Source organism: Succinimonas amylolytica DSM 2873 (assembly GCF_000378405.1).
GTDB lineage: Bacteria > Pseudomonadota > Gammaproteobacteria > Enterobacterales > Succinivibrionaceae > Succinimonas > Succinimonas amylolytica.
On the sequence record NZ_KB899636.1, the window covers coordinates 1,430,209 to 1,527,382 of the forward strand.

The 97,174-nt window shown below is 49.9% G+C and carries 72 protein-coding genes; 52 read left to right on the forward strand and 20 right to left on the reverse strand.

Going from position 1 to position 97,174, the window contains the following annotated elements; translation table 11 throughout:
• The 20 genes from F557_RS22950 to F557_RS0106485 all read left to right on the forward strand — a co-directional run.
• Positions 1 to 444 (forward strand): hypothetical protein (locus F557_RS22950; protein ID WP_211209519.1); only part of this gene is annotated, 444 nt, incomplete at its 5' end.
• A 453-nt stretch (positions 445 to 897) separates the two neighbouring features.
• Positions 898 to 1,548 (forward strand): GTP cyclohydrolase I FolE, encoded by a 651-nt coding sequence (gene folE, locus F557_RS0106380; RefSeq protein ID WP_019001409.1) that lies wholly within the window; start codon positions 898 to 900, stop codon positions 1,546 to 1,548.
• Entirely contained in the window at positions 1,541 to 2,113 is a 573-nt protein-coding gene (locus F557_RS0106385) for a hypothetical protein (protein ID WP_019001410.1), read from the forward strand. The genes folE and F557_RS0106385 overlap by 8 nt, the downstream gene beginning before the upstream one ends.
• A complete protein-coding gene (locus F557_RS0106390) occupies positions 2,110 to 3,129 on the forward strand; it encodes a glycosyltransferase family 2 protein (protein ID WP_019001411.1) in 1,020 nt (339 codons plus the stop codon). The genes F557_RS0106385 and F557_RS0106390 overlap by 4 nt, the downstream gene beginning before the upstream one ends.
• Positions 3,130 to 3,192: 63 nt before the next feature.
• Positions 3,193 to 3,723 (forward strand): GtrA family protein, encoded by a 531-nt coding sequence (locus F557_RS0106395; RefSeq protein ID WP_044142666.1) that lies wholly within the window; start codon positions 3,193 to 3,195, stop codon positions 3,721 to 3,723.
• Positions 3,720 to 4,985, forward strand: coding sequence for a hypothetical protein (locus F557_RS0106400; RefSeq protein ID WP_019001413.1), 1,266 nt, complete (start codon positions 3,720 to 3,722; stop codon positions 4,983 to 4,985). Before F557_RS0106395 ends, F557_RS0106400 begins: the two co-directional genes overlap by 4 nt.
• A gap of 49 nt (positions 4,986 to 5,034) precedes the next feature.
• Positions 5,035 to 5,823, forward strand: a complete 789-nt coding sequence (gene truA, locus F557_RS0106405; RefSeq protein WP_019001414.1) for a tRNA pseudouridine(38-40) synthase TruA — start codon at positions 5,035 to 5,037, stop codon at positions 5,821 to 5,823.
• Between the two features lie 290 nt (positions 5,824 to 6,113).
• Complete coding sequence (gene nifU, locus F557_RS0106415) at positions 6,114 to 7,232, forward strand: Fe-S cluster assembly protein NifU (protein WP_019001416.1); 1,119 nt, start codon at positions 6,114 to 6,116, stop codon at positions 7,230 to 7,232.
• A 142-nt stretch (positions 7,233 to 7,374) separates the two neighbouring features.
• Positions 7,375 to 8,607 carry a cysteine desulfurase NifS gene (gene nifS / locus F557_RS0106420; RefSeq protein WP_019001417.1) on the forward strand — a complete coding sequence of 411 codons (1,233 nt, stop codon included), beginning with the start codon at positions 7,375 to 7,377 and terminating at the stop codon, positions 8,605 to 8,607.
• A 210-nt stretch (positions 8,608 to 8,817) separates the two neighbouring features.
• The gene (locus F557_RS0106430) at positions 8,818 to 11,226 is read left to right on the forward strand and encodes an ATP-dependent DNA helicase (RefSeq protein WP_019001419.1); all 2,409 of its coding nucleotides are present in this window, start codon (positions 8,818 to 8,820) and stop codon (positions 11,224 to 11,226) included.
• 74 nt (positions 11,227 to 11,300) lie between these two features.
• Positions 11,301 to 12,029, forward strand: coding sequence for a tRNA (adenosine(37)-N6)-threonylcarbamoyltransferase complex dimerization subunit type 1 TsaB (tsaB, locus tag F557_RS19080; protein ID WP_019001420.1), 729 nt, complete (start codon positions 11,301 to 11,303; stop codon positions 12,027 to 12,029).
• A 230-nt stretch (positions 12,030 to 12,259) separates the two neighbouring features.
• The gene (locus F557_RS0106440; protein ID WP_019001421.1) at positions 12,260 to 13,300 is read left to right on the forward strand and encodes a Gfo/Idh/MocA family protein; all 1,041 of its coding nucleotides are present in this window, start codon (positions 12,260 to 12,262) and stop codon (positions 13,298 to 13,300) included.
• A 48-nt stretch (positions 13,301 to 13,348) separates the two neighbouring features.
• Positions 13,349 to 14,107, forward strand: coding sequence for a beta-ketoacyl synthase chain length factor (locus F557_RS21075; protein ID WP_019001422.1), 759 nt, complete (start codon positions 13,349 to 13,351; stop codon positions 14,105 to 14,107).
• Positions 14,108 to 14,125: 18 nt separating this feature from the next.
• Complete coding sequence (locus F557_RS0106450) at positions 14,126 to 14,908, forward strand: lysophospholipid acyltransferase family protein (protein ID WP_019001423.1); 783 nt, start codon at positions 14,126 to 14,128, stop codon at positions 14,906 to 14,908.
• A gap of 38 nt (positions 14,909 to 14,946) precedes the next feature.
• The gene (locus tag F557_RS0106455; RefSeq protein ID WP_019001424.1) at positions 14,947 to 15,207 is read left to right on the forward strand and encodes a phosphopantetheine-binding protein; all 261 of its coding nucleotides are present in this window, start codon (positions 14,947 to 14,949) and stop codon (positions 15,205 to 15,207) included.
• Positions 15,208 to 15,701: 494 nt separating this feature from the next.
• Complete coding sequence (locus tag F557_RS0106460) at positions 15,702 to 16,847, forward strand: hypothetical protein (protein ID WP_019001425.1); 1,146 nt, start codon at positions 15,702 to 15,704, stop codon at positions 16,845 to 16,847.
• A 648-nt stretch (positions 16,848 to 17,495) separates the two neighbouring features.
• Positions 17,496 to 17,750 carry an acyl carrier protein gene (locus tag F557_RS0106470; protein WP_019001427.1) on the forward strand — a complete coding sequence of 85 codons (255 nt, stop codon included), beginning with the start codon at positions 17,496 to 17,498 and terminating at the stop codon, positions 17,748 to 17,750.
• On the forward strand, positions 17,750 to 19,318 hold the full coding sequence (locus tag F557_RS0106475; protein WP_019001428.1) for an AMP-binding protein: 1,569 nt from the start codon (positions 17,750 to 17,752) through the stop codon (positions 19,316 to 19,318). Before F557_RS0106470 ends, F557_RS0106475 begins: the two co-directional genes overlap by 1 nt.
• A gap of 9 nt (positions 19,319 to 19,327) precedes the next feature.
• Positions 19,328 to 19,756 (forward strand): ApeI family dehydratase, encoded by a 429-nt coding sequence (locus F557_RS21080; protein ID WP_019001429.1) that lies wholly within the window; start codon positions 19,328 to 19,330, stop codon positions 19,754 to 19,756.
• Between the two features lie 92 nt (positions 19,757 to 19,848).
• Entirely contained in the window at positions 19,849 to 20,958 is a 1,110-nt protein-coding gene (locus F557_RS0106485; protein WP_019001430.1) for a lysophospholipid acyltransferase family protein, read from the forward strand.
• Here F557_RS0106485 and F557_RS19095 read toward each other — a convergent pair.
• Positions 20,955 to 21,833, reverse strand: coding sequence for an LD-carboxypeptidase (locus F557_RS19095; RefSeq protein WP_019001431.1), 879 nt, complete (start codon positions 21,831 to 21,833; stop codon positions 20,955 to 20,957). The genes F557_RS0106485 and F557_RS19095 overlap by 4 nt on opposite strands.
• Before the next feature lie 224 nt (positions 21,834 to 22,057).
• Between F557_RS19095 and F557_RS0106495 the strand changes: the two genes are divergently transcribed.
• Positions 22,058 to 22,570, forward strand: a complete 513-nt coding sequence (locus F557_RS0106495) for a metallophosphoesterase (RefSeq protein WP_026297789.1) — start codon at positions 22,058 to 22,060, stop codon at positions 22,568 to 22,570.
• 50 nt (positions 22,571 to 22,620) lie between these two features.
• Here F557_RS0106495 and F557_RS0106500 read toward each other — a convergent pair whose 3' ends face one another.
• Positions 22,621 to 23,511 carry a hypothetical protein gene (locus tag F557_RS0106500; RefSeq protein ID WP_019001433.1) on the reverse strand — a complete coding sequence of 297 codons (891 nt, stop codon included), beginning with the start codon at positions 23,509 to 23,511 and terminating at the stop codon, positions 22,621 to 22,623.
• 504 nt (positions 23,512 to 24,015) lie between these two features.
• Between F557_RS0106500 and F557_RS0106505 the strand changes: the two genes are divergently transcribed.
• From F557_RS0106505 to F557_RS21085, 9 genes are all read left to right on the forward strand, one after another.
• Entirely contained in the window at positions 24,016 to 24,678 is a 663-nt protein-coding gene (locus F557_RS0106505; protein ID WP_157617766.1) for an outer membrane lipoprotein carrier protein LolA, read from the forward strand.
• Complete coding sequence (locus F557_RS0106510; RefSeq protein WP_019001435.1) at positions 24,668 to 26,971, forward strand: MMPL family transporter; 2,304 nt, start codon at positions 24,668 to 24,670, stop codon at positions 26,969 to 26,971. Before F557_RS0106505 ends, F557_RS0106510 begins: the two co-directional genes overlap by 11 nt.
• Positions 26,972 to 26,978: 7 nt before the next feature.
• Positions 26,979 to 28,139 carry a beta-ketoacyl synthase N-terminal-like domain-containing protein gene (locus F557_RS0106515; protein ID WP_019001436.1) on the forward strand — a complete coding sequence of 387 codons (1,161 nt, stop codon included), beginning with the start codon at positions 26,979 to 26,981 and terminating at the stop codon, positions 28,137 to 28,139.
• On the forward strand, positions 28,136 to 28,666 hold the full coding sequence (locus F557_RS0106520; protein ID WP_019001437.1) for an ApeP family dehydratase: 531 nt from the start codon (positions 28,136 to 28,138) through the stop codon (positions 28,664 to 28,666). Before F557_RS0106515 ends, F557_RS0106520 begins: the two co-directional genes overlap by 4 nt.
• Before the next feature lie 27 nt (positions 28,667 to 28,693).
• Positions 28,694 to 29,419, forward strand: a complete 726-nt coding sequence (fabG, locus tag F557_RS0106525; protein ID WP_026297790.1) for a 3-oxoacyl-ACP reductase FabG — start codon at positions 28,694 to 28,696, stop codon at positions 29,417 to 29,419.
• Positions 29,419 to 30,645, forward strand: a complete 1,227-nt coding sequence (locus F557_RS0106530; protein ID WP_019001439.1) for a beta-ketoacyl-ACP synthase — start codon at positions 29,419 to 29,421, stop codon at positions 30,643 to 30,645. The genes fabG and F557_RS0106530 overlap by 1 nt, the downstream gene beginning before the upstream one ends.
• On the forward strand, positions 30,645 to 31,274 hold the full coding sequence (locus F557_RS19100; protein WP_019001440.1) for a COG4648 family protein: 630 nt from the start codon (positions 30,645 to 30,647) through the stop codon (positions 31,272 to 31,274). Before F557_RS0106530 ends, F557_RS19100 begins: the two co-directional genes overlap by 1 nt.
• Positions 31,275 to 31,463: 189 nt before the next feature.
• Positions 31,464 to 32,615, forward strand: a complete 1,152-nt coding sequence (locus tag F557_RS0106540; RefSeq protein WP_019001441.1) for a methyltransferase — start codon at positions 31,464 to 31,466, stop codon at positions 32,613 to 32,615.
• Positions 32,616 to 32,734: 119 nt separating this feature from the next.
• A complete protein-coding gene (locus tag F557_RS21085; protein WP_019001442.1) occupies positions 32,735 to 33,457 on the forward strand; it encodes a DUF2786 domain-containing protein in 723 nt (240 codons plus the stop codon).
• Between the two features lie 113 nt (positions 33,458 to 33,570).
• On the opposite strand, the gene F557_RS0106550 is transcribed toward F557_RS21085, so the two are convergent.
• Both F557_RS0106550 and F557_RS0106555 read right to left on the reverse strand, forming a co-directional pair.
• Complete coding sequence (locus tag F557_RS0106550; RefSeq protein ID WP_019001443.1) at positions 33,571 to 34,437, reverse strand: MBL fold metallo-hydrolase; 867 nt, start codon at positions 34,435 to 34,437, stop codon at positions 33,571 to 33,573.
• Between the two features lie 158 nt (positions 34,438 to 34,595).
• Entirely contained in the window at positions 34,596 to 35,195 is a 600-nt protein-coding gene (locus tag F557_RS0106555) for a DUF4124 domain-containing protein (protein ID WP_019001444.1), read from the reverse strand.
• A 585-nt stretch (positions 35,196 to 35,780) separates the two neighbouring features.
• Between F557_RS0106555 and metF the strand changes: the two genes are divergently transcribed.
• The 10 genes from metF to serS all read left to right on the forward strand — a co-directional run bounded on the left by metF (position 35,781) and on the right by serS (position 50,180).
• Positions 35,781 to 36,647 (forward strand): methylenetetrahydrofolate reductase [NAD(P)H], encoded by an 867-nt coding sequence (gene metF, locus F557_RS0106560; RefSeq protein WP_019001445.1) that lies wholly within the window; start codon positions 35,781 to 35,783, stop codon positions 36,645 to 36,647.
• A gap of 323 nt (positions 36,648 to 36,970) precedes the next feature.
• Positions 36,971 to 38,197 (forward strand): WYL domain-containing protein, encoded by a 1,227-nt coding sequence (locus F557_RS0106570; protein ID WP_026297792.1) that lies wholly within the window; start codon positions 36,971 to 36,973, stop codon positions 38,195 to 38,197.
• Positions 38,184 to 39,128 (forward strand): WYL domain-containing protein, encoded by a 945-nt coding sequence (locus tag F557_RS0106575; RefSeq protein ID WP_019001448.1) that lies wholly within the window; start codon positions 38,184 to 38,186, stop codon positions 39,126 to 39,128. The genes F557_RS0106570 and F557_RS0106575 overlap by 14 nt, the downstream gene beginning before the upstream one ends.
• A 1,288-nt stretch (positions 39,129 to 40,416) precedes the next feature.
• A complete protein-coding gene (locus F557_RS0106585; RefSeq protein ID WP_019001450.1) occupies positions 40,417 to 41,877 on the forward strand; it encodes a DUF2828 family protein in 1,461 nt (486 codons plus the stop codon).
• A gap of 643 nt (positions 41,878 to 42,520) precedes the next feature.
• The gene (locus F557_RS0106590) at positions 42,521 to 42,943 is read left to right on the forward strand and encodes a hypothetical protein (RefSeq protein ID WP_019001451.1); all 423 of its coding nucleotides are present in this window, start codon (positions 42,521 to 42,523) and stop codon (positions 42,941 to 42,943) included.
• Positions 42,944 to 43,076: 133 nt separating this feature from the next.
• Positions 43,077 to 43,235: a hypothetical protein gene (locus F557_RS22180; protein ID WP_019001452.1), complete on the forward strand. Its 159-nt coding sequence runs from the start codon at positions 43,077 to 43,079 to the stop codon at positions 43,233 to 43,235.
• Between the two features lie 185 nt (positions 43,236 to 43,420).
• On the forward strand, positions 43,421 to 44,353 hold the full coding sequence (gene rapZ / locus F557_RS0106600; protein WP_019001453.1) for an RNase adapter RapZ: 933 nt from the start codon (positions 43,421 to 43,423) through the stop codon (positions 44,351 to 44,353).
• A gap of 23 nt (positions 44,354 to 44,376) precedes the next feature.
• Positions 44,377 to 45,060 carry a DUF554 domain-containing protein gene (locus F557_RS0106605; RefSeq protein WP_019001454.1) on the forward strand — a complete coding sequence of 228 codons (684 nt, stop codon included), beginning with the start codon at positions 44,377 to 44,379 and terminating at the stop codon, positions 45,058 to 45,060.
• 95 nt (positions 45,061 to 45,155) lie between these two features.
• Complete coding sequence (locus tag F557_RS0106610; protein WP_019001455.1) at positions 45,156 to 48,617, forward strand: mechanosensitive ion channel domain-containing protein; 3,462 nt, start codon at positions 45,156 to 45,158, stop codon at positions 48,615 to 48,617.
• A gap of 258 nt (positions 48,618 to 48,875) precedes the next feature.
• Positions 48,876 to 50,180, forward strand: coding sequence for a serine--tRNA ligase (serS, locus tag F557_RS0106615; RefSeq protein ID WP_019001456.1), 1,305 nt, complete (start codon positions 48,876 to 48,878; stop codon positions 50,178 to 50,180).
• A 282-nt stretch (positions 50,181 to 50,462) separates the two neighbouring features.
• Here the strand turns inward: serS and F557_RS0106620 are convergent, their stop codons facing one another.
• The 4 genes from F557_RS0106620 to F557_RS0106635 are packed head-to-tail and all read right to left on the reverse strand — an operon-like array spanning position 50,463 to position 54,561.
• Positions 50,463 to 51,056 carry a hypothetical protein gene (locus tag F557_RS0106620; RefSeq protein ID WP_019001457.1) on the reverse strand — a complete coding sequence of 198 codons (594 nt, stop codon included), beginning with the start codon at positions 51,054 to 51,056 and terminating at the stop codon, positions 50,463 to 50,465.
• Positions 51,049 to 51,684, reverse strand: coding sequence for a DNA-binding protein (locus F557_RS0106625; protein WP_019001458.1), 636 nt, complete (start codon positions 51,682 to 51,684; stop codon positions 51,049 to 51,051). The genes F557_RS0106620 and F557_RS0106625 overlap by 8 nt, the downstream gene beginning before the upstream one ends.
• Positions 51,662 to 52,297 (reverse strand): DNA-binding protein, encoded by a 636-nt coding sequence (locus F557_RS0106630; protein WP_019001459.1) that lies wholly within the window; start codon positions 52,295 to 52,297, stop codon positions 51,662 to 51,664. Before F557_RS0106630 ends, F557_RS0106625 begins: the two co-directional genes overlap by 23 nt.
• Before the next feature lie 20 nt (positions 52,298 to 52,317).
• Positions 52,318 to 54,561 (reverse strand): galactose-1-epimerase, encoded by a 2,244-nt coding sequence (locus tag F557_RS0106635; RefSeq protein ID WP_019001460.1) that lies wholly within the window; start codon positions 54,559 to 54,561, stop codon positions 52,318 to 52,320.
• Between F557_RS0106635 and F557_RS22625 the strand changes: the two genes are divergently transcribed.
• Both F557_RS22625 and F557_RS0106645 read left to right on the forward strand, forming a co-directional pair.
• Entirely contained in the window at positions 54,560 to 54,769 is a 210-nt protein-coding gene (locus F557_RS22625) for a hypothetical protein (RefSeq protein ID WP_019001461.1), read from the forward strand. The two genes, F557_RS0106635 and F557_RS22625, sit on opposite strands and share 2 nt — an antisense overlap.
• 212 nt (positions 54,770 to 54,981) lie before the next feature.
• Positions 54,982 to 56,694: a hypothetical protein gene (locus F557_RS0106645; RefSeq protein WP_019001462.1), complete on the forward strand. Its 1,713-nt coding sequence runs from the start codon at positions 54,982 to 54,984 to the stop codon at positions 56,692 to 56,694.
• Positions 56,695 to 56,835: 141 nt separating this feature from the next.
• On the opposite strand, the gene minE is transcribed toward F557_RS0106645, so the two are convergent.
• From minE to minC, 3 genes are read right to left on the reverse strand one after another with little or no spacing between them, the layout of a single operon-like run.
• Entirely contained in the window at positions 56,836 to 57,198 is a 363-nt protein-coding gene (gene minE, locus F557_RS0106650) for a cell division topological specificity factor MinE (protein ID WP_044142670.1), read from the reverse strand.
• 21 nt (positions 57,199 to 57,219) lie between these two features.
• The gene (minD, locus tag F557_RS0106655) at positions 57,220 to 58,143 is read right to left on the reverse strand and encodes a septum site-determining protein MinD (RefSeq protein WP_019001464.1); all 924 of its coding nucleotides are present in this window, start codon (positions 58,141 to 58,143) and stop codon (positions 57,220 to 57,222) included.
• A 37-nt stretch (positions 58,144 to 58,180) separates the two neighbouring features.
• Positions 58,181 to 58,969 carry a septum site-determining protein MinC gene (gene minC, locus F557_RS21090; RefSeq protein WP_019001465.1) on the reverse strand — a complete coding sequence of 263 codons (789 nt, stop codon included), beginning with the start codon at positions 58,967 to 58,969 and terminating at the stop codon, positions 58,181 to 58,183.
• A 270-nt stretch (positions 58,970 to 59,239) separates the two neighbouring features.
• Between minC and F557_RS0106665 the strand changes: the two genes are divergently transcribed.
• Positions 59,240 to 59,521: a YcgL domain-containing protein gene (locus F557_RS0106665; RefSeq protein WP_157617767.1), complete on the forward strand. Its 282-nt coding sequence runs from the start codon at positions 59,240 to 59,242 to the stop codon at positions 59,519 to 59,521.
• 38 nt (positions 59,522 to 59,559) lie between these two features.
• Here the strand turns inward: F557_RS0106665 and F557_RS0106670 are convergent, their stop codons facing one another.
• From F557_RS0106670 to F557_RS0106705, 4 genes are all read right to left on the reverse strand, one after another.
• Positions 59,560 to 60,216, reverse strand: a complete 657-nt coding sequence (locus F557_RS0106670; protein WP_019001467.1) for an MBL fold metallo-hydrolase — start codon at positions 60,214 to 60,216, stop codon at positions 59,560 to 59,562.
• Positions 60,217 to 60,292: 76 nt separating this feature from the next.
• A complete protein-coding gene (locus F557_RS0106675; protein WP_026297795.1) occupies positions 60,293 to 61,486 on the reverse strand; it encodes a class I SAM-dependent rRNA methyltransferase in 1,194 nt (397 codons plus the stop codon).
• Positions 61,487 to 62,185: 699 nt separating this feature from the next.
• Positions 62,186 to 63,754, reverse strand: a complete 1,569-nt coding sequence (locus F557_RS0106685) for a hypothetical protein (RefSeq protein ID WP_157617768.1) — start codon at positions 63,752 to 63,754, stop codon at positions 62,186 to 62,188.
• A gap of 577 nt (positions 63,755 to 64,331) precedes the next feature.
• Positions 64,332 to 65,861, reverse strand: coding sequence for a G protein-coupled receptor family protein (locus F557_RS0106705; RefSeq protein ID WP_019001474.1), 1,530 nt, complete (start codon positions 65,859 to 65,861; stop codon positions 64,332 to 64,334).
• On the opposite strand from F557_RS0106705, the gene F557_RS22185 reads away from it, so the two are divergent.
• The 4 genes from F557_RS22185 (at position 65,844) to F557_RS0106725 (ending at position 71,153) form a co-directional block, all read left to right on the forward strand.
• Entirely contained in the window at positions 65,844 to 66,101 is a 258-nt protein-coding gene (locus F557_RS22185) for a hypothetical protein (RefSeq protein ID WP_157617769.1), read from the forward strand. The two genes, F557_RS0106705 and F557_RS22185, sit on opposite strands and share 18 nt — an antisense overlap.
• Before the next feature lie 369 nt (positions 66,102 to 66,470).
• A complete protein-coding gene (locus F557_RS0106715) occupies positions 66,471 to 67,655 on the forward strand; it encodes an efflux RND transporter periplasmic adaptor subunit (protein ID WP_019001476.1) in 1,185 nt (394 codons plus the stop codon).
• Between the two features lie 140 nt (positions 67,656 to 67,795).
• Positions 67,796 to 69,775 (forward strand): MacB family efflux pump subunit, encoded by a 1,980-nt coding sequence (locus F557_RS0106720; protein ID WP_026297797.1) that lies wholly within the window; start codon positions 67,796 to 67,798, stop codon positions 69,773 to 69,775.
• 16 nt (positions 69,776 to 69,791) lie between these two features.
• Positions 69,792 to 71,153, forward strand: a complete 1,362-nt coding sequence (locus F557_RS0106725) for a TolC family protein (protein ID WP_169335170.1) — start codon at positions 69,792 to 69,794, stop codon at positions 71,151 to 71,153.
• Positions 71,154 to 71,708: 555 nt separating this feature from the next.
• Here the strand turns inward: F557_RS0106725 and F557_RS0106730 are convergent.
• Complete coding sequence (locus F557_RS0106730; protein ID WP_019001480.1) at positions 71,709 to 72,770, reverse strand: hypothetical protein; 1,062 nt, start codon at positions 72,768 to 72,770, stop codon at positions 71,709 to 71,711.
• A gap of 856 nt (positions 72,771 to 73,626) precedes the next feature.
• Between F557_RS0106730 and F557_RS0106740 the strand changes: the two genes are divergently transcribed.
• Positions 73,627 to 79,215, forward strand: a complete 5,589-nt coding sequence (locus F557_RS0106740) for a hypothetical protein (RefSeq protein ID WP_019001482.1) — start codon at positions 73,627 to 73,629, stop codon at positions 79,213 to 79,215.
• A gap of 50 nt (positions 79,216 to 79,265) precedes the next feature.
• Positions 79,266 to 79,691: a hypothetical protein gene (locus F557_RS0106745; protein WP_019001483.1), complete on the forward strand. Its 426-nt coding sequence runs from the start codon at positions 79,266 to 79,268 to the stop codon at positions 79,689 to 79,691.
• A 122-nt stretch (positions 79,692 to 79,813) separates the two neighbouring features.
• On the opposite strand, the gene F557_RS0106750 is transcribed toward F557_RS0106745, so the two are convergent.
• Both F557_RS0106750 and F557_RS0106755 read right to left on the reverse strand, forming a co-directional pair.
• A complete protein-coding gene (locus F557_RS0106750; protein ID WP_019001484.1) occupies positions 79,814 to 81,010 on the reverse strand; it encodes a hypothetical protein in 1,197 nt (398 codons plus the stop codon).
• A 77-nt stretch (positions 81,011 to 81,087) separates the two neighbouring features.
• Entirely contained in the window at positions 81,088 to 81,576 is a 489-nt protein-coding gene (locus F557_RS0106755) for a type III secretion system chaperone (RefSeq protein WP_084761519.1), read from the reverse strand.
• A 342-nt stretch (positions 81,577 to 81,918) separates the two neighbouring features.
• Here F557_RS0106755 and F557_RS0106760 point away from each other — a divergent pair, with 342 nt between their 5' ends.
• From F557_RS0106760 to F557_RS0106770, 3 genes are all read left to right on the forward strand, one after another.
• Positions 81,919 to 89,328, forward strand: coding sequence for a Zn-binding domain-containing protein (locus F557_RS0106760; RefSeq protein ID WP_019001486.1), 7,410 nt, complete (start codon positions 81,919 to 81,921; stop codon positions 89,326 to 89,328).
• A gap of 283 nt (positions 89,329 to 89,611) precedes the next feature.
• Positions 89,612 to 91,039, forward strand: coding sequence for a DUF1266 domain-containing protein (locus tag F557_RS0106765; RefSeq protein ID WP_019001487.1), 1,428 nt, complete (start codon positions 89,612 to 89,614; stop codon positions 91,037 to 91,039).
• 60 nt (positions 91,040 to 91,099) lie between these two features.
• Positions 91,100 to 91,285: a hypothetical protein gene (locus F557_RS0106770; RefSeq protein ID WP_019001488.1), complete on the forward strand. Its 186-nt coding sequence runs from the start codon at positions 91,100 to 91,102 to the stop codon at positions 91,283 to 91,285.
• 184 nt (positions 91,286 to 91,469) lie between these two features.
• On the opposite strand, the gene F557_RS0106775 is transcribed toward F557_RS0106770, so the two are convergent.
• Together F557_RS0106775 and F557_RS19115 are read right to left on the reverse strand one after the other, a co-directional pair.
• On the reverse strand, positions 91,470 to 95,018 hold the full coding sequence (locus F557_RS0106775) for a DUF6273 domain-containing protein (RefSeq protein ID WP_019001489.1): 3,549 nt from the start codon (positions 95,016 to 95,018) through the stop codon (positions 91,470 to 91,472).
• Positions 95,019 to 95,139: 121 nt separating this feature from the next.
• The coding region (locus tag F557_RS19115; RefSeq protein ID WP_044142673.1) for a S8 family serine peptidase at positions 95,140 to 97,174 on the reverse strand (2,035 nt) is incomplete at its 5' end.

Here is a 97,174-nt window from a genome sequence, read left to right on the forward strand (position 1 = left end):
GGCCGCCACTCCATTCCAGGGCATGCAGCGTTCCGAATGCGGCTTAAGGGCCGTCGCTTTCGTTTGTCCGCCGGGGAGCTTTCTTTCATAATAAAAAAAGCTCTTAAATTTGGTGTTGCGGCTGCTGCGGGATTTTTGATTTTGGGAGTCCTGGTCTATTTCATATTTTTTGCCCCTCTAGCTCCGGGACTGTTCGGATACTCTGCTGCATTTCCGGGAAAGCTGCGTTTTCTCATGCTTGTTATATCAGCTATGGCAGTGTTTATCGGGGGATACGGCAGTTGTCAGGCGCTGCTGCGGATGGGAAAATTACGGAAATTCGGTCATGTCAGTTTTGAGAGTGAATTAAGGAAGTCTGAGAAGAGGCTTGGTGATCCGGATTATGCCGGAAAGGTAAGAACCGCCTGCAGTCTTTACGGGAAAGAGATGCCTCCTGCACAGTAAATTATGTTTCCTGTGCATTATTCCCGGAGGCTATCTAACAGCGGGTATTTCAGATCCGCAACGAGGGATTCCGGGATGTCTTTGCGCCGGAACTGATGTTTTACTTAGCCGCCTCTCTATTTTGCAGTTTCGGCCCTTTTCCGGAAATGCAGTTCCGATCTTATGACCAGGAGATAATGTTCGGCGCATGAGGGGCAGGTTCGCAGCCGCCGTCCGGATTCAGTATATCTGGCAGTAATTGAAGAGTGTAGCTGAAAATGGAGCAGCCCGGTAAATAAAAGGTAAGAAGACGAACCTTAAGATCTGGTGAATGCGGGAAAGTTTTGATAATTGCACAGATTCCCCCTTTCTGCGTCGCTCCTCGGTTCGTGTGCATATTCTGTACGATTTGTGATATTGATCATGCTTGCAAATGTAGTAAAATATGCACAGTTTCAGGAGGCATGATTACTTATGACTGAGATCAGCAAAGAAGCGGAGCTTGTCCGTTCGGCTTTGATAAAGGCAGGACTGGAGACTCCTCTTGTCCGGGTCGATATGAACAGCGACCAGCAGAAGGAGCAGATTGCCGGGCATTTCAGATCTGTAATGCAGATTCTGGGGCTGGATCTCTCTGACGACTCCCTGGAAAAAACTCCGGAACGGATAGCGAGAATGTACGTGGACGAGATTTTTTCCGGACTGGATTATTCGAATTTTCCGAAAATCACGGTTATTGAAAACAAAATGCATGTGGATGAAATGGTCAAGGTGCGTGATATTACCATGACCAGCACCTGTGAGCATCATTTCGTTACTATTGACGGATATGCCAAGGTGGCGTACATGCCCAACAGGAAGGTAATCGGTCTTTCCAAGATCAACCGCATTGTGAAATTCTTTGCCCGGCGGCCGCAGGTTCAGGAGCGCCTTACCAGACAGATCCTGGTGGCCTTGCAGACATTGCTGGAAACTGAAAATGTGGCTGTTTCAATTACGGCAACTCATTACTGTGTCAAGGCCAGAGGTGTTGAAGATCCTACCAGTGCCACTACTACCACGGCTTTAGGCGGCTTTTTTAAGAAGAATCCGGCATCAAGACATGAATTCCTTACCGATGATTAGCGGTTTTTCAGGAGGCGGTATCAGAACCGCCTTTAATTTTATAGCCTTGCTGCTGGCATTTTCAGTAATAGTTTTTCTTGCCGTCTACTACTTTTATGTACTGTCGCTGTACCGGGATCGCAATGTCTCGGAAGCCTATGAGGATTACTTTATCCACAGGAAAATCCGTTTCTGGAACCGCTATCAGAATCTTTATGTAATACCGGGACGTATTTACAGTACAGTTTCCGAGCGGCCGTCGTTTTTTGGGAGAGAGAATGTCACTCCTCCGGAGAAGGACAGCAGCGGGCTGGAGATCCGGGATCTCGTACCGCTCCGTTTCAAGCTTTATTCCTGCAGCGGGAGCTATTCCCTGAAACTCCGGGTTTTTAACGACCGTCCGGGGAGACTGGGGTTTCAGGCCGGAAAACAGTTCTATGATGCTGTCCTGGAGATTCCTGGCGTTAATGAAGTGCTTTTTCCCGTGCCGGCGGAAGAGATGTTCTGTGTTCCGGGAGATACTCTGGAGATGTTTCTCAGGACACAGCATCCGGTAAAGGTGTTAAGTGTGGGGGTAGTAAAATGAACGACAATAATGATGATTATACGGTTTCCCTGCTGATCCCTGTTTATAATGAAGAAGCTACCATCACCAGATTTTACGAGGAGGTTTCCCGTGTTACGGAGCCTGTCGGGGAGCATCTGGAGTTTGTTTTTATAAACGATGGCAGCAGCGACAACAGCGTCGGAATTATCAGGGAGCTTATAAAAAGGGATTCCCGGGTGGCACTCATCAACTTTTCCAGAAATTTCGGCAAGGAATCGGCCATGACTGCCGGACTCCGCAGTGTAAAAAGTGCTGCTGTGATTCCCATTGATGTGGATCTTCAGGATCCCCCGGAGCTGATCCTTACCTTTATCAGAGAATGGCGGGAGCACGGCTACCATACAGTGTACGGGATTAGGGCAGACAGAACCAGGGATTCCTTCATGAAGCGGGTGTCCGCTGGCTGGTTTTACCGGATCTTCAATATGCTGAGTGCCAAGGTTCAGCTTCCTGAAAATGTCGGAGATTTTCGTTTAATTGACAGAAAGGTTATTGATGCCATCAAGGATTTGCCCGAGCGGGATCGTTTCATGAAAGGAATATTCGCCTGGGCCGGATTTTCAAGTCATGGCGTTCCTTATGAAAGACCGGCCAGATCCGGAGGCAGCTCCAAGTTCAACTACTGGAAGCTCTGGAATTTTGCTCTGGACGGAATTTTTAGCTTTTCATCAGCGCCACTACGGATCTGGAGCTACCTGGGAGGTTTTCTGGGAATGATCAGTGCCATTTACATGATTTATATCATTTCCAAAACCATTTTTCTGGGGGTGGATACCCCGGGATATGCCTCTACCATGGCGGTGATTCTGTTTCTGGGATCGGTACAGCTTATTTCCATCGGAGTTCTCGGCGAGTATATCGGCCGGATTTTCATGGAGGTAAAAAGACGTCCGGTTTATGTGATAAACGAAATCGAGGGAGGCCGTACCGGAGCTGGATTTATCAAGTCCGGGACAGACGGGGCGGTAGCAGAATCCGAAAGCCGGAAGGACTGATTCCGGCAGAAGACTGGTTTTTCCCGAGACTGTTAATGAAACTGTATAAAAAGGTGCCTAAAATTGTTCTTTCATTTATCTGAGAGTTCTTCCTTTGGTGTTGCAGAATTTTTCCGGATTGTCAGATTTGTCATGGTGGGAGGGCTGGCGACGCTTACGGATTTAGCAGTCAGCTTTCTTCTGGTCTCCGTGGCTGGTTCTGAGGCCACGGCCGGATGTCTGTCGTTATTGGGGTTTTCTGAAGCTGCGGTGGTGCGGCACTTTGAGGAATTTGTTACGGTACTGGCTTTCCTTGCTGCCTTCGGGGTTTCCTATTACGGTCATACGGTGGTGACCTTTCATGCCGCCAGATCTTCGGCAATTCTTCTGAAAATGTTACTGGTGTCCCTGGCGGCGATGCTTCTTCGGGTGGTGTTTGTGTATGTGATAAAGCTTGTTTGGGGCTGGGGGGAGTCCGGAGCTCCGGTGTATGAGATTAATTCCGGTTTATTAGAGATTTCTTTCAGTGCATCCTATATTCCGCTTCTGACTTCCATGGTGCTGGTAACTGCCGTGAGCTATCTGCTTTTTAAGCACTGGGTGTTCCGGTCATGAATGCCGCGAATTCTTCTGATAATTCGGAACACTCTCTTGCGGGGGCTCTGACTCCGGAGAGCAGTGGCGGTATTTCCGTACCTTCGGCGCTGGCCGGAAAATCCCGTACCGGAAGCGTTCTGAAGGGGGCAGGACAGGCTTTCCTGCTTTTTCTGGCATCCCGCCTGGCCCTGTACCTTCTGGCATATCTCAGTGTGGTGATTTATCCCGGAGAGGTGCAGATGGTTTCCGGACGGCCCTTTGAATCACCCGGAGCAGTGACCGCTGATGTCATGAATATGTTCTGTCAGTTTGACTGCAAGTGGTTCATGTCCATTGCTATCTCCGGGTATGAGACATATCCCAGCCATCTGACCACCGGACATGCTGCGAACTGGGCCTTTCTGCCTTTGTACCCCCTTCTGGGACGCTATCTGGCTGATCTTTCCGGGGGGAATATTCTTCCGGCATTCTACCTGATATCCGGTGTTTGCAGTTACCTTGGTCTTCTGCTCTGGATATACCTTCTTAAAATGTTCCGGCTTTCCTATGAAACCCGGCTGGCCGGGGCTTTTTTCTACTGCTTTCTTCCCTATAGCGTGTACTTTATCGCTCCCTATACTGAAAGCCTGTTTATGATGTTTACCATTGCCGCTTTTATTCTGGCAATGAAGGAGCGTTATCTTTGCGCTGCCCTGTGTGCTATGGCCATGGTGGCTACCAAGAATATCGGGGTTATGTTTGTTTTTCCGCTGGCGATATTGTTCTGGCAGCATAACGGCTTTCGGGCATTTTTTAATTTCAGAAGCCTGAAAACTGCAGTATTCTGGCTTTCCTTTATGCTGGTACCGCTCCCCATGTTTGTTTTTCAGAACTGGCTCTGGTACAGTACCGGGGATGCTCTGGCCTTCAAGAACATTCAGCTGGCCTGGGGGCGTATGATGGGTAATCCCTTCATGCATATGCTGGAGGGGTTCGGAACAGGGGGCTACAAGGCATATTTTGCGGCATTTTTTGCCGGTTGCTTTCTTCCCATTGCATATCTTTTTTTTCGAAAACGCTATGCCGAGGGGGTTTTTCTGCTGCTGGGGGCGCTGGTTCCCGTGTCTACTGGCGTTAATGCCATTCCCCGGTATATGTTCGGCATGATGCCCATGCTGCTGGCTTTCACTCTGATGACAGAAGGCCGGCCGTGGTTCCGGGATCTGCTTCTGACGCTGTCCGGAATGCTGGCTGTATTTATTTCCATAGCCTGGGTGCATGGAGAGTTTTTTACCGTCTGAAATATAAGCCGTTTCGCATCCGGGAACGGCGGAACACTGGAGATTTACCATGCGTCTTGCCCTGGGGGTTGAATATAACGGACTTGGATATAACGGTTTTCAGGTGCAGCCTGACAGACCATCGATTCAGGGAGAACTGGAAAAGGCTATCAGTTCTGTGGCCGATGCGCCTGTTCATATAGTATGTGCCGGAAGAACCGATGCCGGAGTTCATGCCACCGGGCAGGTGATCAGCTTTGATTCTCCCAATGACAGGCCTCTCAGTGCGTGGACACGGGGAGTAAATGCCCGCCTGCCGGACGATATTGTCATTACCTGGGGGAAAGAGGTTTCTGATGGCTTCAGTGCCCGCTTCAGTGCCTTTGCCCGCCGTTACCGCTATATTATTTCCAACAGTCTTTCCCGTCCGGCTGTAGGAAGAGGGCTGGTAAGTCACTGCTATCGGAGCCATCTTGACGCAGTGGCCATGAATGAGGCCGCGCAGTGCCTTCTGGGGGAAAACGATTTTTCCACCTTTCGCGGTGCCGGCTGCCAGAGTCTTTCTCCCATGCGGAACGTTTCAGATATAGCGGTGCTGCGGCGGGGCAGTTTTGTGGTGCTGGATATTACGGCCAATGCCTTCCTGCTGCATATGGTGCGGAATATTGCCGGCTCTCTTATGGAAATCGGGCTGGGGCATAAGCCGGTTTCCTGGATGCAGGAGATTTTTGAGGGGCGGGATCGCCGTCTGGCCGGGCCTACAGCCCCGCCGGACGGACTTTATCTTGTGGATGTGTCCTATCCGGATCTGTACGGCATTCCGGCAAGAACTGAGCTGGGGCCGCTGTTCTGGGAATGACTGCATTGCTTCGGGATTCCATCTAACGATAATAATTATCATTAGTATTTTTTCCCCGGTGTTCTATAATCACCGGATAATTGTGATGTTCCCGAAAGAGCGGGACAGATTTCGCGGCGGAAACGCTGCAAAAAGGCCGATAGCCTGTTTTTGTGCTGGAAAGCGTAAAATTGTGCTTTTTGGTTTTGTCAGTCCGGAGCTGAGTGCTGAAAGCGTTCCGGCGGCACGGTATTGTTGAAGGATCAGGCTCCTTCTCTGGTTTTAACAGTTTTCGATAAGGAACGGAAATCATGTGGGACTATTCTGAAAAGGTAAAGGATCATTTTTTTCATCCCAGAAACGCAAAGATTGTCGAGGGGGCCAATGCGGTGGGGGATGTGGGATCCATTGTCTGCGGGGATGCGCTCCGGCTGATGCTGAAAATAAATCCTGCAACTGAAGTGATTGAAGATGCCGGTTTTCAGACCTTTGGTTGCGGTAGTGCCATTGCCTCCTCCTCAGCTCTTACCGAAATGATTAAGGGGATGAAGCTGGAGGATGCCCTGAAAATCACCAACAAGGATATTGCAGATTACCTTGACGGACTTCCTCCGGAAAAGATGCACTGTTCGGTAATGGGACGTGAGGCGCTGGATGCTGCCGCTGCCAATTACCGCGGCGAGTCCTATGAAAGCGCTCATGCCGACTCCCCGCTGGTATGCAAATGCTTTGGTGTGGACGAGGCTCATATTGTGCGGGCCGTTAGGGAAAATCATCTTACCTCCGTACAGGACGTTACCAACTATACCAAGGCCGGCGGAGCGTGCGGTTCATGCCATGAAAAGATCGAGGAAATTATTGAACGGACTCTACGGGAAATGGCCAATGATGAAGCCGCGGCGGCTGAAAAGGATCGGAATGGAGCGGAGACTGAAAAGGCGGCAGGAGCCACAGGGCGCGAGCTGAGTCCTGCAGAGAAGATCAAGGCCGAGGCAGATGCTGAGATCCGGGCTCTTGAAGAGCAGATGCGGCGGGTTCGAGAGGAAGCTCAGGCAAAAATTGCCCGGGCTCAGGAGGAGGCCAGACTCCGGGACGAACAGCTCAGGGCTGAAAAGGAGGAGATTCTCCGGAAGGCTGCACAGGACAGTGAGACTGCGGATGAAGGGCCGATCAATGAGGAAGTTCCTTTCTATGCCGAAGTGGTGCGGGTTGTTAATGACATGAAGACGGCTCTGGCTCAGGACGGCGGCAGTGTGGAGCTTAAAAAGGTAACCTCCGAAAAGGTTTATGTGGAGCTTTCGGGTTCCTGTGTGGGCTGTATGATGACAGATATGACGCTCTCCTGGATCCAGCAGCAGATTATGGAAGCTGTTGGGCAGTATGTGCAGGTGATCAATACTGCGGCTCCGGCACAGCTGTTTCCTGAATAGAAGCAGCCCCTGATTTGTATGCGGATACCATTTCCGGACTTTTCCGGAAATGGCTGTTTTTAGATGTGACATTTTTTAGAATGCCTGAACCTCGGCCCGGAACAGTTTCCCTGCCGTGCTTCGGTGTTGCGCGGAGCGTTAAATGACAACTGAAAAAATGCGTGTATACCTGGACAACAACGCCACCACCAGAACGGATCCTCTGGTATATCAGTCCATGATTCCTTTTTTTACCGAGTTTTACGGCAATCCCAGTTCCATGCATGATTTCGGAACTCCGGTCCGGGAAGCTATGGAGGAGGCCCGGCATAAGGTTGCTCAGTTTATCGGGGCAGCCCATGATGACGAAATAATCTTTACCGGATGCGCCACTGAATCCGATAATACTGCTCTGGAAAGTGCGGTGCTGGCAAATCCGGATCGTCCGGAAATAATCACTACTGCGGTGGAGCATCCGGCTATCATGCAGACCTGCGCCCGTCTGGAAAAGCGCGGCATCCGGGTGCATTATCTGCATGTTGACGGACACGGCAGACTGGATCTTGATGAGTACCGCTCGCTCCTTTCCGACAGGGTGGCCATTGTTTCCGTAATGTGGGCCAATAATGAAACCGGAAACATCTATCCGGTAAAGGAGATGGCGGAAATGGCCCGGAAGCACGGTATTCAGTTTCATACTGACGCAGTGCAGGCCATGGGCAAGATTCCGGTAAACGTGGGAGACAGCTGTATTGATATGCTGAGCTTTTCCGGGCATAAGCTTCATGCTCCTAAGGGAGTCGGAGTGCTGTATCTGAAACGGAATACCCGTTTCCGTCCTTTCATGAAGGGAGGACATCAGGAGAAGGGGCGCCGGGCAGGCACCGAGAATACCCCGTATATCGTGGGGCTTGGCACGGCATGCGATCTGGCAGCGCTGCACCTTCCCGAGGTCGATGTCCGAATCCGGGAACTCCGCGATCGTCTGCAGTTCGGGATTCTCCGGGAGGTCCCCAACTGCTTCGTTACCGGTGATATCGAGAACCGTACTGCCAATACTGTGAATATCGCATTTGAGTATGTTGAGGGCGAAGCTATTCTGCTTAAATTCAACGAACTGGGAATTGCCGCTTCCACCGGCAGTGCCTGCTCCTCGGGATCCCTGGAGCCGAGCTATGTAATGCGGGCGATGAACATTCCCTTTACCGCCGCTCACGGTACGGTGCGTTTCAGTCTGAGCCGCTTCACCACTGAAGAAGAGGTGGATTATGTCATTGAAAAGGTTCCGGAGGTAATCCGGGAGCTTCGGGAATATTCTCCGTACTGGAAACAGGGAAAGCCGGCAATGAGCGCCTTTGATCCGGAATACAAGGGCAGTCTTGGGAAGAACGGCTGAAGCGGCACCTCTTTTTCAGAATTTTGACAGTGTTGAGTCCCCGGGAAGACTGCCTCCGCGGGGACTTTTCGTTTTTAATCCTGAATTGCCGTCAATTACGGGAAATTTTTTGGGAAAAATATCTGGATAGACGTTATAATTTTTATAGGATGATTTTTTGCTATTTCCGGGGAAAGCCGGGAGTATTTTTCTTCGGAAGGCTTTGTTGCAATGTCTGAGATATCCGCGATTTTTGAAAAGGACGGCCCTTTGGGAAGCGTGCCGGGCTATCGGGTAAGACCGGGGCAGGTGAGTATGGCAGAGGCTGTAGCGGAAGCTGTTTCTCGGAAACGGAATCTCATTGCAGAGGCAGGAACCGGTACCGGAAAGACCTTTGGCTATCTGGTGCCGATTCTGAAAAAACGATGCCGCGCCATTATCAGCACGGAGGCTAAAAATCTGCAGAACCAGATCTCTGATAAGGATATCCCGGAGCTGCTCCGTAAAATGGGGCTCTCCGATCAGGTTTCCGTGGTTATCTGGAAGGGAAAAGCCAATTATATCTGTCTGGACGCTCTTGAGAGGGCTATCAGACGGGTCGATCGCAGCTCTGGAAAAGACCGGGAACGGAGAGGAACAGCGGCGGACGATATGATGCTTCTGCAGGAAAAAATGCCCCGGATTATGGAGTTTATGAAAAATCCCGGAAACGGCGAGATTTCTGATTTTGAGAGTATTACCGGGATTTCTAGTCCCCGGCTTCTTTCCCGGCTGGTCATAGATCCGGAACGCTGTATCGGAGATAACTGCAAGTGCTGCTATCACAAGATAGTACATGCCGCGGCACAGAAGGCTGACATTGTTATTGTAAATCATTCTCTTCTTTGTTACGGAGCTTTTATTGAGGACTATCTTCCGGATGCGGAAGTGGTTGTTATTGATGAGGCTCATAAATTTCCGGACTGTATAAAGCAGTGCTACTCCACCAGATTCAGCAGCTTGAAGTTTCTGAAAACGCTGAATCTGGTGCGGGAGCAGATCAGAGAGGTTCTCGCAGGAGATTCCTTGCTGGAAAAGCTGGAACAGCCATCCCGGAAGCGTTCCGGCAAAAAAGGCGATGGCTCAGTGGATCTCTTCAAGGAGCGGGCGCTGAGTCCCTATGTCGAGACAATTATTGATATCCGGCAGTCTCTTAAGGCATTGGAGGACAGTCTGGCCGGCTTTGGGGAGGTTTTGCGAAGCCGTTATGCAGATCCCGAACATGACTACACCCTGAAACCGGAATACCGGGGGCAGGAAAGGGATCTTCCGGTAGTTTTCAGCAATGGCAAATATTCCCAGGATGAAAATAAATGCTCGGAAAGCGCCTTTCTCGAGGAGCTGGAGGATCCGGCCCACGGCTTTTATCCGGTACTGAAGGAATTCATCGAGCTTATTTACCGTGTGGCTGAAAAAATGACGAATCTTGCCGTACGGATTTTGAAAGCCAGTACCGGAATTAATGAGCAGAAGGACGATCCTCTCAGAGATCTTGAGCAGTGTCTCGAACGTTCCAGTGAGCTTCTTCTGAACTATGCGGATGAGCTCAAGGTGAAAATTTTTCCAGAGCTGTCTTCGAGGCCCGGAGAAGAGAAACAGTTTGATTCTGAACACTATTACCGGAGCTATTTACGCTCTCCGGGATTTTTTGAGATTTCCTGCACTCCCTATAACCCTGACCGCGAGTTCCGGGAATATTTTTTGGAATCGAAAATCAATCTCAGGCGCGCCCGTTACGTTTTTACCAGTGCCACGATTTCCACCGGTGGCATGTCTTCTTTTGACGGGATTTCCGAGTCCGGATCCTACAATTATTTTGCGGATTTCATGATGCGGCTGGGACTGGAAAATAATTCCACGGATGTTATCCAGATTGCCAGTCCCTTCAATTACTACCGTAACAGTCTGCTCTGTATTCCCGAGGCGCTTAATTCTCTGGGTAAATCTGTGTCTGGAGGTCAGATCCGTCCGGATGCAGTGCTCTCAATGCTGGCGGAAGCCATTAATATCACTCCTGGCGGTATTTTTATCCTCTGTACCTCCTATGCCGCGGTGAGCAGCTATTATGCGGCGCTCAGGCAGCTTATAAGTACACAGAAGATCAGGCCGCGCCTTGTCATGTACCAGGGAGATGATTCTCTCAGCAAGGAGCAGATGACCGTCAGATTCCGTCAGAACGGCAGGGCGGTGCTTATTGGAACCAAATCTTTCTGGGAGGGGGTGGATATGCCCGGAAGGGATCTTTCCATGGTTATCATAGACAAAATTCCCTTTCCGCAGATGACTATCGATCTCAAGGCCGAAAGGAAATACTGTGAAACCCATCGCAATGTCACCGGCAAGTACGATATTTTTCAGATGGTGGATATGCCCCGGGCCATTATTGACCTTAAACAGGGGGTGGGACGGCTTATTCGCAAGGAGAATGACGTCGGAGTGACGGTTATCTGCAGCCCGGCTCTGACTGATGGCGGCAGAAAGCAGTACCGGGACGAAATTTTAGAATCCCTGCCTCCTATGTATTTTGACAGTGATACTGGGGTGATTCCGGAATTCTGGGCCTGGCATAAGAAGCATGATGCTCCGGAACCTTCTGCATGATTTTGGGTGAAGGATTTTTTTGCCGGTGCTAACGGGCTATAATAGGCACGGTAGGATTTTGTCAGGAATTTTTTATGACCAGAATACTTGCGGTGGACACCTCCACTGAAGCCTGTTCGGCGGCTCTGTACAATGATGGCGGATTATTTTGCGAGAGGGAGGTGGCGCCCCAGGGGCACACCCGGCTGCTGTTGCCCATGATAGACCGGCTTCTCAAAAGTCAGGGACTGGGACTTGGGGATCTGGACTGCATAGCTGCCGGAAGGGGGCCAGGATCCTTTACCGGGGTGCGTATCGGAGTCAGCCTGGCTCAGGGATTGGCGTTTGGTGCCGGAAAACCCCTTGTCGGGATAAGTGATCTGGAGGTGCTGGCCTTCACGGCATTTAACAGGACAGCATCCGGCAAGGCGGTAGCTGCCATTGATGCCAGAATGGGGGAGGTTTACATCGGAGTCTATGAAAGGGATTCCCGGGGCTTCCCGTCCCTTCTGGGCGAGGAGCAGGTGCTATCACCGGAAAAAGCGCTGGATTATGTCAGGGAGCTTATTAATAACGAAGCTCCGGCCATAATCGGAACCGGCTTCGGAACTTATCCGGTTCTCGGAGCAGCTCTCAATGGCATTAGAACTGACGAGAGTCTTCCCTGGGCTGACAGTCTGGTGCGTCTGGCACTCCGGGACTGGGAGCTTTCCCGGGCTCGGCCTCCGGAGGAAGTGCTGCCTGTTTATATCCGGGATCAGGTTACCTGGAAGAAAATCAGCGAGCAGGAGCAGGAACGCCAGAGCCGGAAGATGAAGATGTAGCGGTATCTGGAATAAAACAGATACTGGAAGCGTTTTTAAAACCCTGTAATTAGTTTTTTGCGCTACCTGTGTTATTCTTTAGGAAACGGGGAAAACTCCGGAACTGCAGGTCATAACGGGACTGGGAAGTGAAGAGCTCCGGCACCGGTGTTGCTGCGGTTCTAAGACAATAATAATCCGGGAAAGGCTGAAAGCGTTGGTTGAATTCTTCTAACCGGGAGGAAGGGAGCATGTCAAGACAGGATCATGCTTTAAGTGTTGCTGTTATCGGCGCCGGGGTCAGAGCGCGTAATATGCTCCGGGTTTACAGGATGCTGGGGCGTCCCGTTACCGGAGTGTTCAGCAGAACCAGAGCCAATACCTACAGGATGGTGGAAGATCTGGGCCTTTACGGGGTCACCACTGTTTATGAAAATCTGGCCAATCTTCTGGAGCATGACGTGGCTCCCTATATCTATATAGCCTCTCCCAACAGTACTCATGCCTCGTTTTCCATGGAGGCGATTTTTCATGGACGGCATGTGCTTACCGAAAATCTGATGGCGGAAAACGTAAGAGAGCTGGCAGCGATTGAAGAGGCTCTCCGGCAGGAGCCCCGGGTTTTTATGGAGGCCAATACTGCTCTGTCCTCTCCGGTTTTAAAGCGGCTGAGACAGTATGTGGATTCCGGCAGGGAATATCCTGAGCTCGGCGAGCTCGGAATGCTGGCCATTACCTACAGCTCTTCCCGGGAAAAGCCGCAGAGCGAGCTAGGTTTTCTGAAAAGCGAGGGGTGTTATCCCATAGGAGCCTCAGTGAGACTTCAGGGAACACGGGTGGATACGGTGGTGTCAGACATGGATTTCGATGCCCTGTGGCGCGATTCCCGGGGGGCCTGTACTCTCAGCAATGAGGATGGTATCAAATCCTGTCTCTCCATGTCATTTGCGGACAAGCTGCCTTCCAACGTGGTTCTTTCATTTAAGAACGGCTTTATTGTAGTTGAGGATTTTCCGACGGCTCTGCATTATGATGTTTATCGTAACGGCGTAAAAACCAGAGTGGATCTTACAGGGGATATTCTTCGCGAGTACGAGCTTTCTCCGGATATTTTTAAAACCCCGCTGGATATATCTCTGGCTGTTGAGATTCTGGATTTCGAAGCGGCTGTGGCCAGGAGCTGCCAGGATCGCTCCGGACTGGAGGATCTTACTAATTACCAGGAATCACTGGCCGTATTCCGTCTTATTTATGAAATTTTGGCTCATCTGTCTGTTCAGCGGGATCTCTGATTTCCCGCCGGAGGTACGGATTTAATCGCCCCCTATGGAAAAAGTGCAATGTTCTGTTTTCAGCTGGATGATATTTGCTATGCCGCGTCCCGGGGGACGGGACTCAGAGGATTCGGAAGTCCGGTTCCCGCTGAGGATTGTGCCGTTTTTCAGAAAGATCTCTCCTCCGATATTCCCATGTTGCTCCGGCGTCGGCTGCTACCGGCCGGAAGACTGGCGGTAGGAGCTGGATCCCGTCTGCTGGCACGGTGGCCCGATATTTCCAGGATTATTTTCGCATCCAGAACCGGTGAAAGCGTGCGCTGTTTTCGGATGCTTCAGGAAATTTTTGCCGGAAACGGCCTTTCTCCCATGGAGTTTGCATCCTCGGTTCAAAATAGCAATGCCGGAGTCCTGTCCATTATCCGGGGATATCAGGGGGAGGTTACCGCTGTTGCCGGAGGAGTGAACACTTTGTCCGCGGCTGTTACTGAGGCCTGGGCGGCTTTATGCGCTCATCCTGACATGAAAAGGATTCTTCTGGCGGTATCCGAGGAAAGTCTGGAGGGTAGCCGGGATATTCTTGCCGAACCTGCGGATTTTGGAGGCGAGTATGCGCTGGTTCTGGTGCTTTCCCGCTGCTCCGGAAACGGGAGGGCAGGAGCGGTGCAGGATCTTCTGGAGGCGCAGTGGCCGGAAGGACGGTACCTCCGGCGTTATAACGGGGGGGCGTTTTTTGGTTTTTCTCCGGAACGGGATGGAAATCTTTCCGGCCGGGAGCTGGGAGCGGCGCTTGCTGACGAATGCGGAATCTGGGAGCGGCCATAGTTTGTTGTTTGCGGTGCCATGAGAACAGTTAGCGCTTTTGTAAGAGGTCTTACCACTCTTTTTATTTACGGAGTGTTTTCCGGAGGAGCAGTCCTTAACGGAACTCTAATCTATATTCTCCTTATCATTTTTATCAGAGATCCCCGTAAAAGACAGCTGGCTCTTCGCAGGGCGGTGAGAGCAGGACTCCGTTTCTTTATTTTTCTGGCAGGAATCCTTGGAGTTTTTCGGGTAGAGGCGGGCGATATCCGGGAGCTTCAGGGACTCCGGGGAGCTGTGATTATTGTAAACCACCCCACACTGGCTGATTTTGTCATCATTATTTCCCATCTGGATATCCATACTAATACCATGGTCAAGAATTCGCTGACGCATGGCTTTATGAAATACGTCATCCGGCATCTCGGATATGTAAATAACAAATCTGATTTTACGGAAATGAGGGACGCGGTGGCAGCCGGGGACAATGTGCTGATTTTCCCGGAAGGAACCCGAACCCGGGACCCTGCGGCACTGGTTTTTCAGAGGGGCGCTGCCAACCTGGCCATCAGAGAAGCCATACCGTTGCAGCCGATTTTTATTTATTGTGACGCTCCGGGATATCTGTCCCGGGGTTTTTTATCCCTTAGGGTTCCGGATCATGTCCCCCGTTATTACCTGAAAAAAGGAGATCTGCTTCGGCCGGAGGAATTTTTGGAAACGGAAAAGCTTCCTTCCGTAAATGCGAGACATTTAACAAAAAGATTAGAAAAAATGTATAACGAGTGGCTTTTGAATTGTAGTAACCGCAAAAATCGGTAGAATTCCATTGTTTTAAAAAGAGCAAACTGAGGGATGTTATGAGCGAAGATCTGACTCTTAAAATCAAGGAAATGATAATTACTGCCCTTAACCTGGAGGATATCACTCCGGATGATATTGATACAGAAGCCCCGCTTTTCAATGATGGGCTGGGCCTGGATTCTATCGATGCCCTGGAGCTGGGGCTGGCCATGAAAAATACCTTTGGAGTTACCATTAACCCGGAATCGGAGGATGTTAAAAGGCATTTTTATTCCGTGAAAACATTGCGGGAATACATTGAGGAAAGTAAAAATTAGCAATTAGCAACGTTGTGGCGGCGGACAAAACAATTCTCCGCCCCTCTGTTTTTTTCTGCCGGCCGGACTATCAGGTTCGGCCTTTTTGTTTGCCTGAAAAAACTTTGTCTTCAGACTTTAGGATTTTCTGTTTTCCTTTCTTTTATTGTGACAAGGTCAGTTTCTCAATAATCAGCCCGGAATTTCCTGACTGGAGAAGTAATTTTTAGGATTCTCAGAGACTGAATTTAAATATTCTTTAATTAATTCATCTTTTGCAAAAACTACAGGTTTGTATATTGTTGTTACATGATAATGCATGTTGATATGCAATAAAATTAACAATTCTGTGAATCTTTGATAATCTCATCACAAAACAGAAACTGCAATGCTTCTGATATCTGATTGTTTTATAAAGATATGATATTAATTGTATTTCTTAAAAAGGGCGTGATAATGCAGTTATACGCTTGAAAATACATGCATAATATATCTAACAAGGAGATTTTATAATAATGATTAAAGATGAAGATCGGGAGCTCCGGAAACAGCGCAGCCGGATTTGCGACCTTGATGATCAGCAGCTTTACGGGATGACGGATCGGGAATTCTATAACGATTGTTTTCCGCTTAAATCACCCTGGCTTACTGCTGACAGATACCGGATTCCTGCCGATACCGATTCCCAGGCGCGGGAGAATCTGAATCTGCATATTCGCAGCTTTTTTCGGCCGGAGTTTATCAGGAGCAGCGAAGCCGGTACTGATGCCTGTTATGAGGATCTGTACAAGGCCATGCAGAACTTCAGGGACGAGTACGCCTTCAATAACGATTCCCGGATGTCTGAGGAGCGCTTCAGTGAAATGTTCGGTCAGGCCAGATATCCCCGGTGGAATTTCCTGGTAAATGCCTCGTATCACTTCAGCTATCTGCAGTTTCTGAAACGGGAAGCTCCGGACAGCAGATGGTGGGATGACAGTAGTCTTGACACCTCCTCCAAGATTAAGGCCTATCTCACGTCCGCAGATGATGATTATCTGGAAATCTTTCTGGAGGCTGTCCGTTTTCTTGCCGACGGCTGCTGGGAACAGTTTTGTGCCAAGGTTTCGCGACAGCGCCGGGTGGATCATATGTGTTTTTGGATCAGTCCCCGCGATTTTTATCTTCTGGAGGAATTTGTCAAAAGAAACGAAGACCGTTTTGTGAAAGCCATGCCCTTTGTTCCGTACAGCGGAAAAATCGGAATAACCATGGAGTTTATGGGATGCACTCCCGGCTCCTATAACGAGGGGATCGCCCTGATGCTTTTTGCCTATGTGAACAGTGTCCGGGACAAATCAGAAATGACGGCTGAAGATATGTATGACCGGATGATGAGAATGAAAACCTCCAGGAGCTATGAGGGCGATCCCGGTTTTCCGGACTGGCGTGGCAGCTTTGAGAAAGGGACCTGTATCTCTTCAGGATCCCGGATACTTTTGCTGGAGAGCATTGCCCATGTTCTTAGGAACAAAGCACCGGACAGGAATTCCTTTATTTTTAAGGCAGCCGGGAAATATCATCCCGAGTGGAGAGTTCTCGCTTTTAATAATTATCAGAGTTCCCGGACGCGTTACCTGAGATCCCAGTATCGGGAATCCCTTTGGAACTGGAATTCATAGTTCCTGACAGACTTCTGAAAACAGAATCCGGGTTTTTGTATCTGTCCTGACATATAAATGATCAATAACAGCGGGGGCAGCAGGAAAACAGCCTGGTATTTCGGTCCAGGATTACCGGAGCTTAATAAATGCTGTCAGGAAACAGATTTTCCGATGTGGTTTTTCATCCCCGCTGTGTTTGCCGGCTGCGGCAATGGTCATCGGGCTTAAATGAAAGGCCTGGTATGAGAAGGAGGTGGAGCGGAATGGCTTAATTTTGACCGGTAATTATATTTCTGAAAAGAGGTCTCATGATGATGATTCAATCCGGTACCGGAACTGCCAAAGCAGGGAGCGCTGTCGGAGATTTTGTACTGTGGATAAAACAGTGAATAACGCTGTGAATAACACTGTGAATAACCATATAAGGGACAATAGCCCACCCTCTTTCAGGCTGGTTTCTGCCCCCCTTCCTGAGAACTATGGCAATGCAGTTTTGGAACGCTGAGAAAGCGCTGTGACAGTAATGCTTTTTCGGAGGTGGCTTTTAAACAATAAAAACTTCCTGAAAACAGGTATAATTGCAGGTTATTGGGGCAGCGGAGGCTCCTTTATCAGTTACTGACGGCGATAGCTGCATGGCGTGCAGCCTAACGGAGCTTAACGGACATGAACACTCGGGAAGAAATTTTTAACGACCTTCGGGATATGCTGGAAACCGATTTTGAAATCGACAGGGATCTTATTACCATGGAGGCTCTCCTGGGAGAAGATCTGGATTTCGATTCTATTGATGCCATAGACATGATAGCCCAGCTTCAGAGACAGCTAAAATGCCGTTTTACCCCGGAGGATTTCAAGGCGGTAAAAACCGTCGGGGATGTGGTGGATACTATCTGTGCCCGGCTTCAGGAAAATTCCTGATGACAGTCCCTCCTCCTGATTTTCTGAAAGAGCTGCTCAGCAGTGAAAGAAGCTGCGTTCCGGCGTTTTTCAGGGATAATGCAGTCCTTTCTCTGGAACAGGTATTTGCGACCTCCTGGGATATTGCGGCGCGGCTTCCGGAATTGTTTGCCGGGCAGCCGGTGATTCTGGCACTGGATGATTCCTCGGAGCTTCTGGCGGGGATGCTGGCCGTCTGGGTCAGAGGGGGTGTTCCCTTTACACCCTGCGGCTTGCGGGAGGCGGGACTGAGAAAGGCTGCGGCTTACAGCAGTATCGCTGTCGGCAGGCAATCAGTTTTGCAGGAAAATGAGGTATCTTCCGGATTTCGGAGCAGTGTGCGGTTTATAGATGTTTCGGAATTTTCTGAAAGTCCGGATTATTCGGAGGTTTCTCTGGCGGAGAAACGCCGGGATTTTCGGAGACGTCTTGAGAAGCTTGCGGCCCAGAATTCGTCCCGGCTGGAATTTGTGCAGATGACTTCGGGATCCACGGGGGAACCCAAGATTGTCGGCCGCACGCTGAACGGTCTAATGAAGGAGGTGGCGGCTCTCGATTCTCTCGGGATTATCGGAAAAGATAATGTTTCTCTTTGCGTCGCCACGGTGCCGAACTATCATGCCTATGGGATTATGTTCCGGTTCTTTTTTCCGTTGGTTGCGGGAATTCCGGTTTATGACGCCATGATCCGCTATGAGGAACAGTTTGCTGTTCCCGCAGGTTGGGGACGTTCCTTTATGACGGTGGTAAATCCGGGATTCCTTAAGAGACTGGGCTCTTCCGGAAGCATTTCCGGATGCCGGCTTCTTATTTCTGCCGGAGGCCGTCTTTCGGATCATGCGCGGACACAGGGACAGTCGTTTTTCGGGAGTGATATTCTGGAGATTTTCGGCAGTACTGAAACTGGAGCCATGGCCTGGCGCTATACCGGAAATGCCGATGATTATGTGTGGCGTCCGGTTCCCGGAAATCACTTTTATGTTGCTTCCGGGGGACTTTCGGAAAGCGGCGGCAGAATTCCTCTGTCTGTATCCGGAGAGGGGGTGTTTCTGTATGCCTCGGCGTATCTTGAAAATGCGGGACTTTCTGGGGTCCGGGACGGCTGTGAGATTCCGGTATTTGCTCCTGGCGATGAAGTGAGTCTTTCTGAAAATGGCGGCCTGACCATTCTGGGGCGGAGCGGCCGTTTAATCAAGGTTGAGGACAACCGGGTGTCCCTGGATCAGGTGGAAGCCTGCTTTGCCTTTATTCCGGAGATTGCCGATGCCGCGGTTATTCCTTATGAACGAGAAGGACGTGAAGGCACGCAGGCATTCATAGTGCTGAATTCCCGTGGGCAGTCCCTGCTACGTGCCACAAGTCCGGGGAGAATGATGATCGGGTTTCGGAATATTCTCAGGAAGCACATGCTGCCTCTGGCGGTTCCGCGCAAGTTTATTATTCTGGCGGAAATTCCGGTTAATGCCAATGGCAAGACCGATTACCGGAAGCTTGTCCGGATGGCTGCGGAGCATAGTACTGCCAGGACTTCGGAATCTGGAAAACAGTGAGGTGCTGTTATGCGTAAAACCGGGGATTTCAGCCGTACAACTCAGGAGCTTCTTGAAAATGCCGTTCCGGACGGTGTCATAAAATCCCCAGGCGGTAGCAGCACCTTATCTCTGGGCTGCCGTATTCCACCTGATATGGTCTGGTTTCAGGGCCATTTTGCGGCTTATCCCGTTTATCCAGGGGTAGCTGAGCTGGATCTGGTGCTGAAAAGTCTGAAGCATTTTTTTGGTTTCGACTATGAACATTTTGTACTGGAAATTCCGCAGATTAAATTCCCGAGACCTGTGCTGCCGTGTTCTGATATTATGCTGACGGTTACCTGGAATGAGCCGGCACTTAAATGTGAGTTTCGGATCGTGTCCCAGGACGGCAGGGCAGAACCTGCGGATCTTCATGCCGCAGGAAAGCTGTGCTTTCGGAAGCCGGTGCGGGGCTGATATCCCGCAGGCTTTGGTGAATAATGCGGGAGTTTGTCTGATTTTGACTGAATATCATTGCCGGGAACCAGTCATGAGCGGAGCAGGAAAGGATGTCTGAAATTAAAACCGAAAATGATGCGGCTGTAGACAGCGGGCACAAGGAAGCGGAGATCGGAATCAGGGAGACTGAAGAGGCCTCATGGCGGAAGGAATCCGAGAAAACCTCCGTCCTTGGCATCAAAATTGTTCTCAAAATCTATGACATTTTCGGAAAGCGGGTTTCTTTAATTCTGGTCTGGTTTATCTCGCTATGGATTTGGATATTTTCTCCGGAACTTCGGAAAAGCTCCCGGATCTATCTTGATCGGGTAAGCACCTTTGCAGCCTCCCGGGGGATCTGTCTCGGACGTCTCTCCACAAGACGTCATGTGTACCGGGTGGCGGAAAATTTTTTCGAGCGGCTGCTAACCTGGAAGGGGGTGATAACAGCGGAGCGGCTTAATTCCGAAAATCATGATCATGAAAGGATGCTGGCCCGGGCCCGGGAACCAGATGGAGCAATCCTTATCGGGGCTCATGTGGGAAATTCCGAAATGCTGCGAGGAATGAATTCTTCCTGTTCCCGTAAAAAGGTCAGCTCTTTCATGTATGCCCGGCAGTTTCCCCGCTTTATGGAGTGTATCAGGACTCTGAATGCCGAGAGCGGTCTCAACATTATTATGCCGGAGGAGATTACACCGGCAACTGGTATTTATCTTGGCGAGAAGCTGGATGCGGGGGAGTGGATCTTTATTATGGGAGATCGGCTTCTGGATGGAGATACCCGTTCCTGCGAAGTAGAGTTTCTTGGGAGAAAAGCCCGTTTTCCTCTGGGCCCCTGGCTATTGGCGGGCATTTTCAAAAAGCCGGTATATACCGTCCATGCGGTAAAGATCAACGGGGCCTATCAGCTGTTTTTCCGGGAAGTGGGGGAAGTGCGCTTTTCCCGTAAAAACCGGGAGCAGGATCTGCGAAGCTATGTGGAGAGCTATGCCCGTTTTCTGGAGGAGCTCCTGTTACAGGCTCCGTACGAATGGTTTAACTTTTTTGATTTCTGGGAGGAATATGAGACACTGGAGCAGTCTTCCGGAAAGAAAGTCTCAAAACATGGCCGGGGATCTGGCGAAGGGGGCGGGAAACCCGGTGATGAATCTGCTGATGCAGCCACAAAGAGGATTTAAATTCTGAAGCAGTGCGATCCTTCAAACACATATTCCCGCCCGATCATAATCCCCCGGGCATTATGGTAATGCCCGATTTCCGGGGTTTCCCAGACAGGAAGATCCCCCGGGATAAATGGTGCCAGGAGATCCGAAACCACGATTCCGGGATGCTTTTCCTGAAGCTCGGTAAATGTTCCCAGCACTATTCCCGCAATTCTTCCGGTGATTCCCAGAATCTTCAGGGAGGCAAAGCCGCTGATAATTCTTTCCGGGCCGCCACCCAGAGATTCCAGTACCAGAATTTTACCGTCCGGATTCGGCATGAACGGAGTTCCCGAAAGCTTCAGGAAGCACCGGAGGTTTCCGCCGATAACGATTCCCTGCATACGATTATGTTTTCGGAATCTTCCTTCCGGAGTGACCAGAGACGCCCGGGAATCCGGATTTTTAAGAAAATCAATAAGCTCCGTCAGTCTGAGTCCGGAGTGGTCCATTAACGCATGGAGCGCCTGATAAAGTACTCCGGAGCTTCCTCCGGCAGCGAAGAAGGCATTGAGAAGCACTGTAAGATCGCTGTATCCCGTGAAAATAGTATTTCTGCCGGGAAAGATCAGATTCTCGGGATGCAGAAGGAGCTCGTTAGCTGTATCTCCGCCGGAGATATCTATGATGAATTTAAGATTCGGGTAACTGAGGATCTCCGCCATGTCACGGGCCTTTAGCTCCGGAGAAGGGGTTTGGGGAATTCTTTCAGAAAGAGTTTTCCCGGTAATCACGTGAAAGCCGTTTTTTTCTAGAACGGCTTTCAGGGCGGCAAGCAGTTTCAGCTTTTCCGGGTGAGGAGCATCGGAGAAGCCGGTAATGGCAATATAGTCTGTCATGGTGTTTATCATAGCGGTTTTTGCTGTCCTGCCGGCTGTGTTGCACAGCAGACAGTATTTATTTTGAGGACAATGGGAAGCTGTTTTTTAAGGAAGTTTATGGAATACCTTTAGTACAGTCAATGCCTGAAAAATGGCTGGCCGTTATACTGGGGCTTATATATCTGCTACATTCCGAGTCTCTGTCAGCCGTTTATCAGTCCAGGGAATCGAATTTAACTATCAGGAGGATTTCTGTGATCTACTTTACCAGCGATCTTCATTTTGGACACCGGGGCATCATTGATATGAAAAAACGGCCGTTTCGGAATGTGGATGAAATGAATCACTGTCTGCTTGCGAATTTCAATGCCGTGGTGCATCGGAATGACACTGTGTATATTTTGGGAGATCTATGCCACCATATGACAGTTGATGCCGCGAATGCGATTATATCCAGAATGAACGGCCGAAAGTATCTCCTTAAGGGCAATCATGACAAGAACTATAACCCGGATCTTTTTTGCGAGATCCGGGATCTTATGACGCTATCCTACAATGGTCAGGAATTTACCCTGATGCATTATCCGATGCTGTCATGGCCCAAAATTCATCAGGGAGGCATTCACCTTCACGGACACATTCATGAATCCGCAGAGTACAATCTTAAAAACCGTGCAGAAGGCATTAGACGCTATGATGTCGGTGTTGATGCCAACTTTTTCTGCCCGGTGTCCGTAAAAAGCATCAGCGAATTTTTCGGGGGGTAGTGCGGTGCTGCTGTGTTAGGGATGGAGTCTGGTGCCGGGGGCTCCCGTTATTATGCTTTCTCCCTCAGCAGTGCCTTGCAGGGGGTAATACGCCCCGAAATCCGGTCTTCGATCATGCCGGCGGCCTTCAGCACGCTGTCAAGGCTGATGGGCGGTATAGTATTGTTGCTGTCCAGATAGCTGTGAAGATATGATTCCGACCGGCTGTCAATCCCCATTCTCGCGCAGACAATCCAGGATACACATTCCGCTTCAAATTCCTCAATGTTTTTGTCATGCGAGTTACGGGATTTCCATCTTGAGGGATCCGGTGTGCCGAGGTGTCCGCAGTAGAGATGTCCCAACTCGTGGAGCACAGTGGCAAAAGTTTCCACAACACCCAGATTGCGGTTGACAATAAGATTGTACTTTACCAGCACTTCCTTGTTATTTCCGTATATCTGGTATTTCCTTGCATGCGTAGAAGCCAGCTGAATTGATCCGGCTCTGCAGGATCCGTTGTCAGCTTCATGGAAGGAAATCCCGTCGGCCGGAAGATTGAAAAGCAGCTTTGATAAGGCATCCTTGCAGGCTAGTGCATGTTCCGGGGCTGGAATTTTAAACGGGTTAAGCAGTTGTTCCGGGAATGGGCGGTCTCCTTCGGTATCCTGTACCTCAAACACGAACTGTATGGGACGGAATGGCTTCAGAATCAGCAGCGGGCGGGCTCCTGGCCTGACAGTGCGTCCGAATTTTTGAAGCCAGTCTTTTGCTGTGGCGACGTAGGCACTTCCGGGCCGCTGGATGTGAATCAGCATAGCGTTGTAAGGCGCCAGATTTCCGAATCTTTTTACAAACTGCAAAAGGTCCTGAAATTCATTGCTTTCGCGATAGGTTCCCACCCGCTGGAACAGCAGATCAAGCTCCCCGGGACGATCGTTTTGCTTAGTATTTTCTTCCATCTTCTGAAACCTCCTGTTGTTAAAACAGAATCTGAAGATTCTGTAATGTTTAGTCATTGTATAATAGTATAGCATAATATTTAATAGGTGGTATATATTATATAATGATTTTTTGGAACGGTTTTGCGACTTCTTTCGAAAAATGATAATTTTTTCTGGAATCTGATAGTGGTTCCGGAGCGGAATGTCCGAAAGGGGGAACTGTGCATTGTTTCCGGGAACAGGATCCGGGCTCGTCCCAGTTTTACAGCGGAGGATTTAATAATTCCGATACCTGATTTGCCGTCGATGTTTTAAAATGCGCGGTATACGGGAGTTCTGGACGGGAGCAGAAAAGCCTCTGGAAATTCGGGGACAGCTTTCAGGACAATTTCATCAGTATTGGAATTTGAAAACGGAATTCATGAAAATGATTGTGAAAATGGAGGAAAAACCGTGAAAGCAGTGCCGGAAAAGTCAGATTCCCGGATGCGGTGTTGTAAAAGAGGGGCTGGAAGTTCTGTTTTGTTCAGTCGTCTGGCCGCCATTTTCATGCCGGTCCTGTTCCTGCTTTATGGAACATATTCCAGCACGGCTTCGGCAACCGCCGGAAATGCGGCACCGGTTTCTGATTCTCTCCGGGAGCTTTTCCGGGACGCCGCGCCCCATAAGGCTTTTTTTACACTGGAGAAGTACCTTTCAGGGCCGAACCGTACTGTGTTTTCCGAAGGCAGTGTGCTGGTATTTCCCGGCGCGGGAATCTGCTGGATGGCCGAAAAGCCCCGGAAGCAGCTGTGGCTTATTACAGCTTCGGGGATTTCCGACCCCGACCGTTACCGGGTTCCAGAATCTGCCCGCGGCGAAAGACCCCATCCCTTTTTCTCGAAAACCATGCAGGCCTTTACTGAACTTATCTCCGGACGTGCAGCAGATCTGGAAGGCGGGTATGATCTTTCTCTCTCTCCCGGAGGAGATTCTTCAGAAACTGTTCTTAGGCTGCTGCCGCGGGATCCCGGAGTTTCCCGGGTTATCGGGGAAATCGTGTTAACAGTCGCGGATTCCCGGATTTCCGGCATCAGTATTGCGGAAACCGGGGGCGGCCATACCCGAATAAGATTTATGCCTGCGGAAGATCATTCCGGTTTTGATCCCGCTTCCGGGCTGGAAGCTATGTGTCATGATCGCTGACAGCGGAAAATCTTCCGGCTATGTCTCCGGAAAGGGAGCCTTTATCCGGGCGCTGGCTTTTCTGGCCGGCATGCTTTTTCTCGTTCTGTCCGGACTTGCTGCTGTAATAGAAAATCCCTCCTGCATTACCTCGGATCTTGGGGCGCTGCTTCCGGATAGCGGCGTCTCTGATGACCACTGCTTTACCGGACGCATTGCCCGGGAAATCGTTATCATGGCCAGAGCGGATTCCTCCTCTGTAATTAGCAGGGAAACTCCTTTCGGGACGATACCGGATATTTTGAGCCGTTACCCGGAAATTATTGCTGACGATACAGCGGTTCTTGACAGTACTGGCAGGTACATTTTTGCTCACCGTTATCTTTATCCCCCGTATTTTAATAATGAAAATGACCTTCGGGAGGCGGTGTTCGAGGCGGTTTACAGCCCCATTGGCGGCCTTACGGATCCGGAATTTCAGAAGGATCCCTTTCTGATAATGCGGCATTTCGCCGGAATTCCGGCCGGTAATTTCACTCAGGATGCTTCCGGTTTTCTCAGGACGGAAAGAAACGGAGAGATTCATTATCTTCTCACCGGGAGAATAGCATCCGGAGCCAGTCTTTCACAGGAAAGGGGCGAGCGGCTTCTTGCGGAGCTTTTTGAAGAACGGGATCGTCTCCGTCACCTGGGTGTTCGTCTCAGTTTTGTATCGCCGTTTTTCTATCAGGTCCGGGCGACCGGGAATTCTGTTTCCGATATGACCCGTATTGGAGGATTTTCCGTGGCGGTACTGGCTCTGGTATTTATTGTTATTTTTCGTGGCCTTCGCGAGCTTTTGGAAACCTTGTTTTTCCTGGCGCTGTTTCTGGGCGGCGGCGTGGCTGCAGTGATTCTGATACTGGGACATGTCCATGTAATTACCCTGGGAATGGGGGCGGCCCTGGTTGGAATCTGCGCAGATTATCTCATTCATTCCCTGATGTTCCGGCGGTGCGGGGATTCTGCTGCCGGAAGAAAGCTTGCCGGCGCTCTTCTGCTGTCCGGAGCCACCAGTATTGCCGCCTATCTTATCATGACACTGACATCGCTTCTGGTTTTGCGGGAGCTAGCTCTTCTGGCGGCGGTTTCGCTTTCTCTGGCCCTGATGACAGCAATCCTAGTCGTTATTCCCTTCCGCAGCAGAAGATCTTTGGCATTTCCGGCCCGTAAGGAGTCCCAGCGGATTCGGTTCTCTATGTTTTCAGAAAGCGCTGTTCCAGGATTCCGCAGAGGAGTTTTCGGAGGTGCGGCGCTTCTTATAGGGGCGGGGCTCTGGGCTGCTTCTGGTATTGTTCCGGACGATCGGGTATCTATGATGCAGGAACAGGATGCGGTGCTGAGCGGGATGGACCGGGATATCAGGGAGACACTTTTCAGTTCCGAAAAAACTTTCTGGTATCTGGTAACCGGACAGGATCGTGAGGAGGCGATCCGGGAATGCGAGGAACTACGGGATTACCTGCCGTCCGGACTCCGGAAGGCTGTGTATTTTCCCTGTGATGCCGTTCCCTCCCTTAAAACCTCCCGGGACAGTCTCCGGCGTTATCGGGAGGCTCTTCCCGCTCTGGCTGCAGCTTATGACAGTGCGGGGCTTCCTCTGGATGAACTTCCAGAAATACCGGAATCTGCGAAGCATGTGAAAGAGGAGATTCCGGACAGTATTTCCTGGATGATTTCCGAAACTGCAGTGCTGCTCAGGACTGGAGGTGCCCCGGAAATACAGGAGGCTCTCAGAGAGGCTTTGCTTTCCTGGGGGAATGTGAAACTGCTAGACAAACAAGCACAGTGGAATAATGCTTTTCGGGATTTTAGGGTACAATTGACCGGGGTTCTGGCGGGGGCTTTTCTGACGGCTCTGGCGGTTTTAGTCCTGGTGATGCGAAAAAGAGTGTTTTCCGGCTTCCTGCTTCCGGTGCTGGGAGGTCTGTCCGGAGGTATTCTGGGGGCTGTTTTTCTGTCCGGGGGCTATTTTGGACTGTTCTCGGTTATGGCTCTGTTTATGATTTTGGGACTGGGGGCGGATTACTGCATTTTCATGTTTTCTGCCAGTGCCGGAGATTTTCAGGCGCGCTGGCGGGCTCTTCTGGCCTCCTGGCTGACCACGGAGGCGGCATTCGGTGCACTGGCATTTTCCGAAACCCGGGTTCTGGCTTCTTTCGGCTGCATGCTGGCTCCGGGACTTCTGGCGGTTTTTGTTCTGGCGGCCGTGCTTAATTTTCCGGAACGAAGACCGGATTTTTCTGATAGTTCCAGGGACGGGAGCGGAGGATAAAACTGAGATGATTTATCTTAACGGTCTGGAAGCAGTTTCCGCGCTTGGCGGGGACAGGAATGAGGCTGTGCTGGCTATCAGGAATAACTGTTCCCGCGCTTTCCGGACAATACCGGGCTATCTTCCCGGGGATATTGCCGCTGACCTGGGAACAGTGACCTGTCCTTTGAATGCTCCCGGGGATACGGATTCCCGGACCGGCAGACTGGCGGCCCACTGCATTAATCTCTCCCGGGATATGATAACCGCGGCCATCCGGCACTACGGGCCGGATCGGGTGGGACTGGTACTGGGAACATCTACCTCTGCCATCAGCGAAGTGGAACAGGAAGGGCGGATCCTGATGGCCAGAGGTGAAAGGCTTTCCTTTGATTCCCGAATTTACGAGGTGGCCACTATCACGGACTTCCTGAAGAAAATGCTGGGGCTCCGGGGACCATGCTATACCGTGGCTACTGCCTGTTCCTCATCTGCCCGGGCTCTTATCAGCGCTCTGGAACTGATTAATGCCGGAATTTGCGATGCAGTGATTACCGGAGGGGCTGATTCCCTGTCGGCGGTCAGCGTGAGCGGCTTTTATTCTCTTGGCGCACTGTCTCCCGGTCATGCCCGTCCCTTTCATCGGGAGCGTGATGGCATCAGCATCGGGGAAGGTGCCGGAATCGCACTGGCCGCCCGGGAGAAGCTGGAACCCCGGGCTCTGAAGTTCCTGGGCTATGGCGCCACTTCCGACGCTCATCATATTTCAGCCCCGGATCCTTCCGGTAAAATGCCGGCTGCTGCCATGAGAAAGGCTCTGGATATGTCGGAACTTGATCCTGGGGATATCGGCTATCTGAATCTTCACGGCACAGGAACCAGGCTCAATGATGCCATGGAGGGGCGGGCTGTTTATGAGGTATTCGGGAACAGGGTTCCGACGTCTTCAGTAAAACACCTTGCCGGACATACCCTGGGGGCGGCAGGAATTACTGGAGCCTATGTGGCCTCACTGGTGCTTGACGGTGTGCCGCTCCCCCGGCATGATTACCGGCCGGAGGAGTTCCGGGAGGAATTTCCGGAACTCGATCTGGTAACTGCGAGTGAAAGATATGCGGAAAGACCGTATGTAATGGTAAATTCATTTGCCTTTGGCGGAAACAATGTGTCGATGGTGTTTGGAAAATGATTGGAATTGATCTTTCGCCGGAGGAATTTTTTCAGCTGATGCCTCATAAGGAACCGATGCTGATGATTGACGGGGTTATCGAGGCTGATCCCGAACTTGATTCTGGTACTGCCTTTTATATTCCCGGGAGGCGTCCCATGGCCGGACTGAACCCTGACGGTTCCCTGCCAGTACATATTGTGCTGGAGGTTATGGCTCAGGGGTGCGCCGCGATTTTAGGGATCTGCCGGCTTCTGAGAAACGAGCCTCCTATGGATAAAGGGCTGCTTCTTTCAGTCAGGGGTTTTAAAACCTGCTGTACCGGATCGCTCCCCCAGGGAAAGAAGATCCTGATTACTGTAAAGAGAGAGCTTCTGGAAAACGGTTTTGCAGTTCTGACTGCTGAAGCGCGGTTTTCAGCCCCTCCGGAGGAAAAGGGTGATTATGCTCCGGAACTTTTGTCTGTGGCCCGGGGACGTTTTTCCGTATGGAGCTCCGGAGCTGAGACTGACGGCGGGGACGGAGAGACAGGACTGCAGCGGATATAACGGAAACAGCTAACAAAACAGGTGATAATCATGCGAAGAATTCTAATTACAGGGGCCGGAACCGGAATTGGGGCGGCTACGGCACGTCGCCTGTCAGGCATGGGGTTTCAGCTGGCGCTCCATTGCCGTAATCACCGGGAAAATGCCGAGAAGCTGGCCCGGGATTTTCGGGATCAGGGGCGCCAGGTTTCCGTTATTTCCTTTGATGTTTCGGATCCTGCAGAGGCAGATGAGGTTCTTTCCCGTGATATTTCCGAAAACGGAGCTTACTGGGGGGTGGTGCTAAATGCCGGCATCACCAGGGATGCCGCTTTTCCGGGAATGTCGCATGAGGACTGGCAGCAGGTTCTGGATACCAATCTCGGGTCTTTTTACAATGTGCTCCGTCCCTGTATCATGCCCATGATCCGTCTTCGTGACGGAGGCCGGATTGTGGTGGTTTCTTCGGTTTCAGGAATTTCCGGTAACAGGGGGCAGACCAATTACAGTGCATCCAAGGCCGGCCTGATCGCTGCGGCCAAATCGCTGGCTGTGGAACTTGGCAAAAGAAGGATTACTGTCAATTCCGTGGCTCCCGGAGTTATTGATACAGGGATGGTTTCCGAGGAACTTCGGGAAAGGGTGCTTCCCCTGGTACCTCTGGGGCGTATCGGGAATCCCGAGGATGTGGCGGGGACGGTGGCATTTCTCTGTTCCGAGGATGCGGGATATATTACCAGACAGGTTATCAGTGTAAACGGAGGAATGTGCTGATGAGGAGAGTGGTGATAACCGGAATGGGGCTCTGTTCCCCTCTGGGATGCGGACAGGATGAGGTCATGCAGGTTCTCCGTTCCTGCAAAAATGCGGTGCAGATGCTGCCGGAGCTTCAGGAATACCGTAACATGACATGTGCTCTTGGGGCTCCGGTTACCGGCAGTCTTCCCGATTATCCCCGTAAGAAAACCCGTTCCATGGGACGTCTTGGAATTCTGGCAGTGACTGCTGCCGGAAGTGCCATAGAGGATGCCGGTCTTGCTGGAAGTCCAGAGCTTACCGACGGTACGGCCGGAATTGCCTGCGGTAGCTCTGCCGGAGCAATGTCCGGAATGCAGGATGTGGCAGGTTTTCTGACAGAGAAGGATATTGTCAGTCTTAATGCCACGACCTATGTGCAGATTATGCCTCATACCTGCGCAGTGAATATTTCTCTGTTTTTCGGAATAACCGGCAGGATTATTGCCACCTCTACCGCCTGCACTTCGGGGGCCCAGGCCCTGGGGTATGCCTATGAAGCTATTAAGTGCGGAGCTCAGGATCTGATGGTGGCTGGCGGTGCCGAGGAACTCAGTCCGCTATCCGTGGGGATTTTTGATGTGCTGTACGCCACTTCGGGAACCCGGGATCCGGCACTGACCCCGCGGCCGTTTGACAAAACCCGGGACGGTATTGTGGTGGGGGAAGGTGCCGGCATGCTGATCCTTGAAGAATATGAACATGCGGTAAGACGCGGTGCCCGGATCTATGCCGAAATTGTCGGCTTTGCCACCAATGCCGATGCCTCTCATGTAACCAGTCCTTCTACAGCGGGAATGGAAAAATGCATGAGGCTGGCCTTAAAAAATGCCGGTCTTTCCCCGGAGAGCATTGGCTATATCAATGCTCATGGCACTGGAACCGTGCAGGGAGATCTGGCGGAAGGTCAGGCGATGTACCGTATTTTTGGGAACCGGACTCCGGTGGCCACTCTGAAGAGTTATATGGGGCATACTCTGGGAGCGGCCGGAGCACTGGAGGCTGCCATGACCATTATGATGCAGCGTGCCGGATGGTTTGCTCCCAATCTGAATCTCGCTACCCCGGATCCGGAGATCGGGGATCTTGCCTATATCCGGGGCGAGGGGGTCTTTTTGGACACTGAGTATGTCATGAGCAACAATTTTGCTTTCGGCGGCGTTAACACCTCGCTTATATTCAGAAAACCGGAGTCTGGACTTTGATGACCGGGAATGCATCTCGGAAAGAGAAAACGAAGCGGAATCCTGCGGTGATGGTTTTCCGGTTTTTTCTGAAGATTCTGTTCTGGGCCGGGTCTCTCGGCTATCCGTTTTATGTTTATTACGGCCTTAGAAACCAGGAACGGCTGGGGCCGGTGCTGTACCTTTTAATTCTGGCAGGGCTGAAACTTTTTCTGGGAGGACGGGATTCCCGGGATATCAATACTGTTATTCTTGTGGCGGCCTTTTTGGCGGGAGGCGGGTATTTTTTGAAAATGTCTCCGGAGTTCATGCTGTTTTATCCCTCCATGGTCAGCCTTGGACTTCTGGCCTTTTTTGGAAGAACCCTTATCGGAGATCGGGTGCCTTTGGTGGAAAGAATTGCCTCTCTCAAGGTCCCGCCCGAGGAGCGGACTCCTTTTTTCAGAAAGTACTGCCGGAGAGTAACGGAAGCATGGTGTGTTTTTTTTATTTTTAACGGATCCGTCGCGCTCCTTCTGGCTTTGATGGCGAATCGGGAATATTGGATGCTTTACACAGGAATTATCTCTTATATGCTGATGGGACTGATGTTTGCAGGAGAGTTCCTTATCCGCATGCTGTGTTTCATGAAGGCCCGAACTGACAGGTAGCTACGCGGAACTAATGCTTTCATCTTTTTTGTTTAGCTTTTTCCCGGCGTGCCTCCGAAAGGAGAACTGCGGATATTCTTTTGAAAAGAAGCCTGAAAAGAACATTTCATTCGTGTAAAGAATTGGCAAATGGTGGATTGTTGATTATCTTCAGTCTGGATTTTGATTTTAAATTATGCATAGTTATTAATGACCATTCAAAAATTCAATGATATTTCAGCCATGGAGGCTCTTAAAAAAGCGCAGTCCATAGCAATGGGCCCTTTTGTTTTCCAGGCTGTTGCCGCTATGGAGGAACTGGGAATCCTGAAGGCTCTGGCGGATCTTCCTCCGGGAGAGAGCATTACCCGGGAAGAGCTTTCCGGAAAAACCGGGATATCGCTGTATGCCGTGGGAGTGCTGACGGATCTGGCGGTTACTGCCGATATTCTCATTGAAAGGGAAGAAAAGGACAACGGCATTACCGGTGAAGACGGGGGGAATGTCTCAGAAGGAAAAGTCTGCTCCGGGGCGATTCGGAGAGGTCTTATGCTTTCAAAAGTTGGAATCTATCTTGCTCATGATCCCATGACCCGGGTTAATCTGTCTTTTACCAGGCACGTCTGCTATCAGGGACTTGTTTTTCTTGCAGAATCGTTAAAAAACGGCAGGCCCGAGGGACTCAGAATATTTACCGAAGACCATGATACGATATATCCCTTTTTAAGCTCTCTTCCTGAGAAGGCCAGGGAGGCCTGGTTCGCGTTTGACCATTTTTATTCGGATCGGCTGTTTCCGGCAGTTATCCCGGAGTTATTTAAAATGTTTTGTCCCGGTGTTATTTACGACGTGGGCGGCAATACCGGAAAATTTGCCCTTGCTGCCACGGATTATGACAGTGCCGTCAGGGTTACCATAATCGATCTTCCGGAACAGTGTGCCATTGCCCGCGGGAATATTAAGAGTGCTGGCCGGGAGGAGCGGATTGACGTCTTTCCGGTAAATATTCTGGAACCGGATCCGGAACTTCCAGGAGACGCCGATGTCTGGTGGCTAAGTCAGTTTCTGGACTGTTTCAGTACTGGACAGATATCCTTCATTGTTTCCCGGATTGCCAGAGCTGCGAAGTCCGGGGCTATTCTGGCTGTAAATGAAATCCTGGGCGATCGGCAGAAGAACGATGTGGCTTCCCTGGTGATAGATGCCAGTTCTCTTTATTTTACTGCTCTGGCCAACGGAGTCAGCCGTTTCTACCATGCCCGGGATCTGATTCCGCTTATCGAGATGGCGGGTTTTTCCCTTTGTTACGAGATGGATCATCAGGGTATGGGGCATTCGGTGCTGTTTTTCAGAAAGAAATAAGCCGGGACTCCGGTACTATTCAGAGTAGACTAGTCAGTTATCAGAGATAACCTGCTATTTTTTTTCCAAAGCACTGACAAAGCTCTCGTATTATAAACAGCAAAATAAGGCAGATAACATTGACTACTAACGATAACAAAAAATCCCGACAGCTTGAAAGAATCAGGAAGCTTCTAAGTCTTAGTAAATCGGCCAATCCTCATGAGGCAGCCACGGCACTTAATATGGCTATCAGGATTCTCAGGGAGAACGGACTCACTATGGATGATGTGGGTCTTTCGGAAATCAGGAGCGTGATAATCACCAAGGTGCTTTCGTCCAGCATGAATAAAACCCCGGTATATGAAAATATGTTCCTGAATCTTATTCAAAAATCTTTCGGTGTTAATTTCATACTGTGCAGCGACGGTTACCGGAAACGTTACGAAATATATGGTCCGGCTGATCGTGTGGATATGGCTGCTTATGTCTGCGAGGTTCTCGTGAGACAGATTTGCGCTGCCAGAAAGAAGTATCTCAGAGAATACTGCGATTTTCCAGGCTACGGCTACTTAAGAACTCTTAAAAGGGATAAAGCGGACAACTATTGCCGGGGGTGGGTTTCCGGAGTGTCTCAGCTGGTGCACGGTTTTGTGGAGGTAACGCCGGAAGAGGAGAAAATGATGCTGGCGTATCGCAATTCCAAGTATGTGAACATCGGTATGACCAAAAACAGGCAGACCAGTGCCAGCTGGGACGCCTCAGGTTATCGCCAGGGCATGGCTGACGGTCTCAATGCAACTCTTAATCGGCCGGTTAACGGCAGTGATGTCCGGGAATTTGTTCTGGGATATCAGGGGTGAGTAGCCGGAGTCTGGGCCTCAGAGTGATAGCGGAAGACTCAAAATGGCCGGAGAAAACCGGAAGTATCGTGTTTTCTGTTCCGGACATAGCTGATTGCCTGCTCCGATTCCTGTCATACTGTCAATTCTTCCCCGGTACGGATGAGGTGCAGCTGTTCTCCCATGATTTCCTTCATGATTTCATATTCTGGCCTGCCGGTGCAGTGGCAGGTATAGAATACGGAGGTGAATTCCAGAAGCTGTGAGGCGATGTTCTGAACCAATGCTGTGTCTTCAGCGGTCAGAGAGGCATTCTTTTTAAGATGGAAGCCGCTCAGTACCAGATCCGGATCCCGGTTCAGGAGTTCCCGGCAGCGATGCATGATGTTGACAATGCCGCAGTGGGCGCATCCTGAAAAGAGGGCAGCCTTTCCCTGGCTGGAAACAATAAGATGCTGTTCGTGCCGGAAATCATCCCTGACAAGAGTTCCGGAGGCGGTTCTGACTTTCAGGGGATGTCCGAATTCCGGGGCCGGGTATTTCTGTGGGACTCCGGTGAATATTCTGAGCTCGCTGTCTATTTCCAGATCTCCTGTCAGAAGCGCTGTATGATCCGGAAGCCGGAGTTCCGGAGGAAGCCCGATATAGCGGGGTTTTTCATGCAGTGATATATAGTTTTCCAGAGCGGATCTCTGAATACAGATGCGGGCCCGGGAAGTACGGGAAAGAAGAGCCGGAAGGCCGCCGCCATGATCGTAGTGACCGTGGCTGATTACTACCGTGTCCGCCCGGGAAAGGTCGATGCCGGCAACGGCGGCGTTTGCGAGCAGGAGATCCGAGGCTCCGGTATCAAAGAGGAGACGATGATTTTCAGTGGTGATCCAGAAGGAAAGCCCGTGTTCTGTTCCCGTGGCCGTAAAGGCAGGATGCGGTGCAAGGGGCGAGATATCGCTTTCTTCTGGAGAACGGCGGAAGTTTTCGACAAGAGTGAGAATTTTCATGAGGGTCTGGGGAATATCCGTTTTATACAGCGGAGCTCCTGATAGGGGGTAAGTTATCCGGAGGGCGGTGATTTCTGACTGTTTCCGACCTCAAAAAAAGACACCGAAGAACTTACCCCCGGTGCTGCGGTTTTTCAGAAAACAGGAGCCCGTCTGCCTTAGTGCTGACCATTGGCAATGGCGTTTTTCCGTTCTTCGTTTTCCCGGTGCTTTTCCATCACCTCCTGAATCATCTTCTTGGGGGTATCGGCGTCAATGCACTGGTTGATACTCTGTTCCAGCTGGCTGACCTTTTCAATGCGTTCGCTTTCGATCTTCAGAATGCAGTCATCATACTTTGATTTCTGCTTGGCGCGGCTGAAGGTATATTCGCAGTCCAGCTTCTGCTTGACACTGTCATCCTCAATGCGGCGCTTCTGATAGCTCATCTTGTCATAGGTGGTGTCTATGCAGAGCTGAAGTCTTTCCTGTCTTTCTTTCCAGGCCTTCTCTTCATCGTTCTTGATTTGCTCCTTGTTCATGAGCCTGTCGTGAGTTTCCTTGGCTTTGTTTGATTCGTCAATCATCTCTCTCTGATGGGCAGAGTAGTTTGTATTCACAGACTCGTATTTGACTCCCCATGGTTTTGTTGGGGAGTAATGCACTGAACCGTTCTCATCCACCCATCTGTATACGATGTTGCCGGATGATTTTTCTGCAGCTCCGGCCGATACGGAGACTGCCAGTGACAGCAGAGCAGCAGTGATTATCTTATGCATGGTCTAATCCTTATATTGCCGGGTTTGTCCGGTGGCGGGACAGCAAGAAACAAAGCCACCGTACCGCCCATAATCAGGTTTTGAAAAGCAAGTCAGCATCCATACCTGTTCAGACATAATCCAATTATACCTGTTGGAAACTGATGATTACAGAAAACCGGCTGAAAACGTTATTTCAGTTAAACATTATTTTCAGAAAATGGCATAAGCTCCACAAAACGGGAATATTTCCTTCGAAAAATCAGGTCCGTGGTCACAGGTTTTGAATACCGATGCAAAGATTATGCGGGGAGGTACCTCCTTTTTTGGCGATTACAGGCGCTCTGGCTACCGGAGAAAGTAAAATTTTTTTGTGAGGTATGGATGTATAAATTTTTTTTATAAGGAAATATAGGCAGAATTCATTTTCCTTAAGTCCCGGGATCGCTTATTATTGCGTTTGCGATATGCATCCTTTCATGTGCTGCGTCAAACAGAATTTTTTATGCCGGTAAAGCGATTTTTTCTGACGGTATAATACGGGTTCGCCAGTCTCAGAACATGGAATGTAGACGGGAAGGAAATGAAACAACGGAGGATTTAATCATGAGCACTATTGCCAGTATATTTGAGAACAAGACCAGAAAGCCGGTGATATCCTTTGAAATCTTTCCGCCGAAAAGGGATGAACTTCTGAAAAATATTGATGCGACTCTGGCCGTTCTTGCCAGTATGCATCCTGATTTTGTTTCTGTGACCTTTGGAGCGGGAGGGTCTGTAACAAATTCGGCAACTGTGGAGATTGCCAGTAAAATCAAAAAGCTGGGGATTGAATCGGTAGCTCATCTTACCTGCCTTAATTATTCGAAAGCGGAAATCCTTACAATGATCAGGAATCTGGAGGCCAGCGGCATTGAAAACATTCTGGCCTTAAGAGGCGATTCCAATCCTAACGCCGAGCCAAAAAATGACTTTGTACATGCCAGAGATCTTATCGCCTTTGTAAGGGAAAACAGCTCTCTTGGCATCAGTGCGGCCTGCTATCCCGAAGGGCATCCGGAGGCGGAAAGTCTTGATGCCGATATTAGACATCTCAAGGAGAAGGTTGATGCCGGTGCCACACATCTTATCTCTCAGCTGTTCTTTGATAATGACATCTTCTATCGTTTTATGGATAAGGCCGGAAAAGCAGGGATTAATGTTCCGGTGGATGCCGGCATCATGCCGGTGGTCAACAAGGCGCAGATAGAGAGGATGATTAGCCTCTGCGGTGCCTCCCTTCCGGAAAAGTTCCGGAAAATCCTCGACCGTTACGAGAATGACAGGGAAGCGCTTTTTGATGCCGGTATGGCCTATGCGGTAAGTCAGATTATTGATCTTATTGCCAGTGGCGTGGAGGGAATCCATATCTATACCATGAATAACCCGAAGATTGCAGACCGGCTGACCAGCGCTATAAAGAATCTTTTCTGATTTTTCTGGCCGGCGTCTTATCGGGTGTTTTTCCGGAATGCCGGCTTTTTGTTGAAGCGATCAGTTTTTATTCCCAGGAATTCCTCAAGGGCATATTTATGCGTGCCGGTAATGCTGTCATAACCGGCCTTTTCTTTATCCGTTAACAGGATTTAGCTCCTTTTATCAGTCCGTTCAGTGCCGTGCTGTTTCCGAGTGGCAGTTTCCGCCATAAATCATAAAAATGACATTCCTTTCGGGAAAACTTTTGTTATCACTTTCAGGGAATATAAAATAACCGGAGCATGAAACCGGGAAATGAGAAGAAACAGGAGAATCGGAAAATGGCCTACAGCGAGCTAATCAAGGATTTCAGCCGCATAAGATCCTATCTCAGATGTTTTTATGTGTACGGGTTTCAGCATCGGGACGACTTTACTAGGAAAAGTGCCCGCAGCTATGACAATGAACGCCGCCGTATTGAAAGCTGGCTGGGAGGCTATCTTTCATTTCGCCAGGATGAAAACGGACGGCGGATGTTTTTTAGTGTGGACAGTCGCCAGTTTCCCCGGAATCCTCTGTACCGGGCCTTCAAGACGAAGAGTTTTACAGGCTGGGATATTGCGCTTCACTTTTATCTTCTGGCAATTTTAAACGGATCGGACCCTCTGGCGATTACTGCCATAGCGGATCGGCTTTCGGAAATGCTGTCCTGTTTTGAGAACGAAGATCAGCCTGATGAGTCCACTGTACGAAAAAAACTTAAGGAATATGCAGGGCTGGGGCTTGTTGTTCAGAAAAAGCGCGGGCGGGAAACTGTTTATGAGCTCAGCAGAGGAAATCCGGATCTTGGAAGCTGGAGGGAGGCTCTGACATTGTTCGCGGAAGTAATGCCTCTTGGTGTAATCGGTTCTTTTATTCAGGATCGGCTGGAGGGGCAATGCGATTTTTTCCGGTTCAAGCATCACTACATCCTGAACGCCCTGGACAGTGAGGTTATTTTCGAGATTCTCCGGGCGATACATGAAAAAAGACTTGTATCCTTTGTAACAGCTGACGGGCATGAAATTGAAGCGCTGCCATTCAAACTGTATATTGGCACCCAGACCGGAAGGCAGTATGCTCTTGTCGAATCCCGCAAAAAAGGACGGTTTTTCTTCCAGCGTGCGGATTTTATTGAAAAAATCAGCGTGGGGGATTTCTATGAGGAGCCCCCGGATCTTAAGCGCCGGCTGGAATATTTTCGGAAGTGCTCCTGGGGGGTTTCCGGCAGTAACATGGAACATCCCGAGCGTATTGAGATGGTTATTCAGGCTGGCCCCGATGAGGAGTTTGTAGTACAAAGACTGATGAGAGAAAAACGTTCCGGTCTGGTGGAACGGATTGATGAGTGTCACTGGAAGTTTTCTGCGGAAGTCTATGATCCTATGGAACTTCTGCCGTGGCTGAGAAGCTTTATTGGGAGAATCACGGATATCAGCTGTACTCGCGAATGGGTGGTTTCCAGATTCTACCGGGATTTTGCAGATCTTTCCCGCATGTACGGAGTCGGGCGATATGATTTTCAATGAGATTTTCAGCAGCTACTATCGGGTAACGGCGGCAATTCTCAGGGAGGCTGCCAGAGGTAATCTTACTGAGAGAAAGCTTTACAGCATGGTTCGGGATCAGGCTTTCGGGGAAAGCATTCTTTCACTGCCCGAGGAGCTTCGGAGTGCGAGATGGCATCTTCTGGATCAGAATCTTGTCACCCCTCTTAAGGAGATTCCTGAGCTTCCGCTGACGGTTCTGGAGAAAAAATGGCTTAAAACTCTGCTTTCCGATCCCCGTATCCGGCTTTTCAGTCCGGATGTGACCGGACTTGAGGATGTGGAACCGCTGTTTTCTCCGGAGGATATTGTTTACTATGACCGTTATGCTGACGGAGATGACTGTGAGGATTCCGGGTATATTGAAAACTTCAGAACTGTCCTCAGGTCGCTGCGGAACCGGGAAAATCTTGAAGTGGTATACGAGAGCCGGCATCATGAGACAGGCACAATTTTTATAACCCCTTTCTACCTGGAGTATTCCGAAAAGGATGATCGTTTCAGACTGATAGGGGAAGGACATAAAAGACGGTTTACGCTGAACGTGGCCCAGATCAAAAGTTGCCGGATACTTACAGACTGGGAAACCGCACCATTCAGGGAAATGGTCAGAAAGTCCGTGACCTTTGAGCTCAGGGATCGGCGCAATGCACTGGAACGTGTTCTTCTGCATTTTTCCCATCTGGAGAAGGAAACCCGAAAGATTGGCGATGACCATTATGTGGTAACTCTTAAATATGATCAGGAGGATGAAATAGAGATGGTGGTGCGGATACTGTCCTTCGGTCCCTTTATCAGAGTTACCGAACCGGAGAGCTTTATCGAGCTTATCAGGGAACGCCTTAAAAAACAGATGGTTCTTTCAAATACCTGGCGGAGGAACATGCAGCAGACAGGAAATGACGGAGTCTAGTCAGGATCGCAACTTTTTTGCCGGGATCTGCAAGGCTGCTGCCAGTATACTGAGTTTATCAAAAGCACGAACAGCAAAAATTATTCTGGTGTTAAGTTGTCGGTTCGAGTCCGGCTGACAGCCTGGCTGTCATAGTTCCAATTGGTAGAACGAACAAAAAAGTGTGCTTTGTCAGCCCCCCTTGGGAGAATATCCTGAGGGGGGTATTTTTCCGGACTGAGCTAATCTGCCCCGGAAGTTATCACTGTTCCCAAAAACAACTTTTGTGATGAGAGTGAAATGGCGGGTGGTCCCGTAATCAAAGGCAATGGGGGAAGATCGCAACATTTTTTCCGGGATAGCAATATGACCCCGGAGTATATTGGATACATCAAAAGCACGAACAGCAGCGTTTTTATGACGTTTGGTCGCCGGTTCGAGTCCGGCTGGCAGTTTTGACTGCCATAGTTCAGTTGGTAGAACAGGCAAAATCAGTGTGCTTTGTCCAGCCCCCCTGGGAGAATATCCTGAGGGGGTGTTTTTTTCTGGAGCGCAGTTTTACACAGTTTTTTGTCCCCATCCCCCATTCCCCGCCCTCATTATTATTGACAGAACCAGAGTATTGCTGATTCCAGTGATGATGGGCACGGGAGAATCTGAAAGGGTAATGACAGTTCGCAACATTTTTTCCGGGAAGCCACCGGCCCCTCCGGATACAATAAAATCATCAAAAGCGCTTACAGCAACTATCATCAGATATACAGAAATGAAAAGCGCTTTGTTTCCATTAAAGGCGCAGACAGCAATTTTTCCTCGCCAGGGAGCAGGGCAGGTTCGAATCCTGCGAGTATCGCAAGATGCTTTAGTTCATGGTCAGAACGGCTGATAATGCGCCTTGTTTGTAACCATAATGATGTCTTTCATTAGACATTAACCAATATCTTAAGATGAGATGAACCCGTGTTTGTTTGCAAAACGATTCACGCATATGACTTCTTAAGTTCCTTGCATGTGCCTGTAGCAAGCCTGCAGAGATAAATTCTTGAATATCCCGATTATTGCCATCGTATCGTTATTGTCATAAAAATATAATCATAATGATTGTGTCTCTGATGATTTTTATGTTCGTAACTTTTTTACCGGGAAGATGATTTCAGTACTGAATACAATAACATCAGAATCATTAAAGACAATAAACAGATGTCATGACCTCGGAGGATCTTTGTGCGCAATCCGCCAGCAGTTTGACAAGATTATGCGTTCAGAACAGCCGGAAATCCCGGTCCGAGACATTTAAAGGAGAACAGTTATGCTGAATTCATTGAAAAAGCTGACCAATGTCACTTATACCGAAAACGGAGCAATAACTCCACGGAGTACCGAATCTGACTGTCTGGATCTTTTTGCCACCATCGGCGCGCTTCGGAATGCTTCCGGGGATCAGATTCAGAAACGCTTTTTCAGGGCTTATCTCGAAAATCCGGATATTGCCATGAAGACTCTGTTTTATTCCCGCGACATCCGGGGCGGACTTGGTGAACGGCGGGTTTTTCGGGAAATCCTGAAGTGGCTGGCCGAAAACCGGAAGGCTTCACTGCTGGCAAACCTGGAGCAGATTCCGGAATACGGTCGCTGGGATGATCTTCTGGTGCTGATTGACGGGAATGCTGGTGCGGAGGCGGGGGCTTTTCTGAAGAAGCAGTTTCAGGCTGATATGAAGGCTCTTGCCGCGCATGAAAAAATTTCCCTCTTGGGAAAATGGCTGCCTTCCATCAATGCTTCCAGTGAAAATACTGTCAGACTGGCACGGCGGCTGGCCGGGGTTTTCGGGATGCGCAGTGTTGATTACCGGAAGGCTCTGTCCGCTCTCCGGGCGGAGATAAGCATTATTGAAAACAGTCTTCGTCGGGAGGATTATACCTTCGATTATGGCAAACAGCCTTCAAAGGCCCTGTTTAAATATCGCCGGGCATTTATGCGGAATGACGGCAAACGCTACGGGGCATTTCTCGCCAGAATTGAAAAAGGGGAGATCGCCATGAATACCGGGTCACTGATGCCTTACGATATTATAAGAGCTACCTATAACAGGAGGCTCAGCGATGAGGAGCGTGCGGCTCTTGATGTTACCTGGAATGCGCTGGAGGATTTTACCGGGGGAGAAAATGCCATTGTAGTGGCGGATGGATCCGGATCTATGTACGGAGGACGCGGCCTGATTCCGGCTACTGTTGCCCAGTCTCTGGCCATATATTTCGCCGAAAGAAACCAGGGGCCGTTCCAGGGATGCTTTATAACCTTTTCGGAGACTCCGCGACTGGTGGAAATCAAGGGGCGGGATATTGTGGACAAGGCCCGGTACTGCGAATCCTTCAACGAATGTGCTGACACCAATCTGCAGGCGGTATTTGAACTGCTTGTAAATGCTGCTGTTGCCAAACAGGCTAGTGAGGAGGAGATGCCAGCAACGGTTTATATTGTATCGGATATGGAATTCAATGCCATAACCTGTTCCTCATCCCGCAGCAACTTCGAGTATGCCAGAAGCCTGTTTGAGTCCAATGGCTACAAAATGCCCCGGGTAGTATTCTGGAACGTGAATTCCCGTTCGGAACAGCAGCCGGCAACCAGGGATGACAACGGTGTTGTTCTTGTTTCTGGGGGATCTGCCAGACTGTTTTCTCAGGTTGTAAGGGGAAATGTTTCAAATCCCTATTCCTTTATGATGGAAACTCTTTCAAATGAGAGATATGCCTCCATAAAGGCCTGAAATATCCATATTCGGAACTGGAAAGGTTCATAAAAGTGGAGAAGAGATCGCTTGCCGCGGTCTCTTTTTTTATTTGAAGCTCGTTCTCTCAAAAACAGCTATTCATTAGAAAATTTCAGCCTTTTAAAGAATTCTGAAACGGTGCCGGAATCTGTAAATTCGACAGGAAAAGTTTTCTTTTCAATATTTTTGACAGTTATTGTGGAAAATTTTGTTTGTATTGGAGATTGTTCTCTATTGTTTTTGAATTATGCAGTTAAACAAATTGAATTTTATAATAATGCCTAAAAAGTATTTGGTTTGCTTAAAACGATATGTATAACATGTGATTAGCCGGCTGATACAGGTGATGATCGTGCGGTGTTTTTTTGCGTGGCGCATGATTAAATAGCCTGATTTCAGCCTGAGAAATACCTGTTTCCTGCAGGTGTTCAAAAACAGGGAATGCGATTGCAGAAGCTGTTTTTACTTGTGTAGCTGCCTATGCCAGATATTTTCGGGGGCGGCTGACAGGTAGGATTGCTGCATATTTTCAGAATATTCCTGAGAGAATTTCGGTAACCGGAGCAGCAATTAGGGGTGGTTGTGCGCAAAACCGAAAATGGCAGGATGCACGGAGTGATTTAACAGTGGAAGTATCTTTATGAACAGGAGAAATACCGGACTTTCCGATCATATGATTGTGTACGGGATCAGACCGGATTATGACGCAGCAGCTAAAAGACTTTTGTGTCATAAAATTGAAATTGCGAATATTTTAAAGATGAGTATTCCAGAGTTTAGGGATAGTGATCTGACGGTGGGTGTGATTATCAGGGATTACTTTTCCGATGGCTTTTCATTCGATCCATGTGTTCCGGTGGATCAGGAGGTGTCCGATGCTGATTCCAGAATTCAGTGTGTGAATACAGAGGATAAAACACAAACCGAGGGCGGTGTTTACTTTGATGTTCTCTTTGACATCAGGGATCCTGGATGTGGTGTCGACCAAAAATTAATGACCGTCAATATTGAATTTCAGGGAAAACAGAATATTGACTACCCTCTTCTGAATCGGGCTGAATAAGAGCGTTAAAAAGTGTTACAGAATGAGTTTGGTATACCGATGACTGTGGAAATAAATGAGGAGATGAACAGGATGTGCAATTTGAGCGAGGCCCTTATAGACAAGGGACGGGAAGAAGGAATGGAACCAGGGGATGAAAAAGGGCATTGAAAAAGGTGAGAGAAGAGCAACACTGAATCATGTCAGAAATCTGATGGAAAAAATGAAGCTGGACGTCTTCCAGGCTTTTGATGTCCTGGGAATCCCTGAGTCTGATCGCGGCCATTATCTAAAAGACCTTCAGAACGATTAATATCTGTAAGAGCTTTCAGGCTGATGTTTGTCAGTTTTTTTGGGGGGCAGGTTCCAGTCTCAGACCAGATTCCCGGGTTATTGATTTTTCAGACGCATGCATGACATTATCCGGCTCCGTTGTTGTGCTATAATTTCCTGTTTCGGAGATATTATCAGAAGACGGGGAAACCAGGAGCAGTTTCGATGAAGCTTTATTTAGTGAGCGGGAGAAGCGGGGCCGGAAAGACCATTGTCCTAAGAGTGCTCGAGGATTTGGGCTTTTACTGCGTAGATAACCTTCCGGTTAATTTTTTGCCGGAGCTTATCAATATGAGCAGAGAAAAGCACAGTATGCTGGCGGTCAGTATAGATATCAGAAATCTGCCCTCCAGTCCTGAAGGCTTTATCAGATTTGTTACCAGTATCAAGAAGGATCCCCAGAATGAAATTACCAGCATTTTTTTGGATGCAGATGATTCTACACTGGTAAGACGTTATGAGGAAACCCGCAGAATTCATCCTCTCGCCAAAAATAAGCTAGGCCTGGAGGAAGCTATCAGGGAGGAACGCCGGATGCTGAATCCGGTGGCGGATCTTGCCGATATACGCCTTGATACCTCTCACAGCAATATTCATCAGCTTTCTGAAACCATCACTGCTTTGGTACTGGGTAAAAAAAGCAAGGATCTTTCAATTATTTTTGAATCCTTTGGTTTTAAATACGGAGTCCCCAAGGATGCTGACTTTGTTTTTGATGCCCGTTTTCTTCCGAATCCTCACTGGGAGGCGGATTTGCGGCACCTTACCGGTATTGACGAACCAGTGGTGAAGTTTTTTATGAAATATCCTGACATGCAGCTTTACGTACAGCAGCTGGATGCCTTTCTTAATCAGTGGCTGCCTCTTTTGGAAAGAAGCAACCGCAGCTACCTCACTGTAGCGGTAGGGTGCACCGGGGGACAGCATCGAAGCGTTTATATTGCCGAAGCTCTGGCCCGCAATTTTAAGGCCCGGGAAAAGAATGTTCAGGTAAAGCACAAGAATATGGACCGGAACCTGATTAAGATGCCCACATACTTTAATGCCGACGGAACACCGGTGTTTTCCAGGGATAATAACATCAATAGCAATAAATAATTAGGGTAGTCCGGAAACCGAAAATGCTGGGAACCATTGTCAATGCGGGCACGATAATTGCCGGAACAGCCGTAGGCGCGACTTTCGGGAGTCGTTTTTCTGAAAAGTATCGCGAGGTTCTTTTCACGGCGGTGGGCATGATTGCACTGGTGGTGGGGATGAGGACATCCCTGGCAGCTGTGAATCATGGTTCCAGTATCATAATTATCATGATTGCTCTGGTACTGGGCGGTGTTAGCGGAGCAGCAGCGGATCTTCACGGACGGCTTGCCAGGGCTGCGGCAAGACTGGCAGAGAACGGAAGCCGGTTTGCGGAAGGTTTAATAACCGCCGTTATTTTTTTCTGTGTAGGAACACTTTCCATTGTCGGTCCCATGGAGAGTGCTGTGCACGGAGACAATACCATGCTTTATGTTAATGCCTGCATGGACGGTATTACCGCCATGGCTCTGGGGGCTGTGTACGGCTACGGGATTATGGCGGCGGCTCCGGTGCTGTTTTGCTGGCAGGGCATGTTTTATCTCGGTGCCTGGATTTTCCGGGAGATTCTTCCCGAATATCTGCTGTCCAGCATTACCGGGACAGGCGGGATGCTTATCATGATGTCGGTGCCGGTTCTGCTTAATCTGAAGAAGATAAACACCGCCGATTACCTTCCGGCACTTGTCTGGGCTCCGGTTCTGTCCTGGGGCTGCTCATTGTTTTGATATCTGTCCGTACTAATGACGGAAATATTATCTTTAGCGTTCTGAATTACGGGACAGACCTTTTTTTGTTACAGTTACATAAGAGGCGGTTTTCTATGTCTTTTGTCTGGAAACTTTTACAGAAATTTCCGGTACCTGCTGTCATGGTGCTTGCGCTGACTTTGCTGATGGCTTTTAGTACCGTCTCTCAGGGGGCCGAAGGGGATGTGGATCCGGCCAATGTCGGAAAAACCATGGAGGCAATCCGGGCAGAAATCAGCAGCCTGGAGGCCAAGGGGGGCGAGCTTACTGAGGCTGACCGGGCGGTGATTGCCGATTATCAGAAGGTTTTGGAATTTGATGAGAAGATTCTGCGTTTTCAGATGTGGCGTACCGGAATGCAGGGACTTAAGGATCGCACCAAGCTTTTTCTGGAAGACTCAACCTCTGCCTTTTCCTATCTGCAGCTTCAGGATATTGAAAAAAAGATTCCTTCCATGAATAAGGATGAGCTTATTCTGCTGGAAACCTACCTGACCACTCTTAAGAACCAGTACAGCAATGCCCGGGATGATTATGCCAAGTATATCGAGAGAGGGAATCAGATGCCGCACCGGGCTCAGGAAACGGCCTCGGAGATAACCGATCGCACCATCGAAATCAATAACCGTCTGGCTGATAAATCATCCGCAGCTCCCAAGAAGACCGAAATCATGGCGCTGCAGGCTGAACTCAGCTATCTCGGACACCGGCAGGTAATGAGTCAGTTCATGCTGGCTAATTCGGGCGAGATCAGTGATTATCTCAAAGGACGTCTTCAGGTATATATCCGGCTTGCGGAAAAGGCGGATAAGCTATTTCAGCTGGCCGAGGACAATCTGGTAAGACTTCGTAACCAGGAAGCTCAGGACCAGGCGCAGGCGCTGGAGGATCAGCAGAGAACCCTGAAAGGTGAGAACCTTCTTTTTGACTATATTACCAGAAAGAACCGCGAGGATTTGGATAGGCGGAACCAGAGAATTGAAGAGATCAACAGATTTAAAAAAATTAACAGCGATCTCTCGGCGGTGATTGACCGTATCAGAACCATCGAGTCGGATCTGGCCAGTCAGATTCAGTATTTTAAGAATTCAGAATACCTGGTGCAGATTCTGTTTAACAAGAAGAATATTGTTCCGTCTATCGATGTACCCGAAAATCTGTCGGATCTGGTTTCGGAAATCAGACTGGAGCAGTATAACGTAAATATGGAGCTGGACAGTCTCAATTCCTATGAGACGTATTTTGACTTTCTCCGGAAGAGAAGCGGTTTTACCGGAGAGCTTTCCGATGAACAGAAGTACCTGCTGGGCGAACAGATGAAGCTCCGGTCAAATCTCCTCACCGGACAGCTGACACAGCTGTCTCAGGAGCTTACCATGGCTGTTAATATTCAGTCAAATGCCACTGCCTATGACAAGCTCAGAGCCCATTTGAACTCTCAGATCAGAGAAGCACTGTTCTGGCGTCCTTCGGCCAAGCATATCGGAAGAAAATGGCTGGAGAAGTTTCCTGAGTCACTCAATCTGCAGTGGAACAACAACCGGTTCAGTTTTGAAGGACTGTCCTCCAAAAATCTCAGACCGGAAACGGTGATTAAATGCGTTCCCCTGCTGTTGCTGGTTTATGTCCTTTTGCGTTCCCGAAAAAACATCAAGAGCAAAATCGATGCCATAAACCGGGTTATCGGTTCTCCCAAGAAGGATAGCTACTGGAATACCCCAAAATCGCTGTTCTATGTTTTTCTCCTATGCGCTCCGATACCGCTGATGGCGGTGATTCTGGGACTGTTGTCGCACGATCTCCTTGTTTTTAATCCGGATGAGACCTATCTCACGGATCCTGAGGGCGGAGTCAGGCTTATTATCACCACTCTGGCACTTATTGGCTTTTTGTCACGGGTGTGGATTGAACTGCGGGCCAAAGGTGGAATTTCCGAGGTGCAGTTTGGTAAAAAGTTCAATACCAAATCCATATTCCGCCGGAGAATGATGTTTGTGCTTTTTGCGTTAATCATGATTTTGGTGGTATGGAAGGAAAATGAACCGCAGACCTATGCTCATGATGTTATCGGGCAGCTGTTTATAATTGTACTGCCTCTGCTTCTGGTTATTCCGTTTATTATCGATCTCCGGGAGCGCTTCAGCGGGAATTCCAGTCTGCTGTCCCGGATTGAAAGTCTCTTTATGACCGGGGTCTGTATCACTATTCCGGTTTTGGCGTTCCGGGGATACTATTACACTGCCGTTGTTATTGCCGGAAAACTGGTCTGGACTTACTACATTCTTCTGATGTATGTGATTATCGATGCCACCATTGTGAGAACTCTGCGTCTCAGAGCCAGCCGCATAGCATATAACAGAAAAAAAGAGGCATTTCTGCAGGCCCGGGCCGAGAAAAACGGAGGGGGCGATTCCGGCCGGATTGCCGATACCGCAGATGTTGCAACTCTTGATGATGATAAAATGCCGATTTCCGAGGTAAATGAAAAGGCAAAGAGGTCGGTTAATTATGTTCTTTTCCTGCTTTTTATGACGATCCTCTATGTAGTGTGGAAGGATATTTTGCAGGTGGTGAATTATCTCCAGTCCATTACCCTCTATAATCTGGATTCCAAGGATGGTTCGGTGGTGACCACGGTAACCATGATGGATCTGGTGTTTGTGGGATACGCCTTGCTGCTAACCACGGTTCTCGTGAAGAACTTTTCGGCCATCCTGGAACTGGTGCTGTTCAGCTGGAGCAAATATGCCAGCCGGTGGAGCTATACCATCAACATGGTTTTTAACTACATCTTTATCGCTGTGTGCATAACCTTTGTTTTTCAGAAGATAGGAATTACCTGGGATAAGCTGCAGTGGCTGGTTGCGGCCCTTTCTGTAGGTCTCGGTTTTGGACTTCAGGAAATATTTGCAAATTTCGTTTCCGGCCTTATCATTCTTTTTGAGCGTCCTGTCAGAATAGGAGATATTATCACCATTAATGGAACCAGCGGCCGGGTGAGCAAGATCCGTATCCGTGCTACCACTATTACGGATTTTGAGAAGCGGGACTATGTAGTTCCGAACCGGGCTTTCATTACCAATCCGCTGACCAACTGGTCCCTGTCTGATGAATGCCTGACCCGTATGCAGGTGGAGATTGGAGTGGCTTACGGTTCCGATATCGAAGCTGCTAAAGCGGCACTGCTCCGGATAGCCGATGCCAATGTCCATGTGCTGAAATCGCCGAAGAGCTATGTGCTGTTTCAGAGTTTCGGCGAGAGTACGCTGAACCTTATTCTCAGGTACCATATCAGAACTATTGCCGACTATTTCCCGTCTATAGATTCGCTTAATACAGAAATCTACAATGAATTCAACAGACTGGGCATTGAATTCGCATTCAACCAGATGGATGTTTATATTAAAAATACTCAGAATGGCCAGGAAATCAGGCTGAGCGACCCCGAATTGCGGAGTCTGGCGGAATCCCGGGAAACAGCCGGAGGAGAATTTGCTTCCTCTGGGAGATCCCCGCTGCCGCGCTCCGGAGTTTAGGGAGAAAATCGGCTCTGTAACGGCGATCGGATATTCCGGGAGGCTCCGGACAAAATAAGGACGGGCGGCACTTTTTTTGAGTTCGGCCCCGGGACGGAGTCTTTTCCGGCGATACTGCAGCCGGAGGGAAGCTCTTAGCTGGTTGTATGTTAAATAGAAGATAAAGTATAATTCCAGAGTGATTTTTCAGGATCAGCGGCGGCGTTAATGGATATTTTCAGCGGCCCTGATTTTTTTTAACCGGAAAACAGTAATAGTATGTTAGATTCCAAATATTTCCGTACGGAATTAGAATTTGCCAGGGATCGTCTGGCTACCCGTAATTTTGTTCTTGATGTTAAAAAGCTCACCGAACTCGAAGAGCAGCGCCGGGAGCTTCAGGTAAAAACCCAGGATCTGCAGGCTCAGAGAAATTCCCTTTCCAAATCCATCGGTGTGGCCATTAAGAAGGGTGAAGATGTGGCACCGGTTAAGGAACAGGTTAAAAAAATCGGCGAAGAGCTGGAGCAGGTTAAGACTGCTCAGGATAAGGTACTTGCTGATATCAGGGAATATGCCCTTACTGTGCCGAATCTTCCTTCAGATACCACTCCGGTGGGAAAGGATGAGACTGAAAATGTGGAGGTCAGACGCTGGGGCGAGCCTCGCAAGTTCAATTTCCAGGTGAAGGATCATGTGGCACTTGGTGAGGAACTGCATCGGGAACTCGATTTTGACAATGCCAGAAAGATTTCCGGAGCCCGTTTCTCCGTGATGAAGGGCGATATCGCCAGGCTGCACCGGGCGTTATCCCAGTTTATGCTGGATCTCCATGTGGACAATCAGGGTTACACTGAATGCTATGTGCCGTATCTGGTAAATCTGGACAGTCTTTACGGCACCGGTCAGATGCCGAAGTTTGCCGAGGATCTCTTCCACACCTCGTTGGATGGCAATGCTGATGGGGACAACGTAAACCGGCATTTCTGCCTTATTCCCACCGCAGAGGTCCCGCTGACCAATATGGTTCGCGACGAAATCATCGATGAGAAGGATCTTCCGATAAAGATCACTGCCCATACCCCGTGTTTCCGTTCCGAAGCAGGATCTGCCGGACGTGATACCCGCGGTCTTATCAGAATGCATCAGTTCGACAAGGTAGAAATGGTGCAGATTGTTCATCCCGACAAGTCCTGGGAAGCTCTGGAAAGTCTTACCCATGATGCGGAGGAGGTACTGCAGCTTCTGAATCTTCCCTACCGGGTGATGGCTCTTTCCACCGGAGACATGGGATTCAGCTCTGCAAAGACCTATGACCTGGAGGTTTGGGTTCCGGCTCAGAATACCTATCGCGAGATTTCGTCCTGCTCCAACTGTACTGATTTCCAGGCCAGAAGAATGCAGGCTCGTTTCCGCGATGCCTCAGGAAAGACCCGTCTCGTGCATACTCTTAATGGTTCCGGTCTGGCTGTCGGCCGCTGTCTTGTTGCTGTTATGGAAAATTATCAGCAGGAGGACGGTTCTATTGAGGTTCCCGAGGTGCTCAGAAAGTATATGAACGGAGTTACCGTTATTAAGCCGTAATTTATTGTGGTACTGCTGATGCCGGTATTTTTCTGAAAGTTGAGAAATGCCGTTTATAAAAGCTCCTGTGGATCCCAGGAGCTTTTTTGGTGTGCTCGGCATGTTCTTATCTACAGGATGAAACTCCCTCTACCCGATTATGCCTGCGGGGTTCTTCCGTTTTTCCTGTTTCCGGGAGTTAATGGCTGAGCCTGCCTCCGCATGACGGTAAGTGGAAGCTGCTGATGTTCTGTGCTCACCAGGTCAGGTCTGCAAGGCATTGGAAATAGTAAAGTACGGGACTTATTTTATGAAAATCCAGCCAGTTCCCAGGAAGATGACTGCCGAAAAAAACAGTCCGGCAATAATGCTTATCAGGAGCCCCGCCTTGTCTTCCATGGGCGGGGGCAGTCTTTTCAGGAGGTGGGCAGTATTCTCGGAACGGCAGGTGATATAGTAATAATTGATGTCGCGGGTCTGCTCGTTATTGGTACGCCCTGATTCCCGGGCAGCCAGAAGCAGAATGGCGGTAATTCTGAGAGCGGCATTCCGGTGCTTAAATGAGCAGAAGCTTAGGAGCGGGAACCGTCCCGGAAGGTGTTTTCTGATGTCAATAATATAGTTACTGCCAAGTTCCCGGGACTTTTCTGTTAGGATTTCCCGGATTTCTGCATCAGAAAGCTCCCGATCTGCGAAGAATTCCAGTGCGCCCCTCCCGGTTACCCGGGGGCGTATTTGAGGATCCAAAAGAAAGTCCGGCTCCTTCATGTCAGGAAGCCAGGTGATTTCTTCGGAAATGTTATACAGTCTGTAGCAGCCGGTCGGATCTTCCCCGGAGATGGGATTTTCCGAAGTTTCCGGTTTATCTGCTGCATCTGCGAGATGCTGGTCACTCATTTTGCGGTGCTTTCTGTGTTTTTAGTGTGGGACGGGAGCGGTTTCTGAGAACCATGGCTCTCATCAAACGTTCCGCATCCTCCTGCCAGGATCCGTTGTAGTCAGACAGGTTGTGCAAATTTCCCGGTTCCCGGAGCATTCCGAGAAGTCTGATAAGATCTCCGGGGATCTCGGAGGCAAAGCCTTCGTCCAGAACTCTTTTCAGAAAATACCGTAGAATTCCGGTGGCATTTTCCAGCGGTTCCGCGATATCCCTCCGGGTTTTTCGGACCAGTCCGGTGAGTTCCAGCTCCCGGTTTCTGAGTCTCTCAAGCTCCCGGCTCTTTTCTGCAAGAATCTCAGGGAGGTATTCCGGGGCATCTGCAGGGGTGAGCGGCCTTTCCGGCTCTGCGGGGCTGAGGCCGTCTTCGTAATTGTGAGAAAATTTGGTAGCTGTTTTTCCCGGATTAGGGGGGATGTTTTCCGGATCGCTGTTTTCGGATTTCTGAAGTTCCTTAAGAAGTCTGGAAACGGTGCTGAAGGAGCCGTGTCCCAGTTTTTTCCGGATACTTATTACAGTTACTGCTTCCCCGGCCTCGCGGAGTGCATCAGCAGCCTTCCTGACATCAGTAATGGTAAGCCTGGGCATAGCTCTGTTTCCTTTCTGTCAGATCCTGCAGCATTCTGATAATGGCGTTCAGGCTTTCGATTCCCCCGGCGAACTCGTGTACTCTGGGAGAATTCCTGATGCGTTCGGTTTCGGATATAAGATGCCGGATAACCAGGGTTTTCATGTGGTTTACGGTGCTCTCCGTGAGTCCGGCTACTTCCCTGGAAAATACCCGTTCCGGTCTGAGGCCGCTGAGAAATTCTGGAAGATCGCTTCTTTCCGGAAGGTGTCTGATGATAATCTGGCAGAGTTCGTACAGAAAAATATATTCGCCGATTCGGGCCGGATCTTCCAGATGCGCCAGAGTCTTTTCCAGTTCCTCAATATGGCCCTGTACTCTGGAAATGGTGATGTTTGTTTCATAAAGCACCCTGGCTGTTTCGGTATCTCCGGAGGCGCCGGCCCGATTTTCCAGGTAGGAGTTTTTGGAGATCCTGCGGGTGGTAAGACGGTTGTCCGTCAGTACCTTCCGGATAGTGCTGTAGGAGCCATGTCCTGTCATTTCCCGGATGCGGTTAAGGCTCAGGGACTCTCCCGAGGCCAGGATTGTTCTTGCGGCCTTCAGGATTTCGTCGCGGGTTACCTCTGCCATTTTCGAGAGTGCTCCCGGAATCAGAGGTTGCCGGAGTTTGCGGATTCCGGAAGGGAATCCGTACTTTTATTCCGGGAAGGCGGTGCGGAATCCCGGAAGAAGGGATTTTCCGCTTTCCGGGAACCGGAAACCGCGGCATTTTCCTGCAAAAGAAGCGGAGTATTGTCCTCTGTGGAGGTTAGCGTTTCAGGCGAGGATAAGTCTGCTGCTAACTTTGTTCCGGCACGGGAAGTGTTCACGGAGGCGGGAGGTTCAGTGCCGGGGGCAGGAGCCTTCATTGCCTTTGGTGTGGCTGGGGCGGGGGAGAGTTCCCGGCATTCCGGAGTCTCCGAAAACGTCGTGATTTTCGCCGCTTTAGTGCCTTTCAGGTAAACATCTCTGAAGAAAGGTTCTCCGGACTGGTTTTCCTGGGCTTCGAGAGCAGCCAGCTCCTCCTCAAGTACTTCCAGGGGTTCCAGAATCTCCGGAATCCGGTTTTGGACAATTTTGTAGACAATGGATTTCCTGAATGTTTTTCCGGCTTTGAGTACGGGGCATCTGGCCTGAAATTCCGGATGGTTGATCGCATCAGGAAAATATTCCGGCTCCAGAGCGAGTCCCTCATGATTGCGGTAGATTTTGCCTGCAGTTCTGCCGGGAACTCCCTCTAGGGCATTTCCGCTGTAAACCTGAAGAGCCGGATAATCAGAATATACTTCCAGAGTGAGCATTGTTTCGGGGCAGTAGAGTTCGCAGAGGAGGGTAACAGGGGTACTGTCTGCGTCCGGAGTGTCCCATACTGCTGCTTTATCGGGGAGCCGGGGATCCTGGTATGCGAGAACATGATCAATACCGCCGAATGGGTAGCATTCCGTGGCAGCCTCGATGTTGTAGGACAGCGGAAGTATTCCGGAGAAATCCAGGGGGGATTCTTCCTGAGTGCTTACGGTTCCGTCTGGAATTCCGGTGTTGTCGGTGTTGAGAATGACTGCCTTTTCAGCTTTCAGGAACTGTCCCTCCAGACTGTTACGGAGACTGAGATTCCAGTAGATATGGCTGGTGATGTTTATCGGAGTATCCCGGGAGGACGCCGCCTCGTAGTCGATGTGAAGGGCGTTGTCGTCGTCCAGGGTATAGGTAACCAGCAGAGTCAGATTGCCCGGGAAGCCATTGTCCATGTCCGGAGATACAAGCTTCAGGGTTACAGATGATGGTGATACTTTGGTGAACTCGAAGCGTTTTTCAGAAAAACCGGTAATCCCTCCGTGCAGGGTATGCTCGTATCCGGAATCCCGAACCAGACTATAGATCTGGCCGTTAAGCTCGAACCTGCCGCGGGCAATGCGGTTTGCCACCCGACCTACGGTAGCCCCCAGCTGAATCCGCTGCTCGGCATAGCGTGATGGCTTGGTTCCCAGAACCGGATGATAAACCAGTTTTTTGTCAGGATCCCACACCGAAAAGTCCAGAACTGTAGCCCCCCAGTCCATTACTGAAACGGTATTGCCCCGGGAGTTGGTGATGGTGTGAACAATGGCGCCGACAGAATAGGGCAAGGCATGCAGCCAGGTGGTATCGGCATTTTCGGAATCGGAAAGAGAAGCTGTCAGATTCCGTGCAGCCGGCGGAGTTTCGGAGTAGTCCCCGTTTTCCGGCTTTCCGGAATAGGTCACGAAAAGGAGGGGATCGATAACTTTTCTTTCTCTCATCTGGCGAATTGGGGGAGCTGCCGGAGAGTCCTTGTCTTCAGGAGCGTTTTTCGGAAGTGCTGTTTCCGGAGCAGTATTATCCGGATTTGCAGCGGAACTGTCCGGCAATCTGTCTCCGGCGGCGTTTTCTGTGAGCGGTTCGGATGTGTCATTCTTGCAGTTAATGCCGGTGTTTTCATTTTCTTTCAGATCTCTGCTGGCTTCGGAGGTGTCTGTAATCCCCGTGTCCTTCGGAGAGGGAGAAAAAATATCCGTTTTGCTATCAGCTTCGGGGGGAACTATATCTTGTGCGGCGGCATCCGGTTCGGCAGCCTGTTCTGAAACACAGTTCAGGATATTCCCGGAAACATCGGTGGCGTCGGAGCGGGGTTCAGAGTTTGCTGGGGCAGGAGTGTTTTGCGGAAGATCATTTTCCGGGGATTCCGCAATGCTTCCGGGCATTTTTTCTGCGGGAGTTTCGTTGCCTGAGGAAAACGAAGCTACAGGTTCCTGAGGTACAGCGGTACCGGCCGGAGGCAGTATTGCAGCAGGGGAGTCAGCAGTGATTTCTCTGTTATCCGGGATTGATGCATTCATGACCTTGATTCCTGTAACTGTAAAAGACGTGGATTTCGGGGGAAAAGCGGACGTCTGTCCTGATGCGGCAGGACAACGCGGCATTTTCAGTTGCAGGAATATTATAGTTTTTTTCGTGATTTTTGCGATACAGTTTTTATTTCCTGAAGATGGGTTCGGGCTTTTGTTTGGCCGATTTTTTTTGGGGGTTTTGGGTAATGCTGGGTAATGCTGGGTAATGCTGGGTAATGCTGGGTAATGCTGGGTAATGCTGGGTAATGTTGGGTAATGCTGGGTAATGCTGGGTAATGTTGGGTAATGTGGAGTTCTGTAAGGCAGTGGTACATTCTAAAAATAATCAAAGATTGTTACAAATATGTCGGGGAAATTCATAGTAAGGAGTAAAATAAAACATGAATAACGTACAAGGGATTTTTATTGATGGAAATGATTGCCGAAGATCAAGAATGCATTCAGGAGTGTGTTATTAAGGAATGCTTTTATTTCACCAGCTTTTTGGAAAAGTTCAACAGTCTGGGAATGAGTATTCGGAAAAGCTTTCTGGAGCGGATTCCTGATTTTCAGTTTAATATGCTTCTTCCGGTATTTGAGACCAGAATTATAAAAAGAAAAAAACGGGATGTGATTATCTCCCTGAAAATTACCCCGCTTTTCCGGGTGGTAGTGCTGGTTATGGACAATACCGGTTTTTTTCTGGATATAGATGCCGAGTACTATATAAACAAATGGGTCGACCGGGTTCCGGTGTATTCTGTCCCCGCCATGCTTCGGATGAAGCCGGAATCGGAACCGGAAAAGGTTCTCGGCTCGCATTTTCAGTTTCAGGGGGAGAATTCCCGGGGCTGCCTCTGGCTTAACTCCTCCTGCCTCCAGCTTATGAACCTCTATGCCGCATATTCCCTTAATGTTCTAATGCGGAAGATTCGGAGAGAGTTTACCCGTTTCCTGAAGAAGCGCAGTGCCGGAAGACCGGCGGACATGTCAGTATTCCTCTGTACCGATGATTTTCAGAATAATTTGCGGAATACTGTGAGTCCAGATTCCTGGTTTCTCAGGAAGGATGTGGATGATTTCAGAAGAAAGCAGTCTGAATGGACGAACAGTTTAAAACGCCGGGAATTTCGGGGCATTTTTTCCGGACTTGCGGAGATAACAGCCACGGAAATACAGAAAGTTTTTCAGAATGAGGACATCCGTGATGTATACGGTCTGATTTCCGGGGAACTTTGCAAGGCAGTTTCCGCTAGTGCCTCTGGAACGGCCAGAAAGACAGGCGGGGCGCAGCTGACATGCTTCAGAAGAGTTGCGGAAGTGCTCCGGAAGGATTTATCCGACAATGACGTCCGGCCGGTGTTGCTGGTTTTTTCCGCTCCGGAAGAGGTATCCCGCATGGAGGATTATTTCAGCAGGAGCCCGGAACTCAAAAGGAGGTTTTTTTTAAGTGATCCGGCAAACCTGCTCCGGATAGCAGGAAGACGGCTTGGTATTCTGTTTCAGGATGAGCCGGATCAGTTTCAGGACTGCTTTATGCGCGGTTTTCATGCTGGGGCCGATTTAATGGCTGTAAGTCTTCCTGCCGACTGTACCGGTAATTCTCGGATTGCTGACAATTTCAATCCCCGTTTCCTGAGAGCTTCTTATATTCAGGAGATTCTGGATGGCGGGTTTTTCGAAAATCCCGAAGATTATACGTTTTCGGAGCGGGTAACCTCGGAAGAGAATCTGCCCTGGAGTCCTGGTCTGTTCCTGGAAATCGTGCGGGAGTACTGCGTTAAAAAACGGGAGCTCCGGCTTTGGGACTACCGTGAGCTTTTGAATATTGAAACCATGGCACTGAAATCGCCGCAGCTCTTCAGAGTGCGGATTCCGGGAGCCGATGCGGGATCGGTTTATGCCGCAAAACAGACGTTCCTGGAATGTCTCCAAAAGAGTTTTGAAATCAGGGATTCCGGAATTAAGGTGAATTCCCACGTCTTTGAAATCTCCCTCAAACGAAAACCGGTTTACAGCAGAATAATCTGTATGAGACCAGACAGAATGAGCATTTCAGAATTACGTTTTCTGTGTGCCCTGGCAGGGGATGAGAGTCGGGTTCACGGTATTACCTGGCAATCAGAAAATCAGGTATCCTGAAGCCCTGGGGCAATCTTTTGCGTTGCCTTTAGGAATTGCGGTGTTTCTGGCGTCATTCAGTAATGGTGCCGGTCACAAACAAAAAACCGGAATCGCAGCGGACTCCGGTTTTTTCAGGATACGAAACCTCAACACAAATTTTCAGGATTTTGCTTCCTCAGTTTCGGTTATCGGCTTGATGCTGTTGATTTCCTCTTCGGTGGAATAATGATCGTGAACTCCGCTGGGAATAGTGCCGTCGTACTGCGGATCCAAAGATACGGAAACTTCCATCATTGAAGTTTCATTCTGCTGAGACACGTTAACCTGAACCTGATCATCATTGATCTGCACATATTTCTTAATTGCGGCAAGAATGTCCATTTTGAGCTGGGGCAGGAAATCGGGACCGCTACGGTTTTCGCGATCATGAACAAGAATAACCTGAAGGCGATCTTTTAGAATTTTTGCCGACTGCTGGTTATCCTTCTTTTTGTTAGAAAACAAGTCACTTAGCCAAGACATGATATTTTCCCTTTCCAGTTGTTACATTTTTTTGCCAAAAAGTCTCTTCCACAGTCCTTTCTTTGGAGCGGTGATGAAACGGAACGGAATATCTGTGCTGCCAAGAAGACGCTGCACGGTGTCCATATATGCCATTCCGGCTTCGGATTCCTCGTCGTAGACAATGGGCTTCCCGGAATTGGAAGCCTTAAGTACCGAAGGGGACTCTGGAATAACGCCGATGAGCTGGATGCTCAGCAGATCCACCACGTCATCCTTGCTCAGCATCTCTTCCTTTTCGACTCTTTCCGGAGAGTATCTGGTAAGGAGCAGGTACGGTTTAATGGGATCAAGATTGTATTCGGCGCGACGGCTCTTGGAATCAAGAATGCCGATAATGCGGTCCGAATCTCGTACTGATGATATTTCGGGATTAGTAGTAACAATCGCCACATCTGCAAAGTACAGAGCCATCAGAGCACCGGTTTCAATGCCTGCCGGGGAGTCGCAGATGATATATTCAAAACCCATGTTATCAAGCTCGTGCAGAACCCTTGCTACCCCTTCCTTGGTCAGAGCATCCTTGTCTCTGGTCTGTGAAGCCGGCAGAATAAAAAGGTTTTCGCAGTTTCTGTCCTTGATAAGAGCCTGGTTAAGAGCGGCTTCTTTGCGGATTACATTTACCAGATCATAGACTACTCTTCTTTCGCAGCCCATTATCAGATCCAGATTACGCAGACCTACGTCAAAATCGATAACGCAGGTTTTATGGCCTTCCAGGGCAAGTCCGGAGCTAATAGCGGCGCTGGAGGTTGTCTTGCCGACGCCACCCTTTCCGGAAGTCACCACGAAAATTCTGGCATTGAAGCCGGTTCTGTAGTCAGGATGAGCCGCATCGGCTGAACTAACTTCCTGAAGGGCTGAATCAGCAACCTGATCCTCGGTATTGGTATTATTTTCTGCCATTTAACGCAAAATTCCTCTTAAAAAACGGGAACACCAGTTAAAAACTCTGTTCCTCAAAACTGAATCCTTCTCCGTTCAGACGCACCAGCACAGAACGTCCGAGATACTTCTCGGGGATGTCGTCCATGGTGCAGAACACCCCTGCTATGGAAACCAGCTGCGGCTGGAAGTTTGTGCAGAAGATTACAGATGTCTTGTCTCCGCTTCTTCCGGCCATCAGTCTGCCGCGCATGGCTCCGAAAATAAAGATGCTGTTGTCTGCGGAAACATCAGCGCCGTAACCAACATTTCCTATGACGGTAAGGCTGTTGTTTCTGGCATAAAACTGCTTACCGTTCCTGATGTTGCCGGTAATGGTATAGCTTTTCGGCGCATTTGTTTCTGCGTCGGTTCTGCATGTTTCGGAGCCGGCCTCAGATCCTGCTTTGTCATTTTCCGTGTTTTCGGTATTGGTATTCTGTGCGGATGCCTGATCCTGCTCAGCATTCTGGCGTTCGGCCTGTATCTCCGACTGAGTCTTAAAAGGGGAGACAATAACGTGACCGCGGTTCCGCAGCGCTTCATCCGTGTCCCTGTTTCCGGTTTCCATGATGCCCGTGCATCTGAAGCCTTTGTCCGAGACGGTTTTCAGAAGGCTTTCCGCTAGGTCGGGATCGTCAGCTGCCACGAGACTGCAGTCAAGCACCAGGGGAGTCGTTTTAATCCAGAGCGCAATGTTCTCATACTTGGCACTGTTTTCCAGAAAAGACAGAATTTCTTCAGTATCTGCAGTGTCCAGATTCAGCACGGTTCCCTTAAAATTGCCGTTCTTGAATGCAATTGCCATCCGGCCCTCCCAGGAATGGATAAAACGGGTGAATTATAGCCTATAATCCGGTGATAGATCAAATTGCACCTCCGGGGATTTTGAGGAGGTGCCGGGCATTTTTGCAAATTGTTTCGGGGGGAGTCCCCCTTAAATCCTGTCCGGAGGTTGCAATATTGCCGCAAAGGTCTTACATTGCCGCTGAACGGTTTAGACAGAGTCGGAAAATCGGAACAAAGCGAGCTGACGGTTCTGGTATTTCCGGAATTTCGGATTTTTAGGAGTATTGTCATGGAATGTCTGATTTACAGAGCTTATACTGCGGAGCTTCGTCCGGTGTACCTATATCTCAAGGATCGGGAGGCTCTGGACCAGGTTCCTCAGGAAGTCAAAAAGAAACTCCGGAAGCTGGAATACAGCTTTACGTTTGATTTGTCTCCGGAGCGTTATCTGGAAAGAGTGTCCGCTCGCGACGTAATGACTGCTCTGGAAGAGAAGGGCTGGTTTATCCGTGTTGACAGCAACACATCAGAAAACCTTCTGGAGGAACTCAGGCGTTCCAGTCAGAGGTAAAAGCCGCCGGGGACATTTTCCGGCAGTCTGTTTCCGCCTCAGTTCAGTAGCTGTTTCATATAGGAGAGACTGGGATTGTCCTTCTTTTCATTTCCGATAGAAGTTTCCGGGCCGTGTCCGGAAAGCACCTTTACAGTGTCAGGGAGCCGGAACAGCTTCCGGGTGATGCTGTCTACCAGATCCCGGGCATTGCCTCTCGGAAAATCAGTGCGTCCCACGGATCCCGCAAAAAGAGTATCCCCGGACAGCAGGAGTCCGCTTTTTTCAAGATAGTAGCAGACTCCGCCCGGAGTATGTCCCGGAGTGTGAATAACCCGGACTGTCTCGTTAAGGCCGAGATCCAGCTCTTCATTGTCGGAAACCCATCTGTCTGGTACAAAGTTTTCTACCGGAGGGAGTCCCAGCATCTGCCCCTGGTGGCACATACCTTCCAGAAGAAAGGAGTCTCCCTTTTCCGGACCGACGATGTCAATATTGAGAATCCTGGAGAGTTCTGGAGCTCCTCCGGCATGATCCTGATGGCCATGGGTGAGAAGAATGGCCGTTGGACTCAGACGAAGCCTGTCCAGCTCCAGCGATAGTTCGCGTGCAGAATCGCCAGGATCTACAATGACGGCATTGTTGTTGTCAGAACAGAAAACAATGCGGCAGTTTTGCTGAAACGGCGACACTCCGTAGGTGAGATATTGAATCATGATTCCTCCTTGACGGCAGAACAGCAGGGGCGGAAATCCGGCGGTAAGAGCCGGAAATTCCGTGTGTTTTTCAGAATCAGTTTACTCTGACAACCAGCCCTTTGAGGTACAGGCCCTCGGGGAACGGAAGAGCTACCGGATGATCACCGGCCTGGGTGAGGTATTCTATTATCTGTCCTTCGCGGCCGGCATCAAGCAGGGCATCGGCCACCACTTTCTGAAAGAGATCCGGTGTCATGTGTCCGGAACAGGAATAGGTCATCAGAATGCCGCCGGGATTCAGAAGTGAGGCTGCCAGCATATTGATATCCTTGTAGCCCCGGCAGGCCTTTTGCAGCTGACTCTGGCTTTCGGCAAACTTGGGAGGATCCAGAACAATTACGTCGAACTTTTTCTTTTCGTCCCGGGCTTTCCGCAGGTATTCAAAGACATCCGCCCTGACAAAACGGCAACGTCCGGGATCCAGATGGTTAAGAACCACGTTTTCCTTCGCAATGGAAAGAGCTGCTCCTGAGACATCAACATTGACCACTGATTTGGCACGGCCTCTGAGGGCATACAGAGAAAATCCCCCGGTATAGGAAAAGCAGTTCAGCACGTCCTTGCTGCGGCAGTATTTTTCGAGGGCGGCCCGGTTGTCTCGCTGATCCAGGTAGAAACCGGTCTTGTGGCCGTTTTCCACATCCACCAGGATCTTCATGCCGGCGTTTTCGGAAATGGTCACCGGCTGCGGAGGGAGCTCTCCTTTAAGCATTCCCTTGCGTTCAGTCAGGCCTTCCTTTTTGCGTACGGCCTCGTCGGATCTCTCATAAATGACGTCATCCGGGAAGATTTTCTCCAGAGCTTTTCTGATGTCCTGAAGATGGAATTCCGTGCCGGCGGAAAGAATTTTGACCACCAGAATTCCGTTATAGCGGTCAATGATGAGCCCCGGCAGGAAATCAGATTCGGCATCAATGACTCTGACGGCACTTACTGCGGTTCTTTCTATGAGCTTCTGGCGGCTTTCCCAGGCCTGGCGGATTCTTCCTTCAAAAAAAGCGGCATCGATTTTTTCATCCGGGTTAAAACTCCAGACCCGGCCGCGGATCTGGGATTCCGGGGAGTAGGAGGCAGTAGCCAGAAAATTTCCGGCACTGTCCTTTACGGTAATATCCCCGCCTTTTTCAGGAGGATCCTTTACCTCCTTTACACCCTTGGAGAAGATCCAGGGGTGTTTTCTTAAAAGTGATTTTTCCCTTCCCGGGTGGAGAATCATAATTCCTGGCATAAACGTGTCCTGACTGTGCTTGATAATTTGAATGGCAAAGATCTGCCTCACAGGGATCCCTCCTGCCTTTATAAACAGAGTGTTTTAGGCACAGGGGCCGGTATTCATCCGGCGGCAGTTCAGATCCTGATGTCAAAAAGCTTTTCTTCTGTAAATCATATCAAAAAGCCGGGAATCATAGAAACGATTGCTGAGAAAAACATTGAAACTGTGGTGATGGCAGAACAATGTGATACAGATGGTGTCTGATAATAACGGTGAACAATATAAGTGCACAAACAAATCAAATGCAAGAACACGTATATTTTTATAATCTGTCTGGAAGGCCTGAGATTTCGTGTTTCGGCATTTTTATTTTTAGGAGGTTACTTTATCATGGTTTAAACCGGAGGTATCGGAGGGATTCCTGTTTATGATAAATCGGATTTCAGATGTATCTGAGATGAGGGATCTCGCATATTCCAGAAAAAACAGCCCTGGTTTTGGTGCTGTACAGTGTTTCTGAGGTAATCCCGCAGGGTTAACTGGAAGGAAGTACCTTTGTATTAGTCAGGGCCGCACCGGGGAGCAGAACATAAATGCCATGTTTTTCTGATAGCCTGGCCCTTAGACTGATAGGAGAGATTCCATGGTTCTGCGCTTTCTTCTGAAAAGCTATATCCTCTGTTTCCACTGCTTTTTGTTATTCATCACTATTTGTTACCATTTATCACCATTCCGGCCGCGGCTCCGGGGAATAAATCCAAACCCGGACAGCGGCAGGGGCCAGGACATTTTCCGTTTCAGTGATATATAGGTCTTCAAATACTTTTCCGAGCGGGACAGCACCTTGCTTTCCGCTTTGTTCAGATAGGCGCCGGCATCCTCCCGCAGGGCTATCTCTCTCTTCCGGCGCTGTCTTCTTACCCGATGACGGAGGGCTGCATATGCCAGAAATCCTGTCAGTGCCGGTCCTGTAAGATAAAGATACATGGAGCTTTTCAGCACCCATAGATTATCCCGGATGATGCAGGTCAATAGGAGATATGCCATAAGAAGCAGAGTTATCGCGGCGGAAACTTTCAAAATTATGTAATAGCGTTTATTAGTAATATACCAGAAATAGCGGATGGGCAGCATCTCTCCGGTAATCACTGCCAGAAACGGCAGTACTGCATACCACATGCTCATATACTCGTCATAGAACCTGGCCACCTCGCCAAGATCCAGAGGAGCCAGGTACAAATCCCGGAGAATCAGCGGCAGGGCACTCACGAGACCGAATATCATGGAGATCCCCAGTATGCGTTTCAGATCCGTCGGAATCTCACCGGTGAGGCGTCCGGTTTCACCGTTCATGGCATAATTATAGGTTCGTCCCTGCCAGAAGGCCTTCATGGTCCATACCGGATAAAGAGCATAGCTGATCTCGGTGCTCCTAACATCCGGTTCTTCACAGATAACGTGGAGATTATCGCAGTTATCTCCGGCGATGAACTTCCGTGAGGAGGCGATTACCCGGGCCTTAATAGCCGGATAGCTGCCTTTGGCGTTGATGTCAAAGATTCTGGCGTCCAGACCGGAAAGATACCCGAAATGAAAGGGAACTCCCGTCTCGGGATGGAAGGGCTCCAGTGACTGGGTTACCGCGGCGGGAATCGAGGCGGATCCGTCCTGAGGCACCCCCTGAAACGTCAGGGAGGCCGCACCGGTGCAGTCATAGACATTATGGAAGAAAAGGTGCAGGTTTCCTGTAACCTGCTCCGTCTTCATAGTAATGCTGTTCGAAACCCGCACATCATAGATCCAGAAGGGAATGTAGCAGGCATGAATGCTTTCCGGCCTGGCGGTACTGGCGAATTCCTCCGGAACAAACAGGCTCTCCTTCAGGATTCTGTGAAAGGCCTCCAGGAAAAACTTCCGATCCTTTTTGAAGGGAATGAGGAAATCCGGCTCCGACTGATCCCGGATCTTGTCGGAAAATACGATGGAATTGCCGCAGAACGGACAGGCATCCGAGGCTCCCAAAGCTCCGGGACGGACAATACCTCCGCAGGAACGGCAGGCATAGGTGCGATTGAGAGACTCCCTTTTTTCCCGATACTCCATAATCCGGTCAGCGGCTTCGGTAAGACTGACGTTATGACTGGCCGCTTTCAAAACAATATCATCGTATTCCGGAATGGTGAGTACCTTATCACAGCTCTCGCAGACGAGGGCCTGCTTTTCAATTCCGAAAATCATATTTCCGGAACAGCAGGGGCAGCGCGAATGCTCGGGAATATTCATATCCTTCTCCTTCTCAGCCTTATAATCTGGCTTTCCTCTCCGTCCCTTTTCTTTTTGCCGACGGCCGCCTGCTTTCTCTATTTATTTTCAGGAGATCAGTACGGTTCATTCTCCTATAAATGACAGAGAGCCCGTAAAATCTGTGCTTCCGGGACAATCCAGACGGAGCGGATCGCCCCGGAGGAGATTCCGGTCATGTCCCGGTAGCGGGATATGCGGGGTCAGACAAATGCGCGGTATTAAGCGAGAGGAAAAAAGGGGATGAGAATCCCGTGACAACAGGCCGGCGCTTCCGTAAATGAAAGGGGCTGAAATCAAAAACAGGTGAAGGCATCCAGGCTTCAGCTCATTACCGTGCCGTCTGCTCACTGGAATGTGATTAACAGTCAGCACTGGGGATCTTAAACGAGAATTTCCGGAAAAACGTTGAGCATGAAGGCATTTTTTGAAAACATTACGGCTTATCCGGACCGATTGTTATGCAGAAACCAATGCCAGCGGCGGAACGGGAATGCTGGACGGGCCGCCGAAAACGGAACTGCGGAATGACTGATCCGCGGAACCGGTAAGCGCTTCGTCAGAAACTTCCCAGCCACCAGTATTTAGGCCGCGGATAGGTCATGGAGGTTTTATGGTTCCAGTAGCGGCCCAGCTCCCGGAGCTCCTGCCGGTCAATACGCAGGGAGTCTTCCCGGGCATAGGCATCGGCATCTGTACGGGGTTTCAGAGCCAGGCTGTCCTGTTCTTTTCTGACATATTTCCGGAAAAAGTCCCTGATAATCCCGCCCAGCCCCAGAGCAATCAAAAAAAGAAGTCCGGGAGCCACCGGGCCCCAGAATTCTTCCCGAAAAATATGAATGCCGGTATCAAGGCAGAACAGAAATGCAGCCAGCCATATAGCTGCCTTCAGATATCCGGTATGACTCCGCCGGCCGGCGAACACAGCATATCTTTTCCATAAAGCAGTGGCAGCAAAAGACGTAAGAAGCAGGATGCTCGCCATGGCAGCAAAAACCAGATCGGCAACAAGATTATTAAACCGGTAGCTCAAAGCAAGATAAGTCCAGAATATCCCCGCCGGCAGGAAAAGGAGCATGCCCCCCGCATAGCCAGCCAGGTTCATAAGTCCGACGTCTGCCGGAGGGAGCCCGGCAGAAGTTCCGGTCTGGCCGTTCATGGCAAAGGTATAATTACGGCCTTCCCAGACCATGGTCATGGTCCATACGGGGAAAAGGGCATATCCCACCCCCCGGGTTCTGACCTGACAGTCCCGGTCCAGAATCCGTATATTGTCGAATTTCCGGCCGGTGAGAAGACGTGCTGATGAATAAAGAATCCGTTCCTTAACCAGTCTAAAGCCCTGAACATGATTTGCGTCGTATATCCGGGCCTCAAGTCCGGCAAGATAGGCGAAATTAAATGGCACTGCATCCTTAATCAGATACGGCTCCAGTGTATGGGTGATCTTGTCTGGCACATCCCGGGAGGCATCCTGGGGGACCCCGCGGAATTCTGTGTGTCCGGCCACGTTTCCCTCAAACAGATCATGAACAAAACTGTTTTTGACCAGCTCAACCGTCTCTGCTGCCAGTTTGGCCCGGTCGTCTACGTCCGCGTCATAGATCCAGAAGGGAACGTATACTGCCCTGATGTTTTCAGGACGGGCGGCGGTACGGAATTCCTCTGGTACAAAAAGGCCTTTTTCCATGATATTCCGGCAGACCTCCTCAAAATGTGCCCGATCCTTTTTGAAGGGAATAATGTAATCCGGTTCCGCCTGATCCCGGTACTTGTCAGAAAAAACAATGGCATTATTGCAGAAAGGACAGGAGTCCGAAGCGGACAGTGCTCCGGGCCGGATAAGGCCGCCGCAGGATCGGCATGTGTAGAGACGATCGGGATTATTCTGTCTTTCGTGAGTTCGTATGATCCGGTCTGCGGCCTCTGTAAGACTGACATTGCTTCTGACTTTTTCCGTAACCAGTCGGTCATAGTCGGGAACGGTGAGACTGAGTCCGCAGCTTTCGCAGACCAGAGCCTGTTTTCCGATATCAAAGGTCATGTTCCCGGAGCAGCCGGGACAGCGGGCATGTTCTGGAATATTCATACCGTGGTGTTCTCTTTCATTAATGGCTCATCTATCTGCATGAAATTTGAATTGCATATGACGCACAGTGCTGGTGCTGAAATCAGTATCGTCATTCGTGATAGCATTTTCAGACAGGATCTGTTCAGTTTTGCAAAAGCCCTGAATTCCCGCTTGCAGGCTTTCTCTTCGGCTGCTATGCGGGCGATCTGGATAAAGTATTGCTTATTTCCCTTGTTGGCCATGAAATCTGCTTTCTGAGATATACACGGAGATTTTATCCCATGTAAACAAGTTCGTTATATACGACGTTCTCAAAATTATGGGTGATATCATACCGGTTTTTCATAATGCGGATGGAATACTAAGAGACATCTTTGTTGTAAAACCTGAGATAATATTCCATCTCCTGTCTGTCTTTGACTGAACATTGTTTTGCGGTGTCTTTTGCATACGTCAATGACCAGATAAATATGTCATTCTTTTGTTCAATCGTTCTGTCCCTGACTAGCAGTTGTCATCCAGGTGCTATCATTCCTGAAATTCTGTAAAACTTTGAAAAACATTTAGGTGGTCCGATAGTCTATAATAGCCGCTGAATTACTATCCAAACGGGGTTCAAGGATTTCTATGAAAAAGCTCATTGTGCTTATTCTGCTGGTAGTGCTGGCCGGAGGCTGGTTTTACTTCAGCAAGGGCGAAGAAAAGAAGCTGCGTTTTATGACCATAAAGCCGTCCCGCGGCGATGTTGTGGAAACGGTTATGGCCACTGGCACCCTGGTGGGGCTTAACGAGGTCAGCGTCGGTGCTCAGGTGAACGGTCAGCTGGAAAAGCTTTATGTGAAGCTGGGAGATCGGGTTAAGAAGGGCGACAGGATTGCGGATATTGAGCAGCGCACCCAGCTTAACGCGGTAAAGATGGCCGAAGCGGAACTCAAAATCGCTGAGTCATCTCTTAAAGAAAAGCAGGCTCTTCTGAAAAAACAGGAGTCCGAGTATAACCGTCAGAAAAAAATGAAGGCCGGCAATGCAACCTCTGATGCGGATCTGGAATCTGCGGAGGCTGATCTTCTTTCCACCAGAGCCGCCATTGAATCATCAAATGCCCAGATTGAAAAGTGCAAGGTTAATGTGGATACCGCAAAAACCAATCTTGGCTATACCAAAATTGTGGCTCCTATGGATGGCGTGGTCATCGGAGTTGTCACCGAGGAAGGTCAGACCGTGGTTTCTGCGCAGTCTGCTCCTACCATTGTCAAGCTGGCGGAACTGGATACCATGACCGTGGAGGCTGAGGTGTCCGAAGCCGATGTGGTGAAGGTCAAGCCGGGCATGCGTTCCTTTTTCACCATTCTCGGTCTGCCGGATCAGAAGTTTGATGCCGATCTGAGACAGGTGGAGCCGGCTCCCAAGTCCGAGAGTCAGAGTACCAGCTCCGCATCTTCCAGTTCCAGCACCCAGGCTATCTACTACAACGCTCTTCTTGATGTCAAAAATCCTGACGGCGTGCTCAGAAAATCCATGACTGCCGAGGTGACCATCGTGCTTGGCGAAAGCAAGGATGTAGTCACCTTGCCTATTGTGGCACTGAGAAAGAAGGTGGCGGAGAATGAATTTATGGTGCACGTGCTTCGGAATAACAAGCCGGAGCCGGTAAAGGTTACAGTAGGGCGCAAGGACAACATTAATTACGAGATCGTTTCCGGTCTTTCCGAAAACGACGAGGTGATTATCGGCAACGACGAGAATTCTGCCGAAGCCGCTGCCATGGCTGCGCAGGATAAGAAGCGCCGTCGCGGCCCTCCCCGCATGTAGTAAACAGCAGGATCGTGCTAACCCTGATAACCTGAATACTGGCGAGGATAACAATGACAGATGTGAACAGTTCCGTTCCAGGAGCGGACACCAATATTGCCGGGGCTTCTTCCGGGACTGCTATAGCCCACCGGGAGGAGATGACCGGTTCTTCAGAAAGACCTCTTCTGGAGGTGAAGGATATCCGCAGAAGCTTCGGCCTGGGAGGCTCGGAGTCCGTGGAAATCCTGCACGGCATCAATCTTAAAATCTACCAGGGTGAGATGGTGGCCATTATCGGCCAGTCCGGCTCCGGCAAGTCCACCCTGATGAACATTCTGGGCTGTCTTGACAAGCCCACTTCCGGGGAATACCGTATTTCCGGCGTGGAAACCAGTCAGCTGGATGCTGATGAGCTGGCCCGGCTCCGGAGGGAATACTTTGGCTTTATCTTTCAGAGATACCACCTTCTGGGGCATCTGCGCGCTGCCGAAAATGTTGAGATTCCGGCTATTTATGCCGGCATTAAAAGCGGCCGCCGTGCAGCCAGAGCCGAGGAGCTTTTAAACAGGCTGGGGCTGGGAGACCGCTCATCCCACCGTCCGGGAGAGCTTTCCGGAGGTCAGCAGCAGCGGGTGAGTATTGCCCGGGCGCTTATGAACGGCGGTCAGGTAATTCTGGCTGACGAACCTACAGGAGCCCTGGATTCCAGGAGCGGCGCCGAGGTTATGGAGATCCTGGAGGAGCTGCATCGGCAGGGGCATACCGTAATTCTGGTAACCCACGATTCCAAGATTGCCGCTCATGCCGGACGCATAATTGAAATCAAGGACGGTAATATTATTGCCGACCGTATCAATGAAGGAAAATCCGGAACCAGAAATCCTCTGACCGATGCCGATTTTGTGAAGCTCAATCCGCATTTTCTGGCGCAGTTCCGCTCCTATGTGGACAGATTCCGGGAGGCCTTTAAAATGGCGGCCATTGCCATGATTTCCCACAAGATGCGCACGCTTCTGACCATGCTGGGCATTATTATCGGCATTATGGCGGTGGTCAGCGTGGTGGCTCTGGGACAGGGTGCCAGTCAGAAGGTTATTAACGACATCAGCGCCATTGGCACCAACACTATTTCCGTTTATCCCGGCAAGGATTTCGGAGATATCCGTTCCGGCAAGGTGCAGACTCTGACAGTGCAGGACATGCAGGCTCTGGACAGACAGGTGTTTACTGATGCCATAACTCCCGATCGCAGCAGTTCCCTTTTAAGTCAGTACCGCAGTGTTTCCATCAATGCCACGGTACACGGGGTCAGCGAGCAGTTTTTCCGGGTTAAGGGATACGAGGCGGCAGCCGGCAGACTGTTTGGCCGTGGGGATGTTAAGGATCTTAGCCAGGTGGCGGTTATTGATGCCAAGGCGGCTGAGCGCTTTTTCGGAGAGGAGGATCCCATCGGCAAGGTGATTATTTTTGGTAAGCTGCCCTGTCAGATTATCGGAGTGCTGGCACCATCGGAATCTCCCTTCGGCAATGAGAATGCCGTGCATGCCTACATTCCCTATACTACCATGATGTCCAAGGTGGTCCATGAACGTTTTCTGGGGTCTATCACCATCAGGGTACGGGAAGGGATGTCAAACGCTGTGGCGCAGGAATCCATTGAGCATCTCCTGGAGATGCGGCATGGAACCAAGGACTTTTTCACCAATAGCTCCGATACCATTATGAAGACCATTACCAAAACCACGGACACCTTTACCTATCTTATCAGCGCCATTGCGGTTATTTCCCTGATAGTGGGAGGAATTGGCGTTATGAACATCATGCTGGTGTCTGTTACCGAACGGACCAAGGAGATCGGCATCCGCATGGCTGTAGGTGCCAGACAGAGTGACATTCTGCAGCAGTTCCTTATTGAGGCTGTGCTGGTCTGTCTTCTGGGAGGCACGCTTGGAGTTATCTGCTCCTACGGTGTGGGTTACGTGTTCAGTCTGTTTGTGCAGGCCATAAGCATGCAGTTTTCAACCACCTCGATTATTGCGGCGGTAGTGTGTTCTTCTCTTATCGGGGTGATTTTTGGATACATTCCGGCCCGAAACGCCGCCAGACTTAATCCCATAGATGCCCTGGCCCGGGAATAGGAAGGAGATTCTGATTATGAAATTTTTTAGGGAAACTCTTCTGGCTGCATCCCTCGCCGTCATGACAGCCGGATGCACGGCACTTCATTCCGAATATGAGAGACCGGATCTGGCGGAGTATGCTTTTGTTCAGGGTGGTACTGAAAAGGCCGAGATAAACCCTGATTTCTGGCAGGCCTTCAGAGATCCGTATCTTGACGCTCTTACCGCAGAGGTTCTTAAAGCCCGCAACGATTATCGCCAGGCGGTGCTGTCAGCCCAGAAGGCGCTCAAGGAGGCTGAGATTACTGACACCAACATGATCCCAAATGTTGATGGTTCCCTGGGGTCCGGAGCTTCCCGTGCTCTCAAGCATGGCTCGCATTCCTCGCTGTATGGCAAGTCCGGACTTAGTATCAGCTATGAAGCGGATCTTTTCGGGAGACTTTCCGCGGAGAGAAAGGCTCAGACACTGACTGCCGAAGCTGCTCTCCAGGATGCCCGGGCGGCCCGAATGACTGTTGCCGGAACGGTGGCGAAGCTTTACTGGTCGCTACTGTACTATCAGGATGCAATAAAGCTTCTGAAGGAAAATCTGGAGTCCTCTATGTCGCGGCAGAAGCTTATGCAGCTTCGTTATGACAGCGGCAAGCTGAGTGAACTGGATCTCAGTGAATCCCGGGTGGAGGTGGTTTCGGTGATGAGCCAGATTGATGACAACGAAACCAAGCTCAGAAATACCATTGCCGCCATTAACGTTCTCAGAAACAGAGTTCCTGACACTCCGGTGGAAAACCGGGGTACTCTCAGAGATATCTTTGTGCCTGAAATTACTACTGGTCTCTCCGGAGATGTGCTAAGGTTCCGTCCCGACATAGCCTCCTGTGAAGCCCGTCTGAAAGCAGCTCTGGCCTCCCGGGACAAGGCCCATCTGGATATGTATCCCCGGCTTACGCTTACTGCCGGGGTTTCTGCCGGAGGAAACACCAATATTGTGGACTTCTTCAGAAATCCGGTAGGTTCTCTGGCCGGAATGCTGGCGTTCCCGTTTCTGAACTACTATCAGAACAGTCTGAGAGTGGATCTGGCCGAGCTTAACCGTGATTCAGCCGAGGTAACCTTTGTGTACAAGTACTACAATGCTCTTTCGGAAGTGCAGCAGGGGCTTAACAACATCAGCTGGTACCGTCAGAAGAACGAATATAACAAAATACAGCTTGAGCTCAGAAGAAACAACGAAGAGATGTACCAGACCCGCTACGCCAATGGCAAGGTTTCCTTCAAGGATCTTCTGGAGGCCCGGACAGCCCGTAGAAATACCGAGCTTTCTCTTCTGTCAGAGCAGGAGAATCTTCTGAACAGCCTTAAGGATCTGGCTCTGGCCATGGGCGGTTTTTAAACGCGGTTTTTTCTTTTCGTCATAACCTAATCCGGTGTTTGTAAATCAGGCACCGGTTTTTATTTGCTTAATAAGAAGAGATCAGTGCAGTATTCCCGGGCCGATTTATAGCCGTTAGCGGGGGAAATGAGCCTGAAGCGGATTTATGGTAAATACACGGAATGTCCAGCACAGTGAATGTCAAGACCAGTCTGGTACCGGAGTTTTTGGCCTGTACTCATAAAAAAATGGATAAACCCATTGTAGGAAAAGGACTTGCGCCATTTTCAGTTTTTAATTAGCGGGTGCGAAATCCAATACTTCAGCAGTCATGCTGCTTTTGCTAGCCGTTTCCTGTATTACAGATGATAAATTCTCTGGATTCGCAGACATTTAGCTCTGATCTATATTTTCTGACAGAGGCGGAAATGGGGCTAATTCCTTCGGGGAGGTACGAAATTAACAGCAATGCCGGTTTGGTTGTTATTCATGGCATCACAGTGTCCGGAAGAATTAAACACCAACCTGCAGAGTTAAAGTGTACTTCCCAAAAAGCCTAAGATTTGCCAATCCCTGCTACTGTTTAATTTTACGATATGAAACAGCACACATACTGACAGATGATTCGTTCTGTTCGGCACAGGGTTCCGGAACAACAAGCTTTCCTTCCTCGTTGACAAGGAGTACTTCTGTTAATTCGGGATCCGTTGCCGTAATCCTGTCAGGAGAACCGTCGTTTGAGGTTTCAATGAAATCGCAGTGCTGAGGTTCTACCATCGCGATATAATCTGCATTGCTGTTCAGTACCCCGGTTGCGGTGCATTCGATTCTTTTAGAATCGCTCAGTAAATGTCTGGAAATCACTGTATGGTTGCCGAGTTCATCGGTGTCATCAATGATGATCTCCACAGAATTTCTGCTGTCTTTTTCATTCTCCCACACTCCCGCAAATTCTGGATTTCTGACAGGATGAAACTGGCTGTAGTCTCTTTCAGGATTGAAATCAATGTCTTTTATGTCAGTCATAAGCTTCAGGGAAACCATGCTCCAGGTGTTCTTTGTCTCGGATATCTGCGGCCGGATTACTGCAACGAGATGAATATCATTGGTTTTAGGGCGGATCTGAACTTCACCGTTATAAAGACTTGCCAGTACCTCAAGATTTCCGTTATCAAGCTTTTTTACTTTCCTGGCCATGACGAACAGCGGCTGTTCCTCGCCCCCCGTAGCAGGAAAATAATAAAAGCCGTTCTTATAGTAGTAGCTGTGCACTGAAGGGTAGTTTTTCATATCATAGGCAAAGTAATGTTTTAGTATTCTGGCAACCTTATCTGCGGAGACCCTGAAAAAGTCATGAGCGCATTTGTCATGTTCTGTCTGAACGCATTCCGGAACTTCGGTAATCAGGCTGTCTCTGTCATCGTAAATGATATGGCAATATGCAAAATCAAGGAGCCGTTTATCGCTGGCGATCACTTCTTCCCGGCTTTCATTATAAAAATTACACTCTGTAAAATCAGAAAGAAAATATCCGATATCTCTCATGGTTTTATCGTCAAAAGAGTCCTTTGTCCCTGAAGCAGCTGCCAATCCGGGAATCAGAAGAAGAGTGAGTACTATTCGGTAAAAATGATTCATAATTATTGTCCTGCGCTAAACAGCCGGTATCATTCTGCCTCCGGAATTTTCAAAGGAATTCACCTATACGGAACATCCGGAAACTGGATAAACAGTTATCTGCGTCTGGATTCCTAAAATGGTCTCTGTTTCGCCAGAATAACGGTTGTTATCTTATGACAGCCCCTTTACGGCAGTCAATTATAGTTATGAGTTTTGACAGTCTGAAGGGGCTGGTAATAAATATTTTTGTATATGTAATTATTTTAGTATCTGTCTTTAATACGGGAATTCTTGTCTGTGTTTTAAGAAGTTTGAAAATATCAGAAAATTTTATTTTTGTAAAATACGGGTTATCATTTTAAAAATTCTTTTTTTATTTAATTCAGGAAAATTCCTTTTTTTGAACCATAAATAGAGTTCGGTTTTTGTCCTTCTGTACCAGTCAAGGTAAATGCAATGTCAGGTTTAAGCTATAGAAAATACCACTGATTCAAATTTCTGAAATGCCCTGAGATCTGAAGAATATCATGATCGCAGGGCTATTTTTGAATTAGGATCTGAAAATGCGGCTTTTGCGAGATAGGAGTGCTGATTGCATTTCCTGTGGCTTTTCTTCAATACAGCAAAGTCGGGCTTGCCATCCTCCCTTTGTTTCCGAATTTTCATGAAACTCTTCATTGCCTCTTAATGGCGGTATTTACGAAATTGTGTCTGGATCAATATTATTCTGAAAAGGTGTAACAGCTCCACGATTTTTTCGTTTTAATACTAGTAGGGACAAGAGGATGGTTTTCTTCACAGGAGCGTTCCCGGCTCCGGATTTTTACCTCTGCAGCGATACCGCAGACGGGATGCCATAATAGAGGAGTGCAAAATGACTGGTGTTAACATTAACAACAATCTGAATATTGACAATAACATTATCGGCAATAACCCAGCCCTCAACATTGACAACCGTCCTCAGGGCAATAATGCAGTCCGTCAGGAAATTGGTGCCGGAAATCAGAATCTTGAAGTTCAGGCACGTAACAATGAGGTCAGGAATACTGAAAACAGATACCCCAGAGCTTCTGCTTCCATGGCTCAGAAGTTTTCCGGCATTGAGTCCCGGGTTAGCGAGGCCGCCGACGGAAGAAGGGATATGACCCTAGGGGATCTTATGAAGCTTCTCGTGGATCATTCGGAAACCCAGGAAAAGTCACGGGTGCTTTTCAAAAATGCCCAGGGGGCTTTGGAGCTTGATAAATTCGCCGGGGAGATGATTAAGTCTCTGACAAACACCTACTGCTTCGGAAACCGGAGGGAGCTGCCGGAGGATGCGGCAAAGCTTAAAGCTGACATGACCCAGCTTTTTGATACCATTATGAATCACAGCTACCATTCCGGAGACCGGGCTAAAATAATCAGCAGGCTTTCCGGAATTGCGGAAAGACTTACTCAGCATGTGAACAGTCAGGGGGATCTGTCTCCGGCTAGCAAGGAGAAGGCTTTAGCCCTTGTTAATGATATTAAGGAAAAATTCACGGCGATCATCGATAACCGTTTCGAGCTGGAGCAGAAGATTCTTAAGTCCATGGAATCCAATGTCAAGATCTCATTTAAGAATACCGAGGATCTGCTGGGCATGGGGCGGCTCTTTAAGAAATGCGAAAACTACCTGACAGGAATCGGCAAAAAGGCCGATCTGGGAAAGTTTTTTGAACTGCCTTCCCTGAATGCCCAAAAGCTGGTGAATCAGTTTTCTTCCGGGGAGCTTAGTCTTCGGGAGGCGGTGAACTCCGAGGATCAGGATCCCCGGACACTGAGTCTGCTCCGGGATTTTTCAAAAGACAGCATGAAACGGTTCCAAAACGAGCTGAACACCCTGGACAATTCCCGGGCTAATGTTCAGGAGCGGCAAAACACGCTCATTAATGACATCAGGGCTCATGGTGCGGAGGGGAATGCGATTCGGGGATCCATTACGGATTTTTCCAAAATGGTTTTTGACCGCATAAAGCAGCTCAATCTTATAAATGATGATGCCGCGGCGTATCTGTCAGAAGCCGATGAGAATACTCTTTATTCCGGAGATGGCAACGATCACGATTCCCGCATCAGCGCCGAGGTCGCGCGGCTTAAGGAGGTTTTCAATGCGGTTAGTCCGGGCGCCGGGGATGCTCTGGAAAGACTTTCCGGAGGCAGCAGTGCTCTTTTTGCTCATGTCCTGAAAACCGTGGATTATTCTCCGGAGCTGATGCTGAACCTTATGAGCAGTCCGGGGCTGGCGGATTCTCTGCTCAGGCTGGAGACCTCTGAGCTTTCCGATAATGCCGTGCGGGAGTGCATTAATACCATCTCCGCCGGTGTTCTGCGTGCGGATGCTGCAGATACCACCATGCTCACCACTCTTTTAAGCGGTGTTTCCCGGGAGCATCTTTCCGCATCTGCAGCTGTCATTATGGATCACCTGCCCCAGAAACTGGAGCTCACCAATGACGTTCTGGCATGTATCAATTTCATTGTCAGTGAAAACCGTGCCGATCATAAAAGCATCACGAATATCTCCATGAATGATCTCAAGACGGCCTTCAGCAGGATCGTGAGTCCCGGTAATGACACGGTCGCAGTTTTGAAAAGAAATCACTGCTTCAGTGATCTCCGGACGGTGGAGAACATTATTCTCAAGGCCGCCTATCATCAGTATCTGTCCGAGCATCCCACTGCCGCGGATGCGGAGCAGGGGCGACACGGGGATTTCAGGAGCAATGCCGGATTCCGGGCGGAGATGGGCATTGTGGATAATGTCGCTGATGCTGTGAACGGCCGGGTTCATATCGGCAGATACGAGGGATTTGATCCTGTTACTGTCAATACAAAAAACACCGACATGACTCTCTTCCTGAAGTTCTTCAATCTGGCTATGCACCATAGTGATTTTGTGGAAAGCTGCAGCAAAATTCCGGCTGTTCATGTTACCCGAAGAATTGCCGAGGTTATGGGGCCGAAGGCGCTTGCCTTTATGAACGGCGCCGAGAATGTATTCAAGCATCAGCCGGGGATCGAAGAAAAGGATATCCAGAATTTTGACAGACTCCGTCAGGAATTGCAGAACTGCCAGTCCGGCGGCGAAGTACTGCAGCTTTTGGAGAAGGATGAAAATGTCGCTATCATGACCAGCATTTTTATCGCTTCCCAGAAGACGACTCTGGATCAAATCCAGGAGAACAACGAGCAGAAGCTTAATAGCTCCCGGCAGGTCATTGATTCGCTGCATCTTAATGATCTGATTCAGTTCAGTCACCGCTCAGAATCTGCTGTGGGTTCCGGAAACAGAGCCATTGACAGTGCCGAGGAGCTTTTGAAGGATGTTTCCAAGATTCAGGGAAGCCAGGGCTTGGGAGTGCTGCTCGCTTCTCTGGAAACACTCGGTGCCAGAACCATGCTGGACATTCTGCCTAAGGGGCAGACCTATTTCGGGATTGCACCGGAGGATTTCAGAAATCCTGCAAAAATTCCGGCTATTCGGGATGCCCTGCAAAGCGTGCCGCCGGAGCTTAGGGAGTCATCAGACTTTAAGTTTGCCTTTATGACCTATACCAAACTCAGGCACCTTGCCCGGAACAGCAAAAACATTCAGAGCGAGGCAGCTCTTATTAATTGCCGTCCGGAGCCGCTGGAATTCCAGTCCCGTCTTTGGGAGGTGGCCTATCAGGGACCGGCAGGAAACAATAACGTAAACAGCGCTATGGGTGAATTTACAGTTCTGAATGAAAACTATGGCGATCAGGATTCTATTATCAGCTTCTGCATTAGCAAGTCCCAGGTTTCCAGAAACGCCTGTGCCACCGCTCTTAAGAATCTGAAGCTCACCGATGATATGTTTGCTGCCGAAAACAATATTTTTGTTCAGAACAAGAAGGAAGGGGCTGAACTGAAGAAGGAGCTGGGGCTTCTTATTGCCACTGCCCGGAAGGAGCTTCAGAAACCTGCTGCCGATCCTGGCACAGTCATGCGGAATCTTTACAATGCCGTAGCCTCAAAGCTGGCTAAGGATCGTGCTCATAACATTTCCAGCGCCATTATGTATCTGACACCGTATTTTCAGAATGAGTTCAGTACCACCTCCGGCGATCTTACCTACGAGAAGAAGCTTACCAGGACCTTCAGTGAGATCTTTCCGTCCGACAAGAATGCTGTTTCCACACTTAAAGCAGCGCTGGTACATACCACGGCCGGGCTGTCCCGCACTCTTTCCGAGCTTATGTCCGGATTCCGCAGAGCCAGTGCGGCTGATGATGCCCGGGTAGGCGAGCTTATGAAAAACGAGTTCGTTTCTCTGATGGCAGAGAAGGCTCTCCGTCAGGTGGCCTATGATAATAAATTCAAGACCTATGCTGATTTCAAATATGATTTCTCCAATAATACCGAGCTTAACGGCAAGTCCCGGGACGAACTGATAAAGGAAGCAGTGCGCCATCTGAAGGCAGATCTTGCAGTTGACGATGTGGTGCTGGAAAAGATGATAAGGCAGCTGACTTCTTCGGATCTGTACAGTAACGACACCTCCAGTAAATCCAAGCACGCTAAAAGAGCAATCAGATATGCGGGCCGGGCTATTAGCTCCACCAGGTTTTTTGGCAGGATCTCCAATGCCTTTAAGGGTATTAAGGCCTTTTTTGTATCCAGGAAAGAGCCCAAGGTGTACGAGGCCATCTCCGGCAAGGTGCTCACCAGTCTGAGCGGGGGAGATACACTGGTGCATACCAAGGATAACAAGATTTCCCTGGAGGCCGGAAAGAATTTTGAGGTGGGGAAGCTGCAGATAGGGGCCAAGGCCAAGCTGTCTCTGGGAGCCGGATCCAGTCTTGAAATTGAGCGTCAGGATGATGGCGGGTATCTCTTCAGAATGTCCGCCAATATTACGGCAGGGGCAGGCGCCGGCGGTACGGTCGGAACCGTTACGGATCCCACGGTGTCAGTGGAGGCGGAATTAAACGGCAAGTATCAGAAGACCTATGCAGTGACCATGGCCGAAGAGGATGCGGCGGTTTTTCTTGCAAAGATTATGTCCGGCAGGCTGGAGCGGTCGGATTTCCAGAAGGCAAAGGATCTCCGGGCCGAAACTGCTGCGTCCTTTGATTTTTCGGCCTCAGCGGAAGCCGGGATCAAGGGAACCAAGCAGATAATTCAGGGCGGCGATGATACCAGCATGTATGATCCCGTGCAGTTTTCTGCCAGCGCTGAACTGGAATGGTCCAAGGAATGGGTGCGGGAGACAGGGGCTACCAGCCAGACCTTTACCAAGAACTCGTCGTTTTCTGTTTCTGCCGGGGTGGAAGGTACTTTCTCGCTGAAGAATCAGCTTCTTAATGGTGCCAATCCCGATGAAATGAAGGATAAGATTGAGGATAAGGTCAGCGAATACAAGGAGAATGCCGGGCTTGACGAGGATGATGAAATTACCATGGGAGATCTTCCCGATGAGGTGCTCAAGGATACTGACATCAAAAAGTTCAATGATGATTCCAAGTCCATTAATTCCGGTAACAAGCTGGCGCATTTCTTTACAGATCACAAGAAGCTTCTCAGCGACAATGTTTTCGGCAAATACATTATTGATAAGTTTTCCTCCCACAAGTATCTGCCAACGGACAAGCAGGACTGGGCCTGGAAGGATGATGTGGAGAAATGGGAGTTTGACAGAAACCGCTTTATTGCGGAAAGCCTGGTAAATTTTGCCCAGACCAATGCTGTAAATAATGCCGCAGCTGATATGGATGACTTCATTGGCTGGCTTACTGACAAAATTCCTGCCATGAAGGAGGCGAAGAGCTTTGTAAAAACCGTCACCGGACTGGTCAACTCCTTCGAAGGACTGGTCAACCGGCTGGATACGGCGCATCTGAGGTTTAACCTTGATATCAAGGCCGGGAATGATGCCAATGAGCTCCTGACTGTGAGTGCCGGGGTAACCTATCAGTGTGATGACAGCAGATCCTTTGAGACCAACCTCCTGCAGAATGATCTCAGAAAGGTGGACAGGGTTACCACCATTACTCCGGAGACCAAGGGCGGCGAAAACAATGTGAAGACCAAGAATATCAGTTTTCTCACCAAAACCATGAAGCAGTACGGTTTTACCAAAAGACAGATGGAAAAGGCCATTGCGCAGCTTAATCTTCTTCAGAACAACGGCGAGACGCTGGAATCCATGGAGATTGTCCGTACTGGAAAAAAGTCGGCACTGGATCGGATCCGCAGGGAGCTTGGCAATACTGAAAAGGGTAATCTGGCCGGCAAGATCGGCAGGAAGGTGGATGATATGAAAGATAATGATTTCATTCCTCTGAAGATTGTCTTTAACACCTCCAAGAAGATTGATTCCACGTCTACCGGTCTGAGTGCCGGCACTGTTATCAAGGTCAGCATTTCGTCTGAAGAGTCCCTGGTGAAAAACAATTCCTATGAGATTGAATTCTAAAAAACTGCAAAGCCTCCGGGCATTATTGCAGGAGGTTCGGAGAATATGAAATGATTGATATGCTGAACGGGATTTTTGCGAAATGCAGCATGCCGCTGAAGCCGCTGGATCCTGAAACCGGAATTTCTGAAAACGATCTTAATGATATGCATGTGATACTGACCTGCGACCGGGAGCAGAAAAGGCTTTTGGTTACGGGATTTATCATGGAGATTGATGATTTTTACGATCCGGCATTCAAGGAGCTGCAGAAAACCATTCTTAAAATGAATGACGCAGATTTTCTGCCGGACAATTTCCGGATCGGGATTAACCTTCCGGAGCTGATGGTGGAGATTCTGTCCTCCCTGGATCTTAATTCTCCCGATGATCTCATGGGGCAGGTGGAAATGCTGATAAGGCGTATTACCTTTTACGGTATTGAAAGCAGAAAGCGGATTTTCGCTGCCTATGCAGAGCAGCAGGGCGGGAAATAGGGCGAACTGATTCAGGATTGCTTCTGGTTGTGCGGCTTTTCTGAAAAAAACAGCCCCGTAATATCTCCGGGGCATGCTTCTGTTTTTCGGAACCGTTCAAAAACAGATCCGGAGCTTCAGTTTCAGACAAGGCAGACACTGCATTCATGCAGTTTGGAGACGGCGAGCATCTTTGTTTTGCCGTAAGGGTCCTGTACAATCAGCGATTTTTCGTCAGGAGACATTCCCAGCACAGAAACTGCATGCTTCGGAGAAATGCCGTCAGACAGAGCCTTGAACAGACCGCCGGCATGTCCTAATACAACGGGACGGTTGTTTTTGATCGCTGTTTTTATGGTATTAAGCCCCGTTTCTGATTCAGGATTCTGAACCAGAGTAACATCATATCCGTCGCACAAAAGGGCCTTCAGACCGATCTCGGCGCCCCTCATGCGGATATTTACATTACTGTCCGGATTTGAAATTACCTCGCTCAGAGAATACTCGTCCTTGCGCATGGCAAGTAAATGCATCTGCATGGCATTTTCAAGAGCCACTACCCAGTTTGCGCTCCTGCTGCCGAAATTTTCACTGCCGTTGGTGTAGCGTCCGAGAGGAACCTCATACTGATTTTTGCCGAGCCTCACCAGAACATGATTTTCCTTTGCACTCGGTGAAAACAGTCTTTCAATACCTTCCGCCCCCTGGGAATTCAATATTGAGGAGATGGATGACAGAAACCAGCAGTCCTGAAGCTTGGGGTTCTGCTTTATATCATCAAAACGGGGCTCGCCGTGCGGAAACAGCATCTTCTGCAGGGGGCTAGCATTTCTGTTTTCTTCTTCATACGGAACGAAGGGAATCACTCTGGTTCTGCTGCCAAGCCCTGTAAGCTTGCCAATCTGCCCGGCATCCATGGAAACAGGTGTGCTATCCCTGGGTAATTCCGGCAGCTTATCAGCCTTGATATTTCTCAGTGCATTCGTTCTGGTCCTTAGTGTGTCATTCAGGATTGTTCTGGTTTCACGGGATTTGAATGCATGAACAAAGCCTACTACCGATCTGCCGATCTTGGAAAACAGATTTGAAAAGAATCCCCGAACCTTGGGAGCTCTCATGTTGTCAATGACGGCAATCTGCTCATTGTTTAATCCCGTACAGCGGTGAAACCTCACGTTTCTGAGCATGTTTTGAGACAATAGAGTATTTTGAGGAGGCAGCGCCTCTTCATCGAGTATATCGAATTCCTCACGGGCATTAGTATTTCTCACCGGTTCCGATGTCTGAATATTTTCATTGGTTCCGGCAGTTATCACATTGTTATTTACAACACCAGTCATAGAACCTCCTGATTTTCATAGTATAACGATACATAAGCTTTAGCCGGTTCGTGGGAAATCTGTTCATTGTTCCAGCATTATATTTCCAGAAAACTGCCGTTGATGCCTGGGTGTAACTGCTGATCGGCATCATTACTGTTCTGGGATAGAGTCGGGTCATCCTTATAAACAAGGATTTTTACTTTAGCAACCTCTCCCACAAAGTTGTTAAGGTGAGCTGCCAGCTCCTGTTCAGTTAATTCGTTTAAAGAAAACCTGAACTGTACGGTAAGCATGTTTTTTTCGCCGGAAAGAGAAGTGGTAATGCCGTTGGTATGGGAAAACAGATACTGACGATGCATTAATTCCTTTAAAACCTCTGTTTCCCTATCAGAAGTCAAAATCCCGATTTCTGCAAAAAAGAGCATTGAATTATCGGAATCAATGTAACAGATGTGAACAGGCGGAATCCATTTCTGTTCCACAGTGATAGTGCATAACCCGTCGTCGCCGAGAATATCCGCTCCTTCTGTACCAAGACTTCTGGCAAGATCATTCATTAGCAGTTTTGCCTGGCTCAAGCTCATCTTGAAATTCCTTTTGTGAAATGATTATTAAAGCAACCATTTCACCATCATAACGGTCAAATGGCTAAAAAGTTAAAATTTTTTTTATTATTCTGAAATATCAGGCTATGGTCTGATCCTTATCTGGATTTATGAGCTTTTTTCCTATTCCGCGCCAAACCTTCCCATGGCAATCAGAACTGTCGCAAGAAAGAAGTGCCGGCGCTTTTCTGCCGTCATTTTTGATTAAACATGATTTAATTCTCATATTCCAAAAAAACGGATTGGAGCCCTGTAAATGCGTTACGGTGTCCTATAAACTAATCATAGGATGGGGAGATTTTTCTCCGGAAAATATTAAGCATGGGTTTTCAGAGGTGGGATATGTTGCCGTTTGAAGAAGCGCGGGAAGTTAAAAAGTCCATATTGAGCTATATCATAAGTCAGTATCCCGTTTCCGACCCGGTGGTAAAAAAGGAATTTGTAGCCTTCCTGGAGCGGCCGGAGGAGGGGGTTTTCAACGATTGTGAGATTTCTCTGAAGCTTCCCTATAAACAGATTTCCGAAGCAGAGTCATTGGAGCTCAGGGATTTTCTCAGGGTAGCTCCGGGCTTTGTGCCGTACTGCCATCAGGCTGCAGCCTTCCGGCATCTTGCTTCCTGGAATTACCGAACTGATACTCCCAGAAATCCGGAACCGGTGCTTCTGGCTGCCGGAGCCGGTTCTGGAAAATCTGCGGCCTTTCTCTATCCCATACTGGATTACTGTTTCCGGGAGAATCAGCAGCACCGCCGGAAAGGGGTGAAGGCCATTATTGTGTATCCGGTGAATGACCAGGCCGCGGATCAGGCCCGGTGTCTGGCCCGGGAAATCATGAGACTTCCGCGGGATGAAAACGGCAATTTTCCGGTAACGGCCGGACTTTTAACCGGGAACAGCTGTTCCGCTGTCAGAAATCCCGGCGGGAACGTCAAAACGAAGAACAGTGATTCTTCGCTGCCCCGGGATATGGGTGAGGATCATATTATTGAGAACCGGGACGCTATTCTGGAAACTGTGCCGGACATTATTATTACCAGCTTCAGAATGCTGGACCGGGCCCTGACTCTGCGGGCGTATAACGACCTCTGGACCGGCAGTATTCCGGCTGACCCCCGGGATGAATCCGAAATCCCCGGTTCGGAAAAGTTTTCTCCATGTCTGAAATTCCTGGTGCTGGACGACATGCATACCTATGACGAAGTCCAGAGCAGCGATGCTGCCGGTCTTATCCGGAGACTGAAGCTCAGGCTTGGTCTTTCCCGGGGGGATCTCTGCCCGGCAGGAACCCTGGTCAGTACGGGAAGCCGGGAAGATATTACCGGCTATGCCAGAAAAATATTCGGTGAGGATTTTGCCTGGAATTCTGTGATTTTCGAAAACCGTGTTTCCCCGCAGGAATTCTGGGGAGCGAACAGCCTGCCTGCGGTCATTCCGGTGCACCTTCCGGAGGTTGCAGATCCCGGACTTACCCTGGAAGGAACGCGATCCGCCGGCATTACTGAGGGGATCAGTCCGTATGATGTTTTTCTGGACCGGCTTTCCCGTATCTGGCTTCCGGAATACAAAAGAGCTTTTCCGGAGCCGCTGACCGCGTTTGCGCCTCCGGAAAAGCTTCCCGGAGAAATTGTCAGAAGGGCGGTTTCCCGGGGCAGATGTCTTAAGACGCATCCAATATTCCGGGCGCTGGTTGCTCTTGCATCTGCCGGCAGTATTCCTTTCAGCGGTCTGGTCTCCGGATTCAGGGACAGTCCGGAGTTTGCAGCCCTGATCCGCTGGAGCCGGAATTCGCGGGATTCCGGCAATACTGTCAGTACCGATCTCAGCACTCTGGCGGAAATTGTGGCCGGGCATTTTTTGGATCTCGCTGCGGGAGCTCTGGATGAGGACTCCTCTCCCGACCGGCGGCGTCCGTTCCTTTTCAGCAGGGTAACCATGTGGGTGCGGGAGCTTTTCTCGGCAGCCCGGGAGGTTTCCCGGATGCCGGGGTTCGTTTTTGTCAGAAAGTCCCGGAATGCCGGAACAGCGGAGCAAATGACGGCCGCACTCCCGTTCTGGTGCTGCCGGAAATGCGGCGGATCCGGATGGGTAGGGCTCCGTGACGAAACCGGAGCCGGATTTGTCAGGGATTTTGAATGTGTCTCCAGGGCCTTCAGGGACCGGAATCGGGAAGTTCGTCTTCTGGTACCGCTTAACGCTCCGGGGGATCGGGATTATGCCGGCGATTTTGCCGCACTCCCGGATCTGACGATTTCCTACAATGCTCCCGAAACTGACGGCGAGAGACTGGGAGGTGCCGGATGCACGGTATTTTCCAGAATGAGAATCCGGGGAACCGACCTCCGGTTCGATCGGGAGGACAATTTTATAAAAAAACTCCGTGATCCCCGTTTTGTAAATGCTGCGGAGGTCTGGCAGAGCTGGGTTCCGGTGTATGAGTACTCGTTTTCTGCCCGGGAGAACGGCGTGGAAAGATTTGTTCCGAAGTGTCCCTTCTGCCTTTCCCGGGATCCTGTATCCGTTGCCGGTTCCCGGATTTCCAGTCTTTCCGCGGCGGCTCTCAATGCGGTTATGGGAAGTGCCGCTGAAAGTACAGAACCTGAATCCCGGAAGCTTCTGGTGTTTTCCGGTGCGGCGCAGGATGCCCCATTCCTTACGGGGGTTTATGAGGATCGCAGTTACCGGTTCTTCCTTCGCAAGGCCATGGCGGAGTATTTCTCGTTATGGCGGAAAGAGCATGGTGCTGCCGGGAATTCCGAAGAGCCCCGGTCCTCCGGTTACCCGGAACTATCCCTCGGGGAATTCTTCCGGGGATTTATCAGTCATTTTGAAAAGCGCTTCGGCTGCAGCGGGGCCGCGCTTTCTCCGGAGTTTGTCTTTAGCTTCCGGCCGCCTCTGAACCCCGTGAGGTTCAGGTTCGCGGATCTTGCGGAGGAGTCTCCGGAAAACTGCTCACGTTTTAAAAGAGCATTTCTGAATCGTCTGGAATGGGAATGCATCAATGAGTTTGCAGGTGGCAGTGATGACGGACAGTCTCTCGAGACTGCCGGAACCCTGACGGCAGGATTTTCTCCGGAAATGGTGCAGAGGTCAGCCTTCCTGATGCAGGAGCGGCTGAAATCCGTACCGGAGCTTGCGGGACTTGATTCCTTTGAATGGCTTAAGAATGAAATCCGGATGGCCGGCTTTATCGAAAGCGTACTGCAGTGCTTCCGTATCCGGGGTGTAGTGGACAATCCCTATATTGCTCCTTTTCGGGAAAAACGCCTTCAGGATGTCTATTCCTGCCGCCTGAAATCCTCCGGTCATGGCGACGACAGCGGCTATGATCGTTTCCACGAGCTTATTCCGAAATTCAGCTCCTTTAATTTTCCGAGAATTGCTGTCTGCGATGATGACCGGGTCAAAAACGACAGGTTCGGTTTTTTCGAAGTACTGAAAATTCATGAATCATCCCTCTATTACGAACTTTTTTGCCGGGCTTTTGCCCGTGGCGGAGAGTTTAAGACCGTCAGTCTGCTGCACGATGTTAGGGAATTCTACCGGGAGCTTCTGGATGTCATGTCGGAGAGCGGACTTCTCCGGAGACTGAACGCCGGTGGCAGCGACGACGATCCGGCTCTTTATGTGATTTCCCCCGAGGCGCTGCTGCTTTCGGAAAGGGCTTCTGTAAGATACTGTCCGGCATGTCTTTACAGAGTGCGCGTGCCGGAGTTTTCCCGGGGGGCGGATTTCAGAATCTGTACCTGTCTTAAAAAGCATACTCCGGACGGCGGGAGAGCGCAGGATCGGGACTATCTTCTGGAACGTTTTCCGGAGGAGGATGATTTCGGGAAACAGTGTTACCGGGAGCTTTATGATTCGGGGTTCGGCTCCCGCATTAGCGCAAAGGAGCATAACGGGCTTCTGAATTACGGTGTTCGCGACACAGTCGGAGAATCATTCCCGAGCTCCGGATTTTCCGGGGCGGTGACTGTTTTTTCTGCCACCGCAGCTCTGAAAACCGGAATTGATACCGGGGATCTGAATACCGTGTTTCTGGCCGGACTTCCGGACACCGCAGCCGGCTATCTTCAGCGTGCCGGCTGTGCTGGCCGTGTCTCCGGAAGCTCCCTGGTCGTGAATTTTGCCCGGGCTTCATCCGGACATGATCTCCATGCTTTTGAAACTCCTGGCTATCTTACGGAAGGCGTGATTGCTCCTCCGGCCTTTTGCCTGAAATCGCCGGATATTCTTAAAAGGAATTTTCTGGCCTTCTGCTTTGACCGGGCGGCTCTGGAGAGCTTTGTTACCGGGGATGAAACTCCCTGTATTCCGGAATCCTTCAATGTTGCTGACGGCCGGGTGCCGGCCTTTGCTGCCGGAATTGGGGACTACATTTCCCGAAACCGGGATCGTCTTATCCGGGAATTTAGGGATAGCTGTCTTCTGGAATTCCGGGATGAGACTCCGGAGAGCTTTTCTGAGACGGAAAATGTTTTCGGGGAGCTGGAGCGTCAGGTAGCATCCGGAATGCTGACCGCGGCCGTAAGTGATGCATTTACTGGTCTTATCGGCAGAATAGGCTGCCTGAATACCCGGAAGAGCTGTTACCTGGATGAACGGGAGAGAGCGGAAAAGAGCGGCGAGCGCTCCCTGCTCCGCAGCATGAATGTCCGTATTGCCGCTGTTTCTGCCAGAATCGCAGCCCTGACCTGTCAGGATGCGCCGGGCTTTCTGGCGGAACAGGGCCTTTTGCCGCATTATGACCTCCCCGAAAAGGGCGGCACTCTGACCGGGGAAATCCTGGATTTCGCGGAAAGAGATACCGGGAGGGATCCGGTTCCGGAGGCCTTTGCGGTTACGGTGCCGGCGGAAAAAGCCCTGACTGCTCTGGCTCCTGACAATACCTTTTACTTTAATGAGCGTCGGATGACGGTGCTGGGCGTCGATCCCGCCGCGCTGGTTTCGGACAGCAGTCCTAAGGCTTTCAGTTCGTACCGCTACTGCAGCCAGTGCGCTGCTCTGGCTCGGGAGGGAACCCCGGAGTTTGATCGCCGTGGCTGCCCGAAATGCGGAGATCTGAACTGGGAAAACAACCGGCATCTTTTTATGAGCATGCCTGATATGTCAAGCGAGATGCTGCGGGAGGAGGCCGGTATTGCGGGCCAGAACCGCGAGGAACGGGAGCAGGAGCATTATCTTGTTAAATCGCATTTTGACTTTGACTGCAAAGCCCCCAGGTTTTCCTTCAGTCTTCCGGAAAACGGCTTCGGGATGGAATATTTCGGAAGAATCACCCTTTTACAGGTTAATTATGGCAATATCAGGGAGCAGGTGTCTCATGCGGATGCCGTCGTAGACGGGGAAACGGTGCCGCGTCAGGGTTTTGTGGTATGCACCTCCTGCGGCAAGGCCACCTCTCTCTGGAATTATCACAGGAATGCCGGAGGACGGCAGAAAACGGAGGAACGGAGCAGGGCTTCGCAGTATCGCGGCCTTGTCCGGCCGGAGGATTATCATTTCGGATACTGCCGGCATGCGGACATGACGGAGCTGGACGCGGTAATTCCTGGTACCTCCAGCAGGGTGTTTGCCGAAACCTATCTGTTCCGGAAACTTAACACAGAGGGGATTAGGATTCGGCTGCCGGCTTTTGCCGGTCTGGCGGGGAAAACGTCATATTTCCGCTATCTTATCCTGGCCGGGATCCGTCTCGGCATAGAATCCTGGTTCTGGACAGCATCCCGGCATCTCAGGTTTGATTTCTGTTCCGAGGTTACCGAAAACTGCAGGAATGAGTATATCGTAATCTATGATCGGATTCCGGGGGGAACCGGGGATCTTAAGAGACTCTGTTCCAGGAATCCCGGCACCGGAAGACTGGTGTTCCAGGAGATTCTGGAAAGGGGGCTAGAGGCGCTTAGGGGCTGTCCTTGCGAGGATGGCTGCTATTCCTGCGTATACCATTACGGAGTCCAGGGGGGAGGGATACTCTCCAGAGCACAGGCTGTTATGATTATGGAGGCTCTGGTTAAAAGTGCCCAAACCACCGGATTCCGGGAATGCCGTCAGGGCCGGGGGCTTCCCGAAACGGGAAGTGAAGATACCTCTCCCGGCATTTTCAGGGCCAGTATTGTCGAGCTTTTCCAGGAGATTGCCGGGGAATATCAGGATCGCTTTACGGAATACCGGGATTCCGCCGGCAGTGTTATGCGCGGCGTGTGGCTCTGGGAGGGGCGCCGGGAGGAGCATCCGTCCGGGAGTGCCACCCGGGTTATTGAATTCCGCTACCGCATCACCCTGGAGGGGGAGCCGGAAGAACCGCATGTCAGTGATGAGCAGCCGTCCCGGCCGGATTTCCTGTTTGAACCGGAGGAATACCGGATTACCGAGAACGGGGAAAGTAAAGCTCCTGAACTTCTGGGGCTCTACAAAACTGCTCTTTATCTTGACAGCTACCGGTACCACGGCGATCTGTTCCGTGGAAAGGTAAGATTTCCCGGAGATCTGGCTGCCCGGGAGCTTCTGCGAAAGGGGAATCGCCAAAGATCGGTACAGTATCTTCCGTGGACTCTTACCTGGAATGATCTGTCCGGAAGAACTCCCTGGGCGCTTTCCGGACTTTTAAGGCAGCCGAAATTCCCGGCAGAGGATCAGTTTGCCCGGCATTTCCGGAGCGACTTTTCTGAAACCAGAAAGGAAATTCTGGCACTGAACATTTTTTACGGGAACAGCGGCCGGAGTACTCTGAATCCTTTTTCGGAGCCTGTGGATCAGTTCCTGTTTGTACTGCTGCATCCCGATCCCGGGTATCTCAGGAGGATTTTCTTTGATCTTCTGTGGGGTATTACCGATCCCGGAAGCAGTGCAGATCTCGTTTTGGCCGACAGCGTGACCGCTGCGCCATATCTCTCCCCGGACAGCCTTATGGAAAGAAAGCAGGCCTGTCAGCTGGCGATTCAGGAGGACCGGAGCAGAATGTCCGGACTGTTCGCCGGACGGCATCTGACTCTTCTGGAAGGACCAGGCTGCGGAGCGAAACAGGACTCAAATGCGTCTAATGTGCCGCCGGTGTGGTTTTCCCGGGGGGCGGATGCCGTTCCGGAGTCCTACTGCATAAATGTCCGGATGAATTATCCGGGAACCGGCATTTCGGTGCATAATGTGATTTCAGAACCGGTGATTTTTGAAAATGGTCTGGATCGTGCTGCATGGGAAAGCTTCTGGCAGCTCTATAACATGTTTGCCCTTCTTCCCAGGTATCATGAGGCGGCCGGGGAGGAGATTACGGATTTAGGCGGCTCTAACGCAGTAACATCTCCGGATAGGCTGGCGGGATATACCATGGAGAATCTCCCGGAGTTCTTTGAGATCCCTCCCGGAGTTGTTCTCAGGAAGAATGCGACCTGTACCCGGGAAGCTCTGGAGGATAGTTACGGCGGGGAACTCATGGAGGTCATGACACTTCTGGCGGATACCGGACTTTTGGGAGACGGCTTTGTCTGCGGGCACGGCAGGGAGCTTGACGGCCATTATGCGGAGTTTATTTCGGAACCCCTGAAAATCGCGGTGGCGCCGGATGCGGAATCCCGGGAATATTTCGGGCAGAAGGGCTACCGTCTGGTGCTCAGCAACCATACGGATGAAGGCAAAACTATCCGTGATACGGTTATCGGACTGCGGGCCAGAAAATTCCAGGTGGTGCTGTCGTGTGATTTCACCCTGGACATGATTCTGAAGCCTAAAAGCTGATTTCCGCTCCGGACCGGTCATTAGCAGCAGTTTTTTACTGAACAGGAACAATCTTGCCATCTCACGGACGGCCTCTGGCGGCAGCGGATTCCGGGCACTCCGGGTTATTGAAGAATTGCCGGCGGTACGTTAAAATTAAAACGGAGTCGTGCGGGATCTTTTCAGGTCGGGGACTGTTTTTCATCTGCGGGGAGGGAGCAGCCCCTGTCCGGCCGGTGGATGCGGGCCGGGACGTTCCTGGAGCCGTGCTCCCATTTTTTAATTTGCGGGAACTCAGGGATAAATGGCATTTAACACCTATCTTAATCTAAAGTTTGTGGACGCCCTCTACGAGCTTCGGACAACGCCGTTTACCTCAGCAGAATACTATGCCGCCACGAGAACGCAGAATTTTGAAACCCTGGCCTTCGTGGCCCGCTCTTTCCGTCAGGATCATGTAACTAACGCCCGCTCTCTGGAAAACTATCTCATAAGACACCGGGATGTGAATGCCTGGAAGGTGGGAGTCTTCAAGTTTTTTCATGAATACTACAGGGCCCGTCCGGATTCCCTGGCACATCTCAGTCTTAAAAATGACGCTCAGTACATGGAGCGCTTTATTGACGATATTCCCATGAACCCGGCACTGGCGGATTTTTACGGCGAATGCGGTCATGATCCGCATCTGGCCCTGAAATATTCCGTATCCAAGGTAATCTGCGACGAGAGGAGACTGGGCTGGATGAACCTGTTCTGCGGGAAGTTTCAGTCGCTTCTGGATCTGGATGACGATACCGGAATTATTGCCCAGGATCTGGTGGATCAGATAAATTTTGTTGATGCCGCCTTTGATCTGGGCATCATCTCTCACAGCGAATACGAAGAACTCATTAACAGAACCGGAGAACGCATTGTAAAGATGTTTTCGGGCTGGGGGCACTTTTTAACGGGAATTCTTCTGTCCAGACTTTATACCTACTGTGTGTCCACCGCCGAGGTGCGCTATCTGCCGGGACAGGCTCAGGAGATAATAGACAACTTTTATCTGGCCTGCAATAACGATCTGGACGTCAGACTGCCGGTGCCCTCCTGGGAGAATAATGATATCGGGCTTCTGAGAGAGGCCCTGAAGCCGCTGGTAGCTCACGAAAGACTTGATTCTCTTTGGAACAGCCTGTCCTCGCGCACCCGGGATTCCCTTGACAGAATCACCCGGGGCTTTGATATCTATACCCGCTTTATTCTGCCCCGGATCGAAAACTCCGGCATTATTCTGTGGTTTCGGGAATTCTGCAAGTTTGATGAGTTTATTCCGATTTCCAGCGGTTATGACTTCAGAGTCTACTATGATTCCCTGAAGCTGCCGCTGACCCCGGGTGAGTTTCCGGTATTCATTATGAAATTCAACATGTTCACCAATAAAGGGGTCTGGAATTTTCATCCGTACAGCGGTATCCGTTTTCGTCCCTGGCCCGGGACTCTGACGGTATCCTCCGGTCTTCCGGTGAACCGCGGCCTTGGCAATGTTATTCTTCCGTTTTATATCAGGGAGATCGGCTGCGATATTGAATTTCAGCTGCCGTATATGTACAAGTGCGATTCTCTTTTTGTGGAAAAGAACCCTGAAGAACAGTTCGGCATCATTAAAAATGATGTCGCTGCTCTTATTGAGATCTTTACTGATTTACCGCGGATTTTCAGGGAGTATAATCAAAGTGAGAAGAATGAATAGTTCGGCTCCCGGCGGTGCAAAGGAACTTTATAAGGACAGCCGGGGATTGAGGAGCTTGTAATGTCGGTCTGGATTTTTTTTATCTGGGTTTTTGCAGTGGCGCTGGCCTTTGTCGGGTGGCTTTTCTATCTGAAGAAAAAAGGTGAAAAAATGGGGCTTTCCCAGAAGAAGAAATCCGGCCGTCAGGGCAGAAAGACCACCCTTAAGAAATGGAGACGCCGCAAGCACCGTTACAGAAAATCCTGATTCTGGAAATTCACCATTCCGGAGTTTTTTTGCTTTTCAGGAGTCGGGAGGCTTGTTAACGGTCTTTCCCCCGGGTACATTCGTATTCAGGTATGTAATTATCAGGACAATGGTGTTTCTCCTGGACGGAGCGCCTAATGCAGATAAGCTATTTCTGTTCCGGAATCCGGTTGGATGGTGTTACCTAAAACCAGCTGGCTTTGATATTAAAGGGAAGTCTTCGGCAGGCCCGGAATCCTTTTCTGAAAAAGGATTCCTTTTCCTTGTCTATGACGACCCATAAGGCAGGACGTACACCGGCATCTGCGGTTACCTCAGTACCTCTTAGGTACGAGCTTCCGTTGTCAGTAATGCTGATACAGCTATCAAGACTTACCCCGGGAGTTCGTGTCCACCAGTCATCCCCGTATTCGAAACTTCCCTTGCTCTGAGCGTAAGCCGTGGGCAAGGCCGTCCGCGATGAGTAGCTGTTTCTGAAATAATGGTCGATTTCGTGGATACTGAGACAGAAGACCATATCTGCGGTGCTGGGACCTGCAGGGGTACGGTATTCCGGGTTTTTAGCTGCAAATACCGTTGAAACTATAATCCGATCCCGCTGATCACTGGTGAAGGCTGTGCGCAGAAAATCTCTGTTGAGCCATTTCCGCAGGGAGGACTGTTCCCAGGTGATTTTGCAGTTCCGGTAATGGAAGGGCTTCACGTCGATAATTCTTCGGCTTATCAGGAGAGCCTGGTTATCATGTATGCCCAAAACTATCCAGTCCAGAGGTTCTCTGATTCCGTTTACGTTAATATGGTACCATCCGAACTGTACAATGCGTCCGGTTTCGTATTCTTCGGGATTCGAGTCGCTGCTTTTAGGGAAATGTTTTCTGGGGGGCTGTGCCGCCTTCTCAGACTTTTCCGTACTGTCAGGGTCTGCCAATGAAATAATCATTGCCGGTCTGACTCCATTAATGCTGGTATGGCTGTGTCCATGAAGATCAAAGCTCCCATCACTGTTTATGATGACTCCATAAGCCTGCGATGAGCCAGGGGTGCGCAGCCACCAGTAATTTAAATCTATTCCGTAAGTGCTATTATGGCCGCTGGCATAGCTGGTAGCCTGCGCAATTCGGGAGGATCTGTCCGGAAAGTACTGCTCAGCTTCCGGAACGTTCAGACAGAAAATCCGATCCCGGGTATCCTCGCCGCCGGATATCTGGAACTGCTGGTTATCATCCCTGAGTACCGTGGTTAAGGTGATGTGTCTTCTTTCTCTTTCGGAAAAGGCGGCATTCAGAAAATCCTCATTAAGCCACCGTCGCAGAGAACAGCTTTCCCATGTTTCATATCCAATCCGATAATGGTATGGCCGGAAGTCCAGAATATATCTGCTGACGACAAGAGCTGTATGGTTACCGAAGACCTCCAGAACCAGCCATTCAAGCGGAGTTTTTGTCCGGCTGTCGTTCTGGAAATAGTTTCCGAAGGTGATATAGCTTCCTGCCTGTACTGTTCCGTCCCCAGTGGAGGCTGCGGGATTGACTGCCGCGGAGTTCCCGGAAGGGGATTCATTTCGGGAACGGGCACTTCCGGAATAGCTGACGCCGCCCACCGTAATGTTTCCGGTGTCAGGGCCGCTGTTTTCGGAATTCAGAAGATCTGCCACGGTATTTCCGATAGCAGCTCTTCCGCGCAGTCTTTCCAGATCCTGCCGATGCTCATTAAGAAAGATCCGGAGATCGGCTGGATTTCTTTTCAGGCTGTCGGTAAAGATGCGGAACTCGTTTGCGCCGGCAAAGGTTTCAGTTCCCACAAAAACCATTCTGGAAACGATATGAGAGAGATAGGAAAAGGCATCGCTGTGCCAGACATCCCGGGAAACTATCTGGAGAGCACTTCCGAATTTATCGGAAATGTATCGGATTTCCTTAAGCCGGTTATTTTCAAGACAGCTGGAGATGTAATTCTTAAAGTCGTCTCCGTTTCTGAAAAAGTACTCATTCTTCCCGAAAACCGCACTGTCCAGATCATTCAGAAGCTCCTGAAGCGCATTTCGGTAAATCTCCTCCCTGAGGATCCGGGCATAAAAATCGATTTCTGGTTTTATCCGCTTAAGAAGGGTGAGATAGCGCTGGCGATCCTGCTCCCTGACTGCCATCAGAGAATCCCGGAGTTTCTGAGGATTTTCATAGCAGGTGCCGCTGACTGCTACCGCACGGCGATCCGAAAGGGCGTATCCGGCCATAAGGCAGAGTTTCAGATTGGAATCCTGTTCCGCCTCAGCTTTTCTCAGATTTTCTAAAATCCTGGCAAGGGAAGGGCTTTTGGCTGCTTTTTGCGCATATTCCTCCAGAGCTCCGCTGCACAGCAGTATATTAAACTCCCTGATCTCGGGAGCCTCTGAGGTGCCTAGGCCCTGCAGCCTTACGGTTTCCATGATAGCCCTGTCAAATATCCTTCCAATGAGTTCATGAATATCCCGAAATTTCTGATCTCCGCAGAAGATGGTTTTCAGGGAAGGCTCTAGACTGTAAAGAAGCGCGTACAGAATTTTTAAACCGGGAACAGTGCTGCCGGCGGCCTGTTCCTCAGCCCTGGCGCAGAGGTCTCCTTTTTCTTTGCTGAATCGGTAATAGTGGCAGGACAGAAGGCCTCTGCCAATTTCGTTAAATGCCCGGAGGGGATTTTTCAGGAGAGCTTTGATAAAGTCTTCTTCCCGGGTGTATACAGATCCCTGAAAACTGTAGGGCGGAAAATCTTCCGTACCTGAGGAGCTTCCTCCCAAACTGGTTCCGGGCACTGGAAGCTGTTCCCCCTGAAGCCAGCGCCGTACCTCCTGATAGCCCCATCTGCGGTGCGGGTTTTCGGGCTCGTTGCGATGGGAAAGATCCTTGTACGTGAGTCCCAGTACCAGATTCCGGAGATTCTCCGGGAAACTGTCAGGAAAACTGATCTGGTTCAGGGAGGCCAGCCGCATGACATCCTGCTCAGACAGTCCGGTATTCTGAAACGGGGTGAACCCTGTAAAGAGCTCAAAAACGGTAATCCCCAGGGCATAGTAGTCCGTTTCCTTATGAAAAATCCCCTGAATTGCCTCGGGCGCCGCATAGAAGGGCGTCATGCCGGTTCTGGTAACCACCAGAGTCTGGCCGCCGGTATCGCTGCTGATCCCGAAATCGATAAGGACAATCCTCCGCCCCGTGTTGTCCGGAATGAGATTCGCAGGTTTCACATCCTTGTGAAGGATGCCGAGCTCATGAATGATTCTGAGTCCTTCGATTACCGAAGGGATAATGACAGTTCTGAGCTCCTCCTCGGAGTATCTTCTTCCTCTCCGGAGTTCTTCTGCCAGGCTGGGGCTTTCGTAATAGGGCAGAATAATGAACTGGCGGCCATTGTGGATTCCATACTGTTCAAGAGGAGCCACGTAGGGGCTTCTTTCGAAAAGAAGCTTTCTGACTACGGATTCCTTGATGGCATTTTCTCGTCGGAAAATCTTGAAAACAAAGGCCCCGGACTCCGGCTCCGCTACCTTATGGCATTTAAAGAGATCCGCCTCTCCTGCTTCGGTGTTCAGGGCTTCGGTCAGAAGGTAGCCGGCAATAGTCTGCCCGACAAGGCCGGTACTTCTTTTGCTGCTGTCGTCTCTGATAACAGTCGCCCGGTCTCCTGACTGTGCGGCGTTCAGTCTGGTGCGGGCAGCGGCGCTTTCCGGATTATCGGTATTTATACGGGTTTCAGTCATGAGATCACTCAGATGATAAATGATGCAAACCTAAGAAAGCCAGTTTCCCGGGAATGGCCGGGGACTCCTGTTTTCACGGAGTCCCGGCTTTGAACAGTACGGCCGGGCCGGAACCTGGAAATCAGTCTTCCAGAGGATAGACATTAAGTCTGATCCGGGCCTGGAGTGTATCCGTATCAATCGCCTCCGGTGAGCGGATGCGGAGGGTGTACCGTACCTGATGTGCATTTTCAGATGTTTCGTCCAGGTAGGAGGACTGTGTTGTGAAGTGCATGACGGAGTCGTAAACTCTTTCAATGAATTCATAACGCTGCTTGATGATGCTCTTCCGGCTCTCGTCCCCGTTTACCAGAAGCTCCATCTGGGTATGGGAAGCGGTTCTCATAGCCTGAACACGCTGTTCTCTGTTCTGGTTGTAGGCATTCCCGAACTTTTCTCCGGAAGCTGCAAACCTGTAGGTATCAAGATCCAGATAGGTGTTTTCGATTTGGGCATTGCCCTGGTAATAATTGCCATCCTCGTCCACCAGATCCGCAAGCGTACAGGTGTAGACAAATTCGGAGTCCGTGGTAAGAGAGGTATCCTGGATACAGTAGTTTGAGGCCGTGGTCAGAGTGATCGGATCCCCGGATCTTCTGGTGCAGTCCGCATCCCTGCTGCAGTTCTGTGCAAGATCCGTGGCTGCGCCGGCGTCAATACGGCCGAATCCGAAGAGCGTGCTGTAATAAAGTCCGGTTTTGCTGCTGTTTCTGGTGGGGATCCAGCCTTTGTGAATCACATAGGAATCATCTGAAACATCAGTATCCTTCATGGCACTGTCGGACTTATAGTTTACTGCTGACTTTGCCAGAATATACTTTACCTGACTGACTGTCAGATTTCTGCCGGCTGCCTCGAGAACAAGGGCGGTAACCCCGGTAGCAGACGGAGCTGCTGCTGAAGTGCCTCCCATAACAACGTAATTGCAGGTTCCGCTATCCATAATCTGGCTTTCCGTATTGTAGGAACAGCCTTCAATATCGGTGGTCAGGGTGCCAGTGCGGGCTGAAATCCAGAGATTGGTGCCGCTGCTAGAGTAGGTGGCGTGGGTGCCGTCAGATTCCACGGCACCGACCACAATGACTCCCGGAGCATTCATCCGGTAACTGGACTGGATAAATACACAGTTTACCCCGAGTTCGGTACAGACACCCGTGCCGATGTCGGTGGCAGGAGTGGAGATAAAATTGTTTCCGGCTGATTTGACAACTGGAATGCTGTTTTCAGTCAGGGCATCTGAGAGATCCATGTTGCCAGAAAGTATCACAGGCGTGGCGGGACTGAAGCTCTCATTAACTATATCAGCCTTCCCGATAATGCTGTTCGCGTAATAATAATCGTTACTTTCTATCTTGGTAAGCCCGTAAATTCTGGCGTTATACGCAACGCCTCTGCTTCCGACGCCGTTAAAGGCTGTGGCCGCAATGACTCCGGCTACCGGAGTTCCGTGGATTTTTGTTCCGGGGATGGCTGTTACCATCAGATCCTCTGGGGCTGATGACTGCAGCGGTGCACTGTAGCAAAGCTCGGGAATGAAATTTTTCTTTAAATCTTCGTGCTCGATCTGGAATTCGGAGTCGATTATGGCAACAGTAACTCCCTTGCCGGTGTATCCCTTCTGCCAGGCTGAAACTACGTTAAGATCCTGCCCTGCCACGGAACCGATATAGAGCCCGGTGTTTCTGAGGTGATCCTGCTGGGCAAAAAGAGGATCCTGTATCAGATCGAAGGTTTTATTGTATACCGTGCCGTTGACGGTAAAGATGATGGATTCGCTGTAATCTCGCCAGTTTTTCCTGTTAAGCTGCGAGTAGGGCACGTAGTACCGGTAGGTTCCGTCGCTGTACACTCTGACTGATCCGTATTTAACCCCCTTAATCTCCAGAGCGGATCCGGTATGAGGAGTAAATGATAAATACTCCTTATTGCCGCCAGCCACATCCGCCTTGCCGTCCAGGTCGCTGAGAATAGTGGTGTCCGGATTTCTGACATAATTGAAATTCAGATTATGGTTGGTAATTTCCACATAGGTCAGTTCCGGATCAGTGTCCGCGTCAGTTTTTCCGGAATCGCCGTCATCAGTTCTTCCGGAATCATCGTCATCAGTCTTTCCGGAA

Excerpts from the sequence above, each read along its gene's own strand:
- folE (WP_019001409.1), top strand. The coding sequence starts at position 898 with ATGACTGAGATCAGCAAAGAAGCGGAGCTTGTCCGTTCGGCTTTGATA.
- F557_RS0106385 (WP_019001410.1), top strand. The coding sequence starts at position 1,541 with ATGATTAGCGGTTTTTCAGGAGGCGGTATCAGAACCGCCTTTAATTTT.
- F557_RS0106390 (WP_019001411.1), top strand. The coding sequence starts at position 2,110 with ATGAACGACAATAATGATGATTATACGGTTTCCCTGCTGATCCCTGTT.
- F557_RS0106400 (WP_019001413.1), top strand. The coding sequence starts at position 3,720 with ATGAATGCCGCGAATTCTTCTGATAATTCGGAACACTCTCTTGCGGGG.
- truA (WP_019001414.1), top strand. The coding sequence starts at position 5,035 with ATGCGTCTTGCCCTGGGGGTTGAATATAACGGACTTGGATATAACGGT.
- nifU (WP_019001416.1), top strand. The coding sequence starts at position 6,114 with ATGTGGGACTATTCTGAAAAGGTAAAGGATCATTTTTTTCATCCCAGA.
- nifS (WP_019001417.1), top strand. The coding sequence starts at position 7,375 with ATGACAACTGAAAAAATGCGTGTATACCTGGACAACAACGCCACCACC.
- F557_RS0106430 (WP_019001419.1), top strand. The coding sequence starts at position 8,818 with ATGTCTGAGATATCCGCGATTTTTGAAAAGGACGGCCCTTTGGGAAGC.
- tsaB (WP_019001420.1), top strand. The coding sequence starts at position 11,301 with ATGACCAGAATACTTGCGGTGGACACCTCCACTGAAGCCTGTTCGGCG.
- F557_RS0106440 (WP_019001421.1), top strand. The coding sequence starts at position 12,260 with ATGTCAAGACAGGATCATGCTTTAAGTGTTGCTGTTATCGGCGCCGGG.
- F557_RS21075 (WP_019001422.1), top strand. The coding sequence starts at position 13,349 with ATGTTCTGTTTTCAGCTGGATGATATTTGCTATGCCGCGTCCCGGGGG.
- F557_RS0106450 (WP_019001423.1), top strand. The coding sequence starts at position 14,126 with ATGAGAACAGTTAGCGCTTTTGTAAGAGGTCTTACCACTCTTTTTATT.
- F557_RS0106455 (WP_019001424.1), top strand. The coding sequence starts at position 14,947 with ATGAGCGAAGATCTGACTCTTAAAATCAAGGAAATGATAATTACTGCC.
- F557_RS0106460 (WP_019001425.1), top strand. The coding sequence starts at position 15,702 with ATGATTAAAGATGAAGATCGGGAGCTCCGGAAACAGCGCAGCCGGATT.
- F557_RS0106470 (WP_019001427.1), top strand. The coding sequence starts at position 17,496 with ATGAACACTCGGGAAGAAATTTTTAACGACCTTCGGGATATGCTGGAA.
- F557_RS0106475 (WP_019001428.1), top strand. The coding sequence starts at position 17,750 with ATGACAGTCCCTCCTCCTGATTTTCTGAAAGAGCTGCTCAGCAGTGAA.
- F557_RS21080 (WP_019001429.1), top strand. The coding sequence starts at position 19,328 with ATGCGTAAAACCGGGGATTTCAGCCGTACAACTCAGGAGCTTCTTGAA.
- F557_RS0106485 (WP_019001430.1), top strand. The coding sequence starts at position 19,849 with ATGTCTGAAATTAAAACCGAAAATGATGCGGCTGTAGACAGCGGGCAC.
- F557_RS19095 (WP_019001431.1), bottom strand. The coding sequence starts at position 21,833 with ATGATAAACACCATGACAGACTATATTGCCATTACCGGCTTCTCCGAT.
- F557_RS0106500 (WP_019001433.1), bottom strand. The coding sequence starts at position 23,511 with ATGGAAGAAAATACTAAGCAAAACGATCGTCCCGGGGAGCTTGATCTG.
- F557_RS0106510 (WP_019001435.1), top strand. The coding sequence starts at position 24,668 with ATGATCGCTGACAGCGGAAAATCTTCCGGCTATGTCTCCGGAAAGGGA.
- F557_RS0106515 (WP_019001436.1), top strand. The coding sequence starts at position 26,979 with ATGATTTATCTTAACGGTCTGGAAGCAGTTTCCGCGCTTGGCGGGGAC.
- F557_RS0106520 (WP_019001437.1), top strand. The coding sequence starts at position 28,136 with ATGATTGGAATTGATCTTTCGCCGGAGGAATTTTTTCAGCTGATGCCT.
- F557_RS0106530 (WP_019001439.1), top strand. The coding sequence starts at position 29,419 with ATGAGGAGAGTGGTGATAACCGGAATGGGGCTCTGTTCCCCTCTGGGA.
- F557_RS19100 (WP_019001440.1), top strand. The coding sequence starts at position 30,645 with ATGACCGGGAATGCATCTCGGAAAGAGAAAACGAAGCGGAATCCTGCG.
- F557_RS0106540 (WP_019001441.1), top strand. The coding sequence starts at position 31,464 with ATGACCATTCAAAAATTCAATGATATTTCAGCCATGGAGGCTCTTAAA.
- F557_RS0106550 (WP_019001443.1), bottom strand. The coding sequence starts at position 34,437 with ATGAAAATTCTCACTCTTGTCGAAAACTTCCGCCGTTCTCCAGAAGAA.
- F557_RS0106555 (WP_019001444.1), bottom strand. The coding sequence starts at position 35,195 with ATGCATAAGATAATCACTGCTGCTCTGCTGTCACTGGCAGTCTCCGTA.
- metF (WP_019001445.1), top strand. The coding sequence starts at position 35,781 with ATGAGCACTATTGCCAGTATATTTGAGAACAAGACCAGAAAGCCGGTG.
- F557_RS0106570 (WP_026297792.1), top strand. The coding sequence starts at position 36,971 with ATGGCCTACAGCGAGCTAATCAAGGATTTCAGCCGCATAAGATCCTAT.
- F557_RS0106575 (WP_019001448.1), top strand. The coding sequence starts at position 38,184 with ATGATTTTCAATGAGATTTTCAGCAGCTACTATCGGGTAACGGCGGCA.
- F557_RS0106585 (WP_019001450.1), top strand. The coding sequence starts at position 40,417 with ATGCTGAATTCATTGAAAAAGCTGACCAATGTCACTTATACCGAAAAC.
- F557_RS0106590 (WP_019001451.1), top strand. The coding sequence starts at position 42,521 with ATGAACAGGAGAAATACCGGACTTTCCGATCATATGATTGTGTACGGG.
- F557_RS22180 (WP_019001452.1), top strand. The coding sequence starts at position 43,077 with ATGAAAAAGGGCATTGAAAAAGGTGAGAGAAGAGCAACACTGAATCAT.
- rapZ (WP_019001453.1), top strand. The coding sequence starts at position 43,421 with ATGAAGCTTTATTTAGTGAGCGGGAGAAGCGGGGCCGGAAAGACCATT.
- F557_RS0106605 (WP_019001454.1), top strand. The coding sequence starts at position 44,377 with ATGCTGGGAACCATTGTCAATGCGGGCACGATAATTGCCGGAACAGCC.
- F557_RS0106610 (WP_019001455.1), top strand. The coding sequence starts at position 45,156 with ATGTCTTTTGTCTGGAAACTTTTACAGAAATTTCCGGTACCTGCTGTC.
- serS (WP_019001456.1), top strand. The coding sequence starts at position 48,876 with ATGTTAGATTCCAAATATTTCCGTACGGAATTAGAATTTGCCAGGGAT.
- F557_RS0106620 (WP_019001457.1), bottom strand. The coding sequence starts at position 51,056 with ATGAGTGACCAGCATCTCGCAGATGCAGCAGATAAACCGGAAACTTCG.
- F557_RS0106625 (WP_019001458.1), bottom strand. The coding sequence starts at position 51,684 with ATGCCCAGGCTTACCATTACTGATGTCAGGAAGGCTGCTGATGCACTC.
- F557_RS0106630 (WP_019001459.1), bottom strand. The coding sequence starts at position 52,297 with ATGGCAGAGGTAACCCGCGACGAAATCCTGAAGGCCGCAAGAACAATC.
- F557_RS22625 (WP_019001461.1), top strand. The coding sequence starts at position 54,560 with ATGACCTTGATTCCTGTAACTGTAAAAGACGTGGATTTCGGGGGAAAA.
- F557_RS0106635 (WP_019001460.1), bottom strand. The coding sequence starts at position 54,561 with ATGAATGCATCAATCCCGGATAACAGAGAAATCACTGCTGACTCCCCT.
- F557_RS0106645 (WP_019001462.1), top strand. The coding sequence starts at position 54,982 with ATGGAAATGATTGCCGAAGATCAAGAATGCATTCAGGAGTGTGTTATT.
- minE (WP_044142670.1), bottom strand. The coding sequence starts at position 57,198 with ATGTCTTGGCTAAGTGACTTGTTTTCTAACAAAAAGAAGGATAACCAG.
- minD (WP_019001464.1), bottom strand. The coding sequence starts at position 58,143 with ATGGCAGAAAATAATACCAATACCGAGGATCAGGTTGCTGATTCAGCC.
- minC (WP_019001465.1), bottom strand. The coding sequence starts at position 58,969 with ATGGCAATTGCATTCAAGAACGGCAATTTTAAGGGAACCGTGCTGAAT.
- F557_RS0106665 (WP_157617767.1), top strand. The coding sequence starts at position 59,240 with ATGGAATGTCTGATTTACAGAGCTTATACTGCGGAGCTTCGTCCGGTG.
- F557_RS0106670 (WP_019001467.1), bottom strand. The coding sequence starts at position 60,216 with ATGATTCAATATCTCACCTACGGAGTGTCGCCGTTTCAGCAAAACTGC.
- F557_RS0106675 (WP_026297795.1), bottom strand. The coding sequence starts at position 61,486 with ATGCCAGGAATTATGATTCTCCACCCGGGAAGGGAAAAATCACTTTTA.
- F557_RS0106685 (WP_157617768.1), bottom strand. The coding sequence starts at position 63,754 with ATGAATATTCCCGAGCATTCGCGCTGCCCCTGCTGTTCCGGAAATATG.
- F557_RS22185 (WP_157617769.1), top strand. The coding sequence starts at position 65,844 with ATGTTCTGGAATATTCATACCGTGGTGTTCTCTTTCATTAATGGCTCA.
- F557_RS0106705 (WP_019001474.1), bottom strand. The coding sequence starts at position 65,861 with ATGAATATTCCAGAACATGCCCGCTGTCCCGGCTGCTCCGGGAACATG.
- F557_RS0106715 (WP_019001476.1), top strand. The coding sequence starts at position 66,471 with ATGAAAAAGCTCATTGTGCTTATTCTGCTGGTAGTGCTGGCCGGAGGC.
- F557_RS0106720 (WP_026297797.1), top strand. The coding sequence starts at position 67,796 with ATGACCGGTTCTTCAGAAAGACCTCTTCTGGAGGTGAAGGATATCCGC.
- F557_RS0106725 (WP_169335170.1), top strand. The coding sequence starts at position 69,792 with ATGAAATTTTTTAGGGAAACTCTTCTGGCTGCATCCCTCGCCGTCATG.
- F557_RS0106730 (WP_019001480.1), bottom strand. The coding sequence starts at position 72,770 with ATGAATCATTTTTACCGAATAGTACTCACTCTTCTTCTGATTCCCGGA.
- F557_RS0106740 (WP_019001482.1), top strand. The coding sequence starts at position 73,627 with ATGACTGGTGTTAACATTAACAACAATCTGAATATTGACAATAACATT.
- F557_RS0106745 (WP_019001483.1), top strand. The coding sequence starts at position 79,266 with ATGATTGATATGCTGAACGGGATTTTTGCGAAATGCAGCATGCCGCTG.
- F557_RS0106750 (WP_019001484.1), bottom strand. The coding sequence starts at position 81,010 with ATGACTGGTGTTGTAAATAACAATGTGATAACTGCCGGAACCAATGAA.
- F557_RS0106755 (WP_084761519.1), bottom strand. The coding sequence starts at position 81,576 with ATGAGCTTGAGCCAGGCAAAACTGCTAATGAATGATCTTGCCAGAAGT.
- F557_RS0106760 (WP_019001486.1), top strand. The coding sequence starts at position 81,919 with ATGGGTTTTCAGAGGTGGGATATGTTGCCGTTTGAAGAAGCGCGGGAA.
- F557_RS0106765 (WP_019001487.1), top strand. The coding sequence starts at position 89,612 with ATGGCATTTAACACCTATCTTAATCTAAAGTTTGTGGACGCCCTCTAC.
- F557_RS0106770 (WP_019001488.1), top strand. The coding sequence starts at position 91,100 with ATGTCGGTCTGGATTTTTTTTATCTGGGTTTTTGCAGTGGCGCTGGCC.
- F557_RS0106775 (WP_019001489.1), bottom strand. The coding sequence starts at position 95,018 with ATGACTGAAACCCGTATAAATACCGATAATCCGGAAAGCGCCGCTGCC.